Genomic DNA, 96,314 nt, shown 5'->3' with positions numbered 1-96,314 from the left:
GGCGCCATGGATGGCGCCATCGAGCCCCCATGGATGGGTTTACGGCGTGTCCTGCCCACCCACATCGCCCCGCCATCCCACGGAACGCACGCTGTTGCTGTTGTTTTGGCCGTTGCCGTTGCCGTTGCGTCTGCAGGTGCAGGGCGCAGCCCTGCCGAAAACCCTACTTCACCCGACGGCCCGAGCGGTCGATGCGGAACCGCTCTCCGCCTTCCATCGGCGTGTGGCCGTCGGCATCCGGCGTGCCGCGGCGGCAGCCATTGCAGACCTCGGCCACGCCATCCTGGAACGGCCACCCGAAATCGAAGGTGCCGGGCACCACCTGGCGGAACTTCAGGTCGAAGTAGCCCACGCGGTCGCCGACGCGGCCGCGCAGCAGGCCTTCCTGCGGCGTTTCCGGACCGTTGTCCCAGGTCAGCACCGGCAGGCTGCGACCCTTGCGGTTGACGTAGTGGAAACCCTGGTCGGCGTACACCACGGCCAGGCCGTGGTCGTCGTAGTTCAGGTCCTTCAGCGTGTCGGCGCTGATCTTCGGCCGGTGATCGACCACTTCGCAGTTGGGCAGCGGCCACAACCCGTGTTCGTCGGTCAGCAGCTTGCACGCCGGTGCCTGTGCCGTTGCAGTGGCAGTGACCAGCACGCCAAGCAGGGCCAGCGACCGCGCGAAGCGGCCGCTGACAGGGACAGGGCGGGCCTGCCGTGCGATCACTTGGTCTCGGCCTTGCGTTCGAAGGCTGTCGGTGCCGGCAGCTGCACCGGCACGCCCTTGTCATCGCAGGTGCCGGCCTGGCACAGGCGCTCGCGCAGGGCCGGAGTGGCCTGCACGATCATGTGGTAGATCGCGTTCTGTTCCAGCGTGCCGCGGATCGCCTTGCTGCCCGGGCCGCGTGCCCAGATGCCGACATCCTCACCGCCGTGCGATTCGGACTTCATCGGCACCAGTGCTTCCTGCATGTAGTCCGGATGCTCGGTGTCGACCTCGCGCAGGTTCGGGCGACCGTTGGCCGGTTCGAAGCTGCTCGGGTTGTGCGCGTAGCGCTTGGGGCCGGCCGGCTGCTGGTTGCTGCTGCCGGTATGGCCCGGGCCATTGGCGTAGCTCAGCGTGGTGTACGGCTGGCCGGTGCCGTCCAGCGCATAGTCCAGCTTGCCGGCACCATCTTCGCCGCCCTTGTCTTTCACCTTGCCCAGGATCGGGTTGCCGCGCGCCGGGTAGCCGACGAAGTTCAGCGTGTGCGAGTGGTCGGCGGTAACGATGATCAGCGTGTCATCGGCCGAGGTCAGTTCGTTGGCCACGCGGACCGCGTCGGACAGGGCCACGGTCTCGGTCAGTGCACGGTAGGCATTGCCGCTGTGGTTGGCGTGGTCGATGCGCGCACCTTCGATCATCAGCACGTAGCCTTCCTGGTGCTTTGAAAGGTTCTTGATCGCTGCTGCGGTCAGTTCGGCCAGGCTCGGCTCACCGCCCGGATCCTGCGGGCGCTCGTACTCGTAGCGCATGTGGTCCGGTTCGAACAGGCCGAGGATGGCCGGCGCATTGGCGGCGGCGGCCAGCTGCTTGCTGTTCCACACATAAGCGCCCTGCGGATGGGCCTGCTGCCATTCCTGCACCAGGCTGCGGCCATCCAGGCGCTGGCCGACCTTGTCGTCGTATTCCGGGTCGCGTTCTTCGACGGTGGTGAATTCACCGCGGCCGCCACCGAGGGCGACCAGCGGGCCGCGGCCATAGCGCGAGGTCGACAGCAGCTGCTGGGCGATGTCCTTGCAGCCGGCCGCCTTGGCCGCTTCGGTCAGGTCGGTGTCGTTTTCCCAGTTGCGCTCGGGCGAATGCGCATAGGTCGCGGCCGGGGTGGCATGGGTCAGGCGCGCGGTGGACACCACGCCCGTGGCCAGGCCGGCGCTGTCGGCCAGCTGCAGCCAGGTCAGCAGGCCCTTGGACAGGCTGTCGGCACAGTCGGTGCGGCTGCCGGCGCTGACGCCGATCGCGCCCATGTGGGTCTTCACGCCGGTGGTGATGGCGGTCATGGTGCCGGCCGAATCCGGGGTCTGCGAATCGGTGTTGTACGTCTTGCTGAATGCCGTGGCCGGGAAGCGCTCCCAGGACAGCAGGTTCTCTTCACCGGAGCCGCCCTTCTGCTGGCCCTCGTAGATGCGCGAGGCAGCCACGGTGGTCAGGCTCATGCCGTCACCGAGGAACAGGATGACGTTCTTGGCCTTGCCGGACATCGCGCCGTTGGCGGCGGCCTGGGCGGCGCCACTGCGGTACCACCACTGCGGGGTTTCGCCGGCCGGGTGGGCGACGGGGTCGACGGCGACCTTGAGGCCGGCCGGAGCGGACGAGGGGGCGGTGCTGGCGCAGGCGCCCAGCAGCAGGGTGGTGGCGCAGGCGGCCAACAGGGAGACGGAACGGCGCATGGACGCTGGGATCTCACAAACTGTAACGGGACGTTCATTATGCCCGGCCCCGCAAGGCACGCCGATGACACACTGATTTGCCGGTCGGGCGGTCGTTCTGCGGGCCGCGTTGGGCTATCGTGCCAGCATCCCTTCCTTCCCCTCTGGATTGCCTATGAAGCTGGTCTCTGCCTGGCTGCGGATTCCATTCTGGCAGCGCGTGGTCGGTGGCTTCGTGCTCGGCGCGCTGGCCGGCTGGGCGCTCGGCCCGGCCGCAGAAACGTGGTTCGGCCCGCTCGGCGAGCTGTACGTCACCCTGATCAAGATGATCGCCGTGCCACTGGTGTTCTTCGCGGTCATCAACGCGATCTCGTCGCTGCACGGGCAGAAGTCGGTCGCCGCGCTCAGTGGCCGTACCTTCCTGTGGTTCGTGATCACCGCTGCATTGGCGGTGTGCGTCGGGCTGGGCGTGGGCACCGTGCTGCAGCCCGGCGCCGGTGGCCTGCAGCTGACGATGGCCAGCAACTACGTGCCGCGTGAAGTGCCCAGCGTGGTGCAGGTGCTGCTGGACGTGGTGCCGGCCAATGTCTTCTACGCGCTGTCCGGCATCGGCACCAAGGTCAACGCGGCCGGTGAGACCGTGCTGGCCGCCGGTCGTGGCTCGATCCTGCCGGTGATCTTCTTCGCCGGGCTGGTCGGCTTTGCCATCGTCAAGCTCGGCGAGAAGGTGACCGAGGCGCGCAAGCTGGTCGGGCAGATGAGCGACATCATGATCCAGGTGACCCGCTTCGTGCTGGAAGTCACCCCGATCGGCACCTTTGGCCTGATCGCCGGCCTGGTTGGCAGCTACGGGTTCGAGAAGCTGCTGCCGCTGGGGCATTTCGTGCTGGCCCTGTACGTGGCCTGCGCCCTGCACATCGTGGTGGTCTACAGCGCACTGCTGCTGGCGCATGGCCTGAACCCGCTGAAGTTCTTCCGCGGCGCGGCACCGGGCATGCAGGTGGCCTTCGTCAGCTCGTCCAGCTTCGCCGCGATGCCGGTGGCGCTGCGTTCGATCACCCACAACCTGGGCGTGAACAAGGACTACGGTTCGTTCGCGGTGCCGCTGGGCGCCAGCATCAAGATGGACGGCTGCGGCGCGATCTATCCGGCGCTGTGCGCGGTGTTCATCGCGCAGTACAGCGGCGTGCCGCTGACCCCGGAACAGTACGTGGTGGTGCTGATCGCTTCGGTGCTGGGCAGCTTCGGTACCGCTGGCGTACCGGGTACTGCGGTGATCATGGCCACGGTGGTGCTGAGCGCGGCCAATCTCCCCCTGGAGACCATCGGCTACCTGTATGCCATCGACCGCATCCTGGACATGATGCGCACGATGACGAACGTGACGGGCCAGATGCTGGTGCCGGTGATCGTGGCCAAGGAAACCGGGCTGCTCGACCAGGCGGTGTATGACAACCCGTCCAGCAATGTGGGTGTGGACGATCCTGATCCGACGCCGCCACGCGCCTGAGACTGCGTGGCGATGTAAAAGGCCCGCCCTGACCCGGCGGGCCTTTTGTCTGGGAGCTGGCGCGGTGGCGGCCAAGGCGGGGCCTGGTAGATCCACGCCATGCGCGGATGGAGACAGTGCCGACCAACGGTCCGCACCCACCTGACAGAGGGGGGGCGGCATCTATCTACCCACCATTGCGGGCCCAACAGAAAAGCCGCTGCGGGGCAGCGGCTTTTTGTCTTTCAGGCGGCGCCGTAGCGCCAGCGGGTCAGAGGTCGACCCGGCGGGCCTGCATGAACTTGTTGCCCCAATAGCCACTGAGCAGGGTGTCCACGCGGACGTCCTTGCCCGAGCTCGGTGCATGCAGGAAGCGGCCGTCGCCGACATAGATGCCGACGTGGTCGACGCGGCCCTTGCGGCCGAAGAAGACCAGGTCACCCGCGGCCAGTGCAGTGCGGTCGTTGATCAGTTCGGCGTTGTCATCGTGGGCCATCTCGCGCGAGACGCGCGGCAGCTCGATGCCCAGGGCCGAGCGGAACACGTAGCCGACCAGACCGCTGCAATCGAAGCCGCTGTCCGGGTTGCTGCCACCCCAACGGTACGGGGTGCCCAGCAGGGTCATCGCGCGGCGCAGCAGCGACTGCACCTTGCCGTTGTCGGCAGCGGTGCCGACAACGCTGCCATTGGCGGCACTGCTGGTGTCGTAGTTGGCGAGCAGGCGGCTGAGGTCGCCGGCCACCACAGCCGAGCGGTCCATCAGCGGAATGGTGTCGTTGGCGGCCAGGTGCGGCAGCAGGGCGGCCAGCGTGGCGCTGGCGGCGGCGTCGACGCGGCTGCGCTGCGGAGCGGCAGCCTCGGCCTTGGCGGCCGGTCGGGCGGTGCTCTCGGCCACCGGGGCCGGAGTCACATCGGAACGGTTCGGAGCAGTCTGCGACCAGGCCGGAAGGCTGGTCAGACAGAGTGCCAAGCCAAGCAACAGCGGGCGGGCACTACGTGAAGATACGGAAGTCTGGCCTTCGCTTTTCAGGTCGTCAGTCGTCACGCGTCGGTCACAGGAAAAAAACGATGGGGCATCATGCCCTGTAAAAGCGCGGATAAGTTAAAAATTCCGTTAGTAATTCGTTAGTTGCACGGTGATGTCCGTCACAGTTTTGAACATATCGCCTGTTCATTTTAGCGAAGGACGCGTTTCGCCCCTGTGTAGTGGTCCTTCCAGTAGGGACCGCTGAGCGAGTCGAGGCGCACGGTGCCGCCGGTGCTCGGCGCATGCACGAAACGCCCTTCACCGACATAAATACCGACATGGGTGACGCTGCCGCGGCTACCGAAGAACACCAGGTCGCCGGTGGCCAGGCGCTGCGGATCGATCTTCGGACCCTGTACTGCCGCAAGGTCGCGCGAGGTGCGCGGCAGCCGCAGGTCCAGCATCTCGCGGTAGACGTAGGCGACCAGGCCGCTGCAGTCGAAGCCAGAATCCGGGGTGTTGCCGCCGTAGCGGTAGGGCGTGCCGACCAGGCTGATGGCACGCATCAGCACCGAGTTGGCGGCTTCGGGGTTGTCCGGCACGGTCTTCGGCCAGTTCGCCGTCGGCGGGGGCGGGGCGGGGCGGGTGGCCTTGCCGCCGCCGCAGGCGGTCATGAGCACGGGCAGGGCCAGCAGCAGGGCCGGGGCGAGGAGCCGGCGCAGGCCGGACGAAACTGGCGTGATGTGCATGATCTCCGGATAATGCGCCACCTTAGGATTGGCCGTCATGATGGCGGCGTCCCCGCCGGGCGACAACCCGCCCCAACCCGCCTGCCTTCGGCAGATCCAGACAGAGTTGCGCATGAAGATCGAAAAAGACCGCGTTGTCCGCTTCCACTACACCGTTTCCGAAGTCGGCCAGGAGCCGATTGAGTCTTCCAAGGACCGCGGCGAGCCGCTGGCGATCCTGATCGGCCACGGCAACATCATCCCGGGCCTGGAAAACGCCATGATGGACAAGGAAGCCGGCGCGACCTTCAGCGTCGACGTCACCGCCGCCGATGCCTACGGCGAGCGCCGCGAGGGCCTGTCCCAGCGCGTGCCGAAGAAGCACTTCGGCAACACCAAGCTGGCCCCGGGCCAGCAGGTGGTGCTGCAGACCAACTTCGGCCCGCGTGCGGTGACCGTGCAGAAGGTCGGCATGAGCGTCGTCGACGTCGACCTGAACCATCCGATGGCTGGCAAGGACCTGCATTTCGACGTCGAAATCGTTGACGTGCGCGAAGCCGGCAAGGAAGAGATCGACCACGGCCACGTCCACGGTGACGGCGGCCACCAGCACTGATCGCAGCGCGATCATGATGGCAGCAACGGCCCGCTTCGGCGGGCCGTTGCGTTTCTGGAACACGACGCGGCCATCCATGGCGCGCGGGCCGGCGGCATAATGGCGGACCTGCCTGACGGATGCCCCGTGAACGCCGCTTCTCCTTCCCTGCAGCCGGTGGCTTCCGGCGAACGCATCGCCCTGCTGGACGTGCTGCGCGGTGCCGCGTTGCTGGGCATCCTGCTGATGAACATCGAGGCCTTCAGCGGGCCGCTGGACCTGGCCTTCACCGGCATCGACGTGCGCTGGCAGGGCATCGACTACTGGGCCGATGCTTTCGTCTACGTGTTCGTGCAGGGCAAGTTCTTCACCCTGTTCTCGCTGTTGTTCGGCGCCGGCTTCGCGGTGATGGCGCAACGCGCCGAAGTGGCCGGACGCGACTTCACCCCTTTCTACCTGCGCCGCAGCGCAGGGCTGCTGCTGATCGGCCTCTGCCACGCGCTGCTGGTCTGGTCCGGTGACATCCTGGTGATGTATGCGCTGATCTCGCTTCCGTTGCTGGCCTGCCGAGAGGCACCTCGCAGCTGGTTGCCGTGGATGGGCGTGATCGTCTATCTGGGCGGCGTGGCGATGATGCTGCTGGTCGGCGCGATGGTGTCGATGGCTTCGGCGGAAGACGTGCAGAAGATGCTCGCCGACGCGCAGCAGAGCATCGAGCTGCAGCGCCAGGTCTATGGGCAGGGCAGCTGGATGCAGGCCAATGCGCAGCGCCTGAGCGAGTTCGGCACGTCGATGGGCGCGCTGCTGATCACCGGCCCGGAAGTGCTGGGCATGTTCCTGATCGGCAGCTGGTTCGCCGGCAGTGGTGCGCTGGCGGCGCCGGAGCGCTTCCCGCGGTTGTACGCGGTGCTGCGTTGGGTGGCACTGCCGCTGGGCTTGGTGGTCACGCTGCTGGGGGTTGCCTGGAAACCCTACCTGGCACCGGGTGCTTACGACCTGCCGGTGACAGCCGCAATGGCACTGGTGACGATCGGAGGCCTGCCGATGTGCCTGGGCTACCTGGCGTGGATCGTGCACTGGCGTGCGCGGTTGGCCTGGCTGGCCCCGGTCGGGCGCATGGCGTTGAGTCACTATCTGGGTCAGTCGCTGCTGTGCACCTGGTTGTTCTATCACTATGGCCTGGGCGGCTTCGAGCTGATGCCGCGCAGCGTGCAGCTGCTGTTCGCACTGTTGTTGTTTGCCGTGCAGGTGGCCCTTTCGCATGTCTGGTTGCGCCGCTTCCGCTTTGGCCCGATGGAATGGCTGTGGCGTGCGATGACCTACCGGCAGTGGCCGCCGATGCGGCGCGAGGCCGGGCAGGGCTGATCGATGCAGGGCGCGCGCGAGGATGTGATCGTGGTCGGCGCCGGTGCCATTGGACTGGCCGCCGCACTCGCGCTGCGCGCACAGGGCCGGCAGGTGCGGGTGATCGACCGTGGGCGTGTCGGCGGCGCGACCTCGCATGGCAACTGCGGCACCATCACGCCCAGCCACGCGCCGCCGTTGGCAGCGCCTGGCGTGCCGTTGCGTGCGCTGCGCTGGATGCTCGATCCGCGTGCGCCGCTGTACGTGCGTACACGCCTGGACCCAGCATTGTGGCGCTGGCTGCTGCAGTTCGGGGCGCGCTGCAACGCGCGTGACTGGCTGCACGCCACGCGGGCGCGCGGCGCACTGTTGAATGATTCACGGCTGCGCCTGGTGCAGTGGGTGCAGACGCATGTGCTGGACTGCGAGTTCGAGGCGCGCGGGCTGGACTACGTATTCGGCGATGCCCGCAATTTCGATCATCATGCTGCCGAGTGCGAGGCGCTGAACGCGCAGGGTATTGCCACAAGCTGCATCGGCGGCGCCGACTATGCACGCGACAACCCGGCCTTCCATGATCGCCTTGCCGGTGCGATCCACTTCCCCGGCGACGCACAGCTGCGTCCGGACCGCTACACCGCCGAACTTGCGCGCGTGCTGCGCGCACAGGACGTGGTGATCGAAGAGCAGTCGGACGTGCAGGATTTCAGCGCCGACGCGCAGGGTGTGCGCGTGCGTGTCGGTGAACGCATGCTGCAGGCGCGCGAGCTGGTGCTGGCCACCGGGCCGTGGTCACCGCGCTGGGCACGGCAACTGGATCTGCGCGTGCCGATCCAACCCGGCAAGGGCTACTCGCTGACCTGGTCACGACCGGCGCAGGTGCCGCAGCGTCCAGTCGTGCTGAAGGACCATTCCGTGTTCGTGATTGCCTGGCGTGAAGCACTGCGGCTGGGCGGCACCATGGAATTCGCCGGTGCCGACCCGCAGCTGCGCACGACCCGCCTGCAGGCCCTGCAGCACGCCGCCGACCACTACCTGCGCGCGCCGCGTGGTGCGCAGCTGCAGGAGCAGTGGTGCGGTTGGCGCCCCATGAGCGTGGACGACGTGCCGTTGATCGGCCGCGCGCCTGCGCATCCTCACGTCTGGCTTGCAGCGGGGCATGGCATGCTCGGCATCAGCATGAGCGCCGGCACCGGCCAGCTGATCGCCGATCTCGTCTGCGGCCGCACGCCGGCGATCGATCCAGCCCCTTACCGACCCGAGCGATTCCGATGAGCACAGCACCCTATGATTACGACCTGATCGTCCTTGGCGGCGGCTCCGCCGGCCTGGCTGGCGCGATCCGGGCCGCGCAGCATGGCAAGCGCGTGGCGCTGCTGGAGCCCGGCGAACTGGGCGGCACCTGTGTCAATGTCGGCTGCGTGCCGAAGAAGGCGATGTGGCTGGCGGCCGACCTGCACGAGCGCATCGGCCTGGCCAGTGCGATGGGCTTCGATGTCGAGGCACGCCCGGCGCTGTCGTGGAAGGAACTGGTGATCCATCGCCAGGCCTACATCAGCAATATCCACACCAGCTACCACAAGCGCCTGGATGAAACCGGCGTGGTGCGCATTCCCGCGCGCGGCCATCTGCTCGATGCGCACACCGTGGCCTGCAGCGATGGCGTGCGTTACAGCGCCGAGCACATCCTGATCGCCACCGGCGCGCACCCGCTGCGGCCCGACATTCCCGGCGCGGAGCTGGGCCTGGTTTCCGATGATTTCTTCGACCTGCGTGCGGCACCAGCCGAGGTGGCGATCATCGGTGGCGGTTACATTGCAGTGGAGCTGGCCGGATTGCTGCAGGCACTGGGCAGCAAGGTGAGCCTGCTGGTGCGCGGCAAGCGCCTGCTGGAGCGCTTCGACTACGAGCTGACCGACCAGTTGGCCGAGAACCTGAAGCAGCAGGGCGTACGGATTCATTTCGGCTATCGCCTGCGCGAACTGCAGCGCGATGGCGAGCGTGTGCGTGCGTTCGGCCATGACGGGCCGCTGGACAGCGTGTTCGATGCGGTGTTCTTCGCCACCGGCCGCCGTGGCAACAGTCGTGATCTGGGCCTGGAGGCGCTGGGCATCGGCATCGGCGAGCACCAGCAGGTGCAGGTGGATGAATGGCAGACCACCTCTGTGCCGAGCGTGCATGCCGTGGGTGACATCGCTGGCAAGGTGGGCCTGACCCCGGTGGCGGTGGCGGCTTCGCGGCGGTTGATGGACCGTCTGTTCGGTGGCCGCCCGCAATCGAAGATGGATTACGAGAACGTGGCCAGCGTGGTGTTCTCGCATCCGCCGCTGGGCGCTGTGGGCATGAGCGAGGAAGAGGCGCGCGCACGTTTCGATCAGGTGAGCGTGTACCACAGCCGCTTCCGGCCGATGCTGCAGGCGCTGGCCAACGGTACCCAGCGCAGCCTGTTCAAGATGGTCTGCGTGGGCCCGGAAGAGCGGGTGGTAGGCATCCATCTGCTGGGTGAAGCGGCCGATGAGATCCTGCAGGGTTTCGCAGTGGCGGTGAAGATGGGCGCGACCAAGGCCCAGTTCGACGACACCGTGGCGATCCACCCGACCTCGGCCGAGGAAGTGGTGCTGATGCGCTGAGCGGGGCGGTTGTAGAGCCGAGCCTGTGCTCGGCCGTCGCTCTTTGTAGAGTCGAGCCATGCTCGACTGCGGTGGAAAGGCAGTCGAGCATGGCTCGACTCTACAAGGCGGGCACCAGGCGCACCCATGCGACAATGGACGCCCCCACGCCTTTCCGGGCCGCCCCGCGCGGCCCGCCGTCGTCCTGATGTCCAGCCCCGCTTCCCGCATCGCTACCGCTTCCCCACGCATCGCACTGGGTGGCATCGGCCTGGCCGCGATCGGTGCTATCGCCGCCTCCGGCAAGGCCATCATCGTCAAGCTGGGCCTGCGTCATGGCGTCGATGCCACCACGCTGCTGGCGCTGCGCATGCTGATGGCGCTGCCGTTGTTCGCGCTGATGGCGCTGTGGGCCGCACGCCGGGCCGAGCCGCTGTCCTGGGCCGACCGCGCCCGCGTGCTGTGGCTGGGCTTCACCGGCTACTACCTGTCGAGCCTGCTCGACTTCCAGGGCCTGCAGTACATCAGCGTGACGCTGGAGCGGTTGATCCTCTACTTGAACCCGACCCTGGTGCTGCTGATCAACGTGCTGCTGGCGCGCCAGCGCCCCGGCCGCTGGCAGATCGGCGCGCTGGTGCTGAGCTATCTGGGCGTGCTGCTGGCCTTCGGCCATGACCTGCAGCGCGAGGGTGGGCAGATCATCGTCGGCAGCCTGCTGGTGCTGGGCAGCGCGCTCAGCTACGCGCTGTACCTGTTCGGCAGTGGGCAAGTGGTGGCGCGCATCGGCGCGGTACGGCTGACCGCCTACGCCAGCTGCGTGGCCAGCGTGCTGGTGCTGCTGCACTTCGCGGTGACCCATCCGCTGCCGCTGCTGTGGCAGGCGCCGGCACCGGTGCAGTGGCTGTCGCTGGTCAATGCCACCGTGTGCACGGTGCTGCCGGTACTGGCGATCATGCTGGCGGTGCAGCGCGTGGGTTCGTCGCTGGCCGCGCAGGTCGGTATGCTGGGCCCTGTTTCCACCATCGTGATGAGCCTATGGCTGCTCGACGAACCGATGGGGCCGGCGCAGATCGCCGGCACCGTGCTGGTGCTGATCGGCGTACTGCTGGTGACCCGCCTGCGGCGCTGACGCCGGAGCAGGCGCGTGCGCGCATCCTGGCGGTGATCCGCGCGATCCCGGCGGGGCAGGTGATGGGCTATGGGCAGGTGGCGATGCGCGCAGGCTTGCCCGGGCGTGCGCGCCTGACCGCTCGCATCCTCGGCCAGAACGATGACCCGGACCTGCCCTGGCACCGCGTGCTGCGCTCGGACGGACGCATCGCCATGGAAGAAGGTTCGGCTGGGTGGCGCGAGCAGTCGCAGCGGCTGCGTGCCGAGGGCGTGCGGGTGGAGAACGGCCGGGTCCGGATGCCGGCGACCGATCCGGCGGCGGCGCTGGATGCTGCCGTGTGGGGCCCGGGCTGAGCACCGCTGGCGACTGAACAGGCCGGACGTGAGGGTCGCCAACAAGACACGGTGCTGCGGCTATGATGGAGGCCGTTCCATGCCGGTGCTCCCATGTTCCCGCGACTGCCAACCGTCACCAAGGCCCTGCTGATCGCCAATGCGATCCTGTTCCTGCTGCAGCAGCCGTTCCTGCTCGGCATGCAGACCTTCGAGCCGTTCATGCTGCAACCACTGCAGCAGGGCTTCGATGCGTTCTCGCCGGGGGGCAACTTCCAGCCGTGGCAGCTGCTGACCTATGGCTTCCTGCATGGCAGCTTCGGGCACCTGTTCTTCAACATGCTGGCCGTCTTCATGTTCGGCGCGCCGCTGGAGCAGACCTGGGGCGAGAAGCGCTTCCTGCTCTATTACCTGGTGTGCGTGGCCGGTGCCGGCGTCTGTCAATTGCTGGTGGGGACGCTGCTGGAAAACCCGGCCACGGTGCTGGGCGCCTCCGGCGGCGTGTTCGGCCTGCTGCTGGCCTACGGCATGCTGTTCCCGAACCAGCGGGTGATGCTGCTGTTCCCGCCGATTCCGATGAAGGCGCGGACCTTCGTGATCTTGTTTGGCGTGGGTGAGCTGGTCCTGGGCATGACCGGCTGGCAGCCGGGCGTGGCCCATTTCGCGCACCTCGGCGGCATGCTGTTCGGCTGGCTGTTGATCCGTTACTGGCGCGGGCAATCGCCGTTCAACAAGCGCCGCCCGCCGGGTCCACCGAAGCGCCCGAACCATCTGCGCAGCGTCAAATGATCCGAAGGATCATTTGATGCTGTAGGTGCCAACCTTGGTTGGCACACCTTCTCCCATGCAGGTGGGTGCCGACCGTTGGTCGGCACACCTTCACAGATCCCGCAACACCACCTGCGCTGCGTTGTGGCCCGGCGCACCGGTGACGCCGCCGCCGGGATGGGTTCCCGAACCGCACAGGTACAGGCCGGGCAGGGCGCCGCGGTAGCCAGCCTGGCCGACCATCGGCCGCGCCGAGAACAACTGGTTGGCACTCAGCGCGCCGTGGAAGATGTCGCCACCGACCAGGCCGAAGGTGCGTTCCAGATCCAGCGGCGACAACGCCTGCCGACCGAGGACGCTGTCAGCGAAGCCGGGCGCATAGCGTTCGACGGTAGCGATCATCAGGTCAGCCACGGTTTCCCGGTGATCATCCCAATGGCGGCCCCCAGGCAACACCGGTGCCACGTGCTGGCAGAACAGGCTGGCCACATGCTGTCCGGGCGGGGCCAGGGAATCGTCCAGCGTGCTGGGAATCAGCATTTCCACGATCGGTTCGCGTGACCAGCCATCGCGGCGGGCGTCCAGCCAGGCGCGATCCATGTAGTCCAGGCTGGGTGCCATGATGATGCCGGCGCTGAGGTGATCGCCTCGGCCGGGCAGGGCGCTGAAATCCGGCAGCCGGGACAGCGCCACGTTCATCCGGAACGTGCCCGAACCGCAGCGCCAGTTCGCCATGCGTTCGCGTGTGGCAGCGGGCACCTGCGACGGTTCCAGCAATTGTTCGTACAGCAGCTTTGGATTGACGTTGGCGATCACCGCACGTGCGCGCAGAACTTCGCCATCAGCCAGTTCCACGCCCACTGCGCGACTCTGCTCGATCAACACGCGCTGCACACCAGCCTCCATGCGCAGCTCCGCACCGGCCTCGCGTGCAGCGGCAGCGATGGCCTGGCTGATCGCGCCCATGCCGCCGATCGCATGGCCCCATGCACCTTTCACGCCGTTGCACTGGCCGAACACGTGATGCAGCAACACATAGGCACTGCCCGGCGTGTAGGGACTGGCATAGTTGCCGACGATGCCATCGAATCCGAACAGCGCCTTGATCGGTTCGCTTTCGAACCAGCGATCCAGATACTCGGCCGCCGACAGCGTGAACAGGTCCAGCAGTTCCTGGCGCAGCGGAGCATCCAGCGTCGCCAGTTCGCGGCCGAGTTTCCCCATCTGCCACAGGGCGGGCAGGGTACGCCAACCGCCTGCTACGCCCAGGTCCGGCGGCGCGCGCAAGGCCCATGCGCGCAGCACGTCAGCGAAGATCTCCAGGCGTGCTTCGTACGCGGGCAGGCGCTGTGCGTCCCGCTCGGAGAACTTGGCGACTTCGGCCTGGGTGCGGCCAGGCGCCGACAACAGGTGGCGGCCGTCCGGCAATGGCAGGAAGTTGTTGGCCGGACGCGCGACGATGCGCAGCCCATGCGCATGCAGCTGCAGATCGTCGATCACTTTCGGCTGCAGCAGCGAGACCGTGTACGACGCGACCGAGTTGCGGAAGCCGGGATGGAACTCCTCGGTGACTGCGGCGCCGCCGAGCACGCCGCGCCGTTCAAGGACCAGCGCCTTCTTTCCGGCACGTGCCAGGTAGGCGGCGCAGACCAGGCCATTGTGGCCACCACCGATGATGATCGCATCCCAGGACATCAGCACCTCTGGAAAAAGGGGGCGGAGGGGATCAAGTCGCAATCTGCATCTGAGCGCAGGGGGAGAAACGACTTAATCCCCTCCGTCCCCTTTTTTGATTGCCGCTTCGATGGTCGCGATGTCGATCTTCTTCATCGGCATCATCGCGTTGAAGGCGCGCTTGGCCAATGCCTTGTCCTTGCTGGTCACCGCTTCGATCAGCATGCGCGGGCTGATCTGCCAGGAGATGCCCCAGCGATCCTTGCACCAGCCGCATTGGCTCTCCTGGCCACCGTTGCCGACGATGGCGTTCCACAGACGGTCGGTCTCAGCCTGGTCCTCGGTCTGGATCTGGAAGGAAAACGCTTCGCTGTGCTTGAACGCAGGCCCACCATTGAGACCGACGCAGGGGATGCCGCAGACAGTGAATTCGACGGTCAGTACGTTGCCTTCCTTGCCGTCGGGGTAGTCGCCCGGTGCGTGATGCACCGCGGTCACCGCGCTGTCGGGCAGGATGCTGGCATAGAAGGTGGCGGCATCGAGCGCGCCGTTGTCGTACCAGACACAGACGGTGTTCTTGTGTGCCATGTCGGGGCTCCGCGTTGGACGAAGCTGCAGCGATAGCACGCCCGGTGTTAACCCGGGATCGTGCTGCACCCGCAAAAAAAAGGGCGCCCGAAGGCGCCCTCTGCATTACCGTGTGGCAGCTGGTTCAGCGCCAGACCTTGATCTGCTCGGCTTCGCTGCGCTGCATCGGCTGGCCGGCCTTGCAGCTGAAGGTGGCACCGAAGGCCGGCAGGTTGGCCAGCGTGCCATTGCTGCGCCACAGGCCCGGTGCACGGATGTCGGCGGTCAGGCGGCGCACGGCCTCGTTCGGAGACAGCTGCTGCGCCCACAGCGCCGACCAGGCGCGGAAGAAGCCCTGCTGCTGGGTCTGCTTGGCCTTCGGTTCCTGTGCGGTGTAGGCCGCCCAGGCCAGTTCCAGACCGGCGATGTCGGCCAGATTCTCTTCCTGGGTAAGCGTGCCGTTGACCTTGGCACCCTTCACGCCCGGGAAGTCGTAGGCGCCGTACTGCGCAGCCACGCGGTTGCCGAGCAGGGTCCAGGCGGTCTTGTCGGCCGGGGTCCACCAGCTGCGCAGCTCGCCCTTGGCGTCGACCAGCGCACCCTTGGCGTCGATCGCACGGGTCAGCTCATGGCCGACCAGGCCACCGAAGCTGCCGAACTTGTCGGCGGCGTCAGCCTTGGCGTTGAACACCGGCCCCTGCAGGATCGCGGCGGTGACGATCAGGCGGTTCTGGGCCAGATCGTAGGCCAGCGAAGGCTGCTGCGGCAGCACGTCCCAACGGCGGTCGGCGTTGCCCTTGCCGATGCGCTTCATTTCCTCGCGATGGCGCCAGGTTGAAGCAATCAGCATGTTGCCGCCGAACGAGCCACGACCCATCGGCTGCACGCTGTAGTCGAGGTCGCGCAGCGGGGTGCCGATCTCGATCTTCAGCGCGGCCAGCTTGGCCTGCGCTTCGGTCTTGGCCTCGGCACTCATCCAGCTGCTGTTCTTGACCGCTTCGATCTGCACTTCGCGCACCTTGTCGACGATCCACGCCGCCTGGCGACGGTCTTCGGCCGACAGGTAGCGGGCGGCGTATTCGCGGCCGACCATCGGGCCAGCGGCCACGTTGATCGCATCGAGCACGTCTTCCCAACGCTGCGGCGGCAGGGTCTCGCCACGCAGCACGCGGCCACGGAATTCAAACTCGGCGTCGCGATAGGCCTTGGACAGGTACGGCGCCATCGAGTCGCCCACGCGCCAGCGCAGGTAGGCCTTCCACTGGTCCGGCTTGAGCTTGGTGACCATGCCGTCGAGCTGCTTGAACAGGCCCGGGTCGGCCAGCGAAACCAGGTCGTCATCCACGCCCTGTGCCTTCAGGAACGCATCCAGCTGCAGATTTCGGTAACGGCTGTTGAGCTCCTTGGTGGAGATCGGCGCGTAGTTGTTGAACGGGTTGTTGATGCCGGCCAGCGACTGCGCATTGCGCGCCAGCTCGGTTTCCAGCGCGATCACCGCCTGCGACTCGGCATCCAGCTTGGCGGCCGGGGTGCCGGTCAGCGCCAGGATCTGCTTGACGTAGGCGCGGTAGCGGCCCATCAGGGCTACGGTGTCGGCGTCGGTGCGGGTATAGAACGCCGGGTCCGGCAGGCCCATGCCGCCCTGCATGAAGTAGCCGATGTGACGGTCCAGCGCCTTCAGATCGACGTCGGGGCCGAAGTTGAAGGCCACCGGGATGCCGACCTGGTGCAGCGCGGCGATCGATGCCGGCACATCCTTGGCCTTCTTGATGGCGTTGATGCGGGTCAGCAGCGGGGCGATCGGGTTGGAACCGTCCGCTTCCACGGCGGCTTCGTCCAGGCCACTGGCCCAGAAGTCGCCCAGCAGTTTCTGCACGTTGCCCTGCGGCGATTTCATCGCGGCGTCGAGCAGTTCACGCTGCTGCTGGCGGCTGCGATCAACCAGCTGGCCCAGCGCGGTGGTGGCGCCGGTCTGCGGCACCGGATTGGCCTTCAGCCAGCCTGCGTTGGTAGCGTCATAGAAGTCGCTGCACTGGGCACTGACGGCCGGAGCGCGTGCGGCCTTCTTCTTGGCGGCGGCGAACGCATCGTGGGTCGGGACCAGGGTCGCCAGGCTGATGCCCAGGGCGATGGCAAGCGGACGGAAGTTGGGCATGTGGAACGAATCCGTGATGGATTGAGGGCGCGCGCACTATAGCAAGCCGCGCATCGACGCGGCATGCACGCATCACGCCGCGCTCGCAGGGCGCCGCCAAAAACAAAGGCCCGGGAATTCCCGGGCCTCTGCAGGTCTGCCGCAGCGTCAGCCGTGGCTTACCAGATCACCACCTGCTGCTCGCCGGTGCGGGCCATCGGCGAACCGGCCTTGCACTGGAAGGCCGCGGCAAAAGTCGGCAGGTTCGACGGCGCACCCATGGCGCGGAACTGCGCCGGGGCATGCGGGTCGGTGGCCAGGCGGACCTTGGCGTTTTCCGGGGTGTACTTGGTGCGCCACACGGTGGCCCAGTTGAAGAAGAAGCGCTGGTCGCGGGTGAAGCCATCGACCTTTGCATCTTCCTTGCCGGCGGAGGCCTTCTGCAGCGCGTCGTAGGCGGTGGCCAGGCCGCCCAGGTCGGCGATGTTCTCGCCCAGGGTCAGGTGGCCGTTCACCGCCTGGCCGTCGACCTTGTACTGGTCGAACTGCTTGACCAGCTTGCCGGTCAGGCCTTCGAAGTTCTTCTTGTCGGCCGGGGTCCACCAGTCTTCCATGTTGCCGGTCGGCCCGAAGCGCGCGCCCTGGTCATCGTAGCCGTGGGTCATCTCATGACCGATCACCGCACCGATGCCGCCGTAGTTCAGCGCGTCGTCGGCCTTGGGATCGAAGAACGGCGGCTGCAGGATGGCGGCCGGGAACACGATCTCGTTCTGCAGCGGGTTGTAGTAGGCGTTGACCGTCTGCGGGGTCATGCCCCACTCGGTCTTGTCCACCGGCTTGCCGATCTTGGACAGGTTGAACTTGTAGTTGAACTCACTGGCCGCGCGCACATTGCCCAGATAGCTGTCGCGCTGGGTCTGCAGGCCCGCCCAGTCACGCCACTTGTCCGGGTAACCGATCTTCGGGGTGAAGGTTTCCCACTTGGCGATGGCCTTGGCCTTGGTTTCCTCGCTCATCCAGCTCAGGCCCTGGATGCGTTCCTTCAGCGAGGCGGCCAGGTTCTTCACCAGCTCTTCCATCTTCGCCTTGGCTTCCGGCGAGAAGGCAACCTTCACGTACAGCTGGCCGAAGGCTTCGCCGGCATCGTTCTCGATGGTGCCCAGCACGCGCTTCCAGCGCGGCTTCTGTTCCTTCTGGCCGTTGAGGGTCTTGCCGTAGAACTCGTAGTTCTCCTGCACGAAGGCGTCAGCCAGGTACGGCGAGGCGCTGTCCACGGTGTGGAAGCGCAGGTAGGCGCGCCACACCGACGGATCGGTGTCGCCCAGCGCCTTGCTTACTTCCTCATGGAAAGCCGGCATGGCCAGCGAGAACTTCTCCGGCGCGGCCACGCCCTGCGACTTGAAGAACTCGGTCCAGCTGAAGTTCGGAGTCAGCTTGTCGGCGTCGGCCAGGGTGACCGGGTTGTAGAACAGCTCGACGTTGCGCGACAGCTCCACGCGCGACTTGGAGGCCTTGGCCAGGCGGGTCTCGAACTTCACCACGTCCTCGGCCTGCTTGGCTGCATCGGCTGCAGCGATGCCGGACAGCTCCAGCACCTTGGCAACGTGCGCCTGGTAGGCCTTCAGCTTGTCGGCATTCTTGGCGTCGGTGTAATAGGTGGTGTCCGGCAGGCCCAGGCCGCCCTGGCTGGCGTAGGCCATGTTCACGGCCGAGTTCTTGAAGTCGGCCTCGGCGCCGAAGCCGAACAGGACGTTGTCGCCCTTGGCGGCGCTGCTGCGCAGGTAGTTGGCAATGGCCGCCTTGTCCTGCAGGCCGTCGATCGCGGTCAGGTCGGCCTTCAACGGCTCGATGCCCTGCGCGTTGATCTTGGCCTCGTCCATGCCGGTGGCCCACAGGTCGCCGACGATCTTCTCGATGTGGTTCGGGTTCTTCACCTGCGCGACCTGCTCGGCCAGCTGGTGCTGCACGGCCACCGAGCGCTCGTCGAGGATGGTGAAGGCACCCCAGCTGGTGCGGTCGCCCGGAATTTCATTGGCGGCCAGCCACTTGCTGTTCACGTAGTCGCCGAAGGCGCCACAGGCGTCCTTGCTGGCATCCAGATCGCTGGGCTGGAAAGCGTTGTAGGCCGGCAGCTTGCTCTCGTCCAGCGTGTAGTGGGTGGCTTCGGCCGCAGCCGGCGTGGAGGCGGTGGCGTCCTTGGCCGGGGCTTCAGTCTTGCCGCAGCCAACCAATGCGGCCGAAACGGCCAGGGTCAGCAGCACGATCTTGGGATTACGGGTCACTTGAATGGCCTCCAGGCCGAGTGAGTCAGGGAAGGGCCGCAGGACGGCCGTGGGCCGAACGATACGCCGCCAGCCTGACCTGCAAGGGTGTCGAAGGTCATGGCCGGGCGCAAGGGGGCAGGGCCGCGGCCGGAAAAAGACAGACCCGGCAAAAGCCGGGCCTGTCGGGGTGCTGCGGTTCTGGATGGATCAGAACTTGTAGGTGGCGCCCATATACATGTAACGGCCGATGTTGTCGTACATCGCTGAACCGACATCGGAGCCGAAGTAGTTCACCGGCGGGTCCTTGTCGAAGGCGTTGTCGACGCCCAGGTAGACGTCGATCTTGTCACCCGGGAAGCGGTAGCCGAACTGGAAGTTGTGGTACGTGTACGAGCCGTTGCGGATCGGACTGGTCTGTCCCGGGTTGGCCTGGTAGCTCTTCGGCTGCACACGCAGGTTCGGGCCGACGTAGGTCATGTCCCACGATGCGCGCCACTGGCCCAGCGAGTACTTGGTCTGCAACTGGCCACGCCAGCGCGGATCGGTCACCCAGGTGACGTTCTCGTCGTACTCGTTCGGGAAGGCCTGGAAGGCCCACTCGCGCGACTGCAGCAGACGGGTGCCCACCAGGCGGATGACGGTGTCACCCTCGGCCAGCTTGAAGCGGTAGTCCATTTCCAGATCGACGCCGACGCGACGCGAGCGGGCCAGGTTTTCGTTCAGCGCAACCCAGCGGCTGATCGAGTACTCCGGGAAGGTGCGGCCGCCAGCATCGGTCTTGCCGCCCACCGGTGCGCGTTCGATGAAGCCGCAGAAGCTGTTGTTGATCCCCCCCGGCGAATCCACGCAACGGGTTGCATTGGTCTGCGCGGTCACCGCACCAATGGCGTCCTTCAGACTGATCCACCAGTAGTCGACGGACATGCCGAAGCCCTGCAGGAAATCAGGCTGCCAGACCAGGCCATAGGTGAAGCTGCGTGCGCGTTCCGGCTTCAGGTCCGGATTGCCGCCGCTGACGCCCGGGCGGGTGGCAGTGTAGGTGTCGACCCAGCCGACCGGCACGCCCAGCGCCGAGCAGTTGGCCTGGCGCAGTGCCGGGTCCGCCGCGGTGTTCGGGCGGTTCGGGTTGGTGGCCAGGTAGTTGCAGGGGTCGTTGACCGTGGCGAAGTTTTCGCTCTGCGGGTTGTACAGCTCACCGATGCTCGGTGCGCGCACCGCCTGCGACAGGGTGCCGCGGGCACGCAGCGACGGGATGATGGTCCAGTCCAGGCCCACCTTCCAGGTGGTGGTCTTGCCGATGCTGCTGTAGTCCGACCAGCGGCCTGCGGCGTCCAGGGTCAGGTTGTAGATGCCCGGGATGTCGGCCAGCAGCGGCACGGTGGTTTCAACGAAGGCCTCGCGCACGTCGTACTTGCCCATGCGGTTGGGAATGGCGTTGAGGAAGGTCAGGCCCTGCGCGGCCAGCGGATCGGTGATTTCGCGGCTCTTTTCGCGGCGGTATTCGACACCACCGGCCACGCCGACGTCACCGGCCGGCAGGCTGAAGAGCGAGCCGTTGGCCAGCGACGCGCTGAACACCGACTGCTGCAGGCGCGAGTAGTTGAACGAATTGACGTTCATCCAGTCACGCGCGGCCTGGGTCACAGCTCCGTTGCCGAACACCGAGAACGGCACGCAGCCTTCGCGGGCGAACTGCGAGTACACGCGGTTGCCGTTGTTGGGATTGGTCGCGTTCGGGTTCAGCGTGGTGCGGCAGACGATCTCGCCATTGGCCGGGTTGACCACGGTATCCAGGCCGGCCTGCCAACGCTCGTTGATGCGGTTGTTGAGGTTCCAGCGCTTGACTTCGCTCTGGCCCCAATTGCCGTAAACGTCGTAGGTCCAGTTCTCGGTCAGGTTGCCTTCAATGCCCAGCACGAAGCGCTGGGTGTTGCGCTCCACGTGCTCACCACGCTGGCCGGCGTCGACGTTGAAGCGGCTCAGGGTCAGCTGGCTCAGGCCGGCGCTGGTCATCAGTGCGCGCAGTTCCGGCGACACGTAGGCGTTGTCGCGCTGGATGCGCAGGGTCTGGTCGAACGACGGCTGTGCCAGGAAGTCGGACACCGTTTCGGTGTACTTGCCCTCGAAGTACAGGCGGTGGTTGTCGGTCAGGTCGAAGTTGACGACCGTGTTGATGCTCTTGCGGTCGAACTTCGGCTGCAGGTCGGCAACCGAGTTCAGGTCGGCGAAATCACAGTTCACGCAACTGGTTGCGCTGACCACGGTGCCGTCGTAGCGCTGCTTGCGGAAGGTGCCATCCGGGTTGAACTGGTAGCGGTTGCCCCAGGTAGCCGGATTGTTCGGGTTGAAGGTACCAATGTTGAAGGTACCGCCGAAGGAGATCGAGTGGTTGCCGCCCGGGCCGGCCAGCACGGTTTCCGGGTTGCTTTCGCTGGACGGCTTGCTGCTGTCGTAGTTCGGGTTGCGCACCGACACCAGGAACTCGTTGCCGATGGCGCGGTCGGTGCGGACGAAGCGGTCCTGCTTGCTGTATTCAAGGGCGACAGCGGCGTTGCCGCGGCCACCGGCGAAGTCGGTGCCGGCCGAGGCACTGATGAAGGAACGGTTGAAGCCGCCTTCGCTGGCCATGCCGGTCTGACCGCGTACTTCAGCCCCGTCGAAGGACTTCTTCATGATGAAGTTGACCACGCCAGCCACAGCGTCGGCGCCATACACCGCCGATGCACCACCGGTGATCACTTCCACGCGCTCGATCCATTCCACCGGAATGGTGTTGACGTCCACGGCGGAGGAGCCGGAGGTTGCGCCGACGTGACGGCGGCCATTGACCAGTACCAGGGTGCGGGAGGTGCCCATGCCACGCAGGTCCATCAGACCCACACCGGCGGTGCCGATGAAGCGGGTCGAGTTGCCCAGGGTATAGGTCGGGGTCAGCGCCGGCAGGCGGGTCATCAGGTCGCCGATGTTGTTCGCACCGGTGGCACGGATTTCCTCGGCGGTGATGGCCGTAACCGGGGAGGGGGTCACGAAGCCGGTACGCGCAATGCGCGAGCCGGTCACGCTGACGCGATCGAGGTCGATCGGGTTGGAACCTGAGCTGGCTTCCTGGGCCAGGGCCGGGCCGGCAGCGGCCATCATCAGACCGACCAGCAGGGCGTTGGTCAGCGGGTGGCGGCCGGGAGTGCGGTTGTACGTCATCGAGTGGATCCCCCTAGTGGACAGAATTCTTTCGCTTCCGTGCAGTTGTTATGTTGATGTTCAGATGTCGTCCTGACTTGACGCGAACCTAACATGGTCTTAACGCAAATTGGCCATTTGCTGGGAGAGCTGACACATTCCGCATCAGTTGGCTACATAAAAGTGCAACAAATACAGCGACTTGGTATCAGTTGTAATCGCGGCATCGAGATCTTCCAGCGAATGCTGAATGGGCTGTTAAGGTCAACTTTGCGCAAAGTGGCGGTTGGCTTTGCGCGGGGAGACATGCGCGGGGGACCCGAGGGTCTCTGTGCCCGACATGCCTGTACGGTGCGTTCAGCTGCAGCAGGCCGGCGGGTCAGGGGGTGACGACCGTCCTGCAAGGCGGGACATCCCACCCGCCTGCAGCCGGCCCGGCCAGGTCGCCTTGCAGCATCACCTCAAGATTGCACGAGGCGGCGAAGCAACCCGTCCGCGAGGCATTGGATTCATCAGGCGATCAATGCTCGGGCGGGAGATCGGTAGGCCGTTCGAACGGCTTTTGAACGTAGTTGTGCTGCGCACCAATGTCGCCAACTTCCGCTGGGCTCAGAGCGTGCCTCGTGTTGCCGGCAGTGCCGCCTGACTGCGGATCAACGTGATTGCCGATGCCCCATTCCTTTCAGATCCAACGGCCTTGGGTGTCGAGCCAGGTCGGCAAGGTTTCATTCCGCGACTTTTCAGGGGGTTGTTGCAAGAAAGTAAAGATTGAAAATCCATTTCAGCGTTTTGGCCGGAAGCGGGCAAAAAAGACCCCGCCGGAGCGGGGTCCTGGTGTTCTGCAGGAACGCCCCCGCCTGGGCGGGGCGTCCAGCAGGGAGGGGCTTACTTCCTGCCGAAGTCGTACTGCGCCTGCACATAGATCGCCCGTCCGTAGGCGTTGTACAGGGAGTTGTTGTACGGCACGTCGATGTTGCCGGCATAGGAGTGCTGCTGGTTGTCCGGCACCTTGTTGAACAGGTTGTTGACCATCAGCGAGAACGTCAGGTTGTCCATCGCGCGATAGCTCACGCTCAGGTTGTAGGTGGTGTACGAGCCCCACTTGCCGGCCTTGTAGCCGGACGTCGGGTCGACAAAGTCGTAGCCGCGACCCAGGTAGGACATGTAGTTCGGCGTGCGGCCGATGTAGTTGAAGTACAGGGTGGTGGTGAACTTGTCCAACGCCCAGCCGATCGAGCCATCGGCGCGGACCTTGGCGTAGGAGTCATACACCCACATCGCGTACGGGTTGCCCAGCAGGTCCAGGAACGGATCATTGAGCTGCGGCTGCAGTTCGCGCTTGAGCATGTTGGTGTAGTTGCTGGCGAACTGCAGGGAGCCGAAGCGGCCGATGTCCTGCACGTACTTGAAGCTCGCGGTGAGCGCCTCGAGGTTCTGGCGCGCCACGTTCAGCTTTGGCGTGTAGATCTCCTCCAGGGCGCCGGTGGCGTCACGGGTGACCCAGTTGGCCACCTCGTCACAGGTGGCGCCTGCGGTGTTGGTCAGACCGTTGCGGCAGTAATACTCCGCCAGCAGCAACTGGTCGGAACTGAGGGTGTTGACCTCGTTCTTGATCTTCCAGTTGTAGTAGTCCAGCGATACCGACAGATTGTTGATCGGCGCCCACACCAGGCCGGCGTTCCACACATCGGCAGTGATCGGCTTCAGTGACGGATTGCCCGACTGCGTGCCGAACACCGACACGCTGCCATAGCGGCAGTCCACCGTGTTGGACGGATCGAAACCGAGCTGGCCGCAGCGGTAGTAGTCCTTGGAGCCATTGGCGTAATAACCGCTCTTGCCCTGGAAGGCATCGGGCAGGGACGGTGCGCGGAACGCGGTACCGTACTTGCCGCGGACCAGCAGGCTTTCGAAGGGCCGGAACTCGACGCCGATACTGTAGGTGGGCTTGTCAACGGTATTGCCGGCGATCTTGAAGTTGTCGTACCGACCCGAGGCCGTCACCGTCAGCATGTCGTGCAGTGGCAGGCGCAGTTCGCCGGTCACCGCATAGTTGCTGCGGTGGCCATTGCCGGCCACGGAGGTGGTTCCGAACACGGTGCCGTCGGTCAGGCGTACATCCGGGGTGTAGTCCCAGCCTTCACTGCCGCCCTCGACGACTGCCGCAAAGCCGGCATCACCACCGGGCAGCTTGAACAGCGAACTGTTGGTGAGCTGGGCCCGGGTCTGGGTCTGCCAGGTGCGGCTGCGGCTGGTGGTGAAACCGGTGAAGCTCTGGAACGCCCCGTCTGGCAGTCTGGAATAGAAGGCGCCCCAGTTCGGGTTGTAGATGTTGTAGCCATCATCGGTCTCGCCCAGCACCGGACCCAGCACGTTGTCGGCGAACCAGTTGTTGATCGGATCGTTCCAGCGCGCATAACCGCGCTCATTGAGCTTGTACTCGCCGCGGGTGATGCTGGCCTCGTAATCCCAGTTGCTGCCGATCGAACCGCGTGCGCCGAACGTGACCTGATAGGACTTGCTGCGGTCGGTATTCATGATGTCGCGGTAGCCACCGCCGCCGATGTCTTCGGGGGCGAACACGCGCTGCAGGCCCAGATAGCGACCGCTGGACTGATCGAAGAACGGACCCATGCTGATATCCGTGCCCCAGTAGTTGTAGCCGGCACCGGTGTTGTACTTGACGGTTTCGTAGCTGTAGAGGACATCGCCGAACAGCTGCAGGTTGTCATTCACATCGTAGGTCAGCGACGAATAGAACTGGCTGCTTTCCTTGCTGTTCTTGATCGTCTTGTAACCCGCGCCGAACGCGGAGCCGCAAGATTGTCCAGCGCGGCGTGTACCGAGGATGGTGGTGCCGTCGAACTGGCCGGCAACGCCGGCGCAGTTGTTCGGGTCCATCATCAGGAAGTCGTCGGTTTCCGCATCGAAGACCAGGAAGTCGTTCGAGGGGAGCTGGCGGGTGTAGCCCCGGGGATTGTTCTGCGTGGTGATGTCGCGCTGGTAGCCCCAGATCGGGTTGGTTTTTTCGTACTGCACGTTGACCAGTGCGCGGAAGCGGTCGTCGCGGCTGTTGAAGCCGTTGGCCGCGCTCACGCGGAAGCTGGCGCCGCCGCCATCCGAGTACGCGCCGCCACGCACGTTCAGGGTGCCGCCGTCCATGCGTTCCTTGAGGATGATGTTGACCACGCCGGCGATCGCGTCCGAACCGTAGAGCGACGACTGACCGCCAGGCAGGACTTCGATGCGGTCGACGATGTCGATCGGAATGCCACTGATGTTGTTGAACGCGTCGCTGCCGTTGTACAGCGCCGGGTAGGACAGCATCGGGCGGCCGTTGATCAGGTACTTGGTGTAGCCCGGATTCAGGCCGAACATGCCGGCCGCTTCGGCGCCCTGGGTGAACGACGCGGAGGTCTGGCCGCCCTGCAGGCCGCCGGTGGTCAGCGAGGACTGCTGCAGCACTTCGGCAACGCTGGAGAAGCCGCGCGCCTGGATCGCCTCAGCACTGATGGTCAGCACCGGCGTCTGGTTTTCGATCTGCGTCTGCGGAATCAGCGACCCGGTGACCGTGACGCGGTCAAGGTTGGTGGCCGCGCTCTTGCTTTCCTGAGCGAGCGCGACAGTGCTGGCGCTGGCAAGGAACAAGCCGCTGAGCACGGCACTGGTGAGCGGGTGGCGTGAGAACAAGAAGCGACTGCGAGACATGCGATTACTCCGTGTGATCGTAAGAACGCGTTTTCCCTTCCAGGGGCTCGGTTTCTGTTCGGCCGCGTCAACAGGTCATGCCGCGCGCGGTCGCTGAAACCTAACATGCGCTTAATTTGAAATGCACCGATTTGTAACCAAGCTTGACGAGCTTCGTCACAATTCCGTCCTCTTCTCTTTTCAAACAACAACTTGCAGATACTGTCTGGTTTTGCCGATTGTGGCGAAATGAATGTCGATCAAATGACCGTATTAATAATCGAGACATTTATTAGATTATTTTCCGGGTTGTTCATTGCCCAAAAAAAAGGCCCCGCCGAAGCGGGGCCTGGTCCAGACACTAAGTCCGGAAAACGACGGGATTACTTGCCGAAGTCGTACTTGGCCTGCACGTACACGGTGCGGCCGTAGACGTTGTACAGGTAGTTGTTGAACGGCGTGCCGGAGGTGCCCTGGTAGCTGTGGGCCTGCTGCTCGGGCATCTTGTTGAACACGTTGTTGACCATCAGCGACAGGGTCAGGTCATCCTGCGCGCGGTAGTTCACGCTCAGGTTGTACGTGGTGTACGAAGCCCACTTGCCTGCCTTGTAGCCCGACGCGGCGTGGGTGTACTCGTAGCCGTTCAGGCCTGCCAGGTAGTTCGGGGTGTGGCCGATGTAGTTCGCGTACAGCGTGGTGGTCCACTTGTCCAGCGACCAGGCCACCGACGCGTCGGAACGGACCTTGGCGTAGCTGTCGTAGTTCCACATCGACTTCGGGTTGCCCAGCAGGTCCTGGAAGTCCTCACCCGGCTGCGCCTGCACTTCACGCTTCAGCATGTTGGTGTAGTTGCCCGAGAACTGCAGCGAGCCGAAGCGGCCGATGTCCTGCAGGTACTTGAAGCCGACGGTCACGGCCTGCAGGTTCTGGCGGGCCACGTTCATCTTCGGGGTGTACAGCGAGCTCAGGTTGCCGGCCGAGTCACGGGTGACCCAGTCAGTCACGTTCTGGCAGGTGGCCGAGGAGCCGTTCGGAAGGCCGTTGCGGCAGTAGTACTCAGCCAGCAGCAGCTGGTCGGTGCTGGCCGTATCGACTTCGTTCTCGATCTTCCAGTTGTAGTAGTCGGCCGAGATCGACAGGTTCGCCATCGGCGCCCAGACGATGCCCGCGTTCCAGACGTCGGCGGTGATCGGCTCCAGGTCCGGGTTGCCGGCACGCTCGGAGTAGACCGAGACGCTGTCGGCGTAGCGGCAGGCGTCGGTGTTACCCGGGGTGTAGCCCAGCTCGCCGCAACGGTAGTAGTCGGTCGAGTTGGCAGCGTAGTAGCCGCTGCGGCCCTGGAAGGCGTCGGGCAGGGTCGGCGCGCGGAAGGCGGTGCCGTACTTGCCGCGGAACAGCAGGCTTTCGATCGGACGGAACTCAACGCCCACGCTGTAGGTGGCCTTGTCGACGGTGTTGTCGGCGATCTTGAAGGCGTCATAGCGACCGGAAGCAGTCACCGTCAGCGACTCCAGCAGCGGCATGCGCAGCTCGCTGGTCACCGCGTAGTTGCTGCGATGGCCGTTGCCGGCAACAGCCGACGAGCCCCACACATCGCCGTCCAGCAGGCGCTGGTCCGGGCTGTAGTCCCAGCCTTCGCTGCCGCCTTCGACGACCACGGCCAGGCCGGCATCACCGCCCGGAAGCGAGAACAGCGAGCCATTGGTGACCTGCGCACGTGCCAGGTTCTGCCAGGTGCGGGCATGGTTGGTGGTGTAGCCGGTGAAGCCAGCGAAATCTTCCGGCGAGATCGGCGAGTAGAACGCGCCCCAGTTGGTGTTGTAGATGCCGAAGCCATCCTTGGTGCCCAGCTGCGGGCCCAGCACCTTGTCGGCGAAGTAGCTGTTGATGGCATTGCCGAAGCGCTGGAATTTGCTTTCATCCAGGCGGTATTCGCCGCGGGTGAAGCTCAGGCTGTAGTCCCAGTTGCCGACCGCGCCCTTGCCGCCCAGGGTGACCTGGTAAGCACGGCTCTTGTCGTTGTTCAGGATGCCCTTGTAGCCTTCGCCGCCGATGTCTTCCGGAGCGAACGCGCGCTGCAGGTTGACCAGCTTGCCCGACGCCTGGTCGTAGAAGCCGCCCATGCCGCTCTTGGTGCCCCACCACAGGTAGTTCGAGCCCGAGGTGTATTCGGTCTTTTCCTTGCTGTACAGCACGTCGGCGAACAGCTGGAAGTTGTCGTTCACGTCGAAGGTCATCGACGAGTAGAACTGGCCGCTGTCCTTGCCGTTCTTCAGGGTCTTGTAGCCGGCGCCGAAGACCGAACCGCAGGACTGGCCGGTCGGGCGGTTGGCCAGCACGGTGGTGCCATCGAACTGGCCGGCGACGTTGGCGCAGTTGCTCGGGTCCATCATGTACAGCGCATTGGTCTTGGCGTCGATGACGGCGAAGTCGTTCGACGGCAGCTGTGCGGTGTAGCCGTGGGTGTTGTTCTGCTTGGTCAGGTCGCGCTGGTAGCCCCAGATCGGGTTGCTGCTTTCGATCTGCACGTTGACCAGTGCATTGAAGCGGTTGTCCAGCGCCGAGAAGCCGTGGGCGCCGCTGATGCGGAAGCTGCTGCCACCGCCTTCAGTGGTGGTGCCGCCACGCACGGACAGGCTGCCGCCTTCCATGTGGTCCTTCAGGATGATGTTGACCACGCCGGCGATCGCGTCCGAACCGTACAGGGAGGACTGGCCACCCGGCAGGACTTCGATGCGCTCGACGATGTCGATCGGAATGCCGCTGATGTTGTTGAACGCGTCGCCGCCGTTGTACAGCGCCGGGTAGGACATCATCGGGCGGCCGTTGATCAGGTACTTGGTGTACCCGGGGTTCAGGCCGAACATGCCAGCGGCTTCAGCGCCCTGGGTGAACGAGGCGGAGGTCTGGCCGCCCTGGATGCCGCCGGTGGTCAGCGAGGACTGCTGCAGCACTTCGGCGACGCTGTTGAAGCCGCGCGACTGGATGGCTTCAGCGCTGATGGTCATGACCGGGGTCTGGGTCTCAACCTGGGTCTGCGGGATCAGCGAGCCGGTGACGGTGATCTTGTCCAGGTTGGTGGCCTTGTCCTGGGCCATTGCCGGCGAGGCGGCGACCAGGGCGGAGATCAAGGCGACAGCGAGGGTGTTGCGACGTGCGGAATTGCGAAGGTCTTTCATGTAGTTCCGTTCAAAGAGCAAATACGAATACGGCACTGCGCATGCGCCATCGTGCGTGCCGTGAAACAGCGACGCAGCCCAAAACCAGTGCTTAGCGAACGTAACATGAACTTAACAACCTGTGCACGAATCTGTAGCAATCCTGAATTTCAGTCAGGCTACGTCCAGCTTGTATGATGTTGGGTTATTCCCCCCGATACCGCTGGTGCCCGTTGTGAACAGTTCTCCCCGTCGCCCCCATGCCAGCCAGGTCCAGAAGGGACTGACGCCACATGCCCGCATCCGCAATGTCATTGCGGTCGGCTCGGGCAAGGGCGGTGTCGGCAAATCCACCACGTCGGTGAACCTGGCAGTGGCGCTGCAGCAGCTGGGCGCCCGGGTGGGTGTCCTTGATGCGGACATCTACGGCCCAAGCGTGCCGGCCATGCTTGGCCTGTCAGGCCGCCCGGAAAGCCCCGACAACAAGAGCATTGAGCCGCTGCGTGCGTTCGGTGTGGATACGATGTCGATCGGCTACCTGATCGAGGAAGACACGCCGATGATCTGGCGTGGGCCGATGGCCACGTCGGCGATGACCCAGCTGTTCAACGACACCCTGTGGGACGACCTGGACTTCCTGCTGATCGACCTGCCGCCGGGTACCGGTGACATCCAGCTGACCCTGACCCAGAAGATCCCGCTGGCCGGTGCGGTGATCGTCACCACGCCGCAGGACATCGCCACGCTGGATGCGAAGAAGGCGCTGAAGATGTTCGAGAAGGTCGAGGTGCCGGTGCTGGGCATCGTCGAGAACATGGCGGTGCACACCTGCAGCAACTGTGGTCACGTCGAGCACCTGTTCGGCGAGGGCGGCGGCGAGCGCATGGCCGCGCAGTACGGTGTGCCGCTGCTGGGTTCGCTGCCGCTGCAGATCGGCATCCGCGAGCAGGGCGACGCTGGTACGCCGATCACCGTGGCGCAGCCCGATTCGGTCCCGGCCCAGGCCTACCGCCATGCCGCGCAGCGCCTGATCGAAGAAGTGGGCAAGCGCCCGCGCGCTTCGATTCCGATCCTGTCGTCGCTGCTCTGATCACAGCTGCAAAGAAAAAGCCGCCGGCGCAAGGCCGGCGGCAAGTTGGAGCGTTCCTGGAGAGGAAGCTGCTTACCAGTCGTACTGGACCTGGAAGCGGACGGCACGCGGATCGTTGAAGTACTTCGGCGTGTTGTAGTTGTAGTAGTTGCGAATGGTCGGAGCGGAGCTGGGGCGACCGTACTTGGTTTCGTACACCTGCACCGGCTTGATGTTGTTGAAGGCGTTGAGCACGGACACCTGCAGGCTCAGGCCTTCCAACCAGTTCGGCGTATAGGTGATGTTCGGGCTGACGGTGAACTGCCATGGCGTGCGGCCGGCGCTGCCGACCTTGGCGATGTCGTCTGCCGGAACCCGGCCATTGAGCTCGCAGCTGTGGAATACGCCGGAGTAGCCGTACTCGGTGTCGAAGCTGCCATAGCCGCCGCCGAGGCAGCTCTTCGGTGCGCCGGACTGCGCCAGGATGTTCACGCCGACCGACCACTCGTCGGTGAACTTGTAACCACCAAACAGCTTGATGCTGTGGCGATGGTCGTTGAACAGGTAGCCGTCCGAGCCATACATGATCTCGGCGAAGTCGAAGTCCGACGTGGTGCCGGTGTCATCCTGGCCGTTGGTGCTCTTGACCAGGCCTTCATAGTTGCCTTCCAGCTTGGACCAGGTGTAAGAGAAGCTGGCATACCAACGTTCGGTCTGCTTGTCGGCGCTGAGGGTGACGGCCTTGTACGTACGCTTGGCCTTCGGACCGAGGCTGGCGCCCGGAACAGTGATCTCTTCCGCCGTACCGTTGCCATCCACATCAAGGGTGACCTTCAGGTCGCTACCCGGGTTGTAGATCCAGCAGCCGGGCAGGCCTTCCGGCACGGTCCACGGGTCGGACCAGTTGGACAGGTCATAGCCTGCGGCAGCTGCGGCGTTGTACAGCGAGCGCGAGTCGCAGGTGTCGTCGATCACCTTGTTGGCGCGGCGATAGGTCGCCTTGATGCCAACGGTCCAGTCGTTGAAGAAATCGATCGACGAGCTGACCTGCTGCTGGTAACCGATGATCAGTTCGTCCTGGGTGTAAGGCTTCAGGCCCTTGGACGCGACTGCGCGCGGATCCGGAGTGACGCCGCTTTCGCCATTGACCACGGAGTCGTTCGCACCATCCTCGAAACTGCCGGTGACGTTCGGAGCGCCATTGGCGCCGATGCCGTCGTAGGTGTAGTACTGGTCCAGGTAGTAGGAGGCGCTGGCTGCGCGCAGTGCCACGTTTGCCGCGATCGGCAGCGAGTACCGGCCCACCGAAGCGAACAGCTTGCTGCGACCATCACCCAACAGGTCCCACGAGAAGCCAAAACGCGGCTGCCAGATGTCGTCCTGCTTGACGAACGTTGCACCGTCGGAGTTCTTGTTGTTGAACGAATCGTTACGAATGCCGCCGTACAGCATGAAGTTGTCGGTGATCTGCCAGTTGTCCTGCAGATACCACGACTTCTGCTTGATCTCGATCGAACCACCGTTGCGGAAGTTCACGAGATTGGCGTAGTCGTCGAACAGGTACCAAAGTGCTCCGCCCGAGTACGAGGTGCCCTGCACGGACGTCCATTTTTCATCGCTGTAACCAAAGCCGACCTTGTGGTCGCCCAGCTGCCAGTCGAAGTCGAGGCGAGTGCCCTTGCGTTCGTTGCGGCCGCCGAAGATACCGACGGTGCTGGCAACCGCACAGCCGATCTGGCGGCCGGTGCCGCCGGTGGCCGAGCGGTAGTCCAGCACATAGGGGCACGCACCCTGCGGGCTGTTGATGTCACCGTTGTAGGCATCAAAGACGCCATCGGCGCTGATGGTGTGTTCCGATGAACGATTGCGCATCTGCCCGTACTGCAGGGATGCGGTCAGGTTCTCGGTGAGATAGCTGGTCCACTTGAAGACGTCGGTCTGGCCGCCGCTCTTGCCGATCAACTGGCCCAGGTCGCCGGTCTTGGCCGGTTCGCCACCAGCGTTGGGGCTGTCATAGGCCGCAGTGTAGTAGTCATAGGAGTAACGACGGCTGTTGTCGAAGCCGGTGTACTCCAGGTGGTTGTTCTCGTTGAGGTACCAGTCGACCTTCAACAGCCAGTAAGGCGTCTTCGACTCATAGTCATAGGCGCTGGTCGACAATGCCGCAGCCGACGGCGGACGGCCGTTGGTGGTGTACTGGGAGCCGCGGTTGCCGAAGTTGCCGGTCTTGGAGTTGCTGAACTGGCCCATCGCGAACACGAACAGCTTGTCCTCGATCAACGGACCGCCAGCCCAGACGCTGTACACGTTGGAGCTGCTGCTGTTCTTGTCGTACGAACGGAACAGCGAGCCATCGCTGTAGTAGGTGTCCGGAGCCTTTTCACGCAGCGAGTCCGGGGTGCCGGTCCAGCTGAAACCACCCTTCCATTCGTTGGTGCCGCGCTTGACGTTGACGCTGGTCACGCCACCGGTGGAGAAACCGTACTGAGCACCATAGCCGCCGGTCTGCACGTCCAGCTGATCGATGGCCTGGTACGGGATCTCCGAGAAGGACAGGCTGTCATACAGATTGGTGACGTTGAATCCGTTGACGTAGTAGCTGTTTTCCGCAGCCGACGCGCCACCGAACGAGGCTGGGCCGAAATAGCCGCTCGATGCGACGGTGCCCGGGGTCAGCAGCGAGACGCTGGTGATATCGCGGGCGACCGGCAATGAATTGAGCTTGTCGGCAGTGAAGGTGGTACGCGATTCAACGCTGCCCAGGTCGATCGTGTTGGCCGCGCCCAGGGCGCGCACGTTGACGGTATCCAGCGATGTTGCACCGCTGCTGTTCGCCGAGGCGAATGTCGCGAACGACTGTTGTCCGGCGACCACGGTGACGCGGGTGGTCGCAACCGGATTTCCACCACTGACCGTGGTGACCTCATAAGTGCCGGTCGGCAATTGGGAGATGCGGAAACGGCCATCCGCGCTGACGTTCGCCTCGCGGGTGGCGCCGGAAGACAGGCTCTTGACCTGCACTTTGTCAGCCGACGTAGCGGTACCGACGATGTCGCCGGAAGTGCTCTGCGCATAGCTGGTGCCGGCGATGGCTCCCAGGACCATGGCCAGAGCGGTGCGCTTCAGACTGCGTCCATTGAAGTTCAGATTCATCGTGTTCCTTTGCGGTTGCAGAGGGAAATCGGTTGGGCTCAAAGGACCTGAACGAATTGTTCAGGATGAATGAAACCGTAACGATCAATCTTTCCTCATGCAACGTTCATCCGGCGCTCATGTCACCAAGGAGGCCGACTGGTGGCTTCATGTATTTGAATTTCAAGAAAAAATATTTTTATGTCGACATGTGTCATTGCAAACATGCTGATTGGATTTGACATAAATATGTGCTAACTGATTTAACTCGGTCGGCCTGGTCTCATTTGTTATTCATCCTGCGTGTGCGTCTTTTCGCTCCGACGGCGCATGACAATGGAAACGGCGCGCCAATCCGCATCATGGCCGGCACAGCCGGCCCGCCTGTAGAATCGCCGCCTCGGGCGCAGCCCGTTTCCCCCTCGTTCAACAGGACAGAGCATGAGCATCAAGAGTGACCGTTGGATCCGCCGCATGTCCGAGCAGCACGGCATGATCGAGCCGTTCGAGGCAGGGCAGGTCAAGCAGGCCAACGGCGAACGCATCGTCAGCTATGGCACGTCCAGCTATGGCTATGACGTGCGCTGCTCGCGCGAGTTCAAGGTGTTCACCAACATCAACTCGACCATCGTCGATCCCAAGCGCTTCGACTCGGGCAGCTTCGTCGACATCACCGCCGACGAGTGCATCATTCCGCCGAACAGCTTCGCGCTGGCGCGTACCGTTGAATACTTCCGCATTCCGCGCGACACCCTGGTGGTGTGCCTGGGCAAGAGCACCTACGCGCGCTGCGGCATCATCGTCAACGTGACCCCGCTGGAGCCGGAGTGGGAAGGCCACGTGACCCTTGAGTTCAGCAACACCACGCCGCTGCCGGCGCGCATCTATGCCAACGAAGGCGTCGCACAGATGTTGTTCTTCCAGGCGGCGGCCGATGACGTCTGCGAGACGTCGTATCGTGACCGTGGTGGCAAGTACCAGGGCCAGACCGGCGTGACCCTGCCGCGGACCTGAAGGCTGTCGGCAGCTTGTGGGGCCGGGCGATGCTCGGCCTGACGTCAAGGCAGCCGAGCATGGCCCGGCTCTACATGAAGAAGGCGGCGCAATGCGCCGCCTTCTTCATTTCCCGCGGCCGAACAGCATCGCGATACCGACACCCACCAGCGCCACCGGCCACCAGGTCAGCAGCAGCTTGGACAGGTTCAGGTGCGTCCAGCCGAGGTTGCTGGCGAGCATGAACAGACCGATCAGGATCAGCAGGATGGCGGCAACGAGGTTGAATCGCATCGGGTCGGCGAACGCTCAGGAGTGGGCCGGATATCCTAGCCGTTCCTTCCAGTAGGCGACATGCTGGTCCAGCGCGGCCGGCTCGTAGCGGTGCGCCGGCCCGCTGCCCCAGACCGGGCCGGGCCAGGCCGGGTCGCCATCGTGACGCCCGATCACGTGGAAGTGCAGCTGGCGCACGATGTTGCCCAGCGCGCCGATGTTGATCTTCTCCACGCCGTCGGAGCCCTTCAGGGCCTTGCAGGCGCGGTTGAGCTCGGTGCGCAGCTTGTCCTGCTGCTCGCCGTCCAGCTCGATCCACTCGGTCACCCCGGCCAGACGCGGCACGAGTACCAGCCAGGGGAATCGTTCGTCGTTCATCAGCCGCACTTGCGACAACGGTCCTTCCGCCACCAGCACGCTATCGGTGGCCAGGCGTGAATCGAGTTCGAAATCGCTCATCCAAGATGCTCCGAGAAGAAGTCCAGGGTGCGTTGCAGCGCCAGGGCGGCGCTGTCTGGATCATACGCATGTCCGACCTCCCGGTTGAAGGCGTGATCGGCCGGATAGACGTGGGTGGCCATCTGCGGCAGCTTCTCCCGGTGGGCCCGCACGGCCTCCGGCGGGATGCTGCGGTCCTGGGCGCCAAAGTGGAAAATCACCGGGGCCTTGGGCGTCTCATCCAGGAACTGGACGTTGCGCGCACCGTAGTAGCTGACCGAGGGCAGGCCCAGGCGCAGCGCGGACAGCATCGCTACCGTGCCGCCCCAGCAGTAGCCGACGGTGCCGACCTTGCCGTAGGGGGCCAGCCGGGTGGCCGCCGCGCGGACCACTTCCAGCGCCTTCTCCATGCCCAGCGCGCTCACCCGTTCCAGGCCCTGCTTCACGCCGTCGGCGTCATAGGGCAGGGCATCCGGATCGGCTTCTGCGCCATCAACCAGGTCGAAGAAGGACGGCGCCAGCACCGCGTAGCCTTCGGCCGCGAAGCGCTCGGCTACGCCGCGGATGTGCGGGTTGGCGCCGAAAATTTCCTGCACCACCACCAGCCCGCCGCGCGGGGTGCCTTCAGGGAGGGCCTGCCAGGCCCGTACCGCGCCGTGGTGCGTATCCAGGGTGATCCACTCGGCCATTGCTTCTACCTCATTGCGGGAACAGACCCGCATTGTCGGTGCTGCGCGGGTTAGCGCGGTGTCAGCGGCTGTGCGTGATCGGGCGGCTGGCCATTCAGAGCGAGGTCGCCAACCCCGGTATACTGGCGCCCTTTCAGGCCCCGGCCCCCAGGAACCCCTGCCACGCCGGCAGGGGCCCAGGCCCCCAGAGTCCCGCGATTCCATGTCCCAGCTGAACCCCAAAGTCGGCTTCGTCAGCCTTGGCTGCCCGAAGGCCCTTGTCGATTCCGAACGCATCCTTACCCAGCTCCGCTCGGAAGGCTACGACATCGTCCCGTCCTACGATTCGGCCGATGTGGTGGTGGTCAACACCTGTGGCTTCATCGATTCGGCGGTGACCGAGTCGCTGGACGCGATCGGCGAGGCGATGAGCCAGAACGGCAAGGTCATCGTCACCGGCTGCTTGGGCAAGCGCCCTGAGCAGATCCGCGAGGCGTACCCCAACGTGCTGGCAGTGTCCGGCCCGCAGGACTACCAGAGCGTGATGGAAGCGGTGCATGAAGCATTGCCGCCCAAGCACGATCCGTTCGTGGACCTGGTGCCCGACTACGGTATCAAGCTGACTCCGCGCCATTACGCGTACCTGAAGATTTCCGAAGGCTGCAACCACAAGTGCAGCTTCTGCATCATTCCGTCGATGCGAGGCAAGCTGGTCTCGCGCCCGGTGGATGAGGTGCTGCGCGAAGCCGAGCGCCTGGTGCGTGGCGGCGTGCGCGAGCTGCTGGTGGTTTCGCAGGACACCTCGGCCTACGGCGTGGACGTGAAGTACGCCGAAAAGATGTGGCGCAACAAGGCCTACCAGACCCGCCTGAAGGCGCTGTGCGAAGGCCTGTCCGAGCTGGATGCGTGGGTGCGCATGCACTACGTCTACCCGTACCCGCACGTGGACGAAGTGGTGCCGCTGATGGCCGAGAACCGCATCCTGCCGTACCTGGACATCCCGTTCCAGCACGCCAGCCCGCGCATCCTGCGGCTGATGAAGCGCCCCGGTGCGGTCGAGAAGACCCTGGAGCGCGTGCAGAACTGGCGCCGTATCGCGCCGGACATCACCGTGCGCTCGACCTTCATCGTCGGCTTCCCGGGCGAGACCGAATCCGAGTTCGAAGAGCTGCTGTCGTTCCTTGACGAAGCGCAGTTGGACCGCGTGGGCGCGTTCGCCTATTCGCCGGTTGAAGGTGCCACCGCCAACGATCTGCCCGATGCGGTGCCGGAAGAGGTGAAGCAGGAACGCCTGGCCCGCTTCATGGAAAAGCAGGCGCAGATTTCCGCTGCGCGACTGGAAGCCAAGATCGGCACCGTGCAGCAGTGCCTGGTCGATGCCATCGAAGGCGATATCGCCGTAGCCCGCTCCAAGGCCGATGCCCCGGAGATCGACGGCCTGGTGCACATCCAGAATGCCGACCAGGTGCCGCTGCGCGTGGGCGAGTTCGTGGACGTGGAAATCACCGAGAGCGACGAGCACGACCTGTACGGTGATGCGCTCGCCGCCGCCGCCCGCCCGGCATTCGATCTCAAGATGCTGTGACCGCAGCGACGACCGCCGCCGGTGACGGCAGCGGCGCCCGCCGCTTCGTGCCGCCGCCGCGTGCGGCGGTCGATCCGCAGGTGTTCGCGCACCCGGTGTTTGCCGGATTGCGCGACGTTCGTGACCTGCTGGCCAGCCCGGAGTGGCCGTCCATTGCAGCGCTCGAGACACGCCTCGCGCTGCCCGGCAAGCACTTGATCGAGCAGGATGCCACGCTGCTGGCCGACGGCCTGCACTACGAGGCCCGCATCGCACAGGGGCGCATCGCCACCCGCGCCGACAACTGGCATGACCTGTTCAACGCACTGGTGTGGGCTCGTTACCCGCAGCTCAAGCAGGCGCTCAACGTGCAGCAGTGCAGGCATATCGCATCCATGCCGCCGGGCCAGCGCAATCGCGCGCAGGCGGCACTGACCCAGTTCGACGAGACCGGCGTGATCGTGCGCGTACGCCATCACACGCTGCTGGCCGCCTGGGATGCGCACGACTGGCCTGCACTGTTCGAATCGAGATACTGGCTGAGCGGCGACATCGCCATCGCTGCGGTGTTCGGGCACGCGCTGATGGAGCAGGCACTGCTGCCGGGGCGCCGGCTGGTGGGAAAGTGCGTGGTGGTGCGCGGCGAAATCGATGGTGCCTGCGTTGACGCAGTGACCGCGGCCATTGCCGAGGGCAGTGCAGTGACCGATCCCTTGCAGTTGCGTCCGCTGCCGTTGGCTGGAGTTCCGGGCTGGCACGACGGACAGGACGCCGCCTTCTATGCAGATGCCGAGTACTTCCGCCCGCTGCGCGCCGGCCGCCAGTACCCGCCGCCGTTGCACGGCGCCATGTAGAGTCGACTGTCAGTCGACCGTTCTTCGTTCCGAGGCTGTGAACGCCTGACAGATGGCTTCGGCGAGTCATCAACCGCGACGAGGATCGCGGTGCGTTTGCCGTCCGGCTGCGGAGGTTTGTGCCGCGCTTCGCGCGGTAGTCGACTGACAGTCGACTCTACAACGGCTCGTACTCCACCCCGATTACCGCAAAGGTGAACTGGCCGCCGGGCAGTTCCACCGAGAATTCATCATCCAGCCGCTTCTTCAGCAGCGCACGCGCCAGCGGCGAATCGATGCTGATCCAGCCCAGGCCTGCGTCGGTCTCATCCGGGCCGACAATGCGATAGCGGCTGGTGTCGCCACTGTCCACGTTCTCCAGTTCCACCCACGCGCCGAAGAACACCGCCTGCGGATCGGTCGGCGTGGTGTCGACCACGCGCAGCGATTCCAGCCGCTTGGTCAGATAGCGCACGCGGCGGTCGATCTCGCCCAGCTGCTTCTTGCGATAGGTGTACTCGGCGTTTTCCGAACGGTCGCCCTCTGCGGCGGCCGCGGCCAGTGCCTTCACCACCTCGGGGCGCCGCACACGCCACAGGTCATCCAGTTCGGCCTTCAATCGGGCGTGGCCGGAGGCGGTGATCAGGGCGGTACTCTTTTCTGCTGGGGGACGCCAACGCGACATGTGGAGCGACTTCTTTTCTGGATGACGAACGGGGGAGCGGGGTCGGAGCCCGCCCTGGCGGGTGGGCTCCGACCCCAGTAGCGGCAGGTCAGCGCTTGCCGCCGAAGATGCCGCCCAGCAGGCCGCGCACGATCTGGTTGCCCAGCTTGGTGCCAACGGTACGCGTGGTCTGCTTGGCCATGGTTTCGATCATGCCCTGGCGGCGCTTGGTGCCGAAGATCGCATCCTTGATCGCCTGGCCGAAACCGCCTTCCTGCGCTTCGTCCTGCTCACGGCTGCGCGCGGCCGGCGCCTGCGCCTGTTCGACGGTCTTCTGCGCACGCTGGGCCAGCAGTTCGGCGGCCGATTCGCGGTTGATCGCGGTGTCGTAGCGGCTGCCGACCGGGCTGCCGGCACGCACCTGGGCACGCTCGGCCTCGGTGATCGGCCCCATCCGGCAGCGCGGCGGTGCAATCATCGTCTGCTGCACCGGCATCGGCACGCCCTTGTCCTGCAGCGTGGAGACCAGCGCTTCGCCGGTGCCGAGCTGGCTCAGTACCTTGGCCACGTCCAGCTTCGGGTTCGGCACGAAGGTTTCAGCCGCGGTCTTCACTGCCTTCTGGTCGCGCGGGGTGAATGCACGCAGCGCATGCTGCACGCGGTTGCCCAGCTGGCCGAGGATGTTGCCCGGCACGTCATCAGGGAACTGCGAGCAGAAGTACACGCCCACGCCCTTGGAGCGGATCAGGCGCACCACCTGCTCGATGCGCTGCACCAGCGAGGCCGGTGCGTCGTCGAACAGCAGGTGGGCCTCGTCGAAGATGAAGACCAGCTTCGGCTTGTCCAGGTCGCCCACTTCCGGCAGCTGCTCGAACAACTCCGACAGCAGCCACAGCAGGAAGGTCGAATACAGCTTGGGCTTGAGCACCAGCTGGTCGGCGGCGAGGATGCCGATCACGCCGCGGCCGTCGTGATTGACCCGCATGATGTCGGCCAGTTCCAGGGCCGGCTCACCGAAGAAGTTCTCGCCGCCATCCTGCGCCAGGCGCAGCACCGAACGCTGGATCGCAGCGATGGACTGCGCGCTGACCAGGCCGTATTCGGTGGAGATGTCCTTGCGCTCCTCGGCCACCAGGCCAAGCAGGGCGCGCAGGTCGTCCATGTCCAGCAGCAGCAGGCCACGGTCGTCGGCCAGCTTGAACACGATGTCTAGCACGCCGGACTGGGTGTCGTTCAACTCGAGGATGCGCGCCAGCAGGGTCGGGCCCATCTCGCTGACCGTGGTGCGCACCGGGTGACCCAGCTTGCCGTACAGGTCCCAGAAAAGGGTCGGGCTGGCGGCCGGCGCGTAGTCGGCCACGCCGATCTCGGCGGCGCGCTTGAGCAGGTTCTCGGCGCCGGTGCCGGGCACGGCCAGGCCGGAGACATCGCCCTTCACATCGGCCAGGAATACCGGCACGCCCAGTCGCGAAAAGCCCTCGGCCAGCGTCATCAGGGTCACGGTCTTGCCGGTACCGGTGGCGCCGGCCACCAGGCCGTGGCGGTTGCCCAGTTTCGGCAGCAGGGTGACGGCAATATCGTCGGTAATGCCTTTGCCGAGCAGAATCGGATCCATGGTCCAGCCCTTGTGGTGAATAGCCCAATGTTAACCGCCGGCGGTGACGGTCCGAAGGTCGGCTTGCCCGGACCTTGGCGGCGCCGCTACTCTGCCTGCCTGTTTCGCACACAGTGCCATCAATGCCCGTTCCTGTCCTGATTTCCCGCGGTTGGCCGCTGCTGGCCCTGGCCGGCCTGGTTTCCCTGGCACCCGACGCCCATGCACAGCGGGTCTCGGCCCGGGACAAGGTGAAGGTGGATGCGCTGCAGCAGCGCATGACCGCCGCCGAGAAGCGCTACAGCGACGCTCTGCTGCTGGTCGCCAACGCCGACCCCAAGGGCAGCAACGAGGCCGATGCCGCGCTGGAGGACATGGAAGATGTCCTCAACGACTGCGTGAAGCAGAAGGGCTGCCAGATGGGCACGCTGCTGGCCAGCTACAAGCGCCTGCTCAAGCACGACGCCGATGCGGCCGCCAGCGATGACGTCGCCGACGAGGGCGGTGACCGCCTGGAAGCCGACCCCGACCACATCGGCCCGCTCACCGCCGACGTGCCCGAAGCCGCCCGCGCCGCCGCGCTGCTCAACGACAAGCGGCACGCCTTCGACAGCATGGTCGAATACAACCCGGCCGTGCAGGCCGGTATTCGCCGCTGGCTGACCGACATGCGCCCGGCGCTGCTGACCAGCTACGAGAACTACCAGAACCTGCGCGCGGTGATGTGGCCGGAGTGGGAGAAGCGTGGCCTGCCCGAGGCGTTGCTGTTCGGCATCATGGCCAAGGAATCCAACGGCCGCGTACATGCCTCCTCGCGCGCGGGCGCGGCGGGCCTGATGCAGTTCATGCCGGCCACCGGCCGCCGCTTCGGCCTCGGCCCGGACGGCACCGGCTTCGATACGCGCTTCGATGCACGCAGCGCCGCCGAGGCCAGCGCCAGCTATCTCAACGAACGCCTGCGCGAACTGAACAACAACGTGGAAATGTCGGTGGCCGCCTACAATGGTGGTGAAGGCCGTGCGGCGCGCGTGTTCAAGCAGAGCGGCGGGCAGAGCTTCTGGACCGACAGCGTCTACAACCAGTTCCCCGGCGAGACCAAGGACTACGTGCCGATGGTGATCGCCGCGGCCTGGATCTTCCTGCACCCGCAGCAGTACGGCGTGGAGTTCCCGAAGATCAGCGCCCAGCCGGCCACGCTGCGCCTTGCCAAGTCCACCACCATCTACGAACTGACCATCTGCCTGGGCAGCCACGGTACGCGCGATGGCTACATGCGCGCGCTGCGCAACCTCAACCCGCGCTATGAAGCCGATGGCTGGATTCCGGCCGGTACGCTGATCAACGCTACCACCCGCATCGCCGGCCTGTACCAGCGCAACTGTGTCAGTGGCCCGCGCGCCGACCTGGCCCGCACCCTGATCACCGCCGATCTGAATGCGGCGATCAAGCGCCCGACTGCGGCCAGCTACACCGGCAGCGTGGCGGTGGGTGGTGTGGTGCCGGTGGCCGACGCGGCCGCATCCACCAGCGTGCCGACCGCACCGGTGGCTGCGGTGGCGGCGCCGCGCCCGGCACCGGCCGCCCGGCCGAAACCGGTGCGCAGCCACAAGGTGGGCAAGGGCGAAACCCTGGGTGCCATCGCGGCGAAGTTCCAGTGCGACGTGCCGACCCTGGCCCGCGCCAACGGCCTGAAAGCCCCGGCCTACAGCCTGCGCCATGGCCAGACGCTGAAGCTGCAGGGCTGCGACAAGTAATCCCCCGACCCCTGGAATCCGCATGGACCTTGAAGACACCCGCAACCTGTTCGCCAACCTCCGCGAAAACACCGACTGGGACATCACCGGCCCGTTGCTGTGGGGGTATTTCTTCGTGCACTCCAGCGCCGAGCCGCTGCAGGCACTGGCAGAGCACCTGCAGGGGCAGGGCTATACCTTCGTGGAACTGTTCGAGCAGGAGCCGGAAGAGGGCGATGCGCCGTTCCACGTGCTGCACGTGGAGCGCGTGGAAATCCACGACGAAGCCTCGCTGGACCGTCGCAACCAGGAGTTCGCGGCGCTGGCCGCGGAGAAGGGCGTGGAAGACTACGACGGCATGGACGTCGGCCCGGCCCCGGCCCTGCAGTAACGCGCTTCTGGCTGTAGAGCCGAGCCCATGCTCGGCTTCCTTTGCCCACAGAAATGCATGACCGGTTGCAGCCAGCAGCCGAGCATGGGCTCGGCTCTACATGTACCTCAGCGCAGTTTCGCCAGCGCCTGGCCCAGCTGCACCGGGCTTTCGGCGCCCAGCTGCGGTGCGAACTCGGCCACGCCCGGCGGCAGCAGCACGATCACGGTGGAACCGTAGTTGAAGCGCGCCATCTCGGCGAAGCGCTCCAGCTTGATGCCCTGGCCGCGGTAATCCTTGCGGGTGATGCGGTCGCCATAGTGCGGAATTTCTTCGCCGCTCCATACGGTTTCCACACCGGACACCAGCAGCGCACCGACCATCACGCTGACCATCGGCCCGAAGCTGGTGTCGAAGTGGCAGACCAGGCGCTCGTTGCGGGCGAACAGGCGCGGCACCCCGTTGACGGCCGCAGGACCAACGCTGAACAGGCGGCCCGGCACATGCACGGTCTCGCGCAGTGTGCCGGTCCACGGCATGTGCACGCGGTGGTAGTCGCGCGGGGACAGGTACACGGTGGCGTACAGGCCGTCGTTGTAGGGCTTGGCGTCCTCGTCACTGCCGAGCAGTTCGGCGGCGGTGAACGACTGGCCCTTGGCCTGGAAGATGCGGCCGGCCTCGATCTTCCCCAGCTGGCTGATGCGGCCGTCGGCCGGCATCACCAGGCTGCGCGGATCGGCATCGGCCACGCGCGCGCCCGGCTTCAGCGCACGGGTGAAGAACTGGTTGAAGGTCGCATAGCTGCGCGGGTCCGGGTTGGCCGCTTCGTCCAGGTTGACGTTGAACTTGCGGGTGACCGTGTCGATCAGCCAGCGCGACACGCGCGGATCGTCCGAGTACGCCAGCGAGCGCGCCATCGAGGACAGCAGGCGATGGGGCAGGGCGTACGTCAGGGCGGTGGTGAGGCTCATGGGGCGGTTTTCTCGGTCAGCTTCTGCAGGTCGCGGGCAATGGCCGGCGCGTTGAACGGGGGGCGTACCAGGCCGGCAAGACGGCCCTGCGGGTCGAGCACGGCCAGGCTGGCCGAGTGCTCGACGGTGTAATCCTCGGGATTCTCGTCGAAGTGCTTGCCCGGCACCTTCTGGAACACGAAGCCCAGCGAGGTGGCGAAGCGTTCCAGCGAGGGCACATCGGCGGTGGCGGCCAGGGTGTCCTTGTGGAAGCCGTGCACGTACTCGCCCAGCCGCGTGGCGCTGTCCCGTTCGGGGTCGACCGAGATGAACAGCACCCGCGGGCGCAGCGTGTCAGGCAGGGCTTCCCACTGGTTCTGCGCGCCGGCCAGCTCGGCCAGGGTGGTCGGGCAGACGTCGGGGCAGAAGGTGAAGCCCAGGAACACCAGGGTCCAGTGGCCCTTCAGCTCGCCCGGGATCAGGCGGGTGCCGTCGGACTGTGCCAGGTTGAAGTCGGGCAGCGCACGCGGCTGGGGGTACAACGTGATTGCTTCGGTGGCCGGGGCGTTGGCCGGGGGCTTGGGCGCGAATGCCTGCTGGGCGGCCAGCAGGCCGAGCCCCGCCGCCAGGGCGATCAGCAGGATGATGCCGGCGTTGCGATTGAACATGGGGGCTCCCGCGCGAAATGGGCTCCATCATACCGGCTGCGGCCCGATCGTTTCCGCCGCAACGGATGCCGCCACGGGCGCCAGCCCCTATAATCGGGGGCCACTTTGCCCGCAGTACCGCCATGACCGCTGAAACGGCCGCCGAACTCCACACGATCATCGATCTGATCCGCTACGGCACCAGCCGTTTCAACGAAGCCGGACTGACCTTTGGGCACAGCTACGACAACGCGCTGGATGAGGCCACCCAGCTGGTGCTGCACAGCCTGCACCTGCCGCACGATCTCGGCCCGGCCTATGGCCAGGCGCGCCTGCTGCAGGCAGAGAAGCTGCGCGTGCTCGAGCTGTTCCAGCGTCGCATCGATGAACGCATCCCGGCCGCCTACCTGACCGGTGAGGCCTGGTTCGCCGGCCTGAGCTTCAAGAGCGACAAGCGCGCCCTGGTGCCGCGCTCGCCGATCGCCGAACTGATCGAATGCGGCTTCGAGCCGTGGCTGGCCGGCCGCGATGTCAGCCGTGCGCTGGACCTGTGCACCGGTTCGGGCTGCATCGCCATCGCCATGGGCCACTACTACCCGAACTGGGAAGTGGACGGTGTCGACCTCAGTGACGACGCGCTGTCGCTGGCCGAGGAAAACAAGGAGCGCCTGCAGGCGCACAACGTCACGCTGCTCAAGTCGGACCTGTTCAGCGGCCTGACCGGCCGCCACTACGATCTGATCGTCACCAACCCGCCGTACGTCACCAACGACGAGACCGATGCCCTGCCGCGGGAATACTCCTACGAGCCGGAGATGGGCCTGCGTGCCGGCGACGACGGCCTGGACCTGGTGCTGAAGATCCTGCGCGACGCCCCGCTGCACCTGAGCGAAGACGGTCTGCTGATCTGCGAAGTGGGCGAATCCGAGCAGCACCTGATCAAGCTGCTGCCGGAAGTCGACTTCGCCTGGATCGAGTTCAAGGTCGGCCAGATGGGCATCTTCGCGGTCGAATGCCGCGAGCTGATCGCCCACAGCGCACGCATCACCGAACTGGCGGCGCAGCGCCCGTGAGCTCCAATTCGTTCGGCAAGCTGTTCACCGTCACCACGTTCGGCGAGTCGCACGGGCCGGCCATCGGCTGCGTGATCGATGGCTGCCCCCCGGGGCTGGCACTGGACGCGGCCGAATTCGCCCACGACCTGCAGCGCCGCGCGACCGGCAAGAGCCGGCACACCTCCGCGCGGCGCGAGGACGATGAGGTCGAGATCCTGTCCGGCGTGTACGAGGGCCTGACCACCGGCACGCCGATCGCCCTGCTGATCCGCAACACCGACCAGCGCAGCAAGGACTACGCCAACATCGGCCAGCAGTTCCGGCCGGGTCATGCCGACTACAGCTACTGGCACAAGTACGGCATCCGCGACCCGCGTGGTGGCGGCCGTTCCTCGGCCCGCGAAACCACCATGCGCGTGGCCGCCGGCGTGGTCGCCAAGAAGTGGTTGGCCGAGCGCTTCGGCGTCACCGTGCGTGGCTACCTGTCGCAGCTGGGCGACATCACTCCGGCCGGTTTCGACTGGTCGGCGGTGGAAGACAACCCGTTCTTCTGGCCGCACGCCGCACAGGTGCCGGAGCTGGAGGCGTACATGGATGCGCTGCGCAAGTCCGGTGATTCGGTCGGTGCGCGCGTGGACGTGGTGGCCGACAACGTGCCGCCGGGCTGGGGCGAGCCGATCTACGGCAAGCTCGACGGTGACCTGGCCGCCGCGCTGATGAGCATCAATGCGGTGAAGGGCGTGGAGATCGGTGACGGTTTCGCCAGCGCTGCGCAGAAGGGCACCGAACATCGCGACCTGCTGACCCCGCAGGGCTTCGCCAGCAACCATGCGGGTGGCATCCTCGGTGGCATTTCCACCGGCCAGCCCGTGGTCGCGTCAATCGCGTTGAAGCCGACCTCCAGCCTGCGTCTGCCGGGTCCGTCGCTGGACACGGCCGGCAACGTGGTCGAGGTGGTCACCACCGGGCGCCATGATCCCTGCGTTGGCATCCGTGCCACTCCGATCGCCGAGGCGATGGTGGCGATGGTGCTGATGGACCAGGCACTGCGCCATCGCGCGCAGTGCGGCGATGTCGGCACGATCACCCCGCGCATTCCCGGGCAGATCGATGGCTGACACGCGGCCGACCGTGTGGGTGAGCCAGCCGCTGATCGACGCGGCCATCGCGCCGCTGCGCGATCGCGTGCAGCTGCGCAGCACCGACACCGTCACCGCCTGGTCACCCGACCAGATCGCCGAACAGCTGGCCCGCGCCGACGGCGCGATCATCACCCTAAACGAGCGCATCGGCGCGGCCCAGGTGGCCGATGCCACGCAGCTGCAGGTGATCGCCAATGTCGGTGTCGGCTACAACAACCTGGATGTCGACGCGCTCAGCGCGGCCGGCATCCTGGCCAGCAACACGCCGGACGTCCTGACCGAAACCACCGCCGATCTCGGCTTCGCGCTGCTGATGGCCACCGCGCGCCGCATCACTGAATCCGAGCGCTGGCTGCGCGAAGGCCAGTGGCAGCAGTGGTCGTTCCAGACCATGCTCGGTGCCGACATCCACGGCAGCACGCTGGGCATCCTCGGCATGGGCCGCATCGGCCAGGGCATCGCCCGCCGCGGCGCGCATGGTTTTGGCATGAAGGTGCTGTATCACAACCGCTCGCGGCTGCCCGCCGCGACCGAGGCGGAGGTGGGGGCCCGTTACGTAGACCTGGACACGCTGCTGGCGCAGTCCGATCACCTGCTGCTGGTGCTGCCGTATACCGCGGCCTCGCACCACCTGATCGATGCCGCCGCGCTGGCGAAGATGAAGCCGTCGGCGACGCTGGTGAACATCGCCCGTGGTGGCCTGGTTGATGAGATCGCGCTGGCCGATGCGCTGGCCAAGGGTCGCCTTGCTGCAGCGGGTCTGGATGTGTACGAAGGCGAGCCGAAGGTGCGCCCCGAACTGCTGGCACTGCGCAACGTCGTGCTCACTCCGCATATCGGCAGCGCCTCCCTGGCCACGCGCACGGCGATGGTACAGCTGGCCGTGGATAATCTGGTTGCCGGGCTCGGCTTGGATGGCGGCCCGTCGTGCATGCCGAGCGCGATCAACGCTGACGCGGCGATGGCCGCGCGCGTGACGCTGGGCAAAAAAACCGGGAAACGATAGGGAACCTCCGCGCGCCCCGCTTGAGGAGGTTCCCCGAACCCAGCTGTCGTGCGTGTTTTTTTCCCCATTCCCGTTTTTCGTGAGAGTTTCCCCCATGAGCAATGCACAGCGCAGTTTCCACGTCGCCGTCGTCGGTGCCACCGGTGCGGTCGGCGAGACCATGTTGTCGATCCTGGCCGAGCGTGATTTCCCGGTCGGTACCCTGAGCGTTCTCGCTTCCGAGCGTTCGGCCGGCGGCGAGATCGAGTTCAACGGCCAGAAGGTCACGGTCCAGGACCTGGCCACCTTCGATCCGACCGGTGTCGAGATCGCCCTGTTCTCGGCTGGCGGCAGCGTGTCCAAGGAATACGCACCGAAGTTCGCCGCAGCGGGCGCGGTGGTGATCGACAACTCCTCGGCCTTCCGTTACGACGATGACGTGCCGCTGGTGGTGTCCGAGGTCAATCCGGAGCAGGTCGCCAACCGTCCGCGCGGCATCATCGCCAACCCGAACTGCTCGACCATGCAGATGCTGGTGGCGTTGGCGCCGCTGCACCGCAAGTACGGCATCGAGCGCATCAACGTCTCCACCTACCAGTCGGTGTCCGGCGGCGGCCGTTCGGCTACCGAGGAACTGGGCAAGCAGACCGGCCAGCTGCTGAGCTTCCAGGAAATCGATCCGCAGCGCTTCCCGGTGCAGATCGCCTTCAACCTGATCCCGCACATCGACGACTTCCAGGACAACGGCTTCACCAAGGAAGAGATGAAGCTGATCTGGGAAACCCGCAAGATCCTCGGCGACGACAGCATCCTGGTGAACCCGACCGCGGTGCGTGTGCCGGTGTTCTACGGCCACTCCGAGTCGGTGGCGATCGAGACCCGTGACAAGGTCACCGTCGCCGAAGCGCGCGCGCTGCTGGAGCAGTCGCCGGGCATCGAAGTGGTGGACCGTCACGAAGCCGGTGGTTACCCGACCCCGGTCACCCATGCCTCGGGCACCGACGCGGTGTACGTCGGCCGCATCCGCGAGGACCTGTCGCATCCGCGCGGCTTGAACCTGTGGATCGTGTCGGACAATGTGCGCAAGGGCGCGGCGTTGAATGCCGTGCAGCTGGCCGAACTGGTCGCCGCCGAACAGCGCTGATGGAGAGGCCGGGCAATGCCCGGCCTTTTCTGTAGAGCCGAGCCCACGCTCGGCTCAGGCCATGCAGCCGAGCATGGGCTCGGCTCTACATGGGTGCGGACCCCGGTCCGCACGCTTTATAGTGTCGCCCATGAATAAACGGGCCAAGGGCGCAAAGCGCCCGCTCAGCTATCTGTCCGCCGCCCTGCTCGCCTTGGCCAGCAGTTCGGCGCTCGCCCTGGGGTTGGGCGACATCCGTGTCCTGTCCAAGCCGGGCCAGCCCCTGCTGGCCGAAATCCCGGTGGTCTCGGCGGACCCGTCCGAGCTGGAAAACCTGCGCGTGGCGCTGGCCTCACCGGTCACCTTCGAACGTGTCGGCCTGCAGCGGCCCACCGGACTGGTCAGTGAGCTGCAGTTCGAACTGACCCGCGACACGCAGGGCAGGGCGGTGGTGCGCGTCACCTCGCAGGCGCCGGTGGAGACGCCGTCACTGAGCTTCCTGATCGAAGCCGACTGGGGCCAGGGCCGCCTGGTGCGCGAGTACTCGGCGTTGGTCGATGCGCCGCCCAGTGCGTTGGCCGTGGCCGAGCCGGAGATCGTCGCACCGGCCGGCACGCTCTCCAATACCATCATGCGCGAACCTGCACCGGCTTCGGCAACGGCGCCGGCAGCAGCGACGCCCACTACGCCGCCCCCTGCGGTGGCGCCAGCACCGGCACGCCCGCGTGCGGCCTCCGCGCCGGTTGCTGCACCGGCGGCCGATGGCAGCATCACCGTGCGGCGCGGGCAGACCCTGTCGCAGATCGCCAGTGCGGTGGCACGTGGCAACCAGGTCAGTCGCGACCGCGCGATGATCGCCCTGCTGCGTGCCAATCCCGAAGCCTTCATCCGTGGCAACGTCAACCTGCTCAAGCAGGGGGCGGTGCTGCGCATGCCGGGCAGCGACGCGCTTGCTGCGGTCGACGCTGCCGAAGCGGCGACGCTCGTGCGCGAGCACGCCGCGCAATGGCGGCAGGCGCGTACCGTGCCGCAACCCGCGGGTGCCGTCGCCCCGGTCGCCAAGGCGGCAGCCACGAACGCTTCTTCCCCGGCTGCGGCCAATGGGGCACGACTTGAAATCGCTCCGGCGCTGGCGTCCGACGCCGTGCACGCGGGCACAACCACCGGCACCGCTGCCGGCAGCGAGGGTGACATGCTGGGCAACGAACAACTGCGCCAGGCGCGTGAGGACATCGCCACCCGCGATGCCGAGATCGGCGAGCTGAAGCAGCGCGTGGCCGACCTGGAAAAACTCAAGGAGCAGCAGCAGTCGCTGATCGCGATGAAGGACAACGACCTGGCCGCCGCGCAGCAGCGCCTGGCGCAGGCGCCGGATGCCCGGGATGCGGCAACACCGTGGTACTGGCTGGGGCTGCCGGTGCTGCTGCTTGCGGCCGGAGCGGCCTGGCTGCTGCGTCGTCGCAAGCCGTCGCCGCTGCCGCCGCTGCGTGAGGAAGACGATGCCGCCGGCCTGGCCGCTGCGGTGCCGGCGGGCGCGGCGCTGGATACGCTGGCCGAGCAGTCTTCGTGGTCGTCGGCGGTAGCCGATGGTGGCCGCCAGGAACCGGCGATGCCGGCCTGGGCGAGCGAGCCCGAGGCACCGGCCGAAACAGTGGTCGATCCCGAGGTGTCGGCCGACTGGCAGGCCGGTACGCTGCGCGACGACGAGATGGTCGCATTGCCCGAGGCCGTGACCGATCTGCCGCGCTGGGACGAACCCGTAACCACCAGCAGCGCGGGTGTCGTCGAGCCGGTGCACGACGAGCTGGTCGCATCGGAAACCCCGGTCGAAACAGGCGTGCCGGACTATGCGCTGCATGCCGAACAGCAGCCGCAGTTCCGCGGCGTGTTCGATCTGCCGGCCGACGCGCATGAGAACGAGGCTCCGGCGGATGCCGCACGTCCCGAAGCCATCGACGGCATCGACCATGGCAGCGTCGAGGCCTCTCATTCCGACGACATCGCGTCGAGCGCGGTCGCGCCTGCCGGCGACGCGGGCTGGTCGCCACGTGCCGGCCAGGAGCGCCTGGAGCTGGCCATCGCCTATCTTGACCTGGGCGACGCACAGACTGCGCGTACCCTGCTGCTGGAAGTCGCAGAAGACGGCGATCTGCACAGCCAGGCACAGGCGCGCGAACTGCTGGCCCGCCTGCCGTGATCGAACCTGCTGACAAGGACCGTGCCATGAACCGCGAACGCCGCATCGATTACGTTGAGTTCGCGTCCAACGACCCCGCCGCCAGCCGTGCCTTCTTCGAGAAGGTGTTCGGCTGGTCGTTCGTCGACTATGGCAGCGACTACACCGCCTTCGACGATGGCCGCCTGCAGGGCGGCTTCTTCCGTGGCCAGCCGCAGCGGGCCAGCGACAGCGGTGCGCCGCTGCTGGTGCTGTATGCCGACGAGCTGGCACCGGTCGAGGCGGCGGTGCGTGACGCCGGCGGCGAGATCGTGCGCGCGGTGTTCTCCTTCCCCGGCGGCAGCCGCTTCCAGTTCGTCGAGCCCGGTGGCAACGAACTGGCGGTCTGGTCCGAACGCGACCCGGCCTGAGCGCCGCTCCATCCGCAACATCGAGGTAGCACATGCGTTATGCGCTTGGCGTCGAGTACGACGGCAGCGATTTCAGGGGTTGGCAGAACCTGGGCGAGGGTGGTCCCAGCGTGCAGGCCAGCCTCGAGCAGGCCCTGTCGTCGGTGGCCGATGTGCCGCTGCAGGTGGTCTGCGCCGGTCGCACCGATGCCGGTGTGCATGGCCAATGCCAGGTTGTCCATTTCGACACCGACGTGGTGCGCGATCCGCGTGCCTGGATGCTGGGCACCACCACCCGCCTGCCGCGCTCGATCGCGGTGCGCTGGTGCGTGCCGGTGGCCGATGATTTCCATGCCCGCTTCTCGGCGCGTGCGCGCCGTTACCGCTACCGTCTGCTCAACCGCGAAGTGCGGCCGGCGCTGGAGCGGCAGACCCTCAGCTGGGAGCGCCGGGCGCTGGACGAGACCCTGATGCATGCCGCCGGCCAAGCCCTGCTCGGCGAGAACGACTTCAGTGCCTTCCGTTCGGTACAGTGCCAGGCGCTGCACGCCCGGCGTGAACTGCAGTCACTGCAGGTCAGCCGCCAGGGCGAGGTGATCGAGGTTGCTGTGCAGGGCAATGCATTCCTTCATCACATGGTCCGCAATATCGTCGGATCGTTGATCCTGGTGGGCAGCGGCGAAAAGCCGGTGGAATGGATCGCCGAACTGCTGGCCGGGCGTGATCGCACCGTAGCTGGCCCCACCGCACCGCCGCAGGGCCTGGTGTTCCTTGGGCCCCTGTACCCCGACAACTGGCATCTGCCCGCCGAGGTCACGCTATGAGCCGTTCCTACTACCGTACACGCATCAAGTTCTGTGGCATGACCCGTGCCGGCGATGTCCGCCTGGCCGGTGAACTGGGCGTGGACGCGGTGGGTTTCATCTTTGCCCGCGAGAGCAGCCGCCGGGTTGCGCCGGCCGAGGCCCGCGCGATGCGCCAGGCGATCGCGCCGATGGTCGACGTGGTGGCGCTGTTCCGCAACAACAGCAAGGAAGAGGTGCGCGAGGTGCTGCGCACGGTGCGTCCGACCCTGCTGCAGTTCCATGGCGAGGAAGACGAGAGCTTCTGCCGCAGCTTCAACATGCCCTACCTGAAGGCGATTGCCATGGGCGGGCGTGAGGAGGTCAACGCCCGCACCCTGCAGCTGCGCTATCCCAGCGCCGCCGGCTTCCTGTTCGACAGCCACGCACCGGGTGGTGGTGGCGGTACCGGCGTAGCGTTCGACTGGGGCCGCATTCCGACCGGGTTGCACCGGCCGTTCCTGCTGGCCGGTGGCCTGAACCCGGAAAACGTCTATGACGCCGTCCTGGCCACGCTGCCGTGGGGCGTGGACGTCTCCAGCGGCATCGAGCTGGAGCCGGGCATCAAGGACGGGTACAAGATGCGCACCTTCGTCGAGGAAGTGCGCCGGGCGGACTGCGCGGTTCTCGAGTGATTCGCGTCGCTCTTTGTCCTGATCAGCGCCCGGATTTGAGCCTGCACGCATTCTTCACATAGGATGGAGCCAAGCGCGCCTGCCATGAGGGCCGGCGCGGGGATCGACGGGACGCGCTCTGCGCGCCCCGACCGGGCGAGCACCGCCCACAGCCCAGGAAGGCAAAGCGATGCAGGAATTCCTCACCGTCGTGTTCGGTTTCCCGACCCTGCCGTACAGCATCGTGCTGGCGGTGGCGGTGCTGTATTGGGCGCTGGCGGCGTTCGGCCTGGTCGATGACGGGTTCGGCGATGCCGGCGCCGATGGTGCGCTGCATGGCGATCACCACGACCTGCAGGGCCTGTCCGCGCTGCTGGCGCGCTGGAGCCTGGGCGGGGTGCCGCTCATGCTGGTGGTGACGCTGCTGGGCTTCTTCGCCTGGATCGTCACCTATTTCATCCATCTGTTCGTGCTGCTGCCGCTGCCCGACCTGCTGCGCTGGTCGATCGGCGCGGTCGTGGCTGTGCTGGCGCCGTTGCCGGCGGTGCCGGTCACCGCGCTGCTGCTGCGGCCCATCCGCCGGTTCCTGCTGCGCCTGCGGCCGGTGGCGCAGGCCTCGCTGCTCGGGCGGACCGGCGTGGTCGCCTCGCCCAAGGTGGATGCGCGCAGCGGTCACGCCACTTTCGACGACGGTGGTGCCGGGCTGGTGCTGCAGGTGCGCAGCGACATCGAACTGCAGCGTGGCGAGCGCATCGTGCTGGTCGAGCACATGGCCGAACAACACTATTACCGGGTGGTCCGCGCTGATGCGGTCGCCCTCGATTTCCAGGACAACCTGCTTCCGGGCAACAAGGAGAATCACTGATGACATTGGCAACCATGGCCCCCTTCCTGATCGGCGTGGTGGTCCTGCTGGTCGGTCTGCTCGGCCTGGCCGGCCTGTTCAAGGCCTTCTACCGCAAGGTCGACCAGGGTGTGGCCCTGATCGTCAACGACATGAGCTCCACGCCCAAGGTGCATTTCACAGGCGCACTGATCATCCCGGTGCTGTACCGCGCCGAACTGATGCGGATCAGCCTGATCACCCTGCAGATCGACCGCCGCGGCAAGGAAGGCCTGATCTGCCGCGACAACATGCGTGCCGACATCGCCGTGGCCTTCTACCTGCGGGTGAACGAAACCCAGGCCGATGTGCTGCGCGTGGCCAAGGCCATCGGTGCCGACCGCGCGTCGGACAAGCATGCCGTCGATGAGCTGTTCAACGCCAAGTTCTCCGAAGCGCTGAAGACGGTCGGCAAGAAGTTCGACTTCACCGAACTGTTCGAGAAGCGACAGGAGTTCCGCGACGAGATCATCGCGGTGATCGGCAACGATCTCAACGGCTATGTGCTGGAAGACGTGGCGATCGACTACCTGGAACAGACTCCGAAGTCGTTGCTGGACCAGTTCAACATCCTCGACGCGCAGGGTATCCGCAAGATCACCGAGCTGACCGCCGCGCAGAACGTGGTGACCAACGAGCTGGAGCAGAACGAAAAGCTCGCCATCACCAAGAAGAACGTGGAAGCGCGTGAAGCGCTGCTGGCACTGGAACGCCAGCAGGCCGAAGCAGAGGCGCGGCAGAAGCGCGAGATCGAAACCATCCGCGCGCGCGAGGAAGCCGAGACCGCCAAAGTGCAGGAAGAGCAGCGCCAGCTGTCCGAGAATGCCCGTATCGAAGCGCAGCAGCTGATCGAGATCCGCGACCAGAACCGCCTGCGCGAAGTGGAAGTGGCCGAACAGAACCGCCAGCGCGCCGTGGCCATCGAGGCCGAGCGCGTGGAACGTGCGCGCCAGCTGGAGCAGGTCACCACCGACCGCGAAGTGCAGCTGCAGGGCGTGGAGCGCGACAAGGTGGTCGAGCAGGGCAAGATGGACGTGGCCAACATCACCCGCGAACGCATCTCCATCGACAAGACCGTGGCCCAGGAAGAAGAGCGCATCAAGGAAGTGCGTGAAGTTTCCGAGGCCGACCGCCAGAAGCAGGTGCTGATCCTGGAAGCCGAAGCCAAGGCGCAGGAATCGCTGGTGCGCGAAGTGAAGGATGCGCAGGCACGCGAGACCGCCTCCAAGCATCGCGCGGTTGAACTGACCACGCTGGCCCAGGCCGAGCATGAAGCGGCTGGCAAGCAGGCTGAAGCCAAGCGCCTGCTGGCCGACGCCTACCGTGCCGAACAAGCGGCCCCAGGCCTGGCCGAGGCGCAGGTGCGTGAAGCCTCCGCGCTGGCCATCGAGAAGGTCGGCATCGCCGAGGCCCGCGTGATCGAAGCCAAGGCCGAAGCCAGCCTGAAGCAGGGCAGCAACGAAGCCCGCGTGCTGGCCGAGACGCTGCAGGCACAGGCACAGGGCGAGGAAAAGATGGGCCTGGCCCGTGCTACAGCCACCGAATCGCTGGGCAACGCCGAAGCCGGTGTGGTGCAGAAGAAGCTGCTGGCCGAGGCCGAAGGCCTGGTCCGCAAGTTCGAGGCCATCGCTTCGTTGAGCGACCAGGCACGCGGCCACGAAGAGTTCCGCATGATGCTGGACAACAGCCTGAAGCAGGCCTTGGCCTCGATCGAAGCCGGCAAGGAAGTCTCGCGCGAGAACGCCAATGTCATCGCCAGCGCGTTGCGCAATGCCGACATCGATCTGGTCGGCGGCGACGGCGGCATGTTCGAGAACCTGGTCAAGGCCGTCTCGCTGGGCAAGTCGATCGAAGGCTTCGCCGGCAAGAGTCCGATCGTGCAGGAGCTGATGCAGCGCTACCTGGGCGTGGCCGTGGCCGAACCGGCACCGCGCCAGATCGCCGAGGATGCCGAAGCGGTGCCGACCGTGTCGGCCACCGTGGTCGACAGCGCCCGTTGATGCATCGGGCGATGGCCGCTGCGGCCATCGCCCGCCCGCGCCGGCCGCAACCGCGGCCGTCCGCCCGTGAGCTGGAAACCTGCTGATGTCTGAAACCCATCCGTCCGCCGAATCCACCGCGCCGGAGGCCGGCGACAACACCGTTGATCAGGCCGTCGCCCAGGGCGGTGCCTATGAAGTCCTGCGCCGCCGCCTGGTCGAGCAGGGCCAACGCCTGCAGTCCCTGGCCGAAACGCTCAATCGCCAGCGCCTGGCCGAATTCGGCGACAGCCGGTTGGAAGTGGCCGGGCGCTTCCGCATCCGCAGCGAGAACAACTGCGTTGGCCGCGACATCGTTCAGGTGGGCCCGGATCGCCTGCTGTTCGGCTACAACGTCTTCATCGGGCTGAAGACCCAGACCCGCATCGAGGATGTATTTGGCCTGTACCGGCTGGTACAGGGCAGCGACGGCTACGATGTCGCCGCGCTGGAGCTGAAGGGCAGCTTCCTCGACCAGCCCGGCTTCGTGCACGACTTCAACGAGCTGTACGCCTACTACAAGCACGCACGCCTGCTGCAGTTGATCGTGGTGGGCGACAAGCTGCTGGCCTCGTTCCAGATCGGTGAACGCAGCAGCGATGTGCGCGTGTTCCGCTGGGCACTGTCGCGCGATGGCGAACTGACCTATCTGGATGCGCGCGGCGAACGCGATATCGCGCTGCCGCCGCCGTTCGACTTCGAATGGACCAGGGCCACGCGCGACCTGGCGGTCAGTGGCCGCCATTCACACCTGAACATCCTCGACACCCTGTTCGTGGAGACCACCGGCGGTGATCTCACCATCAAGGTCGAGAACAACACCGAGACCGGGCAGGGCATCTACAGCGAACCGGTCGAGGACAGCACGCAGTCGCTGGACGACGCCCAGTTCGAATTCGCCCGGGTGGGTTCGCTGGTGCTGCTGAAGGTGCTGCCGTACCGCGAGACGGAGTGGCGCGGCCTGATCTACAACACGCTGACCGGCGGCATCGTGCGCAACGATGCGATCGTGCAGGCCTGCGTGCAGCTGCCCGAAGACCACGGTGTGATCTTCCCCGGCGGCTATTACCTGCAGGGTGGCGAGCACAAGGCGTTTGACGCCTCGATGGCCGGCATGCAGTTCAAGCGCAGCATCCGTTCGCCGAACGGCGAGGACGTGCTGTACATCTTCTATGAGCGCGAAGGTGGGCGCTCGGCACTGTTCGTCTACAACACCATCCAGCGCGTACTGCAGACCCCGGTGTTCGGCCATGGCTACGCCTTCCTGCAGGATGGGCGCATGGTGCTGTTCCACGCTGAAGGCAACGAACCAACCCGCATCCATCCGATGCAGGTCTGGCAGACGCCCTTCAGCAGCGATGAGTTTGCCGCCAGCCGACCGCCCGGCAACACCTTCATGGGCCGCATCGGCAATGCCGAACTGGTGCGCGGCATCTCCAACCTGTTCAACCTGGCACGCGAGATCGACGGCCAGGACGTGTCGGTGCAGCGCTACCAGCGCCTGGTGGCCGATACACGGCGCTTGTTCGATGCCCACCACTGGCTGGGTGATGCGGCCTGTGATGGCGCCGAGGCGCTGCTGCGGCAGATCAGCGCCACCGGCGAATCAGTGCTGGACGAGTACGAGAAAGTGCAGTCGATCCGGCAGCAGTCGGCACAGGCGATGGTCGAGGCCGAGACCGCGCACAAGGCGTTGCTGGGACGGCTGCAGCCGCAGAACTGGAACGAGGTGCAGGCGTTCGTCGAGGCCCTCAACGCAATCACCGCATTGCGTGGACGCCTGTTGACCATCCGTGAGCTGCGCTACATCGACACCGCGCGCATCGAAGTGATGGCGGCCGAGCTGGTGGAAGCGCAGGACCGCGTCGGCGCCGCCACTGGCGAGTTTCTTGCGGACGAAGCCGCGTTGGCGCCGCTGACCACGCGCCTGCAGGTGCTGGATGAAGCGGCACAGCAGGCACAGAGCGCCCGCCAGCTGGACGAGCAGCTGGAAGGGTTGCGTGGCATGGCCGCCGACCTGGACATGCTGTCCGAGCTGATGGCCGGCCTGAAGGTGGACGATGCGACCGCCCGCACCCGCGTGGTCGAGTCGATCTCGGTGCTGTACGGACGTCTCAACCAGGCGCGCGCGCGCGCCGATCAGCGCCGCAGGTCGCTCGGTTCGGCCGAGGCCGTGGCCCAGTTCGCCGCACAGTTCGCGCTGTTCTCACAGTCGATCACCAGCGCGCTGGCGCTGGCGACCGACCCTGAACGCGCCGACGAGCAGTTGTCGCGCCTGCTGGTCCAGCTGGAGGAGCTGGAGAGCCAGTTCGGCGAGCACGAGCAGTTCCTCGGCGACATCCTGAGCAAGCGCGAGGAGCTGGTCGAAGCCTTCGAGACCCACAAGCAGGCGTTGCTGGATGACCGCCAGCGCAAGGCGCGCTCGGTGCTGGATGCGGCCAACCGCATCCTCGACGGCCTGGCCAAGCGCACCGAGCGCTTCGCAACCGCCGATGAGCTCAATGCGTTCTTTGCCGGCGATCCGTTGATCCTCAAGCTGCGCGAACTGGCCGAACGCCTGCGCGCGTTGCATGACAACGTCAAGGCCGACGATATCGAGGCGCGGCTGAAAGGCGTGCGTGACCAGGCGGTGCGCCAGCTGCGCGACCGCAGTGACCTGTACGAAGCCGGCGGCAACGTCGTGCGGCTGGGGCCGCGCCATCGCTTCAGCGTCAACACCCAGGCGCTGGACCTGACCCTGCTGCCGCGTGGTGACACGCTGGCGATCCATCTGACCGGCACCGACTTCCTGGAGACCCTGCACGATCCGGAGCTGGATGCGCTGAAGCCGTTCTGGCCGGTCACCCTGGACTCGGAATCACCTGCGTTGTATCGCGGTGAGTATCTGGCCGGCAGCCTGCTGATGGCCGCGCAGGAGGGGAGCGACGGCCTTGACCTGGCCACGCTGCAGCACGATGTCGCCACGCCCGAAGCACTGGACCAGCGCGTGCGAGCATTCGCCGCACCGCGCTACCGCGAAGGATACGAGCGCGGCATCCATGACCATGATGCCGCGCTGATCCTGCGTGCATTGCTGCCCTTGCAGCAGGCGGCCGGCAGCCTGCGCCATGCACCGCGGGTGCGTGCGCTGGCGCTGCTGTTCTGGGCGGCCGAGCAGCGGCGCGAGGCAGTGGCGCAGTGGCCGGCGCGGCAGGCCGGTGCCGAGGCGCTGGCACGATTGTTCGGGTCCGATGAGGGACGCCAGGCCCTGCGTACGGAGATGGCCGAGGCACTGTTGGCCTACGCGCAGTCCCATGCCTTGCCGTTCGACGCCGATGCCGCTGAGGCTGCAGCCGCCTACCTGGGCGAAGAGCTGGCGGCGGGCGATCCGGTATTCAGCAGCAGCCGCCATGCGGTGGCACTGCTGGAGGCATTGGCGCAGCAGCTGGAGCAGGCAGGGCAGCGCGACACGGTCGAACGCGCCGTGCAGCGCAGCCAGGATCCGCTGGCAACGCGCTGGGCACTGGCCGGGCAATGGCTGCGTGCACTTGCGAGTACGCCCGCGTACGCCATGCATGCCGGATATGTTGATGAAGCGGCAGCGCTGCTGCTGGTGCAACGCCAGCTGCGCACCCGTGCCAGCGATGCAACGTTGCGGGTAGAGGTCAACGGCCTGCTCGGTGAACACGCGCGCATCGGCAACGGCACGCTGGTGGTGTCGCTGGATGACTTCCTGGCACGCCTGCAGCAGCACCTGCGTCACTTCGTGCCGGCGTTCCATGCCTATCAGGCATTGCGCCAGGGCATCATCGGCCGCGAGCGCGAGACCCTGCGTCTGTCCGAGTTCAAGGCGCGGCCGCTGTCCTCGTTCGTACGCAACAAGCTGATCAACGATGTCTACCTGGGCGTGATCGGCGACAACCTGGCCAAGCAGATGGGCACGGTGGGCGAGAACAAGCGCAGCGACCTGATGGGCCTGCTGATGATGATTTCGCCACCAGGCTACGGCAAGACCACGCTGATGGAGTATGTGGCGCACCGGCTCGGTCTGGTTTTCATGAAGATCAACGGGCCGGCGCTGGGCCACGAAGTGCGCTCGCTGGATCCGGCGCAGGCGCCGGACGCGACCTCGCGGCAGGAGCTGGAAAAGCTCAATCTGGCGCTGGAAATGGGCAACAACACCATGCTGTATGTCGACGACATCCAGCACACCCATCCCGAGTTCCTGCAGAAGTTCATTTCGCTGTGCGATGGCACCCGTCGCATCGAAGGCGTGTGGCGCGGCCGCACCCGCACCTACGACATGCGCGGCAAGAAGTTCTGCGTGGTGATGGCCGGCAACCCGTATACCGAGTCCGGCGAGGTGTTCAAGATTCCGGACATGCTGGCCAACCGTGCCGACATCTACAACCTGGGCGACGTGCTCGGTGGCATGGAGGCTGCTTTCACGCTCAGCTACATCGAGAACAGCCTGACTTCCAACCCGGTGCTGGCGCCGCTGGCCACGCGTGACATGGCCGATCTGTACGTGCTGGTCGAGCGTGCGATGGGCAAGGAGGTCTCGACCAATGGCCTCAGCCATGCCTACAGCAGTGCCGAGATCAACGAGATCACCGCCACCCTGCAGCGCATGCTGCGCGTGCGCGACGTGGTCTACCGGGTCAACCAGCAGTACATCGCCAGCGCCGCGCAGGATGACCGCTACCGCACCGAACCGCCGTTCCGGCTGCAGGGCAGCTACCGCAACATGAACAAGCTGGCCGAGAAGATCTCACCGGTGATGAACGAGGACGAGCTGCAGCAGCTGATCTCCGACCACTACCTGGGCGAGGCACAGCTGCTGACCACCGGCGCCGAAGAGAACCTGTTGAAGCTGGCCGAACTGCGCGGCGTACTGGATGACACGCAGGCGCAGCGCTGGGCACAGATCAAGCGCGACTTCCTGCGCAACAAGGCCATGGGTGCCGACGACAGCGATGTCGGTGGGCGCGTGGTTGCACAGTTGGCAGACATCGCCAGCGCGTTGCAGTTGCCACCGCCGACGCCGGAGGCGGCGCCTGTTGCCGTCGCCGACCCTGCGCCGTGGCCGGCGTTGCTCGAGGCGCTGCAGCGGCTCTCCGAAACACGCCCTGCGCCCACCGCGTCGGTGCCGGTTGCGGCCGCTCCCAGTGTGCCGGCCACGGTCCTGGCCGAAGATCTGCAGGCCGGCCTGGCACCTCTGGTCGAACTGCTGGCGGCATCACAGGCGCAGCAGGCACAGGTGTCGCAGACCCTGGCTGCGTTCGCCGGTTGGGCACGGCAGCAGGTCGAGCGCGGCGGGCCCAGTGCCGTGGTGGCGCAGCGTGCACGTGTACGCCGTGCCGCGACGCCGGAGGAGCGGGCTCTGGATGAGGCCCTGATGCGCCACTTCTACGGCGAGTCATTGCCGCCGGAAGACGCTGATGGCCCCTCGGCATCCACGCCGAAGCCGCCGCCGCTGCCGTGACCACGCAGGCGCCACTGCCGTCACCGATGTTGCCGGACACGGCCGATGTCGCCGTGCTGGCCAACTACGGTGCGCCGCTGCTGCAGGTGCTTGCCCAACGCGCCGCCAGGTTGCCGCCGGTTGCGGGCGAAGGCCTGGTGGCCGCGCTGGCGCGCATCGCGCTGGCCCTGCAGGCGGCGAATCCTGCGCAGATCCGGCGACAGGAAGGCTGGTGGGGGCGCCTGCTTGGGCGCGATGTCGACCGCGAGGCGCAAGGGCATGCGCTGCAGTCGCAGCTGGGCGTGCTGGCGCTGCAGGCGCGCGAGCAGGCCCAGCACCTGCAGCAGCACCAGCAGCAGCGGGCCCTGGCCATCGTCGAGCGTGCAGAGGCGGCCACGGCACTGGACGCCTGGGTCGAGGTGGGTGCATCACGGCTGGCGCACTGTGATGCGTCCGGGCATGCCGCGCTGTCGGAGCGGCTGGATCACTTGCGCCGGCTGGCGGCCCTGCATCGCGTCGAGGCCGGTCAATGGCAGCTGCTGCAGGACCAGGACACGCTGCTGCTGCAACGTTTCGCACGCATCCATGATGTCCTGCTGCCCGCCTGGCGACAGGCCACCCTGGCCGACCAGAGCGCCGCAGGCGCTGCATTGGCGGGCAAGGCGGCCACGCTGCACGCCCAGATCGATGACGAGGTTGCGGCCGCTCAGGCTAGACTGCGCTGAATCGGCCGCAGCCGCTTACCCATTTCAAGGAGATCGCCCGATGGTCCAGGACAGTCAGAGCCCCGGCACGCTGGTACAGGCCAACACTGCCGTTTCCACGCTCGACGAGGGCACGCTGAAGGCACTTGGCCTGGTCCACGAGGACCTGCCGCGCATCGCCGAGATCCGCCGTGAGCTGGATGACCTGCGCCCGGGCAACCTGCAGGTGTTCGGTCGCGAAGCGGCCACGCGCACCGCAGCGTTCTCCAGCCAGTTGCTCGAGCAGGTGCGCAATCGTGACCTGGATGCCAGTGGCGAGAAGCTGGGCGAAGTGGTGCGCATCGCGCGCAGCCTGAAGCTTGACGGGTTCGCGCAGCGTTCCAGGGTCCCTCTGATTGGTGGCCTGATTGATCGGTTGCGGGCATCCAAGGGCGAGCTGGTGCAGAAGTTCAGCGACACCAATGCGCAGATCGAGCAGCTGCTGGGAGACGTCGGGGCGCAGCAGGTGCTGATGGGCAAGCGTGTGGGCGAGTTCGACCGCATGCACGATATCGTCCGTGAAGAACGCCACGCTCTGGGGCTGTACGCCGCTGCGGGCAAGCAGCGTCTGGCCGAACTGCAGACCGAGCAGCTGGCGGGGCAGGGCAGTGAGGATCCGCAACAACGCATCCGCCAGAGTGAAGTCGACAACGCGATCCGGCTGATCGAAAAGCGCGTGTCCGACCTGCAGCTGATGCAGCACGCGGCCGATCAGTCGCTGCCGATGATCCGGCTGATCCAGGCCAACGCACTGCAGCTGATCGAAAAATTCAATACGGTGCGCGAGATCACCATCCCGTCGTGGAAGCGCCAGTTCGCCATCCAGCTTTCGCTGGGCGAGCAGAAGGCCGCGGTCGAGCTGTCCACCGCCATCGACGATGCCACCAACGAGCTGATGCGCCGCAATGCCGATCTGCTGCGCCAGGCCTCGGTGGATACCGCGCGCAGCAACCAGCGCGGCGTGATCGACGTCGCCACGCTGCGCCACGTGCACGACCAGTTGATCGCCACGGTCGAGGAAGTGCGCAGCATCCATCGCGAAGGAATGCAGCAGCGGCAGCAGGCCGAAGTCGAGCTGTCGCGCCTGCGCGAAGATCTGCAGCAGCGCCTGGCCACCCCGACCGCCAGCTGAAAAAGGGGACGGAGGGGATTAAGTCGCTTGTGCCACTTGCGACTTGATCCCCTCCGTCCCTTTTTTGTTGTCAGCGCAGTTGCTGGCCCAGCCAGTCGGCCAGCGCATCCACGCGTGCATCTGCCGGTCCGTCCGGCCTCGCCAGCACCCAGAAACCGCCGGTGGCGGCAAACCCCCACGGCGCGACCAGGCGGCCTGCCGCCAGATCCTCGGCCACCAGCGGCTCTGGCGCGATTGCCGGGCCCAGCCCGGCCACCGCGGCTTCCAACAAGTAGTACAGGTGCTCAAAGGCGGTGCCCAGCTGCAGCTTCGACACGTCCAGGTCGTGCGCCTGTGCCCAGGCCGGCCACGCCTGCGGTCGCGAGCTGGTGTGCAGCAGCGTCTCCTGCAGCAGCGCCGAGGGCGATACATGCCGCAGGCGCTGCGCCGCCGGATGCGAGGGGGCCACCACCACGCCAACCCGTTCCGGTGCCAGCTCACGCACCTGCCAGCCCCGGGGCCACGGCCCCTGCGCCAACAGCAGTACTGCATCCAGTGCTGCCTGCGCTTCGGTGAAACTGCCATCCAGCGCCGACCACTGCAGGCGCACACCGGGCAGGGCGGCCTGCAGTGCGGGCAGGCGCGGGATCATCCAGCGCGCCAGTACGCTGCCGCTGCAACCCAGTACCAGTGCCGGGGCCGCCGCCGGCCGCCGCAGTTCGCGCACGCAGTCTTCGATGCCGCCGAAGGCCTCGCTGCACGCTGCCTGCAGGCGCGTGCCCGCAGCGGTCAGGCGCAGACCGCGACCGGCACGCTGGAACAGCGCCAGGCCGAGATGGTCTTCCAGCAGCTTCAGTTGCCGGCTGACCGCGCCGTGGGTGACGTGCAGGTCCTGTGCGGCCCGCCCAACGCCACCAAGGCGGGCAGTGGCCTCGAACGCGCGCAGTGCATTGAGCGGCGGAAGCAGGGAACGACTCATGTGAGATTTCCTGACGATATACGCCAGATAATATCCATTTTCCGGTCACAACCCGTGCGCTAGAGTATCCACCTGTCTCGAATCAGCGGTCGCTTCCATGTCTGCCTCCCCCATTGCCGACTACCACGCCTTCCCGGATGCCCAGGGCCACTTCGGCCGCTACGGCGGCAGTTTCGTTGCCGAAACCCTGGTCGGCCCGCTGCAGGAACTGGCCCAGGCCTATGACCAGGCCCGCCAGGACCCCGCATTCCAGCAGGCCTACGACCGCGACCTGGCCCATTACGTGGGCCGGCCGAGCCCGATCTATCACGCCCAGCGCCTGAGCGATCATGTCGGCGGCGCGCAGATCCTGCTCAAGCGCGAAGACCTGAACCACACCGGCGCGCACAAGATCAACAACACCATCGGCCAGGCCCTGCTGGCCGCGCGGATGGGCAAGACGCGCATCATCGCCGAGACCGGCGCGGGCCAGCACGGCGTGGCCAGTGCCACGGTGGCCGCACGGCTGGGCCTGGAGTGTGTGGTGTACATGGGCGCCACCGATATCGAGCGGCAGAAGATCAACGTCTACCGCATGAAGCTGCTGGGCGCGACGGTGGTACCGGTCACTTCCGGCTCGGCCACCCTGAAGGATGCGCTCAACGAAGCGATGCGCGACTGGGTGACCAACGTGCAGGACACCTTCTACATCATCGGCACCGTGGCTGGACCGGATCCGTACCCGCGCATGGTGCGCGACTTCAACGCCATCGTCGGCCGCGAGGCACGCGAGCAGATGCTGGCCGAGTATGGTCGCCTGCCGGATGCGATCACCGCCTGCGTCGGCGGCGGCAGCAATGCCATCGGCCTGTTCCATGCCTTCCTCAACGATCGCCAGGTCGAGATCGTCGGCGCCGAAGCCGCCGGTGATGGCATCAGCACCGGCCGCCACGCCGCCTCGATTGCTGCCGGCCGCCCCGGCGTGCTGCACGGCAACCGCACCTATGTGCTGTGCGATGACGACGGCCAGATCATCGAGACCCATTCGGTGTCGGCCGGCCTGGACTACCCGGGCGTCGGCCCGGAGCATGCGTTCCTGGCCGATACCGGCCGCGCACGTTACCTCGGCATCACCGACGAGGAAGCGCTGCAGGCCTTCCATCTGCTGGCGCACACCGAAGGCATCCTGCCTGCGCTGGAATCCAGCCATGCGCTGGCCCAGGCGATCAAGCTGGCACGCGAGCGTCCGCGCGACCAGATCGTGTTGTGCAACCTGTCCGGCCGTGGCGACAAGGACGTGCACACCATCGCCGCGCGCGAAGGGCTGGTGCTGTGAGCGCGCTGCTGCGCAATAGTGGCGTGCTGCTGCTGGCGCTGGGGTTGGCTGCATGCCAGCCGCCGGAGCCGCCGGTGCTGGCACCGGCCGCCAAGGCCACCACGCAGCCGGCACAGCAGCCGGCCGCCAATGATGATCTGGACCCGATGGCGCGTACGCCCATCGTCGATCCGCCGTCTCTGGAAGGCGCGGACAGCGCCGACGTGCCTGCAGTGGCTTCGGTGGCGCTGGACCATGCCGGCGAGGTCCTGATCGGCCAGCATATGGCGGACCTGAAGGCACTTGGGCCCTGGACCGCACAAGGCGCGGTTGAAGCCATCGGCGGCAGTTGCGAGTACTACGACGGCAAGGAGCTGCCGCCCGGCGTATCGATGATGACCGATGAAGATCGCGTCGTCCGTTTCGATCTCGGCCTGGATCCGCAGAGCGGGGCGCCGACCCAGCAGCCCGGTCCATTCGGCCTGCGTGTCGGCATGACCCGTGCCCAGGCCATGGCCCAGTTCCCGAAGCCGCCGGTGTCCAGCCCGCACGCCTACGACGGTGATCAGGGCGAGTACCTCACCTGGCAGGACCCGGGTTCGGACCTGGGTATCCGCGTGGAACTGTTTGAAGGAAAGGTCATCCAGATGTACTGGGGGACCAGCGATGCGATTGAACTGATTGAAGGATGTGCCTGAAATGTCCGTATCCCGACTCGATGCCTGTTTCCAGCGACTGCGCGACCAGCAGCGCAAGGCGCTGATTCCCTTCATTACCGCCGGTGATCCCTCACTGGAGGCCACCGTGCCGGTCATGCACGCGCTGGTCGATGCCGGTGCCGACGTGATCGAACTGGGCGTTCCGTTCTCCGACCCGATGGCCGATGGACCGACCATCCAGCGCAGCTCCGAGCGCGCGCTGGCACGCGGGGCCGGCGGCCGCTATGTGCTGCAGGCCGTGGCGCAGTTCCGCGAGCGTGATGCGCAGACGCCGGTGGTACTGATGGGCTACCTGAACCCGGTGGAGATCCACGGTTACGCGGCCTTCGCCAAGGCCGCCGTCGACGCCGGCGTGGACGGCGTGCTGCTGGTCGACCTGCCGCCGGAAGAAGCGGGCGAGGCGCTGCAGGCATTCGATGCGGCGGGCCTGGCGCTGGTCCTGCTGGCGTCACCGACCACCAGCGAAGCACGTGCCGACAAGCTGCTGGCGCTGGCCCGTGGCTACCTCTACTACGTCAGCTTTGCCGGTGTCACCGGCGCGTCCGAGCGCCTGGACAGCGATGCCGCCAGTGCCCGCCTGCAGGCGTTGCGCGCGCGTGCTTCAGTGCCGGTGGTGGCGGGCTTCGGCATCAAGGATGCCGACAGTGCCGCAGCCATGGCCCGCCAGGCCGACGGCGTGGTGGTGGGCAGCGCGCTGGTGGCGGCGCTGGCCGAAGCGGGCTCGGCTGAAGAGGCCGCGCAGCGCGCTCGAACCTTCCTGGCTCCGCTGCGGCAGGCGCTGGACGCGTAACAGGACTGCCGGCCGCTGGCCGGCATCCTCCTCCATACCCGCCTGCGCGCAGGGGCTGCTGGCCAGCGGCCGGCACTTCCCCGCACCTAAACGTACGTCCCAGCATGGTTTTTTCCGGCTGCCCTGCGGCTGGCAAGGGGGTGCACGGGCGGCGAAAGCGGAGCTAGACTGTCCGCCTTTGCGGCCCCTGGGCCGCCCTGAACGGAAGTGTCCTCCCGCATGAGTTGGCTCAGCAAGTTGATGCCGTCCGGCATCCGCACCGACAACACCCCCAGCAAGAAGCGCAGTGTCCCCGAGGGCCTGTGGGAAAAGTGCAGCAACTGCGGCAGCGCGTTGTACCGTCCGGAACTGGAAGAGAACCTGGAAGTCTGCCCGAAGTGCGGCCATCACATGGCGATCCGTGCGCGTGCGCGCCTGGCCGCCTTGTTCGACGCCGACAGCACCACCGAGATCGGTGCGCGCCTGGGCCCGACCGACCTGCTCAAGTTCAAGGACCAGAAGAAGTACAGCGAGCGCATCAAGATCGCGCAGAAGAACACCGGCGAGTATGACGCGCTGATTGCCATGCGAGGCCTGCTCAAGGGCCGTGCGCTGGTGGCATCGTCGTTCGACTTCGCCTTCATGGGCGGCTCGATGGGCTCGGTGGTCGGCGAGCGTTTCGCACTGGCTGCGGAAACCGCGGTCGAGATCGGTGCGCCCTATGTGTGCTTCTCGCAGAGCGGCGGTGCGCGCATGCAGGAAGGCCTGTTCTCGCTGATGCAGATGGCCAAGACCTCGGCTGCGCTGGGCAAGCTGCGCGAAGCCGGCCTGCCGTATATCTCGGTGCTGACCCATCCGACCACCGGTGGCGTGTCGGCCTCCTTCGCGATGCTGGGCGACATCAACATCGCCGAGCCGCAGGCGCTGATCGGCTTCGCCGGCCCGCGCGTGATCGAGCAGACCGTGCGCGAGAAGCTGCCGGAAGGCTTCCAGCGCTCGGAGTTCCTGCTGGAGCACGGTGCCATCGACCAGATCTGCGACCGCCGCGAAATGCGCGATCGCCTGTCCGATCTGCTGGCGATGCTGGGCCGTCAGCCGGCGCCGGAGGTGGCTTGATGGGAGGCCGCAAGTACTTCGGTACTGATGGCATCCGTGGGCGGGTCGGCCAGGGCGTGATCTCGGCCGATTTCGTGCTGCGCCTGGGCAACGCCCTGGGCCGTGTCCTGGTCGCCCAGCGCGGCCAGGACGGGCGCCGGCCGATCGTGGTGATCGGCAAGGACACCCGCATTTCCGGTTACATGTTCGAAGCGGCACTGGAAGCCGGCCTGGTCGCCGCAGGTGCCGACGTGCAACTGCTGGGCCCGATGCCGACCCCGGCGGTGGCATTCCTGACCCGTACGCTCGGTGTGGATGCCGGCATCGTCATCAGTGCCTCGCACAACCCGCACTACGACAACGGCATCAAGTTCTTCTCCGCCCAGGGCGAGAAGCTCGATGATGCGACCGAGCTGGCCCTGGAAGCGGCGCTGGACGTCCCGTTCACCACCGCCGAATCGGAGAAGCTGGGCAAGGCGTCGCGCGCGCGTGAAGCGGTGGGACGTTACATCGAGTTCTGCAAGGCCAGCGTGCCGCGCGCGTTCGACCTGCGTGGCGTGCGCCTGGTGCTGGATTGCGCGCACGGTGCCACCTACCAGATCGCACCGCTGCTGTTCCGCGAACTGGGCGCCGAGGTGATCGGCATTGGTGCCGAGCCCAACGGCGTCAACATCAATGCCGGCGTGGGGTCCACCCATATCGACAACCTGGCGGCCAAGGTCCGCGAGACCCGGGCCGATCTGGGCATCGCCTTCGATGGCGATGGTGACCGCGTGTTGATGGCTGATGACCAGGGCAACCCGGTCGACGGCGATGACCTGCTGTACATCCTGGCCCGCGCATGGAAGGACGAAGGCCGCCTGCGCGGCCCGGTGGTCGGCACGCTGATGAGCAACTACGGCGTCGAGAAGGCATTTGCCGACCTGCAGATTCCGTTCGTGCGCAGCAATGTCGGCGATCGTTACGTGCACCAGGCGCTGATCGAAGGCGGCGGGGTGCTCGGCGGTGAAGCCTCCGGCCATCTGCTGTGCCTGGACCGGGCCACCACCGGCGACGGCATCGTCAGTGCCCTGCAGGTGCTGGTGGCGCTGCGCAACAGCGGGCAGACCCTGCGCCAGGCACTGAAGGGACTGGTGCGGGTGCCGCAGAAGACGGTCAACGTGCGGCTGGGCAATGTCTCGGCCAAGGCCACGGTGCAGGCCGACAGCGTGCAGGCCGCGCTGGCTGTCGCGCAGCAGTCGGTGGCCGGCCGTGGCCGTGCGTTCCTGCGCCCGTCCGGTACCGAGCCGGTGGTGCGGGTCACGGTCGAGGCCGATGATGCAACGCTGATGCAGGATACGCTGGACCGCCTGTCCGCTGCGGTGCGCGAAGCCGCCAGTTGAAGCGCCTGCTCGTCGGTGCAAAAAAACGCCCCGGAATTCCGGGGCGTTTTCTTTCTGCGGGCCGGGCCTGGTCGCGCCTACGGCCCCGGTACCATCTTCTTCTGGCGCGCCTTGAAACCATTGAACAGTGGCGCGATCAGGGGGTTGTAGCTCTGGGCTATGCGCTTGCGCAACCAGCTCGCCGGGCGGTTGCGGATCGCGAAGCGGTAGATGCGTTCCGGATCGCCGCCCACCACGTTGCGGCCGAACGGGTGGGTGGTGTGCAGGTAGCGGAAGCCGTGCTCGCGTGCCACCTCGATGTGGTCCTGGTCGAAATCGCCGTAGGGCCAGCACAGCGTATCGGACACCTCGCCGAGCTTGTCCTGCAGGACTTCGCGTGAGACTGCCAGATCGTGGCTCAGGCCGGCACGGCGCTGTGCGCGGTCCAGGTCGTTGCGGCGCAGCCAACGGGTGTGGGTATGGGTGTGGCAATGCACTTCGAAGGTGCCGGCGGCGATGGCCGCGCGCGCTTCACTCCAGCGCATCATCACGTCGTCGCTGCGGTTCTGCTCGTAGATCGCCGCTTCGCAGCCGCGATGGTCCGGCGTGGCAGGCAACGTTGCCCCGGCAAGCCCGGCGTGGGGCCGCTCCGGGCCTTCGCCCATCCAGCCGGTGACCACGAACACCACCGCGTGCATGCCGTACTTCTGCAGGATCGGGTGCGCATACACCCAGTTGTCCAGGTAGCCATCGTCGAAGGTGATCACGATCGACTTGCGCGGCACCGGCTTGCCGGCCAGGAAACCGGCGTACTGGTCCAGTGTCAGCGAGGTCCAGCCGTTGCCGGCCAACCATGCGATCTGGCTCTCGAAATTCTCCGGCGACACGGTGATCATGCCCGGCGACGGACTGACGTGGTGGTGCATCAGCACCGGTACGGTTCGGGCATCAGCCATGTCCCAGCTCCTTCAGCCACTGGTGGTAATAGTGTTCGGTGGTCTCACCGTGGCCGTCGGGAGTGAACCGGTGCGCGCTGCGCATCCAGTCCCAGCCGGCGCGGCCCATCTGCCGCCGCCGGTCCGGATCGTCCACCAGCAGGCGCAGGGCGCCTGTCAGGGCAGCATTGTCGCCCAGCCGGGTGAGGATCGCATTGCTGCCATCCACCACCATCTCCGGCACGCCGCCTACGCGTGTGGCCACGATCGGCACCCCGACATAGGCGGCCTCCAGGAAGACGGTACCGGCCGCTTCCTTGTGCGAAGCCAGCGCGAAGATGTCGAAGCCGGCCATAAGCCGGCATGCGCCATCGCGGTAGCCGAGCAGATGGACCTGCTGCTGCAGTCCGTGCTCGTCGCGCAGCGCCTGCAGCCGATCCATGACCGGCTGGCCATCGCCGACCACCACCAGGTGCAGGTTCGGGTGCGTCTTGCACAGCGGCACCATCGCCTGCAGCAGGTCGGCATGGCCCTTGGGTTCGCGCAGCACCGCCACGCAACCGACCACGATGTCCTGTTCGCCGAAGCCAAGCTCGGCGCGCACTTCCGCGCGCACCTGCTGCAGGCCTTGCCAGGGATCGTCCTTGCGGATCTCGCTCCAGCGCGGCGGGACCGCGATGGGCGGTACGATGCCGATGTATTCGGCCGGAATGCCGCGCTCGGCCAGCAACTGCTTGACGAAGCTGCTGACGGTCAGCACCCGGTGCGGCAGGCCGGTATAGGTCAGCAGCGAGTTGACCGGGCTCATCAGGTGGCGCGAGCGCACCACCAGCGGCGTGCCGCCCAGGCGTGCGCCGGCGGCGGCGATCAGCGCGTCACGGCGGCTGGTGGTGTTGACCACGTCATAGCGTTCGCGGCGCACCAGGCGCGAGACCGACCAGATGCCGCGCAACAGGCGCAGCAGGCCACCCATGCGCAGGGTATGCACGGTGAAACCATCATCGCGTGCCAGCTGGGCCAATCGCGCTTCGGGCTGGCACAGCAGCGCCACCTCGTGGCCGCGCGCGCGCATCGCCTGCATGTGGCGGAAGATGTAGATCTCCTGCCCACCCATTCCCTTGGCGGCTTCGGTGTGCAGGATGCGCAGCGGACGGTTCATGCAGGATCGATCCTTGAGGGTCAGCGGTTGCGGAAGCGGGTCAGCGCTTCCCATGCGGTACGGACGGCGGCGGCATCCGGGGCCTGCTGCGGCAGTGGGCGATAGTGCAGGTCCAGCGAGGTCGCGTTGCCGAACTTGTCGAACACGTAGATGGCGTTGCCGTGGCGGACGGCGCGTTGCGACCAGCTTTCCACCACCAGCGCGCGCTCGCCCGCAGGTTCGGCCAGCAGGTCCTGGCCGGTACTGAAATCGGTCAGCGCGTTCTCGCAGCCCAGTGCGTGGCGCATCAGGGTAGGCACCCAGTCCTCGTGCGAACTGACGCGCGTTTCATGGGCATTGCCCTTGCCAGGCCAGTGCAGGACGAACGGCACCTGCAGCTGGTAGTCGGAGAAGTTGCCGTTGTGGCCCCAGTAGTTCAGCTTGAGGTCGTTGAATTCCTCGGCATGGTCGCCGGTGACCAGCACGATCGTGTCCTGGTCCAGGCCCTGAGCGCGCAGGTCGTCCAGCAGCGTGCCGACCAGGCTGTCGGCGTAGTGCACGGCGGTCCGATACCTGTTCCGTTCCGGGGTCGGGTCGTGGTCCGGGCCGAACTTCAGGAAGTCGATTTCACTGGCCATCGGGGTCGCCAGCGGCGGGTAACCCGGGGGCATGTGGTAGGGCGCATGGGTAGAATCGAGGAAGACGAAGCCGAACCACGGCCTGTGCGCGGCCTGGCTGGTCCGGATGTCTTTCCGCAGCGCGTCGACGATGCTGCGGTCGCGTCCTTCAGAACCCAGCTGGGCAGGCCCCTGGTGCAGCTGGTCGCGAACATCGGCGAACGCAGTGCGGTCGAATTCGGGGCTGTACATCGGCGCACTGCCGTACAGATGCAGGTCGTAACCCTGCTGGCCCAGTACCTTGAATAGCTGCGAGCCGCGCTGCTCGTCAAGCATGCTTTGCCAGTAGCCGCCCGGCAGGCCGTAGAGCAGGCCGAACAGGCCATAGCGGGTGGCGTTGCCGGTGCTGAAATGGCGGTCGTAGACACGAGCGGAAGCCGCCAGCGCCGAGGTGTTCGGCATGATCTGCGGGGTGAGGGCGTCGTGGCGCAGTGATTCCAGCACCACCATCAGCACGTTGGGCCGTTGCGGACTCTGGCAGCGCAGCGGCTGCAGCGGATACAGCAGCTGCGCATGGCGAGGATCGGGCAGGCCGACCTGCTGCTCGCTGACCACGCCCAGCTTGCGCATGAAGCTCTTGGCGGTGATCGGCTGCGCCCAGGGCAGGTAGTTCCACTGGGCGATCACGTCACGGTCGCCGCGCGCGTCGTAGTAGGCGGTGGCCACCTGGCCGCCGGCCATCAGCAGGACGGCCGCCGTCCAGGCCTGCAGTACCCGGTGCCGGCGCGGCGCGGCAGGCAGCAGTTTCCAGCAGGCCCAGGCCAGGATGCCTTCGGCAGTGAAGATCGCCGCGACCAGCAGGCCGACCTGCACCCAGGTCTTCCACGACAACGCGACCTGGTCCTGCAGCGCGCCGCCGAACACCATGTTCACGACCATGGCATTGAGGTGGAAGCGATACAGGGTGAAGATCTTGGCATCGACCAGCAGCAGGCAGAGCCACAGGCCCTGCAGCAACACCGCGCTGATGCTCAGCGTGCGCGCACTGCGCTGCCACAGGCCCAGCAGCAGCGGCAGCACACCGGCCAGTGCACCGAAGGCGAGCAGGTGGCCGGGCAGGGCGACTGCCAGATAGGCCAGGCCCTGGCTGCCGCCCGGGTTGTCACGCAGCGGCACGTTGCCGAGGGTGATCATCGTCGCCAGAAGTACATTGCCCATGACGAACAGCGACCACCATGCGAGCCTGCGCCAGAGGCGGGCAGGGCCTGCGGGGGAGGTGGCGATGGGGGCTGGAGCTATGGGCATGATGCGGGCGGGTTGAGACGGCGCGGAAGGGCGGCGCGGCAGCAACGTAAGGATTCGTTAAATGTGCGCGGGTCGCGCATTGTATCGGTTTGTTTCGTTGCATCGAGTCGCGTTCGCCGGACGATCTGTCACAATGTTCAGGCGGGCCATGAATGCGCAGGCCCCCCAGACCCAACGACAAGCCAGGAACCGCTGTGAGCCAGATCCCCACCCTCGACATCACCCGTTTCGACAGCGACCGCGAGGCCTTCGTGGCCGAGCTGGGCGCGGCCTACCGCCAATGGGGATTCGCGGGCATCCGCAACCACGGCATCCCGCAGGCCGACATCGACGCGGCCTACGATGCCTTCAAGGCCTTCTTCGCCCTGCCGGAAGAGGTCAAGCGCAAGTACCACGTGGCCGGCAGCGGCGGCGCCCGCGGCTACACCCCGTTCGGGGTGGAGACCGCCAAGGGCTCCAAGCATTTCGACCTGAAGGAGTTCTGGCACATCGGCCGTGAAATCGCCGATGACTCCAAGTACCGCGAGGTGATGGCGCCGAACCTGTGGCCGACCGAGGTCGAGGGCTTCCGTGAGCGCGGTTACGGGCTGTACCAGGCGCTGGACAACCTGGGTTCGCGCGTGCTGTCGGCGCTGGCCCTGCACATCGGCCTGCCGGAGGACTTCTTCGCCGACAAGACCAACTTCGGCAATTCGATCCTGCGCCCGATCCACTACCCGCCGATCACCACCGACGACATCCCGAACGTGCGTGCCGGTGCCCATGGCGATATCAACTTCATCACTCTGCTGGTCGGCGCCAGTGCCGCGGGCCTCGAAGTGCAATCGCATGAAGGCGAGTGGGTGCCGTTTACGTCAGACGCGGACACGATCGTGGTCAACATCGGCGACATGCTGCAGCGCCTGACCAACCACGTGTATCCGTCGACGATCCATCGCGTCGTCAATCCTCCGGGTGAACTGGCGCGCCAGCCGCGCTACTCGGTGCCGTTCTTCCTGCACCCGAACCCGGACTTCCTGATCGACGTGCTGCCGTCCTGCATCACCCCGGAGAACCCGAGCCGGTATCCGGAGCCGATCACCGCCCACGGCTTCCTCGAGGAACGCCTGCGCGAGATCAAGCTGAAGTAATGAGTGAGAAGGCCGCCGAAAGGCGGCCTTTTTCTTTGCAGGGTTGCACCCTGCACCCGCAGAGGCCGAAGCCAAAGCCAAAGCGGCTCTGGGGTTTCCGTGGAGAGGCGGGGAGGTGTCGGATGGCGGGGACGCCGTAAACCCATCCCTGGGGGCTTGGCCGCGGCATCCATGCCGCGGACACCCCGCCATCCGACACCTCCCCGCCTTCGACAGTTTCCCGGTGACGGTGGGTAAATCGCGATTCCCGGTAGGTGTCGACCTTGGTCGACACGATTTCACGCCATGCGTGGATGAGATCTGTCAGGTATCGAGGGAGGGTAGGGGGCCGGCTTCTGCTTCTGCTCTTCTTTTTTCTTTCCGTGGCGGGCGGAACCGCCGGACTGTGTCAGAGGCCGGGCGGGTGGGGCTGCGCAGGGGCGTGAGCCGCATGGATGCGGCGATCGAGCTTACATGGACGTACTTGCAGCGCCCCCTGCGCAGTCCCACCCGCCCGGCCAAGCCCCAGATCTAGCCGGGCTCTCCGCGACCAACCCAACCCCGACCCCCGCCACGAGGGGCTGCGCCGTTGGCTGAAAATCCATGTAACCGCTTACAAGGAAACGGATTTTTGCCGTAACAGGTATCATGACCGGCTGACTTCACACAGGAGCCACCCGCTCATGCGCCGCAAGATCGTCGCCGGAAACTGGAAGCTGCATGGCAGCCGTCAATTCGCCAATGAACTGCTGGGGCAGGTCGCCGCTGGGCTGCCGCTGGACGGCGTGGACGTGGTGATCCTGCCGCCGCTGCCGTACCTGGGTGAGCTGGTCGAGGACTTCGGCGAGACCGGCCTGGCCTTTGGCGCGCAGGACGTAAGCAGCAACGAGAAGGGTGCCTATACCGGCGAGGTCTGCGCGGCCATGCTGGTCGAGGTCGGGGCCCGCTATGGCCTGGTCGGCCATTCCGAGCGCCGCCAGTACCACCATGAAAGCAGTGAACTGGTCGCGCGCAAGTTCGCCGCCGCCCAGCACGCCGGTCTGCTGCCGGTGCTGTGCGTGGGCGAGACCCTGGAACAGCGCGAGGCCGGGCAGACCGAAGCGGTCATCGCCAGCCAGCTGGCGCCGGTGCTGGAGCGGGTCGGTGCAGCCGGCTTCGCCAGGGCCGTGGTCGCCTACGAGCCGGTCTGGGCCATCGGTACCGGCCGTACCGCTACAAAGGAGCAGGCACAGCAGGTGCACGCGTTCATCCGTGGCGAAGTCGCGCGTATCGATGCTAGAATCGCTGATTCACTGCCCATTGTTTACGGCGGTAGCGTGAAGCCCGACAATGCCGGGGAACTGTTCGCGCAGCCGGATGTCGATGGTGGGCTGGTCGGCGGCGCCTCCCTGGTGGCCGCGGACTTCCTGGCCATCGCACGGGCGGCGGCCGCGAACTAATCCTAGAAGTTTTGTCCGAGGGCGGTTTCCAATGCTGATGTTGATCCTCAATGTCGTCTACGTGCTGGTCGCTGTGGCCATGATCGCGCTGATCCTGATGCAGCGTGGCTCGGGTGCGGCGGCGGGTTCGGGCTTTGGTGCCGGTGCCTCGGGCACGGTGTTCGGTGCGCGCGGCGCCTCGAACTTCCTGTCCAAGTCGACCAAGTGGCTGGCTGTCGTGTTCTTTGGCATCAGCCTCTTCATGGCCTGGTATGCCGGTCATGGCACCCGTCCGGCGGCCGACCAGGATCTGGGCCTGATGTCCGCCCCGGCGGCGACTGCTCCGGCGGCCCCGGCGGGCGAACTGCCGGCCGTTCCGAAGGCCGATGCGGTCCCGGCCGCCCCGGTTCCGGCCGCGAATGTGCCGGCTAAGGCGGAATCTTCGGTTTCTGGTGAAGAAAAGCCTTCGGAAGGCTCCCAGAAAGACTGAAGCCGGTTACAATACGCGGCGCATCGGGAAGATAGTCTGATGTGATCGTTTGCCCAGGTGGCGGAATTGGTAGACGCACTACCTTGAGGTGGTAGCGACGCAAGTCGTAGGGGTTCGAGTCCCCTCTTGGGCACCATTTGTAAGTAAAGCGGGTTCGTCTGGCGCGCAAGGCGCCAGGCAGATTCCCGTCCACTCCCCCATGCCAAAGCGCCTGCAGGCGCAGCGGCAGAGGCAAGAGAGAATCGCTGTGCTGGCCGAATATTTGCCGTCTCTGCTGTTTCTGATCGTTGCCACCGGTATCGGCATTACGCTGATGCTGGTTGGTCGATTCCTCGGTCCCCGCCGCCCCGATCTGGAAAAGCTGTCGCCGTACGAGTGCGGCTTCGAGGCCTTCGAAGACGCGCGCATGAAGTTCGACGTGCGCTATTACCTGATCGCGATCCAGTTCATCGTCTTCGACCTGGAAATCATCTTCATCGTGCCGTGGACCCAGGTCTTCATGGAGCTGGGTGCCCGTTCGCTCATCACCATGGGCCTGTTCGTCGGCATGCTGTTCCTCGGTTTCATTTACGTCTGGAAGAAGGGAGCGCTGGAATGGGAGTGATTCAGACTCTCGATGGCCTCATGAACAACCCCACGCCGGAAGGCCGGGTTGATGACATCCTGCGGCCGGAAGGCGACAACCCGCTGCTGGAAAAGGGCTTCGTCACCACCAGCGTCGATGCACTGCTGAACTGGGCGCGCACCGGCTCGATGTGGCCGATGACCTTCGGTCTGGCCTGCTGCGCGGTCGAGATGATGCACGCCGGTGCCGCGCGCCTGGACCTTGACCGCTACGGCGTGGTGTTCCGCCCGTCGCCGCGTCAGTCCGACGTGATGATCGTGGCCGGCACCCTGGTCAACAAGATGGCCCCGGCGCTGCGCAAGGTCTACGACCAGATGCCGGACCCGAAGTGGGTCATCTCGATGGGTAGCTGCGCCAACGGTGGCGGCTATTACCACTACTCCTATTCTGTGGTGCGCGGCTGTGATCGCGTGGTGCCGGTGGACGTCTACGTCCCGGGCTGCCCGCCGACCGCCGAGGCGCTGGTGTACGGGATCCTGCAGCTGCAGAAGAAGATCTGGCGTACACAGACCATCGCCCGCTGACCCCTTCACCTGACAAGAGCGCGCCAAGCCCCCATGGCAGAGCAAGCATCCTTCATCGACCGACTCTCCGCACGTTTCGCAGGTGCGAAGGTCATCGTGGTCGAACCCCGCGGCGAAGTGACGCTGGAAGTGCCTGCCGCCGAGTGGCACGCCACCGCCCTGGCGCTGCGTGACGAGTTTGGTTTCGAGCAGGCCGTGGATCTCTGCGGCGTCGACTACCTTGGTTATGGCTCCGACGAATGGGACACCGCCGACGTGTCCTCGCAGGGCTTCAGCCGTGGCGTCGAAGGCAAGGCCCAGGGCCGCTTCGCGTGGGGCGAGTTCCCCACCGAGGAAAACGGTGCCGACGGTGCCCGCCCGCAGCACATGCCGACCCAGCGCTTCGCCGTGGTTGCCCAGCTGCGTTCGTACCAGCACAACCTGATGATGCACCTGCGCTGCTTCGCTCCTGACGAAGCGCTGCCGGTGGTGTCCTCGCTGACCAGCATCTGGCCGGGCCTGAACTGGTTCGAGCGCGAAGCGTTCGACCTGTACGGCGTGATCTTCGAAGGCCACCCGGACCTGCGCCGGATCCTGACCGACTACGGTTTCGTCGGCCATCCGTTCCGCAAGGACTTCCCGCTGATCGGCAATGTCGAAGTCCGCTACGACGAAGAAAAGAAGCGCGTGATCTACGAACCGGTCACCTCGGTGGAGCCGCGTGTCGGCGTGCCGCGCGTGATCCGCGACGACGCCCGTCTGCAGACCGCAGAAGGTGAGCGCGCGCAGGAGGCAGTGAAGTGAGCCACGTACACCAGGCCGGCGAAGCATTCGCCAGCAACGCAGCCGAAAGCCGGCAGGAAATCCGCAACTACACCATGAACTTCGGCCCGCAGCATCCGGCCGCTCACGGTGTGCTGCGCCTGATCCTGGAAATGGACGGCGAAACCATCATGCGCGCCGACCCGCACGTGGGTCTGCTGCACCGTGGTACCGAAAAGCTGGCCGAGTCCAAGCCGTTCAACCAGTCGATCGGCTATATGGATCGCCTGGATTATGTGTCGATGATGTGCAACGAGCACGCCTACGTGCGCGCGATCGAGACCCTGATGGGCATCGAGGCGCCGGAGCGTGCGCAGTACATCCGCACCATGTACGACGAAATCACCCGCATCCTCAACCACCTGATGTGGCTGGGCTCCAACGCGCTCGACCTGGGTGCGATGGCGGTGATGCTGTACGCCTTCCGCGAGCGCGAAGAGCTGATGGACTGCTATGAAGCGGTCTCCGGCGCGCGCATGCACGCGGCGTACTACCGTCCGGGCGGTGTCTACCGCGACCTGCCGGACCATATGCCGAAGTACAAGGAATCGCGCTGGCACAAGGGCAAGGCGCTGAAGCAGCTCAATGCTTCGCGTGAAGGCTCGCTGCTGGACTTCCTGGAGAACTTCACCAACGAATTCCCGGGTCGCGTTGACGAATACGAAACCCTGCTGACCGACAACCGTATCTGGAAGCAGCGTACCGTCGGCATCGGCGTGGTGACGCCGGAACTGGCCCACCAGTGGGGCATGACCGGCGTGATGCTGCGTGGCTCGGGCGTTGCCTGGGACCTGCGCAAGAAGCGCCCGTACGCCAAGTACGACGCCGTCGATTTCGACATCCCGCTGGGCAAGGAAGGCGACTGCTACGACCGCTATCTGGTCCGCGTTGCCGAAATGCGCGAGTCCAACCGCATCATCAAGCAGTGTGTGGCATGGCTGAAGGCCAACCCCGGCCCGGTCATGGTCAAGAACTTCAAGGTCGCTCCGCCCAAGCGCGAGGACATGAAGGACGACATGGAAGCGCTGATCCACCACTTCAAGCTGTTCAGCGAAGGCTATTGCGTGCCGGCCGGCGAAACCTATGCGGCCGTGGAAGCGCCCAAGGGCGAGTTCGGCTGCTACCTGGTCTCCGATGGCGCCAACAAGCCCTTCCGCGTGCACCTGCGCGCACCGGGCTTCGCCCACCTGTCCTCGATCGATTCGATCGTGCGCGGCCACATGCTGGCCGACGTGGTGGCGATGATCGGTACCTACGACCTGGTGTTCGGCGAGGTTGACCGGTAATGCCGTCCGCCACGCCAACGCCCGCTGCAGGCAGCCGGCGCAAGCCGGCGCCGCAGTTTCTGGAATTTCACGTTATGCATTTCGCTGAGGTCGGCCGATGAAGGCGACAGGTAATTTCGAGGCGGCGCGCGACGTCGACCCGATGGTGGTGCTGAGCGACAAGACCCGCGCTCACATCGATCACTGGCTGTCCAAGTTCCCGCCGGACCGCAAGCGCTCTGCCGTGCTGCAGGGCCTGCATGCGGCCCAGGAGCAGAACGAGGGTTGGCTGACCGACGAGCTGATCGCCGGCGTGGCCAAGTACCTTGACCTGCCGCCGGTGTGGGCCTACGAGGTCGCCAGCTTCTACTCGATGTTCGAGACCGAGAAGGTGGGCCGCAACAACGTGGCCATCTGCACCAACATCAGCTGCTGGCTCAATGGCGCCGAGGACATCGTCCGCCATTGCGAGAAGAAGCTGGGCATCAAGCACGGTGAATCGACCCCGGACGGCCGCGTCTACCTCAAGCGCGAGGAAGAGTGCCTGGCCGGTTGTGGCGGCGCGCCGATGATGGTCATCAACGGTCACTACCATGAGCGTCTGACCCTGGAAAAGGTCGACGAGCTGCTGGACGGGCTGGAGTAAGGGCATGGCACATCACCACGAATCCAAGGGTCCGGTCGGCCCCGCGCCGCTGCCGCACCAGGTGGTCTACACCACCCTGCATTACGACACTCCGTGGTCGTACGAAAGCTACCTGAAGACCGGTGGCTACGCCGCCCTGCGCAAGATCCTCGAAGAGAAGATCCCGCCGGAGCAGGTCATCGAGATGGTCAAGGCCTCGGGCCTGCGCGGCCGCGGTGGCGCCGGCTTCCCGACCGGCCTGAAGTGGTCCTTCATGCCCAAGGGCAACATGCAGAAGTACATCCTCTGCAATTCGGACGAATCCGAGCCGGGCACCTGCAAGGATCGCGACATCCTGCGCTACAACCCGCATTCGGTGGTGGAAGGCATGGCGATCGCCTGCTACGCCACCGGTTCGACCGTGGGTTACAACTACCTGCGCGGTGAGTTCCACCACGAGCCGTTCGAGCACTTCGAGCAGGCCTTGGCCGATGCCTATGCAAACGGCTGGCTGGGCAAGAACGTGATGGGCTCGGGCGTGGACATCGACATCTACGGTGCGCTGGGCGCCGGCGCCTACATCTGCGGCGAAGAAACCGCGCTGATGGAATCGCTGGAAGGCAAGAAGGGCCAGCCGCGCTACAAGCCGCCGTTCCCGGCCAATTTCGGCCTGTATGGCAAGCCGTCGACGATCAACAACACCGAAACCTACGGTTCGGTGCCAGCGATCATCCGCAACGGTCCGGAGTGGTTCAAGGGCCTGAGCCTGACCGCCAACGGCGGTCCGAAGTGCTTCTCGGTGTCCGGCTGCGTGCAGAATGGCGGCAACTTCGAAGTGCCGCTCGGCACCAAATTCCACGACCTGCTGGAAATGGCCGGTGGCCTGCGTCCGGGCCGCACGCTGAAGGGCGCGATCCCGGGCGGCGTGTCGATGCCGGTGCTGACCGCGGCCGAGCTGGAGGACCTGCCGATGGACTACGACACCATCCGTGCACTGGGCTCCGGCCTGGGTTCGGGAGCGATCGTGGTGCTCGACGACAGCGTGTGCTGCGTCAAGTTCGCCTGCCGCATCAGCCAGTTCTTCCACAAGGAATCGTGCGGCCAGTGCACGCCGTGCCGTGAAGGTACCGGCTGGATGCACCGCGTGCTGGAGCGCATCGTCGCCGGCAAGGCCACGATGGAAGACCTGCACCAGCTGAAGGCGGTGGCCGGCCAGATCGAAGGCCACACCATCTGTGCGTTCGGTGAAGCGGCTGCATGGCCCATCCAGGGCTTCCTGCGCCAGTTCTGGGACGAATTCGAGTACTACATCGTCAACGGTCATTCGATGGTTGACGGCAAGAAGGTGGAGGCAGCCGCCGCATGAGCGCGCAACCCGTAAACCCGAACGTGCCACCGGATCACGTGACCATCGAAATCGATGGCAAGTCTCTGGTCGTGCCCAAGGGTTCGATGATCATCCAGGCGGCCGACAAGGCCGGCATCTCGATTCCGCGTTTCTGCTACCACGAGAAGCTGCCGATCGCCGCCAACTGCCGCATGTGCCTGGTGGACGTGGAAAAGTCGCCGAAGCCGGCGCCGGCCTGCGCCACTCCGGTGATGGATGGCATGAAGGTCGCCACCCGCAGCGAGAAGGCACTGAAGTTCCAGCGCTCGGTGATGGAGTTCCTGCTCATCAACCACCCGCTGGACTGCCCGATCTGCGATCAGGGCGGCGAGTGCGAGCTGCAGGACGTGTCGCTGGGCTATGGCCGTTCGGTCAGCCGCTTCAACGAGCGCAAGCGCGTGGTGCCGGACGAGGACATGGGCCCGCTGGTCGCCACCGAGATGACCCGCTGCATCCAGTGCACCCGCTGCGTCCGCTTCACCGCCGACGTTGCCGGTACCTATGAACTGGGTGGCATGTACCGCGGTGAGAACCTGCAGATCGGTACCTTCGACGGCAAGCCGCTGACCACCGAGCTGTCCGGCAACGTCGTTGACGTCTGCCCGGTCGGCGCGCTGACCAACAAGGTGTTCCAGTTCCGTGCCCGCCCGTGGGAACTGACCGCGCGCGAATCGCTGGGCTACCACGACGCGATGGGTTCGAACCTGTTCCTGCACGTGCGTCGCGGCGAAGTGCTGCGTACCGTGCCGCGCGACAACGAAGCGGTGAACGAGTGCTGGCTGTCCGACCGTGACCGCTACTCGCACCAGGGCCTGTACAGCGAAGACCGTGCGGTCAAGCCGCTGCGCAAGGTCAATGGCGAGTGGAAGGAAGTGAGCTGGGCCGAAGGCCTGGCCGCGGCTGCCGAGATCCTCAAGGCCAACCAGGGCGACAACCTGGGCGTGCTGGTGCATCCGTCCACCTCGAACGAGGAAGGTGCGCTGCTGGCCCGCCTGGCCAAAGGCCTGGGCTCGAGCAACATCGACCACCGCATCAACAACCGCGATTTCTCCGACGCCGCAACCGCCGAAGTGTTCGGCCTGCCGCTGGCCGAGATCGAAGGCGCCGACCGCATCGTGGTTCTGGGCAGCAACATCCGCCACGAACTGCCGCTGCTGCACGCCCGCCTGCGCAAGGCGCAGACCACCAAGGGCGCGAAGATCCACGTCGTCAACCCGGTGGACTTCGACTTCGCCTTCAGCATTGCCGGCAAGCAGATCGTCGCGCCGTCGAAGTTCGTCGACGCACTGGCCAACGCCGAGCTGCGTTCGGCCGTGCAGGGCGGCAACAACACCGTGCTGATCGTCGGTGGCATCGCCGAAAACCACCCGCAGGCTGCCGCGATCCGCGCCGCCGCGCGTGAGTTCGCTGCCGCCACCGGTGCCAAGCTGTGCCGCATCCCGCAGGGCGCCAACGCCGTTGGCCTGACCCGCGCCGGCGTGCTGCCGGCCGGCAAGGACGTCGCCGCAATGCTGGCGCAGCCGCGCCAGGCCTACGTGGTGTACGGCCTGGAGCCGGGCCTGGACTTCGCCGACGCGCCCGCCGCGCGCAAGGCGCTGGTCGGCGCCAAGGTGGTGGCCTTCAGCCAGTTCGCCTGCGTCTCCACCCGTGATGTTGCCGACGTGATCCTGCCGATCGGTGCGCTGCCGGAAATCGATGCCACCCTGACCAACCTCGATGGTCGCGAGCAGTCGGCCCGTGCCGGCGGCAAGCTGCCGGGCGAGGCCCGTGAGGGCTGGCGCGTGCTGCGCGCACTGGGCGGCGACATGGCGCTGGCCGGTTTCGACTTCACCGACCTGGCCGGCCTGCGTGCCAGCCTGGCCCCGGTGTCGGTCACCGTTGCCGCTTCGGCGCAGCCGGTGGTTGGCGGCGAAGGCCTGGAAGTGGCTTCGACCGCCGCGATCTACCGCACCGATGCGGTGGTCCGTCGCGCCCCAGCGCTGCAGTCGCATCCGCTGAACAACGCCCCGCGCATCGTGCTGAACGCTGAAGATGCCGCTCGCCTGCAGCTGCAGGAAGGGCAGATGGCCAAGGTCGGCACCGATGCCGGCAAGGCCACCCTGCCGGTGGTGGTCGACGCCCGCGTCGCTGCGGGTTCGGTCTGGATTGAATCGGGCCACGGCGCGACCGCGCCGCTGGGTGCCGCTCGCGTAACGGTGGTGGCTGCATGAACGAATTGCTGTTGAACGCGGTCGACCCGCTGCACCAGTGGCTGCTTGGCCTCGGTGACATCGGCGCGCTGATCTGGATCATCCTGAAGATCCTGGTGATCACCGTTCCGGTGATCATCTCGGTGGCCTTCTATGTGGTCTGGGAACGCAAGCTGATCGGCTGGATGCACGTCCGCCACGGCCCGATGTACGTGGGCATGGGCATCTTCCAGGCCTTCGCCGACGTCTTCAAGCTGCTGTTCAAGGAAGTGGTCCAGCCGAGCAGCGCCAACAAGGCGATCTACCTGCTGGCACCGCTGATCACCCTGGCGCCGGCCTTCGCGGCCTGGTCGGTGGTGCCCTTCGATTCGCAGATCGTGCTGTCCAATGCCAACGCCGGCCTGCTGTACCTGCTGGCGATGACCTCGCTGGGCATCTACGGCATCATCCTGGCCGGTTGGGCATCCAACTCGAAGTATGCGTTCCTGGGTGCGATGCGCGCCTCGGCGCAGATGATCAGCTACGAAATCGCCATGGGCTTCGCCCTGGTTGGCGTGATGATCGCGTCGGGCAGCCTGAACCTGAGCAACATCGTGATGGCGCAGGCCGGCAGTTCCGGTTTCTTCGACTGGTTCCTGCTGCCGCTGTTCCCGCTGTTCATCATCTACTGGGTGTCGGGCGTGGCTGAAACCAACCGCGCACCGTTCGACGTGGTGGAAGGCGAGTCGGAAATCGTTGCCGGCCACATGGTCGAATACTCGGGCGGTGCCTTCGCGCTGTTCTTCCTGGCCGAATACGCCAACATGATCCTGATCAGCTTCCTGATCTCGATCTTCTTCCTCGGCGGCTGGCTGAGCCCGGTCCAGGGCTGGGTCAACTTCGGCGACGTCTCGCCGCTGGTCGACTGGATCTGGAAGGGCGGTGCACCGTGGCTGTTCGTCAAGGTGTTCTTCTTCGCCAGTGCCTACATCTGGTTCCGTGCCAGCTTCCCGCGCTTCCGCTACGACCAGATCATGCGCCTGGGCTGGAAGGTCTTCATTCCGCTGGCCATTCTGTGGATCGCGGTTACCGCCGTCATGGTGTTCTTCGGCGTGATTCAAAAGGGCGTCTAAGTGATGAACAGGATTACCCATTACTTCAAGAGCCTGCTGCTGCTCGAACTGCTGGGCGGCCTTTGGCTGACGCTGAAGTACAGCTTCAAGCCCAAGTACACGATGATGTACCCGATGGAGAAGTTCCCGCAGTCGCCGCGCTTCCGTGGCCTGCACGCCCTGCGCCGTTACCCCAACGGTGAAGAGCGCTGCATCGCCTGCAAGCTGTGCGAAGCGGTATGCCCTGCATTGGCCATCACCATCGACTCGGCCAAGCGCGAAGACGGCACCCGCCGTACCACGCGCTATGACATCGATCTGTTCAAGTGCATCTTCTGCGGCTTCTGCGAAGAAAGCTGCCCGGTGGACTCGATCGTCGAAACCCACATCCTCGAGTACCACTTCGAGAATCGTGGCGAAAACATCGTTACCAAGCCGCAGCTGCTGGCCCTGGGCGACCGTCTCGAGTCCGAGATCGCCGAGCGTCGCGCCGCCGATGCCGCTTACCGCTGAGGTCGAGAGATGGATTGGGTAAATATCGCTTTCTGGGTGTTCGCCATCGCGGCAACGGTTTCGGCCGGTGCGGTGATCAGCGTGCGCAACCCGGTTCACGCCGTGCTCTGCCTGGTGCTGACCTTCTTCTCCATCGCCTGCGTCTGGCTGCTGGTCGGCGCCGAGTTCCTCGGTGTGGCACTGGTGCTGGTGTATGTGGGCGCGGTGATGGTGCTGTTCCTGTTCGTGGTGATGATGCTGGACATCGATCCCACCAAGATGCGTGAGGGCTGGGTGCGCTACCTGCCGGTCGGTCTCATCGTTGCCGTGGCGATGCTGGTGCAGATGCTGATCCTGATCGGCGTGAAGGGCAGGGCGGTTACCCCGTTCCCGGCCGACAACGCCGCCGCGCTCGCCGCCGACAGCTCCAACGTCACCTGGCTGGCCCGCACGCTGTTCACCGAATACCTGCTGCCGTTCGAGTTCGCTGCGGTCATCCTGACCGTGGCCGTGGTTGCCGCCGTGATGCTGACCCTGCGTCGCCGTACCGGCGTGAAGAGCCAGAACCCGGGCGAGCAGACCATGGTCAAGGCCGGCCAGCGTCTGCGCATGGTCAAGATGGGCGCCGAAGCACCGGTCGTGCACAGCAACAGCAAGCCGGCCGCCGGCGAGGAGACCCAGCCGTGATTACCCTTGGCCACATGCTTGCGCTGGGCGCGGTGCTGTTCGCCATCAGCCTGGCCGGCATCTTCCTCAACCGGAAGAACGTCATCGTCCTGCTGATGTCGATCGAGCTCATGCTGCTGTCGGTGAACGTCAATTTCGTCGCGTTCTCGCGTCAGCTGGGCGATCCGTCCGGCCAGCTGTTCGTGTTCTTCATCCTGACCGTCGCCGCCGCGGAAGCCGCCATCGGCCTGGCGATCCTGGTGACCCTGTTCCGTACCCGCCGCACGATCAATGTCGGCGAAGTCGATTCGTTGAAGGGCTGATCCACAGATGGAAATCACTCTCTCCAAGAGTCTGTTGATCGCAGTGGTGCTTGCACCGCTGTTCGGCAGCATCATCGCCGGCCTGTTCGGTCGCCAGGTCAAGCGCTTCGGCGCGCAGACCATCACCATCCTCGGCGTTGCGGTTGCCTGCGGCCTGTCGATGTACACGCTCTACCAGCTGCTCTGGGGCGGCGCGCAGCCGTTCAACCAGAACATCTACACGTTCTTCGAAGTCGGCCAGTACTCGGCCCACGTCGGCTTCATGGTCGACAAGCTGACCGCGATGATGATGGTGGTGGTGACCTTCGTGTCGCTGCTGGTCCACATCTACACGATCGGCTACATGCAGGACGATCCGGGCTACCAGCGGTTCTTCAGCTACATCTCGCTGTTCACCTTCTCGATGCTCACCCTGGTGATGAGCAACAACTTCCTGCAGCTGTTCTTCGGCTGGGAAGCGGTGGGCCTGGTGTCGTACCTGCTGATCGGCTTCTGGTTCAAGCGCCCGACCGCGATCTTCGCCAACATGAAGGCGTTCCTGGTCAACCGCGTTGGTGACTTCGGCTTCCTGCTGGGCATCGCCGGCGTGTTGTGGGTGTTCGGCACCCTGGACTACTCGCAGGTGTTCTCGCAGGCCGGCATGCTGGCTGACCCGCGTGCCCAGCTGCAGATCTGGGACGGCACGATCCTGGGCATGCAGCTGTTGAACGAGCCGGTGATCTGGTCGATCGCCACCGTCATCTGCATCTGCCTGTTCATCGGTGCCATGGGCAAGTCGGCCCAGGTTCCGCTGCACGTGTGGCTGCCGGATTCGATGGAAGGCCCGACTCCGATCTCGGCGCTGATCCATGCCGCGACGATGGTGACCGCCGGCATCTTCATGGTCACCCGCATGTCGCCGCTGTTCGAGCTGTCGCAGACCGCGCTGAACTTCATCCTGTTCATCGGTGCCACCACCGCGTTCTTCACCGGCTTGATCGGCATCGTGCAGAACGACATCAAGCGCGTCGTTGCGTACTCCACGCTGTCGCAGCTGGGCTACATGACCGTGGCGCTGGGCGTGTCGGCCTATTCGGCGGCCGTGTTCCACCTGATGACCCATGCCTTCTTCAAGGCGCTGCTGTTCCTGGGTGCCGGTTCGGTCATCATCGCGATGCACCACGAGCAGGACATGCGCAAGATGGGCGGCCTGCGCAAGTACATGCCGATCACCTTCGTCACCATGTGGATCGGTACGCTGGCACTGGTCGGTACGCCGTTCTTCTCCGGCTTCTACTCGAAGGACACCATCATCGAGGCCGCCGAGATCCACGCGCACATGCAGAACAGCTGGGTGGCCACCTATGGCTACTGGGCCGTGCTGGGTGGCGTGCTGGTGACCAGCTTCTACAGCTTCCGCCTGCTGTTCCTGACCTTCCATGGCAAGGAGCGTTTCCGCGACGCGCATGATGATCATGCTCATGGCCACGGCCATGACGATCACCACGCCGCTGACGCCCACCATGCTGATGCCCACCACGGCGATGCCCATGACGACCACGGCCATGGCCACGGTCCGCATGAGCCGCATGAAACCCCGTGGGTGGTGACCCTGCCGCTGATCCTGCTGGCTATCCCGTCGATCGCCATCGGTTTCTTCAGCATTGGTCCGATGCTGCACGGCACCGACTGGGCTGGCCACCATGCACACGACGCCATCAAGGGCCAGGTCAACACGTTCTTTACCGGCATCGTCGACTTCTACGATCCGGCCAAGAACACCGTTGCCTTCCTGGGCGAAGAGTTCCACGGACCGGTGGCGTTCGCGCTGCACGGCATGATGTTGCCGCCGTTCTGGCTGACCCTGGCGGGCTTCCTGCTGGCTGCGCTGTTCTACCTGTGGAAGCCGGACCTGTCGGGCAAGGCGCGCAAGACCTTCGCCCCGCTGGTGTCGGTGCTGGAAAACAAGTACGGCTTCGACAAGCTGTGGATCGATGGCTTTGCCGGTGGCAGCGTCAGGCTGGGCAAGGTCGCACGCTGGATCGACAGCAACATCGTCGACGGCGTGGTCAATCTTTCGGCACGTGTTGTGGACGTCGCAGCCGGCGTGCTGCGTCGTACCCAATCCGGTTTCCTCTATCACTACGCCTTCGCGATGATCATCGGCCTGATTGCCCTTCTGGGCGTGCTGATGCATTACCTGCGTTGATGACCTGTACGGAATAAGAAGACGTGTCGAACTGGCCTCTACTCAGTGTCCTCATCTGGCTGCCGATCATCGGTGGCGCCCTGATCCTTGCGATCCGTGATGCGCAGACCGCCCGCTGGGCGTCCCTGGGCGTAGCGGTGCTCACCTTCGTTGCAAGCCTCTCGCTGCTGAGCGGCTACAACGCGGGCATCGACGGTCTGCAGTTCGTCGAGACCCATGCCTGGATCCCGGCGTACAAGATCGGCTACAACCTGGGCGTGGACGGCATCGCCGTGGCGCTGATCCTGCTGACCACCCTGGTCAGCGTGCTTGCCCTGATCGGCGCCTGGAGCGCCATCGACAAGCGCGTCAACCAGTACGTGGCCGCCTTCCTGATCCTGGAAGGCGTCACGGTCGGTATCTTCTCGGCCACGGACGCGATGCTGTTCTACGTGTTCTTCGAGGCGATGCTGATCCCGATGTTCCTGATCATCGGTGTCTGGGGTGGCCCGCGCCGCATCTACGCCGCGCTGAAGTTCTTCCTGTACACCTTCCTCGGCTCGGTGCTGATGCTGGTGGCACTGATCTACCTGTACATGAAGGGCGGCAGCTTCCAGCTGGCTGACCTGTACGCGCTGCCGCTGTCGGCCAAGGAGCAGACCTGGATCTTCTTCGCGTTCCTGATCGCCTTCGCGGTCAAGGTGCCGATGTTCCCGGTCCACACCTGGCTGCCGGACGCCCACGTGGAAGCGCCGACCGCCGGTTCGGTGATCCTGGCCGCCATCGCCCTGAAGATCGGTGGCTACGGCTTCCTGCGCTTCAACCTGCCGATCGTCCCGGACGCGTCGCAGGAATGGGCCTGGCTGGTGATCGCGCTGTCGCTGATCGCCGTGATCTACGTCGGCCTGGTCGCCCTGGTGCAGGACGACATGAAGAAGCTGATCGCCTATTCGTCGATCGCACACATGGGTTTCGTCACCCTCGGCACCTTCATCGCGCTGTGGCTGGTGCGTGAAGCCGGCAACGCCGATGCCGCCCGCCTGGGCCTGCAGGGCGCCATGGTGCAGATGATCTCGCACGGCTTCGTGTCCGGCGCGATGTTCTCCTGTGTCGGCGTGCTGTACGACCGCATGCACAGCCGCCGCATCGCCGATTACGGCGGCGTGGTCAACGTGATGCCGTGGTTCGCCACCTTCGCCATGCTGTTCTTCATGGCCAATGCCGGCCTGCCGGGCACCAGCGGTTTCGTCGGCGAGTTCATGGTCATCCTGTCGGCCTTCCAGCGTAATCCGTGGATCGCGCTGGGCGCGGCCACCACCCTGATCATCGGCGCCGCCTACACCCTGTGGCTGTACAAGCGCATCTTCTTCGGCGAAGTGGCCAACAGCCACGTTGCCGAACTGAAGGACATCAACGGTCGCGAATGGCTGGTGCTGGGCGTGTTCGCCATCGGCGTGCTGGCCCTGGGCATCTACCCGAAGCCGCTGACCGACCTGATGGAGCCCTCGATCGCGAAGCTGGCGATGCAGATCGCATCCAGCAAGCTGCTGTAATTCCAGGATTTGATGATGACCACCTCGCCGCTGCTGCCATTGACCGCCGCTGACCTGCCACCGCTCGCTCCCGAGCTGGTGCTGATCGGCAGCGCCTTCGCCCTGATGATCCTCGACTTGTTCGTCAGCAACCGGAACAAGATCGTCACCCACCTGTTCTCGCTCGCTGCGCTGGCCGTGGTGCTGTTCATGCTGGCCACCGGCGTGGGCGGGCAGGGGGAAGTCTTCCATGGCATGTTCGTGCGCGATACCGCCGCGGACGTGATGAAGACCGGGATCGTGCTGCTCAGCGGCCTGACCCTGGTCTACGGCTGGCGTTACCTGCGTGACCGCAACCTGTTCCAGGGCGAGATCCCGGTGCTTATCCTGTTCGGCACCGCCGGCATGATGATCCTGGTCTCCGCCGGCAGCCTGCTGATGGTTTATCTGGGCCTGGAACTGCTGGCGCTGTGCTCCTACGCACTGGTTGCCAGCAACCGTGAGAACGGTCTGGCCTCGGAAGCGGCGATGAAGTACATCGTGCTCGGCTCGCTGGCCTCGGGCCTGCTGCTGTACGGCATGTCGCTGATCTACGGCGCCACCGGCAGCCTGCACCTGGACGTCATCCGTGACGCCATCCCGCACTCGGAAGAGCGCGTGCTGCTGATCACCGGTGCGGTGTTCATGATCGCCGGTGTCGCCTTCAAGCTGGGTGCCGCGCCGTTCCACATGTGGCTGCCGGACGTGTACCAGGGTGCCCCGGCACCGATCGCTCTGTTCATCAGCTCGGCGCCGAAGCTGGCCGCGTTCGGTATGGCCTACCGCCTGCTGGAAATGGGCGTGGGCCCGCTGTCGACCGAACTGCAGCTGCTGATTGCCGGCCTGGCCGCGGTCTCGCTGGTCATCGGCAACCTGATGGCCATCGCGCAGAGCAACCTCAAGCGCATGCTGGCGTTCTCCACCGTCTCGCACATCGGCTTCCTGCTGATGGGTATCGCCGGTGGCGGTTCGCAGGGCTATGCGGCCGCGCTGTTCTACGCACTGGCCTACGCGATCATGTCCACCGCCGCTTTCGGCGCGATCATCGCGCTGTCGCGTGCCGGTTTCGAAGCCGAGAACATCGAAGACTTCAAGGGCCTGAATGCCCGCAACCCGTGGATGGCCGGCCTGGTGCTGTGCATCATGGCGTCGCTGGCCGGCATCCCGCCGTTCCTGGGCTTCTGGACCAAGCTGGCGGTGCTGGGCGCGGCCGTCAACGGCGGCCTGCTGTGGCTGGCCATCCTCGGCGTGTTGTGTGCCGTGGTCGGCTGCTTCTACTACCTGCGCGTCATCAAGGTCATGTACTTCGATGAGCCGGTGGGCGAGGCCATGCCGCGCAGCAACGACCGCGTGCTGGGCCTGGTGCTGGGCGTGAACGCGCTGGCGCTGCTGGCGCTGGGCCTGGCCTGGAACCCGATCATGGTCTGGTGCCAGCAGGCATTTGCGCATCTTGCATAAAAGTTGACACAAAGCTGCGCGATTCGTGTAATATGCGCAGCCTGAGTTGTCACTGCAGCGGTTCAGCCAGAACATCGTTGCGGTAGCCCTCCTCGAAAGAGCGGGGCAGCAGTTCAAACACTTCCGGTGCGGGGTGGAGCAGTCTGGCAGCTCGTCGGGCTCATAACCCGAAGGTCGCAGGTTCAAATCCTGCCCCCGCTACCAAGTAAAGAGATCGCCTTCGAAGTGCTGCTTCGAGGGCGTTTTTCTTTGGATTGGTTCTGTTTTTGTAGAGTCGAGCCATGCTCGACTGCCGGTGTGGAAAAGGGGCCTGGTCTCGGCCCCGCACCTTGCACCAGCGCGGTGCAGTCGCTATCATCAGCGGCCTAGCAATACCCCTGAAGGCGGCCTCCCAGCGGGAGTCCGGACCCGGAAGGAGGGCCGCAACCGGCAGGCACTGCAGGTTGCAACCGGAATCCAGTCACCGGAGTCTTTCCGGAAAAGGGGCCCAGCGGGCCCTTTGTCGTTTCCGGGGCGTCATGTTTCCATGCTGGCCAAGGCCGGCACCCAACCATAGAGATCAAGGCAGGCTGTGAGCGACAAGGCAACCGACATCGCGAATCTGCTCGCCCCGACCGTTGTGTCGCTGGGCCTGGAGCTGCTGGGCGTTGAGTATCTGCCGGCCCCCGGCGGTGCGACCCTGCGCCTTTACATCGACGTGCCGCTGGCTGAACAGCCCGAGCGCATCATCAATGTCGACGACTGCGAGCGGGTCAGCCGCGAAGTGTCGGCACAGATGGACGTCGAAGACCCGATCAGCGGCAACTACACGCTGGAAGTGTCTTCGCCGGGCGTCGATCGCCCGCTGTTCAACCTGGAGCAGTTCGGCCGTCACCTCGGCGAAATGGCCAAGGTCACGCTGAAGCTGCCGCAGGACAACCGTCGCCGCCTGCAGGGCCGCATCGAAGCCATCGACGAGACCGCAGGTGCCATCACCTTCATCGTCGACAAGGCCGAAGTGGTCGTGTCGGCCGACAACATCGACAAGGCACGGATCATGCCCGACTGGGTGGCGCTGGGGCTGGCCCCGAGCAAGCCGACCGGTCCGGCACCGAAGCGTCCGAAGCCGAACACGAATTCTTCTTCCAACGAGCCGGCGGCAAAAAAGCCGCGCGCGGAGTGAGCCAATGAGCAAGGAACTGTTGCTGGTAGTCGACGCGGTCGCCAACGAGAAGGGCGTGCCGCGTGAAGTGATCTTCGATGCCATCGAGGCCGCCCTGGCCTCGGCAGCTAAGAAGCGCTATCCCGACGAGGAAGTGCTGACCCGTGTGGTCATCGACCACAAGGATGGCAGCTACGAAACCTTCCGCCGCTGGGAAGTGGTGGCCGATGACGTGGTCATGGAATCGCCGGACCGCCAGATCCGCCTGATGGATGCCGTCGATGAAGCCGAAGGCGTGGACGTCGGCGACTACATCGAAGAGCAGATCGAAAACCCGGATTTCGGGCGCATTGCCGCCCAGGCCGCCAAGCAGGTCATCGTCCAGCGCGTGCGCGAAGCCGAGCGTCAGCAGGTCGTGGATGCGTGGAAGGATCGTGTCGGCGAGCTGATCACCGGTGTGGTCAAGCGCGCCGAGCGCGGCAACATCTATGTCGACCTCGGTGGCAACGCCGAAGGCTTCATCCCGAAGGACAAGGGCATTCCGCGCGACGTGCTGCGCGCTGGTGACCGCGTGCGCGGCTACCTGGCCGAAGTCCGTTCGGAGCCGCGTGGCCCGCAGCTGTTCATCAGCCGCGCCGCCCCGGAGTTCATGATCGAGCTGTTCAAGCTGGAAGTGCCGGAAGTCGGCCAGGGCCTGGTGGAAATCAAGGCCTGTGCCCGCGATCCGGGCGACCGCGCCAAGATCGCCGTGCTGGCCCACGACCAGCGCACCGATCCGATCGGTGCCTGCATCGGCATGCGCGGTTCGCGCGTGCAGGCCGTGTCCAACGAGCTCAATGGCGAGCGCGTGGACATCGTGCTGTGGAACGACAACCCGGCCAACTTCGTCATCAACGCGATGGCGCCGGCCGAAGTGCAGTCGATCATCGTCGATGAAGACAAGCACTCGATGGATCTGGCCGTTGCCGAAGACCGCCTGGCCCAGGCAATCGGCAAGGGCGGCCAGAACGTGCGCCTGGCCAGCCGCCTGACCGGCTGGCAGCTCAACGTGATGACCCAGGACCAGGTCACCGCCAAGTCGGAGGCCGAGCAGGCTTCGGCCCGCCAGCTGTTCATGGACAAGCTGGAAGTGGACGAGGAAATCGCCGGCATCCTGGTCAGCGAAGGCTTCGGCACCGTCGAGGAAATCGCATATGTCCCGGTCGGCGAACTGCTGGCCGTGGAAGGTTTCGACGAAGATATCGTCGAAGAGCTGCGCGCTCGTGCCCGCGATGCGCTGCTCAATGAGGCCCTGGCAGTCGAGGAAGGCCTTGAAGACGGCCAGCCGGCGCAGGACCTGCTGTCCCTGAAGGGCATGGACGAAGCCACCGCATATGCGCTGGCCGGCCACGGCGTGCGCACCAGTGAGGACCTGTCCGATCTGGCCGCCGACGAGGTCATGGACTTCGGCATCGAAGGGCTGGATCAGGCGCGCGCCGCTGCGCTGATCCTGGCCGCACGTGCCGAGGAGATCGCCCGACTGGAACGCGGCGAATGAGCCGGCAATGAACAGGGCCCTGAGCCGCTCAGGGCGTAGAATCCGCGCCACCTCCAGATGCGGGGGGGCGCCCACAAGATCATAGGATCCGAATGTCGCAGCAAACCACCATCCGCAAGCTTGCCGAACTGGTCAACACGCCGGTCGAAAAACTGCTGGAACAGCTGGCCGGTGCCGGCATGAAGTTCAGCGGTCCCGACCAGGTCGTGACCAGCACCGAGAAGGTGAAGCTCCTGGGCTTCCTTCGTCGTTCGCACGGCAAGCCCGAGCAGGCCCCGGAAGAATCTGATCAGTCTGCAAAGAAGATCACGCTCAACCGCCGGAAACAGCAGGAAGTGACGGTCAGTTCCGGTCGCAGCAAGACGACCGTGAATGTCGAGGTGCGCCAGAAGCGTACCTACGTCAAGGATGGTGCTCGCGCCATGACCCCGGACGAAGAACGCGCCGACATCCTGCGCAAGCTGGAAGAGTCGCGCGCGCGCAACCTCGCCGAACAGCAGGCACTGGCCGAGAAGGATCGTCTGCGCGACGAAGCCATTGTCCGCGCCCGTGAGGAAGAGGTCGCCGCCAAGGAACGCGCAGAGGCCGAGAAGAAGGCCGCCGAGGAAGCTGCCGCTGCCGCCAAGGCGGCCGAGGCGCTGGCTGCCAGCAAGCCGAAGGTGCGCGCTCCGATCGACGAAACCGCGCCGCGCCCGCCGCGTACCCCGGCTGCCGCTCCGGCCGCACCGCGTGGTGCACCGCCGGCACCGCCGCGCAGCGACGACCGCAACAACCGCAGCGCGCCGCGCAACGAGCGTGGCCCGGGTGATCGCTTTGCCGGCCAGATGCATCTGTCGGCGGCTGATCGTGCGCGTCGTGGCAACAGCAACAACAGCAACACCCGGGGTCGTCCGGGTGGTCGCAACCAGAGTGGCGGCCGTCGCGACATGTCGCGTGGTGGCAGCAACGCCGGTCCGCACGCCTTCGAGCGTCCGACCGCACCGGTGGTGCGTGAAGTGGCGATCGGCGACACCATCACCGTGGCCGACCTGGCGCAGAAGCTCGCGCTGAAGGGCGGCGAGGTGGTGAAGGCGCTGTTCAAGATGGGCGTGATGGCCACCATCACCCAGTCCATCGACCATGACACTGCCGCGCTGGTGACCGAGGAACTCGGCCACAAGGCGATCCGTGCCAACGACAACGACGCCGAAGACGCACTGCTGGCCTCGACCGGTGAAAACCAGGGCGAAGCCACCCAGCGTCCGCCGGTGGTCACCATCATGGGTCACGTCGACCACGGCAAGACCTCGCTGCTGGATTACATCCGCCGCACCAAGGTCGCCACCGGCGAAGCCGGCGGCATCACCCAGCACATCGGTGCCTACCACGTGGATACGCCGAAGGGCGTGATCAGCTTCCTGGATACCCCGGGCCACGCGGCATTCACCTCGATGCGTGCGCGCGGCGCCAAGCTGACCGACATCGTGGTGCTGGTCGTGGCCGCCGATGACGGTGTCATGCCGCAGACCAAGGAAGCGATCCAGCACGCGCGTTCGGCGGGTGTGCCGCTGATCGTGGCGATCAACAAGATCGACAAGTCCGATGCCGACCCGATGCGGGTCAAGAACGAACTGCTGTCCGAGCAGGTCGTGGCCGAAGACTTCGGTGGTGACACCCAGATGGTGGAGATCTCGGCCAAGACCGGCCTGGGCGTCGACGACCTGCTGGATGCCATCTCGATCCAGGCCGAACTGCTGGAACTGAAGGCGGTCGACGAAGGCCGCGCCGCGGGCGTGGTGATCGAATCGTCGCTGGACAAGGGCCGTGGCCCGGTCGCCACGGTGCTGGTGCAGCAGGGCCGCCTGAAGAAGGGCGACTACCTGGTGTGCGGCATCCAGTACGGCCGCGTGCGTGCGCTGTTCGACGAAACCGGCAAGCAGCCGGAGTTCGCCGGCCCGTCCATCCCGGTGCAGGTCCTGGGCCTGTCCGGCGTGCCGGAAGCCGGTGACGACTTCGTGGTCGTCGAGGACGAGCGCCTGGCCAAGGACGTTGCCCAGCAGCGTGAGACCAAGCGCCGTGAATCGCGCCTGGTCGCCACCGCTGGCAGCCGCATGGAAGACATCATGGCGACCCTGGGCAAGGGCGAGGGCCAGCAGGTCCTCAACCTGGTCATCAAGGCCGACGTGCAGGGTTCGGTGCAGGCCCTGAGCCAGGCACTGGTCGCGCTGTCCAACGAAGACATCCGCATCAACGTGATCCACTCCGGCGTGGGTGGCATCACCGAGTCGGACGCCAACTCGGCGGCTGCTTCCAAGGCCACCGTCATCGGCTTCAACGTGCGTGCGGATGCTTCGGCCCGTCGCATCATTGAATCCAACGGCGTGGACCTGCGTTACTTCTCGATCATCTATGACGTGATCGATCAGGTAAAGCAGGTGGCCTCCGGTCTGCTGGGCGTGGAGATCCGCGAAGAGATCATCGGTATCGCCGAGGTCCGCGACGTCTTCCGCAGCTCCAAGCTGGGCGCCGTCGCCGGTTCGATGGTCATCGAGGGCGTGGTCAAGCGCAACAAGCCGATCCGCGTGCTGCGCGACAGCGTGGTGATCTTCGAGGGCGAGCTGGAATCGCTGCGTCGCTTCAAGGAGAACGTCGAGGAAGTCCGCAACGGTACCGAATGCGGTATCGCGGTGAAGGCCTACAACGACGTCAAGCCGGGTGACCAGATCGAGTGCTTCGAGCGTATCGAAGTGCCGCGCACCCTGTAATGCTGCAAGGCGGCCCGACCAACGGTCGGGCC

General features: G+C 65.8%; 75 protein-coding genes and 2 tRNA genes. 54 read left to right on the top strand and 23 right to left on the bottom strand.

All coding sequences use genetic code 11. From position 1 onward, the window contains the following. Positions 1-163 precede the first annotated feature (163 nt). Positions 164-709, bottom strand: a complete 546-nt coding sequence (locus tag R1H25_RS10515) for a WG repeat-containing protein (RefSeq protein ID WP_049447730.1) — start codon at positions 707-709, stop codon at positions 164-166. Beyond that, entirely contained in the window at positions 706-2,412 is a 1,707-nt protein-coding gene (locus tag R1H25_RS10510) for an alkaline phosphatase (RefSeq protein ID WP_317223538.1), read from the bottom strand. The genes R1H25_RS10515 and R1H25_RS10510 overlap by 4 nt, the downstream gene beginning before the upstream one ends. 154 nt (positions 2,413-2,566) lie before the next feature. Between R1H25_RS10510 and R1H25_RS10505 the strand changes: the two genes are divergently transcribed. After that, positions 2,567-3,901: a dicarboxylate/amino acid:cation symporter gene (locus R1H25_RS10505; protein ID WP_019660634.1), complete on the top strand. Its 1,335-nt coding sequence runs from the start codon at positions 2,567-2,569 to the stop codon at positions 3,899-3,901. Between the two features lie 250 nt (positions 3,902-4,151). On the opposite strand, the gene R1H25_RS10500 is transcribed toward R1H25_RS10505, so the two are convergent. Both R1H25_RS10500 and R1H25_RS10495 read right to left on the bottom strand, forming a co-directional pair. Beyond that, positions 4,152-4,925, bottom strand: a complete 774-nt coding sequence (locus tag R1H25_RS10500; protein ID WP_005414115.1) for a C40 family peptidase — start codon at positions 4,923-4,925, stop codon at positions 4,152-4,154. A 131-nt stretch (positions 4,926-5,056) separates the two neighbouring features. Next, positions 5,057-5,635, bottom strand: coding sequence for a C40 family peptidase (locus tag R1H25_RS10495; RefSeq protein WP_170272479.1), 579 nt, complete (start codon positions 5,633-5,635; stop codon positions 5,057-5,059). 73 nt (positions 5,636-5,708) lie between these two features. Here R1H25_RS10495 and R1H25_RS10490 point away from each other — a divergent pair, with 73 nt between their 5' ends. The 7 genes from R1H25_RS10490 to R1H25_RS10460 all read left to right on the top strand — a co-directional run bounded on the left by R1H25_RS10490 (position 5,709) and on the right by R1H25_RS10460 (position 12,355). Continuing rightward, the gene (locus R1H25_RS10490; protein WP_043034821.1) at positions 5,709-6,191 is read left to right on the top strand and encodes a peptidylprolyl isomerase; all 483 of its coding nucleotides are present in this window, start codon (positions 5,709-5,711) and stop codon (positions 6,189-6,191) included. A 99-nt stretch (positions 6,192-6,290) separates the two neighbouring features. Next, complete coding sequence (locus R1H25_RS10485) at positions 6,291-7,535, top strand: DUF418 domain-containing protein (RefSeq protein WP_317223537.1); 1,245 nt, start codon at positions 6,291-6,293, stop codon at positions 7,533-7,535. A gap of 3 nt (positions 7,536-7,538) precedes the next feature. Further along, positions 7,539-8,789 (top strand): FAD-dependent oxidoreductase, encoded by a 1,251-nt coding sequence (locus R1H25_RS10480; RefSeq protein WP_317223536.1) that lies wholly within the window; start codon positions 7,539-7,541, stop codon positions 8,787-8,789. Next, positions 8,786-10,144 carry a glutathione-disulfide reductase gene (gene gorA, locus R1H25_RS10475; protein ID WP_317223535.1) on the top strand — a complete coding sequence of 453 codons (1,359 nt, stop codon included), beginning with the start codon at positions 8,786-8,788 and terminating at the stop codon, positions 10,142-10,144. Before R1H25_RS10480 ends, gorA begins: the two co-directional genes overlap by 4 nt. 187 nt (positions 10,145-10,331) lie before the next feature. Further along, complete coding sequence (locus tag R1H25_RS10470; RefSeq protein ID WP_308305010.1) at positions 10,332-11,252, top strand: DMT family transporter; 921 nt, start codon at positions 10,332-10,334, stop codon at positions 11,250-11,252. Continuing rightward, complete coding sequence (locus R1H25_RS10465) at positions 11,249-11,587, top strand: MGMT family protein (protein WP_223224586.1); 339 nt, start codon at positions 11,249-11,251, stop codon at positions 11,585-11,587. Before R1H25_RS10470 ends, R1H25_RS10465 begins: the two co-directional genes overlap by 4 nt. Positions 11,588-11,680: 93 nt before the next feature. Then, positions 11,681-12,355, top strand: coding sequence for a rhomboid family intramembrane serine protease (locus R1H25_RS10460; protein ID WP_032128229.1), 675 nt, complete (start codon positions 11,681-11,683; stop codon positions 12,353-12,355). Between the two features lie 90 nt (positions 12,356-12,445). Here R1H25_RS10460 and R1H25_RS10455 read toward each other — a convergent pair whose 3' ends face one another. The 7 genes from R1H25_RS10455 to R1H25_RS10425 form a co-directional block, all read right to left on the bottom strand. After that, on the bottom strand, positions 12,446-14,029 hold the full coding sequence (locus R1H25_RS10455; protein ID WP_317223534.1) for an NAD(P)/FAD-dependent oxidoreductase: 1,584 nt from the start codon (positions 14,027-14,029) through the stop codon (positions 12,446-12,448). A 72-nt stretch (positions 14,030-14,101) separates the two neighbouring features. Continuing rightward, complete coding sequence (locus tag R1H25_RS10450; RefSeq protein WP_317223533.1) at positions 14,102-14,596, bottom strand: VOC family protein; 495 nt, start codon at positions 14,594-14,596, stop codon at positions 14,102-14,104. 124 nt (positions 14,597-14,720) lie between these two features. Beyond that, positions 14,721-16,730, bottom strand: a complete 2,010-nt coding sequence (locus R1H25_RS10445; RefSeq protein ID WP_049447722.1) for a M13 family metallopeptidase — start codon at positions 16,728-16,730, stop codon at positions 14,721-14,723. A gap of 158 nt (positions 16,731-16,888) precedes the next feature. Next, the gene (locus R1H25_RS10440) at positions 16,889-18,991 is read right to left on the bottom strand and encodes a M13-type metalloendopeptidase (RefSeq protein ID WP_317223532.1); all 2,103 of its coding nucleotides are present in this window, start codon (positions 18,989-18,991) and stop codon (positions 16,889-16,891) included. A gap of 189 nt (positions 18,992-19,180) precedes the next feature. Next, positions 19,181-22,171 carry a TonB-dependent receptor domain-containing protein gene (locus R1H25_RS10435; RefSeq protein ID WP_373695560.1) on the bottom strand — a complete coding sequence of 997 codons (2,991 nt, stop codon included), beginning with the start codon at positions 22,169-22,171 and terminating at the stop codon, positions 19,181-19,183. Between the two features lie 864 nt (positions 22,172-23,035). After that, the gene (locus R1H25_RS10430; protein WP_057501225.1) at positions 23,036-25,858 is read right to left on the bottom strand and encodes a TonB-dependent receptor domain-containing protein; all 2,823 of its coding nucleotides are present in this window, start codon (positions 25,856-25,858) and stop codon (positions 23,036-23,038) included. A 362-nt stretch (positions 25,859-26,220) separates the two neighbouring features. Further along, positions 26,221-29,016, bottom strand: a complete 2,796-nt coding sequence (locus R1H25_RS10425; protein ID WP_049447717.1) for a TonB-dependent receptor domain-containing protein — start codon at positions 29,014-29,016, stop codon at positions 26,221-26,223. 214 nt (positions 29,017-29,230) lie between these two features. Between R1H25_RS10425 and apbC the strand changes: the two genes are divergently transcribed. After that, positions 29,231-30,085, top strand: a complete 855-nt coding sequence (gene apbC, locus R1H25_RS10420) for an iron-sulfur cluster carrier protein ApbC (RefSeq protein ID WP_049447715.1) — start codon at positions 29,231-29,233, stop codon at positions 30,083-30,085. Between the two features lie 72 nt (positions 30,086-30,157). On the opposite strand, the gene R1H25_RS10415 is transcribed toward apbC, so the two are convergent. Beyond that, positions 30,158-33,217 carry a TonB-dependent receptor gene (locus R1H25_RS10415; protein ID WP_049447713.1) on the bottom strand — a complete coding sequence of 1,020 codons (3,060 nt, stop codon included), beginning with the start codon at positions 33,215-33,217 and terminating at the stop codon, positions 30,158-30,160. A gap of 420 nt (positions 33,218-33,637) precedes the next feature. On the opposite strand from R1H25_RS10415, the gene dcd reads away from it, so the two are divergent. Continuing rightward, positions 33,638-34,210, top strand: a complete 573-nt coding sequence (dcd, locus tag R1H25_RS10410) for a dCTP deaminase (protein ID WP_049447712.1) — start codon at positions 33,638-33,640, stop codon at positions 34,208-34,210. A gap of 105 nt (positions 34,211-34,315) precedes the next feature. On the opposite strand, the gene R1H25_RS10405 is transcribed toward dcd, so the two are convergent. The 3 genes from R1H25_RS10405 to R1H25_RS10395 are packed head-to-tail and all read right to left on the bottom strand — an operon-like array spanning position 34,316 to position 35,589. Continuing rightward, on the bottom strand, positions 34,316-34,483 hold the full coding sequence (locus tag R1H25_RS10405) for a LiaI-LiaF-like domain-containing protein (protein ID WP_005410498.1): 168 nt from the start codon (positions 34,481-34,483) through the stop codon (positions 34,316-34,318). Positions 34,484-34,498: 15 nt separating this feature from the next. Further along, positions 34,499-34,921 carry an HIT domain-containing protein gene (locus R1H25_RS10400; RefSeq protein ID WP_049447711.1) on the bottom strand — a complete coding sequence of 141 codons (423 nt, stop codon included), beginning with the start codon at positions 34,919-34,921 and terminating at the stop codon, positions 34,499-34,501. Beyond that, positions 34,918-35,589 carry a dienelactone hydrolase family protein gene (locus R1H25_RS10395; protein WP_317223531.1) on the bottom strand — a complete coding sequence of 224 codons (672 nt, stop codon included), beginning with the start codon at positions 35,587-35,589 and terminating at the stop codon, positions 34,918-34,920. Before R1H25_RS10395 ends, R1H25_RS10400 begins: the two co-directional genes overlap by 4 nt. A gap of 202 nt (positions 35,590-35,791) precedes the next feature. Between R1H25_RS10395 and rimO the strand changes: the two genes are divergently transcribed. Then, a complete protein-coding gene (rimO, locus tag R1H25_RS10390; RefSeq protein ID WP_317223530.1) occupies positions 35,792-37,153 on the top strand; it encodes a 30S ribosomal protein S12 methylthiotransferase RimO in 1,362 nt (453 codons plus the stop codon). Further along, positions 37,150-37,986 carry a DUF3025 domain-containing protein gene (locus tag R1H25_RS10385; RefSeq protein ID WP_317223529.1) on the top strand — a complete coding sequence of 279 codons (837 nt, stop codon included), beginning with the start codon at positions 37,150-37,152 and terminating at the stop codon, positions 37,984-37,986. Before rimO ends, R1H25_RS10385 begins: the two co-directional genes overlap by 4 nt. A gap of 157 nt (positions 37,987-38,143) precedes the next feature. Here R1H25_RS10385 and greB read toward each other — a convergent pair whose 3' ends face one another. Together greB and R1H25_RS10375 are read right to left on the bottom strand one after the other, a co-directional pair. Next, on the bottom strand, positions 38,144-38,650 hold the full coding sequence (gene greB / locus R1H25_RS10380; protein WP_049447706.1) for a transcription elongation factor GreB: 507 nt from the start codon (positions 38,648-38,650) through the stop codon (positions 38,144-38,146). Between the two features lie 88 nt (positions 38,651-38,738). Next, on the bottom strand, positions 38,739-40,244 hold the full coding sequence (locus R1H25_RS10375) for a helicase HerA-like domain-containing protein (protein ID WP_049447705.1): 1,506 nt from the start codon (positions 40,242-40,244) through the stop codon (positions 38,739-38,741). 122 nt (positions 40,245-40,366) lie between these two features. On the opposite strand from R1H25_RS10375, the gene R1H25_RS10370 reads away from it, so the two are divergent. After that, a complete protein-coding gene (locus R1H25_RS10370) occupies positions 40,367-41,977 on the top strand; it encodes a transglycosylase SLT domain-containing protein (RefSeq protein ID WP_317223528.1) in 1,611 nt (536 codons plus the stop codon). Between the two features lie 22 nt (positions 41,978-41,999). After that, positions 42,000-42,347, top strand: coding sequence for a ribonuclease E inhibitor RraB (locus R1H25_RS10365; protein ID WP_317223527.1), 348 nt, complete (start codon positions 42,000-42,002; stop codon positions 42,345-42,347). Between the two features lie 107 nt (positions 42,348-42,454). Here R1H25_RS10365 and asd read toward each other — a convergent pair whose 3' ends face one another. Continuing rightward, a complete protein-coding gene (asd, locus tag R1H25_RS10360) occupies positions 42,455-43,297 on the bottom strand; it encodes an archaetidylserine decarboxylase (protein ID WP_049447702.1) in 843 nt (280 codons plus the stop codon). Further along, on the bottom strand, positions 43,294-43,944 hold the full coding sequence (locus R1H25_RS10355) for an SCO family protein (protein ID WP_208043856.1): 651 nt from the start codon (positions 43,942-43,944) through the stop codon (positions 43,294-43,296). The genes asd and R1H25_RS10355 overlap by 4 nt, the downstream gene beginning before the upstream one ends. A 122-nt stretch (positions 43,945-44,066) precedes the next feature. On the opposite strand from R1H25_RS10355, the gene prmB reads away from it, so the two are divergent. The 13 genes from prmB to R1H25_RS10290 all read left to right on the top strand — a co-directional run bounded on the left by prmB (position 44,067) and on the right by R1H25_RS10290 (position 62,468). After that, a complete protein-coding gene (gene prmB, locus R1H25_RS10350; RefSeq protein ID WP_317223526.1) occupies positions 44,067-44,996 on the top strand; it encodes a 50S ribosomal protein L3 N(5)-glutamine methyltransferase in 930 nt (309 codons plus the stop codon). Next, positions 44,993-46,096, top strand: coding sequence for a chorismate synthase (gene aroC, locus R1H25_RS10345; protein ID WP_317223525.1), 1,104 nt, complete (start codon positions 44,993-44,995; stop codon positions 46,094-46,096). Before prmB ends, aroC begins: the two co-directional genes overlap by 4 nt. After that, the gene (locus tag R1H25_RS10340) at positions 46,089-47,126 is read left to right on the top strand and encodes a D-glycerate dehydrogenase (protein ID WP_317223524.1); all 1,038 of its coding nucleotides are present in this window, start codon (positions 46,089-46,091) and stop codon (positions 47,124-47,126) included. Before aroC ends, R1H25_RS10340 begins: the two co-directional genes overlap by 8 nt. A gap of 94 nt (positions 47,127-47,220) precedes the next feature. Beyond that, positions 47,221-48,249: an aspartate-semialdehyde dehydrogenase gene (locus tag R1H25_RS10335; RefSeq protein WP_049445577.1), complete on the top strand. Its 1,029-nt coding sequence runs from the start codon at positions 47,221-47,223 to the stop codon at positions 48,247-48,249. A gap of 130 nt (positions 48,250-48,379) precedes the next feature. Continuing rightward, on the top strand, positions 48,380-50,425 hold the full coding sequence (locus R1H25_RS10330) for a FimV/HubP family polar landmark protein (RefSeq protein WP_317223523.1): 2,046 nt from the start codon (positions 48,380-48,382) through the stop codon (positions 50,423-50,425). Positions 50,426-50,451: 26 nt separating this feature from the next. After that, the gene (locus R1H25_RS10325; RefSeq protein ID WP_049447731.1) at positions 50,452-50,814 is read left to right on the top strand and encodes a VOC family protein; all 363 of its coding nucleotides are present in this window, start codon (positions 50,452-50,454) and stop codon (positions 50,812-50,814) included. Positions 50,815-50,846: 32 nt separating this feature from the next. Further along, positions 50,847-51,617 (top strand): tRNA pseudouridine(38-40) synthase TruA, encoded by a 771-nt coding sequence (gene truA, locus R1H25_RS10320; protein WP_049447697.1) that lies wholly within the window; start codon positions 50,847-50,849, stop codon positions 51,615-51,617. Next, positions 51,614-52,270 carry a phosphoribosylanthranilate isomerase gene (locus R1H25_RS10315; RefSeq protein WP_049447696.1) on the top strand — a complete coding sequence of 219 codons (657 nt, stop codon included), beginning with the start codon at positions 51,614-51,616 and terminating at the stop codon, positions 52,268-52,270. Before truA ends, R1H25_RS10315 begins: the two co-directional genes overlap by 4 nt. A gap of 169 nt (positions 52,271-52,439) precedes the next feature. Next, positions 52,440-53,114 (top strand): OB-fold-containig protein, encoded by a 675-nt coding sequence (locus R1H25_RS10310; RefSeq protein WP_317223522.1) that lies wholly within the window; start codon positions 52,440-52,442, stop codon positions 53,112-53,114. Then, entirely contained in the window at positions 53,114-55,132 is a 2,019-nt protein-coding gene (locus tag R1H25_RS10305; RefSeq protein WP_317223521.1) for a hypothetical protein, read from the top strand. Before R1H25_RS10310 ends, R1H25_RS10305 begins: the two co-directional genes overlap by 1 nt. 85 nt (positions 55,133-55,217) lie before the next feature. Then, entirely contained in the window at positions 55,218-60,614 is a 5,397-nt protein-coding gene (locus tag R1H25_RS10300) for a DNA repair ATPase (protein WP_317223520.1), read from the top strand. A gap of 26 nt (positions 60,615-60,640) precedes the next feature. Then, the gene (locus R1H25_RS10295; protein ID WP_219630039.1) at positions 60,641-61,318 is read left to right on the top strand and encodes a hypothetical protein; all 678 of its coding nucleotides are present in this window, start codon (positions 60,641-60,643) and stop codon (positions 61,316-61,318) included. A 40-nt stretch (positions 61,319-61,358) separates the two neighbouring features. Continuing rightward, a complete protein-coding gene (locus tag R1H25_RS10290) occupies positions 61,359-62,468 on the top strand; it encodes a toxic anion resistance protein (protein ID WP_317223519.1) in 1,110 nt (369 codons plus the stop codon). Between the two features lie 70 nt (positions 62,469-62,538). Here R1H25_RS10290 and R1H25_RS10285 read toward each other — a convergent pair whose 3' ends face one another. Further along, positions 62,539-63,426, bottom strand: coding sequence for a LysR family transcriptional regulator (locus tag R1H25_RS10285; protein ID WP_049447689.1), 888 nt, complete (start codon positions 63,424-63,426; stop codon positions 62,539-62,541). 97 nt (positions 63,427-63,523) lie between these two features. Between R1H25_RS10285 and trpB the strand changes: the two genes are divergently transcribed. The 5 genes from trpB to glmM all read left to right on the top strand — a co-directional run bounded on the left by trpB (position 63,524) and on the right by glmM (position 68,685). Next, entirely contained in the window at positions 63,524-64,741 is a 1,218-nt protein-coding gene (gene trpB, locus R1H25_RS10280; RefSeq protein WP_049447688.1) for a tryptophan synthase subunit beta, read from the top strand. Further along, positions 64,738-65,418: a hypothetical protein gene (locus R1H25_RS10275; protein ID WP_164158649.1), complete on the top strand. Its 681-nt coding sequence runs from the start codon at positions 64,738-64,740 to the stop codon at positions 65,416-65,418. Before trpB ends, R1H25_RS10275 begins: the two co-directional genes overlap by 4 nt. A gap of 1 nt (position 65,419) precedes the next feature. Then, entirely contained in the window at positions 65,420-66,229 is an 810-nt protein-coding gene (gene trpA, locus R1H25_RS10270; RefSeq protein ID WP_088479898.1) for a tryptophan synthase subunit alpha, read from the top strand. A gap of 219 nt (positions 66,230-66,448) precedes the next feature. Then, the gene (gene accD, locus R1H25_RS10265; protein WP_005410473.1) at positions 66,449-67,324 is read left to right on the top strand and encodes an acetyl-CoA carboxylase, carboxyltransferase subunit beta; all 876 of its coding nucleotides are present in this window, start codon (positions 66,449-66,451) and stop codon (positions 67,322-67,324) included. After that, complete coding sequence (glmM, locus tag R1H25_RS10260) at positions 67,324-68,685, top strand: phosphoglucosamine mutase (protein WP_057501246.1); 1,362 nt, start codon at positions 67,324-67,326, stop codon at positions 68,683-68,685. Before accD ends, glmM begins: the two co-directional genes overlap by 1 nt. 77 nt (positions 68,686-68,762) lie before the next feature. Here the strand turns inward: glmM and R1H25_RS10255 are convergent, their stop codons facing one another. Genes R1H25_RS10255 through R1H25_RS10245 form a run of 3 tightly spaced genes read right to left on the bottom strand, consistent with a single transcriptional unit; the run spans position 68,763 to position 72,659 of the window. Beyond that, positions 68,763-69,620, bottom strand: coding sequence for a polysaccharide deacetylase family protein (locus tag R1H25_RS10255; protein WP_049447683.1), 858 nt, complete (start codon positions 69,618-69,620; stop codon positions 68,763-68,765). After that, a complete protein-coding gene (locus tag R1H25_RS10250; RefSeq protein WP_317223518.1) occupies positions 69,613-70,758 on the bottom strand; it encodes a glycosyltransferase family 4 protein in 1,146 nt (381 codons plus the stop codon). Before R1H25_RS10250 ends, R1H25_RS10255 begins: the two co-directional genes overlap by 8 nt. Before the next feature lie 20 nt (positions 70,759-70,778). After that, the gene (locus R1H25_RS10245) at positions 70,779-72,659 is read right to left on the bottom strand and encodes a DUF3413 domain-containing protein (protein ID WP_049447681.1); all 1,881 of its coding nucleotides are present in this window, start codon (positions 72,657-72,659) and stop codon (positions 70,779-70,781) included. Positions 72,660-72,811: 152 nt separating this feature from the next. Here R1H25_RS10245 and R1H25_RS10240 point away from each other — a divergent pair, with 152 nt between their 5' ends. The 22 genes from R1H25_RS10240 (at position 72,812) to infB (ending at position 96,282) form a co-directional block, all read left to right on the top strand. Continuing rightward, positions 72,812-73,789 (top strand): 2-oxoglutarate and iron-dependent oxygenase domain-containing protein, encoded by a 978-nt coding sequence (locus R1H25_RS10240; RefSeq protein WP_317223517.1) that lies wholly within the window; start codon positions 72,812-72,814, stop codon positions 73,787-73,789. 662 nt (positions 73,790-74,451) lie between these two features. Then, positions 74,452-75,207, top strand: coding sequence for a triose-phosphate isomerase (tpiA, locus tag R1H25_RS10235; RefSeq protein WP_317223516.1), 756 nt, complete (start codon positions 74,452-74,454; stop codon positions 75,205-75,207). A 31-nt stretch (positions 75,208-75,238) separates the two neighbouring features. Beyond that, positions 75,239-75,676, top strand: coding sequence for a preprotein translocase subunit SecG (gene secG / locus R1H25_RS10230; RefSeq protein WP_014037951.1), 438 nt, complete (start codon positions 75,239-75,241; stop codon positions 75,674-75,676). Between the two features lie 51 nt (positions 75,677-75,727). Then, positions 75,728-75,812: transfer RNA gene (locus R1H25_RS10225), tRNA-Leu, on the top strand. A gap of 111 nt (positions 75,813-75,923) precedes the next feature. Then, positions 75,924-76,280, top strand: a complete 357-nt coding sequence (locus tag R1H25_RS10220; protein WP_008265012.1) for an NADH-quinone oxidoreductase subunit A — start codon at positions 75,924-75,926, stop codon at positions 76,278-76,280. Beyond that, positions 76,271-76,825, top strand: a complete 555-nt coding sequence (locus tag R1H25_RS10215; RefSeq protein WP_005410463.1) for an NADH-quinone oxidoreductase subunit B family protein — start codon at positions 76,271-76,273, stop codon at positions 76,823-76,825. Before R1H25_RS10220 ends, R1H25_RS10215 begins: the two co-directional genes overlap by 10 nt. Before the next feature lie 33 nt (positions 76,826-76,858). Beyond that, positions 76,859-77,608 (top strand): NADH-quinone oxidoreductase subunit C, encoded by a 750-nt coding sequence (locus tag R1H25_RS10210; protein ID WP_010486428.1) that lies wholly within the window; start codon positions 76,859-76,861, stop codon positions 77,606-77,608. After that, positions 77,605-78,912: an NADH-quinone oxidoreductase subunit D gene (locus R1H25_RS10205; RefSeq protein ID WP_057499470.1), complete on the top strand. Its 1,308-nt coding sequence runs from the start codon at positions 77,605-77,607 to the stop codon at positions 78,910-78,912. Before R1H25_RS10210 ends, R1H25_RS10205 begins: the two co-directional genes overlap by 4 nt. Positions 78,913-79,009: 97 nt before the next feature. Further along, positions 79,010-79,537 carry an NADH-quinone oxidoreductase subunit NuoE gene (nuoE, locus tag R1H25_RS10200; protein ID WP_006381132.1) on the top strand — a complete coding sequence of 176 codons (528 nt, stop codon included), beginning with the start codon at positions 79,010-79,012 and terminating at the stop codon, positions 79,535-79,537. A gap of 4 nt (positions 79,538-79,541) precedes the next feature. Next, the gene (gene nuoF, locus R1H25_RS10195) at positions 79,542-80,882 is read left to right on the top strand and encodes an NADH-quinone oxidoreductase subunit NuoF (RefSeq protein WP_057499471.1); all 1,341 of its coding nucleotides are present in this window, start codon (positions 79,542-79,544) and stop codon (positions 80,880-80,882) included. After that, entirely contained in the window at positions 80,879-83,113 is a 2,235-nt protein-coding gene (gene nuoG, locus R1H25_RS10190) for an NADH-quinone oxidoreductase subunit NuoG (protein ID WP_317223515.1), read from the top strand. Before nuoF ends, nuoG begins: the two co-directional genes overlap by 4 nt. Continuing rightward, the gene (gene nuoH, locus R1H25_RS10185) at positions 83,110-84,204 is read left to right on the top strand and encodes an NADH-quinone oxidoreductase subunit NuoH (RefSeq protein WP_054172231.1); all 1,095 of its coding nucleotides are present in this window, start codon (positions 83,110-83,112) and stop codon (positions 84,202-84,204) included. The genes nuoG and nuoH overlap by 4 nt, the downstream gene beginning before the upstream one ends. Positions 84,205-84,207: 3 nt before the next feature. Beyond that, positions 84,208-84,696, top strand: coding sequence for an NADH-quinone oxidoreductase subunit NuoI (gene nuoI, locus R1H25_RS10180; RefSeq protein WP_006381128.1), 489 nt, complete (start codon positions 84,208-84,210; stop codon positions 84,694-84,696). 9 nt (positions 84,697-84,705) lie between these two features. Beyond that, positions 84,706-85,362: an NADH-quinone oxidoreductase subunit J gene (locus tag R1H25_RS10175; RefSeq protein WP_049437083.1), complete on the top strand. Its 657-nt coding sequence runs from the start codon at positions 84,706-84,708 to the stop codon at positions 85,360-85,362. Continuing rightward, a complete protein-coding gene (gene nuoK, locus R1H25_RS10170; protein WP_006381125.1) occupies positions 85,359-85,664 on the top strand; it encodes an NADH-quinone oxidoreductase subunit NuoK in 306 nt (101 codons plus the stop codon). The genes R1H25_RS10175 and nuoK overlap by 4 nt, the downstream gene beginning before the upstream one ends. 7 nt (positions 85,665-85,671) lie before the next feature. Then, complete coding sequence (nuoL, locus tag R1H25_RS10165; protein WP_317223514.1) at positions 85,672-87,852, top strand: NADH-quinone oxidoreductase subunit L; 2,181 nt, start codon at positions 85,672-85,674, stop codon at positions 87,850-87,852. Between the two features lie 23 nt (positions 87,853-87,875). Continuing rightward, positions 87,876-89,384 carry an NADH-quinone oxidoreductase subunit M gene (locus R1H25_RS10160; protein ID WP_049437087.1) on the top strand — a complete coding sequence of 503 codons (1,509 nt, stop codon included), beginning with the start codon at positions 87,876-87,878 and terminating at the stop codon, positions 89,382-89,384. Positions 89,385-89,399: 15 nt separating this feature from the next. Further along, positions 89,400-90,860: an NADH-quinone oxidoreductase subunit NuoN gene (gene nuoN, locus R1H25_RS10155; RefSeq protein ID WP_054172230.1), complete on the top strand. Its 1,461-nt coding sequence runs from the start codon at positions 89,400-89,402 to the stop codon at positions 90,858-90,860. A gap of 127 nt (positions 90,861-90,987) precedes the next feature. Continuing rightward, positions 90,988-91,064: transfer RNA gene (locus R1H25_RS10150), tRNA-Met, on the top strand. 367 nt (positions 91,065-91,431) lie between these two features. Further along, entirely contained in the window at positions 91,432-92,022 is a 591-nt protein-coding gene (rimP, locus tag R1H25_RS10145; RefSeq protein WP_032128649.1) for a ribosome maturation factor RimP, read from the top strand. Between the two features lie 4 nt (positions 92,023-92,026). After that, the gene (nusA, locus tag R1H25_RS10140; RefSeq protein WP_005410449.1) at positions 92,027-93,538 is read left to right on the top strand and encodes a transcription termination factor NusA; all 1,512 of its coding nucleotides are present in this window, start codon (positions 92,027-92,029) and stop codon (positions 93,536-93,538) included. 92 nt (positions 93,539-93,630) lie between these two features. Then, the gene (gene infB / locus R1H25_RS10135) at positions 93,631-96,282 is read left to right on the top strand and encodes a translation initiation factor IF-2 (RefSeq protein WP_317223513.1); all 2,652 of its coding nucleotides are present in this window, start codon (positions 93,631-93,633) and stop codon (positions 96,280-96,282) included. Positions 96,283-96,314: the final 32 nt, after the last annotated feature.

It is taken from the genome of Stenotrophomonas veracruzanensis (genome assembly GCF_032911525.1).
GTDB lineage: Bacteria > Pseudomonadota > Gammaproteobacteria > Xanthomonadales > Xanthomonadaceae > Stenotrophomonas > Stenotrophomonas africana.
The sequence above is the reverse complement of the archived record's forward strand: the minus strand, read 5'-3'. Positions and strand labels throughout refer to the sequence as shown.

What these genes read in the sequence shown, in the direction of transcription:
- rimO (WP_317223530.1), top strand. Translation starts at nt 35,792, where the DNA reads ATGTCCCAGCTGAACCCCAAAGTCGGCTTCGTCAGCCTTGGCTGCCCG.
- R1H25_RS10455 (WP_317223534.1), bottom strand. Translation starts at nt 14,029, where the DNA reads ATGTCCTGGGATGCGATCATCATCGGTGGTGGCCACAATGGCCTGGTC.
- R1H25_RS10245 (WP_049447681.1), bottom strand. Translation starts at nt 72,659, where the DNA reads ATGCCCATAGCTCCAGCCCCCATCGCCACCTCCCCCGCAGGCCCTGCC.
- truA (WP_049447697.1), top strand. Translation starts at nt 50,847, where the DNA reads ATGCGTTATGCGCTTGGCGTCGAGTACGACGGCAGCGATTTCAGGGGT.
- R1H25_RS10490 (WP_043034821.1), top strand. Translation starts at nt 5,709, where the DNA reads ATGAAGATCGAAAAAGACCGCGTTGTCCGCTTCCACTACACCGTTTCC.
- glmM (WP_057501246.1), top strand. Translation starts at nt 67,324, where the DNA reads ATGGGAGGCCGCAAGTACTTCGGTACTGATGGCATCCGTGGGCGGGTC.
- dcd (WP_049447712.1), top strand. Translation starts at nt 33,638, where the DNA reads ATGAGCATCAAGAGTGACCGTTGGATCCGCCGCATGTCCGAGCAGCAC.
- R1H25_RS10395 (WP_317223531.1), bottom strand. Translation starts at nt 35,589, where the DNA reads ATGGCCGAGTGGATCACCCTGGATACGCACCACGGCGCGGTACGGGCC.
- R1H25_RS10210 (WP_010486428.1), top strand. Translation starts at nt 76,859, where the DNA reads ATGGCAGAGCAAGCATCCTTCATCGACCGACTCTCCGCACGTTTCGCA.
- R1H25_RS10255 (WP_049447683.1), bottom strand. Translation starts at nt 69,620, where the DNA reads ATGGCTGATGCCCGAACCGTACCGGTGCTGATGCACCACCACGTCAGT.
- prmB (WP_317223526.1), top strand. Translation starts at nt 44,067, where the DNA reads ATGACCGCTGAAACGGCCGCCGAACTCCACACGATCATCGATCTGATC.
- R1H25_RS10485 (WP_317223537.1), top strand. Translation starts at nt 6,291, where the DNA reads ATGGCGGACCTGCCTGACGGATGCCCCGTGAACGCCGCTTCTCCTTCC.
- R1H25_RS10240 (WP_317223517.1), top strand. Translation starts at nt 72,812, where the DNA reads ATGCGCAGGCCCCCCAGACCCAACGACAAGCCAGGAACCGCTGTGAGC.
- R1H25_RS10370 (WP_317223528.1), top strand. Translation starts at nt 40,367, where the DNA reads ATGCCCGTTCCTGTCCTGATTTCCCGCGGTTGGCCGCTGCTGGCCCTG.
- R1H25_RS10355 (WP_208043856.1), bottom strand. Translation starts at nt 43,944, where the DNA reads ATGTTCAATCGCAACGCCGGCATCATCCTGCTGATCGCCCTGGCGGCG.
- R1H25_RS10505 (WP_019660634.1), top strand. Translation starts at nt 2,567, where the DNA reads ATGAAGCTGGTCTCTGCCTGGCTGCGGATTCCATTCTGGCAGCGCGTG.
- R1H25_RS10435 (WP_373695560.1), bottom strand. Translation starts at nt 22,171, where the DNA reads ATGACGTACAACCGCACTCCCGGCCGCCACCCGCTGACCAACGCCCTG.
- R1H25_RS10430 (WP_057501225.1), bottom strand. Translation starts at nt 25,858, where the DNA reads ATGTCTCGCAGTCGCTTCTTGTTCTCACGCCACCCGCTCACCAGTGCC.
- nuoI (WP_006381128.1), top strand. Translation starts at nt 84,208, where the DNA reads ATGAACAGGATTACCCATTACTTCAAGAGCCTGCTGCTGCTCGAACTG.
- R1H25_RS10315 (WP_049447696.1), top strand. Translation starts at nt 51,614, where the DNA reads ATGAGCCGTTCCTACTACCGTACACGCATCAAGTTCTGTGGCATGACC.
- R1H25_RS10215 (WP_005410463.1), top strand. Translation starts at nt 76,271, where the DNA reads ATGGGAGTGATTCAGACTCTCGATGGCCTCATGAACAACCCCACGCCG.
- nuoG (WP_317223515.1), top strand. Translation starts at nt 80,879, where the DNA reads ATGAGCGCGCAACCCGTAAACCCGAACGTGCCACCGGATCACGTGACC.
- R1H25_RS10510 (WP_317223538.1), bottom strand. Translation starts at nt 2,412, where the DNA reads ATGCGCCGTTCCGTCTCCCTGTTGGCCGCCTGCGCCACCACCCTGCTG.
- nuoF (WP_057499471.1), top strand. Translation starts at nt 79,542, where the DNA reads ATGGCACATCACCACGAATCCAAGGGTCCGGTCGGCCCCGCGCCGCTG.
- greB (WP_049447706.1), bottom strand. Translation starts at nt 38,650, where the DNA reads ATGTCGCGTTGGCGTCCCCCAGCAGAAAAGAGTACCGCCCTGATCACC.
- infB (WP_317223513.1), top strand. Translation starts at nt 93,631, where the DNA reads ATGTCGCAGCAAACCACCATCCGCAAGCTTGCCGAACTGGTCAACACG.
- R1H25_RS10300 (WP_317223520.1), top strand. Translation starts at nt 55,218, where the DNA reads ATGTCTGAAACCCATCCGTCCGCCGAATCCACCGCGCCGGAGGCCGGC.
- R1H25_RS10375 (WP_049447705.1), bottom strand. Translation starts at nt 40,244, where the DNA reads ATGGATCCGATTCTGCTCGGCAAAGGCATTACCGACGATATTGCCGTC.
- R1H25_RS10290 (WP_317223519.1), top strand. Translation starts at nt 61,359, where the DNA reads ATGGTCCAGGACAGTCAGAGCCCCGGCACGCTGGTACAGGCCAACACT.
- gorA (WP_317223535.1), top strand. Translation starts at nt 8,786, where the DNA reads ATGAGCACAGCACCCTATGATTACGACCTGATCGTCCTTGGCGGCGGC.
- R1H25_RS10425 (WP_049447717.1), bottom strand. Translation starts at nt 29,016, where the DNA reads ATGAAAGACCTTCGCAATTCCGCACGTCGCAACACCCTCGCTGTCGCC.
- R1H25_RS10400 (WP_049447711.1), bottom strand. Translation starts at nt 34,921, where the DNA reads ATGAGCGATTTCGAACTCGATTCACGCCTGGCCACCGATAGCGTGCTG.
- R1H25_RS10405 (WP_005410498.1), bottom strand. Translation starts at nt 34,483, where the DNA reads ATGCGATTCAACCTCGTTGCCGCCATCCTGCTGATCCTGATCGGTCTG.
- accD (WP_005410473.1), top strand. Translation starts at nt 66,449, where the DNA reads ATGAGTTGGCTCAGCAAGTTGATGCCGTCCGGCATCCGCACCGACAAC.
- R1H25_RS10470 (WP_308305010.1), top strand. Translation starts at nt 10,332, where the DNA reads ATGTCCAGCCCCGCTTCCCGCATCGCTACCGCTTCCCCACGCATCGCA.
- R1H25_RS10480 (WP_317223536.1), top strand. Translation starts at nt 7,539, where the DNA reads ATGCAGGGCGCGCGCGAGGATGTGATCGTGGTCGGCGCCGGTGCCATT.
- R1H25_RS10450 (WP_317223533.1), bottom strand. Translation starts at nt 14,596, where the DNA reads ATGGCACACAAGAACACCGTCTGTGTCTGGTACGACAACGGCGCGCTC.
- R1H25_RS10175 (WP_049437083.1), top strand. Translation starts at nt 84,706, where the DNA reads ATGGATTGGGTAAATATCGCTTTCTGGGTGTTCGCCATCGCGGCAACG.
- R1H25_RS10415 (WP_049447713.1), bottom strand. Translation starts at nt 33,217, where the DNA reads ATGAATCTGAACTTCAATGGACGCAGTCTGAAGCGCACCGCTCTGGCC.
- R1H25_RS10495 (WP_170272479.1), bottom strand. Translation starts at nt 5,635, where the DNA reads ATGACGGCCAATCCTAAGGTGGCGCATTATCCGGAGATCATGCACATC.
- R1H25_RS10250 (WP_317223518.1), bottom strand. Translation starts at nt 70,758, where the DNA reads ATGAACCGTCCGCTGCGCATCCTGCACACCGAAGCCGCCAAGGGAATG.
- R1H25_RS10445 (WP_049447722.1), bottom strand. Translation starts at nt 16,730, where the DNA reads ATGCCCAACTTCCGTCCGCTTGCCATCGCCCTGGGCATCAGCCTGGCG.
- nuoN (WP_054172230.1), top strand. Translation starts at nt 89,400, where the DNA reads ATGACCACCTCGCCGCTGCTGCCATTGACCGCCGCTGACCTGCCACCG.
- secG (WP_014037951.1), top strand. Translation starts at nt 75,239, where the DNA reads ATGCTGATGTTGATCCTCAATGTCGTCTACGTGCTGGTCGCTGTGGCC.
- asd (WP_049447702.1), bottom strand. Translation starts at nt 43,297, where the DNA reads ATGAGCCTCACCACCGCCCTGACGTACGCCCTGCCCCATCGCCTGCTG.
- trpA (WP_088479898.1), top strand. Translation starts at nt 65,420, where the DNA reads ATGTCCGTATCCCGACTCGATGCCTGTTTCCAGCGACTGCGCGACCAG.
- trpB (WP_049447688.1), top strand. Translation starts at nt 63,524, where the DNA reads ATGTCTGCCTCCCCCATTGCCGACTACCACGCCTTCCCGGATGCCCAG.
- R1H25_RS10310 (WP_317223522.1), top strand. Translation starts at nt 52,440, where the DNA reads ATGCAGGAATTCCTCACCGTCGTGTTCGGTTTCCCGACCCTGCCGTAC.
- R1H25_RS10295 (WP_219630039.1), top strand. Translation starts at nt 60,641, where the DNA reads ATGTTGCCGGACACGGCCGATGTCGCCGTGCTGGCCAACTACGGTGCG.
- tpiA (WP_317223516.1), top strand. Translation starts at nt 74,452, where the DNA reads ATGCGCCGCAAGATCGTCGCCGGAAACTGGAAGCTGCATGGCAGCCGT.
- R1H25_RS10330 (WP_317223523.1), top strand. Translation starts at nt 48,380, where the DNA reads ATGAATAAACGGGCCAAGGGCGCAAAGCGCCCGCTCAGCTATCTGTCC.
- R1H25_RS10325 (WP_049447731.1), top strand. Translation starts at nt 50,452, where the DNA reads ATGAACCGCGAACGCCGCATCGATTACGTTGAGTTCGCGTCCAACGAC.
- R1H25_RS10335 (WP_049445577.1), top strand. Translation starts at nt 47,221, where the DNA reads ATGAGCAATGCACAGCGCAGTTTCCACGTCGCCGTCGTCGGTGCCACC.
- R1H25_RS10340 (WP_317223524.1), top strand. Translation starts at nt 46,089, where the DNA reads ATGGCTGACACGCGGCCGACCGTGTGGGTGAGCCAGCCGCTGATCGAC.
- nuoE (WP_006381132.1), top strand. Translation starts at nt 79,010, where the DNA reads ATGAAGGCGACAGGTAATTTCGAGGCGGCGCGCGACGTCGACCCGATG.
- nusA (WP_005410449.1), top strand. Translation starts at nt 92,027, where the DNA reads ATGAGCAAGGAACTGTTGCTGGTAGTCGACGCGGTCGCCAACGAGAAG.
- R1H25_RS10285 (WP_049447689.1), bottom strand. Translation starts at nt 63,426, where the DNA reads ATGAGTCGTTCCCTGCTTCCGCCGCTCAATGCACTGCGCGCGTTCGAG.
- R1H25_RS10305 (WP_317223521.1), top strand. Translation starts at nt 53,114, where the DNA reads ATGACATTGGCAACCATGGCCCCCTTCCTGATCGGCGTGGTGGTCCTG.
- nuoH (WP_054172231.1), top strand. Translation starts at nt 83,110, where the DNA reads ATGAACGAATTGCTGTTGAACGCGGTCGACCCGCTGCACCAGTGGCTG.
- R1H25_RS10365 (WP_317223527.1), top strand. Translation starts at nt 42,000, where the DNA reads ATGGACCTTGAAGACACCCGCAACCTGTTCGCCAACCTCCGCGAAAAC.
- nuoL (WP_317223514.1), top strand. Translation starts at nt 85,672, where the DNA reads ATGGAAATCACTCTCTCCAAGAGTCTGTTGATCGCAGTGGTGCTTGCA.
- R1H25_RS10460 (WP_032128229.1), top strand. Translation starts at nt 11,681, where the DNA reads ATGTTCCCGCGACTGCCAACCGTCACCAAGGCCCTGCTGATCGCCAAT.